The organism is Lutispora saccharofermentans, from assembly GCF_024363565.1.
GTDB classification, from domain to species: Bacteria; Bacillota; Clostridia; order Lutisporales; family Lutisporaceae; genus Lutispora; species Lutispora saccharofermentans.
Genome location: NZ_JAJEKE010000019.1, coordinates 1 through 87,422 on the forward strand (window position 1 = coordinate 1; position 87,422 = coordinate 87,422).

Consider the following 87,422-nt stretch of genomic DNA (forward strand, 5'->3'; position numbering starts at 1 on the left):
TTTATTAGTGTCTCATGATGTATATAAAATCAAAAGGATTATCCCATATATTTTTTATAAATATAACCATGTCACAAAAAACAAATTATAAATATTTACGTATAAGGAAATGGATGGTAATGATATCAGGGAATATAATTAACTGATATATAATTAAAAGTAGCTTCAGGGGGAATTAATGTTATGAAAAAGGCAATAAAAATTGGTAAGATTATGCTGATTGTTACTTTAATATGGGCTCTAGCCTCTTGCTCAAGTGGTGTGCCGGCAGCAAATACTGTTGTAGGACCAAGCAAGGAAAGCGTTGCCATGCTTAATGAAGCAGCAATGCTGTCTGGTTCGCTTAAATATAAAGAAGCAAGAAAGCTGTTGCAGGATAAATATGACATTATCAAGGATAACGATATGGCACTAAATACATATGGATTTATGGAGTTTCATATTTTCAATAATTATGAAAAGGCAGATGAATTGCTCCAAAGGGCCATAAAGTTGAATCCGAAAAACCCTAAACACTATATAGGAATGGGATGTGTCTATGAGGCAAAGGAAGAGTACAAAAAAGCTATAAAACACTATGAGAAAGCAGTAAAAAACACTACTAACTATGAGAATCTACCGCTCAATCCAGAACAAGCCGATTTATACACAAATATCGGGAATAGTTATCTAAAACTAAATGATAGAAAAAAAGCTGTAGAAGCGCTAGAAAAAGCATCAGAGAAGAATCCCTTCAACATAGAAGCAAATGCGATGCTGCATAAGCTTTATGTTGAAGCAGGATCATATGAAAAGGCTTATAAAATATGGAAAAGCGATAATCTAATAGATGAAAGCGGAGACCATGTATATAAAGGAATATTAGAATGGAATAAACTTTATAAGGCTGCAATTGAGGATAAAGATAATATGACACATCTACAAATGGCCGAGCTTTATGCGAATCTTGTTCTTTATGATGAAGCAGCAATAGAATATAAAAAGGCTTTAGCTCATGATAAGACAAATGAGGATATCAAGAATAAGCTTTATGAGGTGGAGTTGTATCTATCTTTCAAGGATGAATTTGAGGCTTTGCTTGATACCTATTACCGAGACAGATGCATAAATGGCATGAAGGAAGAAGTAACTTTTTATAAAAGAATTAAACCGGCCTATGAAAAAATGGCTGGCTTATTTCCTCAGATAAAAGATAATACAGGAAACACTTCTGCGTGGATTGATACGCTGAATAATGAAATAGAAAAGAAATTCCACATTAGGATTGTTAATATAAAAGCAAACGGAAGTATGCTGGGAGCGCATTTTGGAAGGATTATAGACAGTTCTATGATACATTCTGCTTTATGGGGGAAAGAAGCAGATTTAAAGGTTATCACACTTAAAAACATGACAAGCAACGGACTGGATTATTGGAGATCAATGAAAAATGGAGGAGTAGGAGGCTGGAGCATTAGTCCGACAGAGATTGTCAAGGTAATACAAGACAATGGATATAATAATACGCTTCGAGTGGCTTCCTTTTATAATGAAGCTGCAAGAGAAGACATCATAAAGAAATATGGGGGCGCACAGGCAGACAAAGAGGAAAGAGAACCCTTACAGTTATATTTTTCACCAAATATTGCATTCCAGTTTATCACTAAGCAGATAGCTATCGAGGCCGAAAGGGCAAAGGCCAAAGGTATATCTGATAATGAATTGCAAGGCTGTCTTTTTAATAAGCTTGAAAAGGATTATAATATAAAATCAAATATTATCCATGAGAGCCAGCATTCCATTGATAACAGCACCGGATTTAAATCTAAATGGTCAGGTGAAACTGAATACAGGGCTAAGCTTTCGCAGTTAGCCTACGGAAATATGCCATTTATTTGCCTGAATGAGTTTTATGATTCTACTATTGGTATGGAAATAAATAATACGCATACCAAGGCAAATACACAGATCTTTAAGGATATAGTTCAATATGTATATGATAATAATGGCAAATTTCCGCAGATAGATATCAAAAAGAATATCTTGGCTCAACTTACTAAACTAAGTGATGATGACTTAAAAGGCGCAGCTATTGATATATTTGAAAAAAACTTTTCTTATGAAAAGTACATGTAGTTACTATGCACGACGGTTAGGCGGTTATATAATTGACGAGAAGTATTTTATGCCAAGTATAGCCTTTAACGGAAATGAAATATTGTATTTGCTTATTTGTTTGAAAATAGGTGTAATATAAGAGCAGATGACGAAAATCTCAAATATAAGCTTTTAAACATTCCAGATGACAACAGTAAAAAACAATACATGTCTCAGGAGGACATATAATGTGTTTAATGCGTTATATATAGATATGATATTATAGAAAAAATAAATGTACAAAAAAGTACACATCTGGGATAGATATCAGTGTATAAAGTCCAGAGCACCATTGAGTGGGAATGCTGGACTTTTATTTTATTTACAGATATCTTTCGAAATTCTTAATAATTTACGAGGAGATTCTTTAAAAAGTTATCCTACAATAGGGAGGTAGAAAAAATTAGAGATGAGGTAGCGGTATGAAGGTTATGGTCGTTGTGCCCGCTTATAATGAAGAAAAAAATATCTATAAAGTGGTTGCATCAATCAAAGAATATCACCCGGAAATCGATGTGGTTGTCGTTAATGACGGCTCAAAGGATAATACATGCTTTGAGGCTAAAAGAGCAGGAGCCTTTGTTATTGATCTTCCTCAAAATCTTGGAATAGGCGGAGCGGTTCAGACAGGGTATCTATATGGCAAAAGAAATGATTACGATGTGGTCATTCAAATCGACGGGGACGGACAGCATGATCCAAAGGATATTTCAAGGCTTGTTGAGGTCATTGAAAATAAGGAAGCCGATATGGTAATAGGCTCAAGATTTGTTGAGCAAACGGAGTATGAATCAAGCAGTATGAGAAAATTAGGCATCAATTTTTTCTCCAGGTTTGTCTCATTTGTTTGCAAGCAAAATTTTTATGATACAACTTCGGGCTATAGAGCGGCAAACAGAAAAGTTATAGAGCTTTTTTCAACATATTATCCTAAGGATTACCCGGAGGTCGAGACAATAGTTTATGCCATAAAAAGAGGAATAAGAATAAAGGAGGTCTCTGTTGATATGAATAAAAGGCAGGGAGGGAAATCATCAATAACTCCTCTGAAATCAGTGTATTATATGATAAAGGTAACAAGTGCGATTTTGCTTCAACCATGATATATGAAGAGGTGATCTTATGAATGCGTATATATATTGTTTTATTCTATCGCTATTGTTTTTAGCGGCAGCGTTATACTTTTCTAAAACAAGGGTTTTGAATTTCAAATATAGTGTTTTCTGGATATCTATAAGCCTGATACTGATAATGCTTTCACTGAATAAAAGGCTTACGGAAAAGATGGCCGGTCTTGTGAACATTTCCTATGCTCCGGCCTTTTTGTTTGTGACCGGAATAGTGTTTGCTTTCTTTTTGATCTTCTACCTGACGATTACCATATCTTCCCTTCAGAATAAAATAACCAAGCTGGTTCAAGAGATAGGGATCATAAAAAGCACTAAGGGAAACGGTGATTCATAGATGATATATTTTTTGCTTGCTGTGAACATAATACTTTTAGTCCTCGGACAAACTTTATGGAAGATCGGGTTGTCCGATACGGCATTGGAGCTTAGCTTTAACGGAGCTTTAAGGTTGTTGCTGAATCCATATATCCTGGGAGGTTTATTGATCTATGGAGCCGCAACTGCAATATGGCTGTATATACTCTCTAAGGCTCAATTATCGGTGGTCTATCCACTTCAAAGCCTTTGCTATGTGGCTGCGGCGGTCATTGCATTGATAGTTTTTAAAGAAAACATACCCTTGACCAGATGGATAGGAATAGCCGTGATTATATTCGGAGCATATTTAGTATCAATTAAATAGGAGATGAAAAAGTGTTTAGTATAAAAAATGAAGAAAAATGGGTTAAAATAAGCCTTGCTATGATTATATTTGTATTCTTCGCTGTTAGCCTATACTCCGTATTGATGTATGGAAACGCTAATTATCTCGGAAGTTTTGATAAAATGGACAATGATGATGTAAAATATATAAGGAGTGCTTGGGAGCTTCTCGACAATGGAAATTTCATATATCATAAGGTTGATGAGCCCACGGTTTTTATAATGCCCGGACTGACCTTCATGCTTGCCTTTTTTATGAAGCTCTTCGGAAAGTATGGAGGGATAACGGCCTTCAGGGTCTTTCAGGCAGTGCTGCAGGGGTCATCAATGTATTTGATTTTTTTGATCGGCAGAAAGGTTTTCAACAGCAAAACTGCGCTTATAGGATGTATTTTGAGCGTCTTTTATATGGCCGAATATTACGCACCGACCCTTATTTTAACTGAAACAAGCTTCAAATTTTTATTGCTGCTGCTGGTATATCTATCGATTTATGCCATTGAAGAGCGCTCTCCCTTATACTATATTGCCGGCGGGCTTGTGTGGGGCCTGGCCTGCCTCATAAGGCCGACGGTTGCGGCATATCCGGCTGTAATTCTCATCATGTGGATTATCAAGAAGTATAAAATATCGGACATGGTTAAATTCACAATCATTACGACTTTTGTATTTGCAGCAGTGATGAGCCCGTGGTGGATCAGAAACTATAAGGTATATAATAGGTTTATACCGCTTACGCTATCATCGGGGAATCCTTTCCTGCAAGGGACATATATAAACTATGATCAAAAAACTGATTATACCCCTTATGAGGTGGGAAAGACAGCGATAGAAACCGATGAAAATGAGCTTAAAACAGGGATATACAGGCTAAAGGTTTATGGCAGGAAGCATCCCATAAAATATCTATATTGGTATACGGTGGGCAAAACCTGGGAGTTGTGGAATTTCCCTTTTTATTGGAAAGAGATGTTTAATGTCTCCTTTGCCAAGGCAGCATTATATCATCATGGGATTCTCATCTTAGGACTTTATGAAGCATTTAAGCTGTTTAAAAAAGGAGAAAAGAATTTCATATTCATAGCCATAACTATTGTATTTTTTAATATCATATACCTTCCCTATTTTACATTTTCAAGATATTCATATCCGTTGATGCCGATGGTATGCCTTATTGCAGCATCCGGTGCCGCAGGAATGGCTATAAAAAGGAGGTCATATTTTGGGAAAACAAAGGATTCTGATCGTTGATGATGAAGAGGATATACGTGATTTGCTCGAGATATATTTAAAAAACGAAGGCTTTGACGCGCTAAAGGCTGTAGATGGATTGGAAGCGCTTGAGATGCTGGAAAGGGAAGATATAGATTTGATAATCCTGGATATCATGATGCCTAAAATGGACGGCATACAGGCCTGCATGAGAATAAGAAAAGAGAGAAATCTTCCCATCATAATGCTTTCAGCCAAAAGTGAGGATATAGATAAGATCCTCGGGCTGAATACAGGTGCAGACGACTATGTGACAAAGCCCTTCAATCCCCTTGAGGTCGTTGCCAGGGTTAAATCTCAGCTCAGAAGATGCAATATGCTGAGGAGCACTGCACCTAAATCCGATGAGGAGATCGAGATCGGAGGCCTTATAATCAATACAGCGACCCATCAGGTCAAGGTCGATGAAAGGGAGATAAAGCTGACGCCCACTGAGTTTTCCATCCTTGAATTCCTTGCCAGAAACAGGGGAAGGGTTTTGAGCACGGAGACAATCTACGAAAGGGTCTGGAATGAGCCGGCCTATGAATCGGAGAATACGGTTGCAGTCCATATAAGGAATATCAGAGAAAAGGTGGAGATAAATCCAAAGGAGCCGAGATACATTAAGGTTGTATGGGGGGTAGGCTATAAAGTTGAGTAAAAAAACTGAGCCGGGCAAGGTAATAGTAATCAACGCCGGGGTTTTAAAGGTGCTTAAAATATTGCTCAAGCTCCTTATAAGCCTTGTATCTGCTATTGCAGGAGGAGTTGCTGTCTCATTTTTTGTGCCATATTACGAGTATGGTGCCTATGGAATGTTGAACAATTATTCTATTTCCGGTGCTGTAACGTTTGTGATAATATTTTACCTTATGTTGAGAAAGAAGCTGCTTACGAGGATTTTCACCGGCATCGGCAGATTTAATCAGAATTATATCATGAGGAGTATAGGTGTTGAAATATTTGTCGCTAACATAAACAGCTTTTTAATAGCTATAATTGTATTTTGGATATCCGGTTTCATCGGAAAAAATATTATCACTGCCTTGATATGGGCTGTTTTTGCCTATTATGTGGTGCTGCAGCTTTTGACGAGGAAGAAGATAGGATATATTAGAGAGATAGCGGACGGCATTCTGGAAATATCAAAGGGAAACCTGGATTACAAAGTAGCAGAAATGGGAAATGATGAATTGAGGATACTCGCTGAGAACATAAATAAAATGTCCGTGGAGCTGAAGAGAAAGATCGAGGACGAGAAGAGGGCGGAGCAGACTAAGAATGAATTGATAACCAATGTGTCCCACGACTTGAAAACGCCTCTTACAACCATCATCGGCTACCTTACCTTGGTAAAGGATAAAACCTATGAGAATGAAAAGGCCATGGATGATTATATAGAAAAAGCATATTCTAAATCTTTAAAGCTTAAGAAATTGATCGAGGATTTATTCGAGTATACAAAGATTTCAAACGGAGTCATAAAGGTCCATAAAAGCGATGTAAACCTGGTCGAGCTTATGGAGCAGCTTCTGGGCGAAATGTCTGTGATCGCAAAGCAAAACAATCTTTCCATCGAAAGCGATTATTCGCATCCTGAAATAATAGTAAATATTGACTCGGATCTTATTGCGAGGACCTTTGAAAACATACTTTCAAATGCGATCAAATATAGCTATAAAGAATTAAGCGGTAAAATATTGGTCAAGGTTGTTAAAGATGACAGCAAAGCAACTATAGTTGTTGAAAATCAGGGAGATACCATTCCCACAGAAATTCTGCCTCTCATATTTGAAAGGTTTTATAGGGTTGATAAATCAAGAAGCTCAAAAATCGTCGGCTCCGGCCTTGGGCTTGCAATATCCAAAAGCATAATAGAGCTTCACGGAGGAACAATATATGCGGAGTCGGAAGCGAACAAGGTCAGGGTGTGTGTTGTCTTGAATGAGACTTCATTCAGAGGGGGATTCAATCCTCGCTGAATGTTAGTCGAGTCCATACAAGGTGAATTGTCCCGCAGGGGCAAGAGAAGGTGCCCCGGGGCACTGTACTTAGGCCGGGTTAGTTCAGTGTTAAATATATAGTCAGGCTTTCTATTTGCCTCTCATAATGTAAACTTTAATGAGTTAGTGTCAAGCAAATAAAGGGATGCAACTGCCAGTTGCGTATGTTCAAGGTTCAGTTGGTAGAGCGCAACCGCATATTTTAGTATGATAGAGGCATAAATTTGATGGAGGTTTATTATGACTATAGGTGAAAAAATACAACAACTTAGAAAGCAGAATGGGTTATCGCAAGAGCAATTAGCAAATGAACTTAATGTTTCGAGACAGGCTATTTCCAAATGGGAATTGAATGATTCTGTCCCGGAACTAGATAAAATTGTGTCGCTAAGTAAAATTTTCTCTGTATCAATAGATGATTTGTTGAGCAATGAAACAAATCATAGCAGCATCAACTCAAACAATAGATATTCAGATGCTGATGTATTTTCCAAAATAGTTCGTATGATTAAAACAAAAGGGTATCGCACTGGTTATTTATTAATAGGATGGGGACTAATTGCTTTGATCATGATTGCATTCGTGGGCTTTTCATGGTTCAGAATGATGAACCCATTCGGAACAGTAGAAAGTATATTCCAACTTCCAGTAGATATGCTTACACCATTTTATTTTATAGGATTTATTGGAGTAATAGCAATTGCTGTTGCTATTACTGGGATTGTTATTGTTATTAGAGGTAAAAAGAAATAGTACTCATGATTATGAGTATAAAATAAAATTTAATTAATGCATATGATTCTTTAAAAGATAAACCGTGTATAAGCATAGCTTTATGCAAAGCTGCTTATAATATTTAAAATATGTATATCAATTTCATACAATTGGTTGTATAATGAATATATACTGTTTTTAGGAGGTTTCTCAGGATGATGTGTTGTTGTTGCTGTTTATTAACTAATTCAATATTGTTATATGATAATAGCAACAAGTCTGCTTTTTTTGAGATAACCTTATAACTTATATCAGGATTATTAACTGCAGGTTTATTGTCTGCAGTTTTTTATTATCCATAGGAAAGTATGGATTAAAGAAAGACTTCCTTGCTATAGAATGTTTTCGAAGGAAGCATTTCTTATTTTTTATAAAATAGGAGGAGAGGGTATGAAGTTTTCAGTTTATAACACTTTAACAAGAGCAAAGGAAGAAATAATACCGGTAGAGAAAGGCAGAATAAAATTGTATACCTGCGGGCCTACGGTGTACAATTATGCCCATATAGGCAACCTCAGAACCTATATCTTTGAAGATGTCCTTAAAAAAGCCATGGAGTATACGGGCCTGGAAGTCCGGCACGTCATGAATATAACGGATGTAGGACATTTAGAATCCGATTCGGATACAGGGGAAGATAAGATGGCTTTGGGAGCCAGCAGGGAAAAGAAAACCGTATGGGAAATTGCAAGATTTTATGAAGAGGCTTTTTTAAAGGACTGTCGGCTTCTCAATATAGCAGCGCCTACAATCGTCTGCAGGGCTACGGAGCATATCGAAGATATGATCAAATTCATTCAAATACTGGAGCACAAGGGCTTCACTTATATAGCCAATGGCAATGTTTACTTTTCGATAGAAAAATATCCGGACTATGCCAGGCTTGCGAACCTAAGCATGGAAGAGCTTGAGGCAGGAAGCAGAGTTGAAGTGGACCCATTCAAGAAAAATCCTCTTGATTTTGTTTTGTGGTTTACAAACTCAAAGTTCTCGAACCAAATAATGCAATGGGAGTCACCCTGGGGAAAAGGCTTCCCGGGCTGGCATATCGAGTGCTCTGCCATGTCCATGAAGTATCTGGGCGAAAGAATAGACATACACTGCGGAGGAGTGGATCATATCCCTGTGCACCATACCAACGAGATAGCTCAATCGGAGAGCGCTGTAGGGCATAAGTGGGTAAACTATTGGATGCACGGAGAGTTTCTGGTAATCGATAGCGGGAAAATGTCAAAATCAAGCGGAGATTTTCTGACCCTTTCAAGGCTTATTGAGGAAGGATACAGCCCTTTGGACTACAGGCATTTTTGCCTTCAATCGAGATATAGAAAGCAGCTTGTATTCAGCTTTGAAAGCCTGAAAGAGTCTCAGCGGGCTCTTAAAAAGCTGAAGAGCAGGATTAAAAATATAGTTGAGAGCCAAAGAGATGATGAAATACCGGATATGAGCAAAGTAAAAGAATACCAGGACAGATTTGCTGAGCAGATAGCCGATGACTTGAATATAGCAAACGCCTTCACGGTGTTATCTGAAGTCATTAAGAGCGATATACTGAATAATAGGGAGAAGATTTACTTGATAGAGGATTTCGATAAAGTGTTTTCTCTAAATCTCACTGCAGCTGAGGAAATAAATGATAGTGATAATATTGATGAAGAATATATTGAGGCGCTTATACTTGAGAGAAATAAGGCAAGAAAGGAAAAGGACTGGGCCAAAGCGGATGAAATAAGAAATACCCTTTTGGAGAATAACATTGAGCTGATAGATTCAAAGGATGGCACAACGTGGAAGGTCAAATGATATAAGCCTCCATGGAGAAGCATTATGCGAAAGGCCGGAAATCAGGTTATTATTTTGCCTGTTTCCTGCCTTGCTGCAAATGCAGAGAAATTCATTTAGAGCTTGATTATTCCTATGCAATTTAAGAACACAATTATTAAAAGTGCAGGTGTTACATATCTCAAAATATTTAAATATGTTTTGATCATGCCTCGATTATTAAGTGTTCCATGGTTTGAAAGTTCATTTTCGGTATCTTCTCTATTTGCAATATATCCTACAAATATGGATATAAGCAGTCCGCCTATAGGCATGAGTATATTCGAAGATATGAAGTCGAACAGGTCGAAGAATCCTTTACCGGCGATTACCACGTTTCCGAAGATGCTTTCCGGATGTACTGTCAGTATCCCTATCAAAAGAATGATTCCGGAAGTAAGAAGCACAGCTTTATTCCTTGACATTTCTTTTTCCTCGATAAAATAAGCCACGGGAACTTCCAGCAGAGACAGCATCGCCGTCGTAGCTGCAATAGATGTAAGGAAGAAAAATGCTGTAAGCAGCAGATTACCAAAAGGTATCTTTGAAAATACCAGAGGTATGGTTTTGAATAGCAATCCGGTTCCCGCTCCGGGCTCCATTCCGAAGGTGAATACCACCGGGAAGATTGCTATGCCTGCAAGCAATGAAACTATAGTATCCGATATGGCTACCTTTGCGGAAGTCACAAATAAATTATCCTCTTCCGTGAAATAACTGCTGTAGGTTATCATAGTGCCCATGCCCAAAGAAAGCTTGAAAAATGCCAGACCCAGGGCAGACAAAATGACAGAGGGAGAAAGTTTGGAGAAATCGGGCTGGAATAAGAATTTAAGGCCCGGAACTGCTCCTTCTAATGTCAATGCACGTATACCACAAATGATTATCAATACAAACAATAAGGGGAGCAATGTTTTCGTTATTCTCTCTATACCCTTTCTGACACCGGCTATAATTATTATAGAAACTACGGCCATAACAATGACCTGCCATACGAATGGGGATACAGGTCCTCCTACGGCGGCGTCAAATTGTTGGTTGACAGTTGCCGCAGCTTGCTCCATGGATTGGGATGCCAGAGCGGCAAAATCTCCCTTTAGGGTTTTAAACACATAGGAATATACCCATCCTGCCACACTGCTGTAAAAAAACATGATTAAAAATGACGAAATAACACCCATAAAACCTATGGATTTCCAAAAAGGCTTCGCCTTTAGCTCCTTGAATGCTCCTACAGCATTTTTCCTTGTCTTTCTTCCGATGTAAAATTCCGATATCATCACGGGCATACCCACCAATAATATACAAACCAAATAAGTAAATACAAATGCGCCACCTCCATTGGCACCCGTCAGATAAGGAAACTTCCATATGTTTCCTAAGCCCACTGCAGAACCCAGTGTTGCAAAGAACACTGCGATGCCTGATGAGAAAGTCTCCCTTTTTCTTTTGCTGTTTTCCATTTTTTGTCCTCCTTTTTGTCTTTTTTTGATATTAAAAAATCTCCCACTCCCAGTGATTTAATTATCACAGGGATGAGAGATATTTCTCATGGTACCACTCTGTTTTACGTCAGATTCACATCAAACGCCTCTTCAGGTCGACGGAAAAATCCGTTAACCATAGCCGTATAACGGCGGCTTATGTGCATGCGCACATTCCGTCAGCATCTACTCGTATATTACTTTTGATGCTGCAACTCCGGAGCGATATTAGAAACTTGTTTAACATTGACTTCCACCTAATGCCAACTCTCTGTAGCTAAATTGAAGTTCTTTTTGTCTCCATCAAAGTATTTCTGTATAAAATTTCATTGTTAATGAATATAATATATCCCTAAAATAGAAATGTCAACATTTTTTTGAGAAATGTCGACATTTTACGATATATTTATTCAAATATTTCTTTAAGAGCATTAGGGGGTCATTCTTTTAAATATTTTCAATCTGCCAGTCAATAGGTTCCTTCCCTATTGAAACCAGGAAATCATTGGTCTTGGAAAAGGGTCTGCTCCCGAAGAAGCCTCTATGGGCAGACAGGGGGCTGGGATGCGGTGCTTTTATTATGTAATGCTTTGGGTTATTTATTATACTTATCTTTGATTGTGCATTGCTTCCCCACAATATGAAAACGATGGGATCTTCCCTGTCATTCAGCAGGCTGATTATTTTATCTGTAAAGTGTTCCCATCCCATGTTCCTGTGGGAATTTGCCTGGCCTGCTCTGACTGTCAGCGCAGTATTGAGAAGCATGACTCCTTGATCGGCCCATTTCTTTAAATAGCCGTTATTGGGGATATAGCAGCCCAAATCGCTGTTGAGCTCTTGATATATATTGATGAGGGAAGGAGGAGCCTCTACACCCGGCTTTACAGAAAAGCTCAGCCCATGTGCCTGGTTAGGGCCGTGATACGGGTCCTGACCCAGTATGACGACCTTCACTTCGCTATAAGGCGTATAGTGCAAAGCATTAAATATATCATACATATCCGGATATATTTTTCTTGTCCTATATTCACTTATCAAAAATTTTCTCAGCTTTAAGTAATAATCTTTTTGTAATTCATCTTCCAATAAACCTTGCCAATCATTTTTAAATATTTGCATATAAATCACCCTAATAGATTATATCATAAAATACGGAGGAACACTAAAGAGTAACATATAAGAATATGTATGGAATAATAAGGAAAACACAAAGAGCAAGTTTTATGATATTATGTAAACATTGAATATGTGAGTGAGCTGCAACTTTATGTAATGGCTTCGCTAGAAAGGATGGCGCAACTTATGAATAGAAGAGTTGATAAGTTTAACTTGATTTTTATTTTTATGCTCATCACTATTGTGATGATGGCCGCAGTTACATATGCCGATTCAGCTTTGGCACAAAGTGATCCGGACATTCCGAGCGGCTGGGCAAAGGCAGAAATCGACAAGGCTAAAGAAATTGATCTCCTTCCGGAGAAGCTTCAAGGCAAATATGCAAGCAATATCACGAGAGAAGAATTCAGTGAGGTTGCCGTGAAATTATATGAAGCCTTGAGCGGCAAAAAAGGTATATTGCCAGAAGAAAACCCCTTTACTGATACACAAAGCACGAATGTCATAACAGCAAGCGCTTTAGGAATAGTGCAGGGCGGAGGAGAAGGGGAATTTGGGCCCGATGACATGATAACCCGGCAGGAAATAAGTGTTATGCTATACCGTACATTGCGAGCTGCAAAGCCTGAATATAATTATTCAGATATGTATGAATACATATTCGAAGACTATAATATGATTTCATCCTGGGCACGGGATGCTGTAGGTTATTTATACAGCGTCGGAGTCATAAATGGAGTTGGCGACAATCTGTTTAACCCCGGGGGAAATACGACTACAGAAGAAGCGATAGTCCTTGCAAAAAGAATGCACGATAAAGTTTTAGCCTCCAAGAGCAGCTTGGCTGTATCACGAAGCGGTGTAAGCAGGCGCGGAACTGCTTTAAGATTAAAGCTGGAAGAGCTCATAGCTAAAGAGATGGGCAAGCCCTATAAGTGGGGGGGAACAGGGCCTAACAGCTATGATTGCTCCGGCTTGGTGTATTCGCTGTTTGGCAAGCTTGGCATATCCCTGCCGAGAGTGGCAAGCTCTCAGGCGAAGGCTGGGACTTATGTGCCCAAACAGGATTTAACATATGGAGATCTGGTGTTCTTTGCAAGAAATGGGAAGACCATAAATCATGTAGGAATATATGTGGGAAATGGCGAATTTGTTCATGCTCCCCAAGCAGGAGACGTGGTGAAGAAAACAGCATTCACTTCGGGATATTATGAAAAGGGTTATTATACAGCCAGAAGGGTTATCAACTAAAAGGCCTCCAAATTAAAAGAAGAGGCTGTTGCAAAATTCCAATTTTGCTATTCTGAGCACAGCGAAGAATCTTTAAGACATTGCAACAAAAAGATTCTTCAGTCGCTTTGCTCTTTCAGAATGACAGGTTGAACGCGTTATGCAACAGCCTCTTTCAATATATTGCAATATTTTATACTCCCATATAAGCAAATACATAGAAGTTAATTTAACTCGTTGTGGTAGTTGATAACAAGTATAAAGCTTCAAGGCTAAGTCCAGTGAAATACTCTTTTATCAACTACCACAACAGATCAATTTAACTTGGATAGTAATTGATCAAAATAGCCTTAACCGTACAGTCTCCTGTATTGATGTAAGTATGCGGATTTGCGGAAAAGAAGCAGATGGAATCTTCCTGACTCAAATTATATTCATTCTCACCGGACTTAAGGCATAGGCTGCCTTCCAATACAATAAGATATTCTTGAGATTTTTCGGAATGCCCTACAGAAGCATACTCTGTTCCGGCGTCAAGCTCTATCATGAATAGTTCAAAATTTCGCCTTGGAGTGCTGTTATAGTATCTGAAAATCCGGTAATGTCCGTTTAAATCTTGCTGCTCCTTTCTCTGGTCCCGTGAAATGAATTCCGAATCATTTTCCTGCTCATCAAGCAAAACAGTATATGGTACTTTCAGGCCGTTTGCAATTTTCCACAGCATGTTGATGGTGGGATTTGAATCACCTTTTTCGATTTGGCCCAGCATTACTTTGCTGACGCCCGACAGCTCTGCCAGCTGTCCTAAGCTCAGGTTTCTCTCCATGCGAAGCCGTTTCAGATTTGCTGCGATTATTGCGTTTAAATTCATTCAAGGACCCCCTATTATAATAGAAATTAAAGAATCAAATCGTTCATTGCTTTATTCACAGACTCCTCGCAGGATCTCATTGCCAATATTGTTTTTTCAAGAAGCTCATCTAAACTCCACTCCAGCATAGCGGCTCCATTTTCTATGATATCCCGGGAGCAGCCTGCTGCGAATTTTTTATCTTTAAATTTCTTTTTCAGGCTGGAAAGCTCAAGGTCCATAGCACTTTTTGAGGGGCGCATTCTTACAGCCGCACCGATTAAGCCGGTAAGCTCGTCGACAGCATATAATATTTTCTCCATAAAATGGTTGGGCTTCATATCCACGCATATGCCGTGGCCATGGCTGCAGATAGAATATATCATTTCTTCGCTGATATTTGCTTCCCGCAGCAATTCCTGAGCTTTAACACAATGTTCATCCGGGAATATTTCATAATCAATATCGTGAAGCAGCCCTACAATCTCCCAATATTCGGATTCATTTGCATATCCATGGTTTTCGGCATACCACCTCATCACGCCGGATACAGTCAGTCCGTGCAAGATATGGAACGGATCCTTGTTATACTTCATAAGCAACTCCAAAGCTTCGGCTCTTGTGATCGTGCTTGTCATTATAATTTCCTCCAATCATTTATACTTCTTCAAATAAATTGCCTCAGCGATATCCTTCATAATATCTGCTTCCATAGCCAATGGAAATAATTTTCTATTGAATGTTAGATATATTGTACGTTCGTTAAATATATTTGTCAAGGGTTCCTGAGCATCGGGGATGGTTCTTTTTGCTTTCCGATGTTTCTTTTAATTATGAACCTGTTGATTTATAATGCTTAACACCTAAAGTCCATATGAGAATGCAAGGGATTATAAAAAGCATTCCCAGAAGAGGAGCAAACATATATATAAGCTTATTTTCCTGAGCCTTGTCCAATACAAACATGAGGGGAAGGTAATTTACTGTTCCGAAGGGAATAACAAAGGTAAAGAATTTTCTTACCCATTCCTTATATATGCTTAATGGATATTGTGTCATTTCCCTGCCGCCGTCCGTAAAGATATTAACCACCTCTATGCCTTCTATCGTCCAAAAGCATAGGGTAGCGCCGAGCATATATATTCCTGCAAAAATAAAGATTCCGCTTATTATCATGAGTATTAAAGTTATTGCCTTATATGGATCCCAAGCAATATTGATATTAACTAATGAAAAAATCAGTACAATGATGCTTTGTGCAAGACGTCCTATCCTTGTAAATTCAAATTTTGACCCTAAAACTTGAAGGATTGTTGTACGCGGCCTGACCAGAATCCTGTCAAAGTCGCCATTAATGATCAAGGAGGAAAAAGAGTCGAAACCCCTTGCAAAGCACTCACTTAAGGAAAAGGCTATATGAACGACGGAATAACATAAGGCTACTTCATAAAGTGACCAGCCGGCTATATTAGGAAACCTTTGAAAAAATAAAAATATAGAAACAAAGACTAAAAAGGGTACGAAAAACTGTCCTATGGAAAGAAGGATAAAGGAGGTCCTGTATTCCATTTGGCTTTTAAATAATATTGAGATATATCTTAAGTATAGCTTCATCAGCATCAACCCCCTTGGATTATTACTCTTCTTAAAGCTTTTTTCATCCAGAGCTTTCCTAAGGTTATGAGAAGAATTATCCATAGGATTTGAACACCAATGCTGAGCACGGCTTCCTTTATTCCTATGTTCCCGGCATAGATCCTGAAGGGCAAGTCGGAGGAATATCTGAAGGGAAGCAGGTATACCAGCCTTTTTAAACCGTCTGGCATCAACGGCACCGGAATGATTAAACCGGAAAAAAACTCACCAAATGTACCCATAATCAATAGAGAGCCGGTTGGAGACATGGTGTAAAAAATAGATATATAAATCAGCATGGAAATTGCTACAATTAAAATCAGGCCTAATGTCAAGGTGATTAGAAATAGTATGAAGGATGTAAAACTCGGGGGTAAAGAAAAATTATAGGGATAGGGCAATAATGAAGCTACAATTATTATGGGGAAGCATCTGAGAGCTGCCCCGGAGAGCCTTTGAGCTATAAGCTTCGCATACCATAAATTATATAGGTCTGCCGGTCGGCAAAGCTCATAAGCAATGTTGCCGCTGGTTATAAGATTTATAAGCTCGGTATCCCTATACCATAACATAATAAAAACCAGAAAGCTTTGCTGCAGCCATAATACCTGAATCAATTCCCTTAAGGATATGGGCTGGGAAGCCGTTGTACTGTTATAAAAGGCTTCAAAAATCATTATGAACATGAAACCCCAAAAGAATTGAGTACAAACCCCGGCCAGCGCTGCAACCCTATATTGCAATCCCTTCAGCAATCGCATTTTAAATAAAGAGTAATAAGCCTTCATATCTGATATTCCTTATATAAGTCAACTATAATTTCTTCAATCGGCCTGCTGTCCACAGAAACATCAATGATATCCAGTTTATTTGATAACAGGCCTATAACCTCTGACACTTTAATCTTATTTAAATCCACAGATAATGATAGTCTTTCCCTGGATTTAGATAGAATGGTTGTCCCTTCAATATCTATATCCTCATGGTTTTCAGCAAAATAAACGGTTAAGGTTTTATGAGTCACATATTTATTTTTTAAATCTGTCAAATTGCCATCAAGCAGGAGCCTGCCCTTTCCTATCAGTATTATTCTGTCGGCCAAAGCCTCAATATCGTTCATGTCATGGGTTGTCAATATAACAGTAACCTTTTTTTCTTTATTTATGGTTTTAATGAAATTGCGCACTGCAATTTTAGAAACCGCATCAAGCCCTATTGTAGGTTCATCAAGGAACAAAATTTTAGGACTATGAAGCAAAGAGGCAGCAATTTCGCATCTCATTCTTTGACCAAGGCTTAATTGGCGCACAGGAGTCGTCAATAACCCAGATAAATCCAAAGTTGATGTCAACAATTCAAGATTATTTTTAAAATCTTTATCCGGAATTTTATAGATATCCTTAAGCAAATTGTAAGAGTCAATTACGGGAACATCCCACCAAAGCTGAGAGCGCTGGCCGAAAACTACACCGATATTCTTAACATGCTTGATTCTATTTTTCCAGGGAGTGTTGCCAAGGATATTGCATTTACCGCTGTCAGGGACTAAAATTCCGCTTATGATCTTAATTGTAGTTGACTTGCCTGCACCATTAGGCCCTATGTAGCCTACTATTTGGCTTTCATCAATTTTAAAAGAAATGTTCTCTAAGGCTTGAACTCTGGAATAATCAGGTTTGAACAAGGATTTTAATGCGGCACCGACACCGGCTCCTCTTTTTGCAACCTTAAAGCTTTTACTCAAAGCTTCAACTTCAATCATTTTCTCCCCCCATCCTGCCTGTATTTCACAAATAAATATAGCAATATATGATATTAAATTCAAGTAAATTATGACGGTTTTTGATATTATATAGATAGTATGAAATTTAATCTGTTGCGGTAGCTGATAAAAGAGTATTTTGTGAAGAGGCTTAGAGTTTGTTAGCGAAGTATAGGAAAAGCTGCGTCAACTGTTTGAGCCTATATGCTGTTAAATCTAAAACTCTCATAACTTACTTGAATTTTAACAGTAATGACAAGCGCTGCATGCGAGTTTTGACGCAGCCCTATACAAGCTTACAAAGTCTTAGCCTTGAAACTTTATACTTGTTATCAGCTACCACAACGAGTTAAATTTAAGATTTGAGTAAAAGGTGACTGGAAGGATGCAGATGAAGGAAGAACTGTTAAGGTTTTGCAATTCAATAAATATAGAATATGCAGGAATAGCCCCGACCGGACCTTACGATGATTTTCGGGAGGTATGGAGGAAGCAGATCGAAAGAGGGCATATATCAGGTCTTGAGGAAAAGGATTTTGAAAGAAGGATAAACCCGAGCCTGACCCTGGAGGATGTGAAATCCGTCATAGTATGCCTGTTCCCTTATTATACGGGGAACGCAGAGGGAGCTAACCTGTCCAAATATGCTTATGGCATGGATTATCATATAATAGTCAAGGAAAAGCTTGAAGCCATTGGAAGATTTTTAGACCGGAAAATAGAGAGCTTTCATTATAAGGCTTTTGTGGATGCAGGTCCCTTAAGCGACAGGTATCTGGCTTATAAAGCCGGCCTTGGCTTTTGGGGGATCAATAATCACATAATAACGGACAAATATGGCTCTTATGTGTTTATCGGCTATATACTCAACAATTACCCCTTTGAAGCGGATAAACCCCAGGAGAGGACCTGCCTCAAATGCTTTAACTGTGTGAGAAGCTGTCCCGGGCAGTGCATACTGGGAGATTTCACGATAAACCCATTGAGATGCAAGTCCTATATAACCCAGAAGAAGGAAGAGCTTACTGGTGAGGATATAGAGATATTAAAGAAGCATCGATTGGTATGGGGCTGTGATGTCTGCCAGGATGTATGCCCTCATAATCAAAAGGTTGAGAAAACAATAATGGAAGAATTTAAGAAAGATCTCATATACAATGTTGATTGCGAAGAGCTCAGCCGGATTTCCAACAAGGAATTCATAAGAAGGTATGGGAAAAGAGCTTTCGGCTGGAGAGGCAGAAAGGTATTGCTCAGAAGCTGTGAGATATTGCGCGAATAGGGGCCGGTCCGGCCCCTATTTTTTCATAAGCTTGATAAACTCCGACTCCAGCCGGTCAAAGGCCTTATCCAAAATTTCCTGAGGAATGAGTTCGAAGCTGTCGCCAAAGGACAATTCAGATTTACAGGTAGAGCCGTCTATTTCCTTGAAATTTGTTACTATAGCAAGATCGTATTTCTCTATAATATCAGCAAATATGCTTTCCAGATTTTCTTTAGTTGCAGCAAAATATGCATGAAACATATTGCAAACCGGCATCTCGGGTACAGTTTTCACGCCTTTAAGCTTGTTTAATCTTTCGGCTGCGGCTAAAGCATGCCGCCAGTATTTTTTCATATTTCCTATGCGTTTGTTCATGCAATGCTCAGCATTGATGATATAGGGATACAGGCTTATCAGATCGCCGCCGTGCCTTCTTTTCCATACCTTAGCATTCTCGGTGAATTCGGCACTTCCGGCAAGCATAGCTCCGGCAATTCCCCCCAGGCCTTTATAAAAGGAGATGTAGACGCTGTCAAACAAGCTGCAGACATCGGCTGCAGATTTATTGTAATAAGGCAGTACCTCAAAAAGGCGCGCACCGTCCAAATGAAGCTTTATTCCTTCATTCCTACAGAAATCCGAAATACTGATCAATTCCTCCCATGAAGGCAGCTGACCGCCTATTTCACGCTGCGGAAGCTCGATCAGCAGGCATGCGATCGGCTTATTTACGGATTTCAGATCATCCATATTGAAAAGCCTGTCTTTGGTGCCGAGCAAAGCCGGCTCTAAATGGTGAAGCATCTTCATGCCGTCTTTTTCATGGATCTCCAAATGGCAAAGCGGATGATAAGCCACATTTTTCAGACCCTTTGCATCACACCATATCCGCAGAGCTATCTGCTGCGCCATGGTTCCGCTGGGAAAAAACACGGCATTCTCTTTCCCGAGGAAGCATGCGATATCTTTCTCGAAATCATTGATTATACTGCCGGTCCCATAAATATCAGTCTCCATAGCAGGGTCCGCATTTTCAAAGGATTCCATCAGCGCACCGATTCGCCTGTCGCCATGGCCGGTAAGCCTGTATCTGGCAGCCTTGCAAATTTCATTATAAGATTTAGGCATGGCAATCGCCTCCTTAAGCTTTAATATAGTTTGATTATAACATTTATTTACTGTCTCTCGCTCTGTATATTTTGGTTGTGATATGAATTATTATGATGAGAAGAGCTGCGGAGCAGATCAGAATGCAAATCTTTCGTATTCAAAGTTAAATTTATTGCATAATATTTGCCTAGAAACGAATATAGTTTGTGTAGAAAAACATTTAAATTAATCCATTGAAATGCAAATAAAAACATTATATAATATAATAACCAGCGTTTATGCAGATTTAATCGTTAGTTATTTCTCAAACATATTCATGATTTGGGAGGAGGTATAGTATCGCCCATAAATGCATACATTTTGTATTGATAGTATTGAATTACATATTTACGTATAAAATTGGCATAGAAACTATTTGAAGCCCTTTCCTGCAGTGCATGGGAAAGTCTAGATTGAAAGGGAGTGTTCCTTTTATTACAGTAAATTTCAGCATATAGCAAAATAGGAGCAATTCCTTCAAAATAAATACAAGGAGGGTATTCTTTGAAAAACAGTGTAAAAAAAGTATCCTATTTATTAGCCGCAATTTTATTGCTTTCTATCGCAGTAGGCGGTCCAAAATTCGGCCCATTCGGCGTTGATGTTGTTTCTGCTGCCACCGGACAAGCCAACCAGCCTGCACCGGCTGCACCAAAGACGCCGGCTGCACCAAAAACACCTGGCATATCAGAGACTGCAACAAGCATCGCACGTTTGCTTGCCTTTGGCTCATACGGTGGCGATGTCAAGCTTTTGCAGACAGCGCTCAACACCAACGGATACAATCTTAAGGCTGACGGCATTTTTGGAAAGCTTACTTTAGCTGCAGTGGAGAGCTATCAGAGCAAAAATGGCCTTAAGGCTGATGGGATAGTAGGGCCAAAAACTCTTGCAAAGCTGAATCCGGTTGCAGCCGCACCGGCTCCCACTCCTGCTCCGATTCCCGAAGCAGGTAAAGTCTCGGTAAAGCTTGGGAAAGTAGAATTTGCTGCACACGGAACCAAATGCTATACGGTAGCGATTGTTGCTATGGCAGGGGATAAAATTGCAGCTGCACTATTGGATGATTATCAGATAACGGCTCCTGAAGGATACAAGGGAGTACCGAATTCAGATGCTGATTTCGGCAAGGGCATTGCAGACGGAAACATTCTGGTTTCCAAGAGAGCAAATGCCGCCGCATACAGCGCAAACATGGTGGCCAAGGCCGGCTCAACAGTACCTGTGGACAAGTCTTTGGACGCTATCCAGGCATATGCGGCAGGAAAGACGATAGCAGAGCTGGAGAAGACTCTGGCAGCAACTCCTGCCGATAAGATGGTGGATGCAGTGAGCGGAGCTACGCTGGTGGATACATACGGCTATGTTTCTGCAATAGTTGAAGCTGCAAAAGCTGTTGCCGAAGTGAAAGCTGATGCGGTAAGCGGAGCTTCAATGGCAGCAGATGAAGCATCTCTATTAAAGGCGATCAGCAAAGACGGCACCTGGATTATCGCTTTTGAAAAAGACTTTGATACTGGCAAAGAGCTTGTATTAGACGGCGAATTCATTAATAAGGATAAGCCGGCACGCAAGATGGCTCTTTATACCCAGGACGAAAATAAAAAGGTTATCGATTCCTTCACTTTGACAGCTCCGAAGCTGACTGTAAAGAGTCCGGCTGCAAGGATCCAAAACGGAACCTTCAAAGGCGACCTTTATGTTTCGGCGCCTAATTTCCAATTGGTCGGAGCAAAGGTTGATGGGAATGTATACTTCACAACCCAGGAAGCCAAAGATACATTTGTTATGGATGAAAAGAGCTCCATAACAGGAGTACAAGAGATAAAGGCTGATTAAGCAAACATTTTAACAGTTTTATAAGAAAACCGCAATTTGCTTACTACAAATTGCGGTTTTCAAGTAGTCTTTTTACAATTGTTCTCCCAAAGTATCCGGCAGCGCCGGCAACTAAATAAAGCTCATTCACATTTATCAATCTTATTTCTTATCTCAAGCATTTGCATGTCTGTTTCTGCTATAAACTGCGTGTAAAAAATTCCGTATAATCCCGGCTGAAACTTATATGGCAGTATTTTTGTAAATAGAGTTAATGAGCTTATATGCTTTGCGAAAAATCCTGGCAATGTCAGTATGGCTGCTATGAGAAAGACACCCTGTCTTCCTACCGCCAAAATATCAAATGCTACTGTTGAAATAATGGAAAATAAGGTTGTCCATATAAGTGATATTTTTATAGCTTCTCTCCCTCATGCTCTCCCTGCCGGAAAATTGGGATTACACCACAAAGTTATTACATTTTACTGTTCACCTTTGTTTTTTGGATATGATTATACATAGCATATAGTTAATTTAAATAAATCATGTGAATTCTCGCTATTGTTCGGGTTTCCGTATATAATATAGAGTAGAATAAAAATAAAGGATGAATTAATATGGATTACATTCCTGCAACGGAAGCCGCCAAAAAGTGGGGAATTTCAGAACGGCGAGTACAAAAAGTTTTAGTGTTATGAAAATCTTAATAACTTCTCATGAAATAAATCAGAAATATAGTTGCCGTATTTAGTAAAATAGTAAAGTGTCATGTTTGCCTGAAAGGAGCTGAAATCATGAGTGATAAGGTTCTCGTCGTTGATGACGAGCATGAAATAGCAGATTTGATAGAAGTGTATCTGCAAAATGAAAATTACGAGGTATTAAAGTTTTATTCTGCAAAGGAAGCTCTTGCCTGCATTGAAGCGATGGAGGTTGACCTTGCAATTTTAGATATTATGTTGCCGGATATCAGCGGCTTCACACTTTGCCAGAAAATACGGGAACGGCATACCTATCCCATCATTATGCTGACTGCCAAAGATGAAGAAATCGATAAAATCACCGGCCTTACATTGGGTGCTGACGATTATATCACAAAGCCCTTTCGCCCGCTTGAAGTCGTAGCACGAGTGAAAGCACAATTACGGCGGTATAAAAAGTATAACCCCGGGCATGGGGAAGATGTGGAAAAAGATATCATCCTTCATTCCGGCCTTGTAATGAATATTAAAACACATGAGTGTTTCTTAAACGAAGAACCGCTTACACTGACACCTACGGAATTTTCAATTTTGCGTATCCTTTTAGAGAACAAAGGTAATGTTGTAAGTGCAGAGGATTTATTCCATAAAATTTGGAAGGATGAATATTACAGCAAAAGCAACAATACGATCACTGTCCACATCCGTCATCTCCGAGAAAAAATGAATGATACTGTTGAAAATCCCAAATATATTAAAACAATATGGGGAGTAGGATATAAAATTGAAAACTAAAAATAAAAGGCAGTTCGATTATACCCGTTTGCAAATTAAAATTTTGTTTGCCCTGATTGGAGTAATAGCCGCCTTGCTTCTGGCTCTTGTTCTAATATACTTTTTGCATTGGAACAGCATCGGCGGGAGATGGATTTCTCAGGTGGCAGCAGATTTCCTTCAAATGGGTTTTTTTGTGGGACAAAATATATACAAGCCATTTTTCATCTTGATTGTATTGCTTATCTGTGCAGGTTTTTTTTTCGTAATCCGCGCATTTTTGCGCTACGTTACCAAGCCACTGTCCGATGTTGAGCAGAGTCTAGGGATGCTTCTCATTGACAATTCGGAGGAAATTCGCTTGCCGGAAGAACTCACTGCCATCACACAAAGGCTAAACGCTATGAAACAAACCTTGGAACGCCGGAACCTGGAAGCCCAATCAGCCGAACAACGTAAAAACGAGCTTGTGATGTACCTTGCCCACGACATTCGCACTCCCCTTACTTCTGTAATAGGATATTTAAGTTTGCTGGAAGAAGTGGAAAATATGCCGCTGGAGCAGAGGAAAAAATGCACGCATATCGCACTCGATAAATCATATAGGCTGGAAAAAATGATCAATGAATTTTTTGAGATAACCCGATATAATCTACAACAAATCCAAATAGAAAAAACGGATATAGACCTCTACTATATGTTGGTACAATTAACCGATGAACTGCTGCCCATTTTGTCAAGCCACGGAAACACTGCCGTTTTACATGCAGACGAAGAATTAATGATCTATGGCGATTCTGAAAAGCTGGGGCGGGTTTTTACCAATGTTCTGAAGAATGCGACTGCTTATAGCTTCCCGAATACAGAAATTCACATCATAGCCCAAAAAAGCGAAGATACCGTAACAATCACATTTCAAAACAAGGGCGATACCATACCGCCTGAAAAATGTGCTGCTATATTTGAAAAGTTTTATCGTCTTGACGAAGCTCGAGCAAGTGATACCGGGGGAGCAGGATTGGGACTTGCAATTGCTAAAGAAATTATTATTTTACATGGTGGCTCAATTACTGTGGAAAGCCATGAACATATAACTTCTTTTGTTATTACACTTCCGTTAAATCACACCGCATCTTAATATTTTCTTAGGAATTTATCAAGGAAGTATTAAATTTGAGACGGTACAGATGGGATATACTGTAGTTAATAAATTGCGAAGACTTTTACCTTCAACTACAGTATAAAAGCGGAGGATGTTTTATGGATATTATTACAATTTTTCAAGTATTGCTCCGATGGGGTGTGTTTGCACTCATCGGAGGCCTTTTATTGGCACTTACCATTTCTGTCGGCTACATGATATATAAAAAAGCGTTTCATGGCCAAAAGAGTATGTCGAAAACGCAGGGGATTATCCTGTTTCTTTTGTCCTGCTGGCTGTTGCTGGTACTGGCACTGACCACCTTAAGCCGCGGTGCAAACTTCACCGGCAGCTTTAATATTGACTTTTTCAGCGCCTACGTCAACGCATGGAATAAGTGGTCAATCAGCGAATTGCAGCTTATTATCTTCAATATGCTGATGTTTACACCGTTGGGATTTTTATTACCGCTTTTCTGGAAGAAGGCAGAGAAGTTCAAGGTAACTCTTTTCGTGTCTATTGGGCTGACTGTCTGTATTGAAATCGTACAATTATTGACGGGAACCGGGATTTTTGAACTTGATGACTTATTCCACAACTGCATTGGAAGTATGCTTGGATATTTTTGTATAATGGCAGTGCTTTCTATTATTAGGGAAAGACGCGTTCGTTTTGTTCCCATAGGCAAAGTGCTGATACTCCCGTGTGTCATTGGAATGATAATTGGCACGGTGTCGTTTGTTTATGAGCAGCAGCCTTACGGAAATATGCCTATTCTTCCTGCGGCAAAGCAGGATATGTCAATGATTAATCTTACAGCCGACCTTTCCTTAACAGAGCAACCGGCATGGGCCTCCATATATAAAAACACCTATGCGGAGGATCAGGATTATATAGAACGAATTATAGCTCAGCTTTCCGAATCGGAAGATGTTATCTTTTCTGGTGTTCAACGACGTGAAGGCGAAAACCGTGTTTACACTGGCAAAAGTCCCAATAGTGAAGATGTTCAACTCAACTTCTTTTTTAGGACAGGACATTGGCGTTACACAACATGGCGTGATACCGCTACATTGACAGAGGAAGCAGCGAAGAGCTACGGAGACTTTTATAAAAACTGGCTGAAAGAAAGTGGACTGCTCCCTGATACCGCTGTTTTCAGTATACAAAACAACGATACGCTTCGATGGGACGCACCGGAAGAGAACGACCTGTCAATTGCCAAAACCGCATTCACATCCGGCTCTATCTTAATGCAGTTTGATAGCAATTTGGAACTTACTTCCATGCATTACGGAATCAGCTGGAATGAATATGTAGCAACGGAAGAAATTATTTCTCCCAAAGCAGCCTTTAAAAAGGTTGAAGATGGAAACTTTGAACAATATGTCCCCTTCCGGCAGGGAGATACACTGTGGGTAAAAGAATGTAAGCTCGCTTATGTTTACGATACAAAAGGATTTTATCAGCCTGTTTATCGATTTACTGGATATATCAACAATAATGATAATTCATGGGATTGTCAGATCCCTGCTTTGGCAAAATAGCACTTCATGTTATGCTTAAAACAATATGAACGTAAAAATCTATTAAGCTTTAAATTTACAAACGGGAGAATCTTAGGGAAATATCAACTTTATTTTAGGGTTTTCTTAGGAGTTTAACAACTTAATATTAAAAAACGGCCTGGCTGTTATTGATAACATAGTCTTATCAAAGCAGGCAGGCTTTTTGATTCTAAAAAGGAAAGGTACATGAAACGTAAACACATTACACAACCTTAGTTGATATATCTGATATCCCTAATGTTATGTGTGGGTATATTGCCGTTATAATAGGAAAATCCGATAATGCTGAAATAACAGCCTATGACTTAGCGGAACAAGCAGAAACAATTAAGAATAAACTGTTAAGTCGTTTAGTAGCATGGTTAGAAAGAGTAATGATTTAATTGCTAAAAATGTATTATAGAACCGCACGACGGAAATAAAAAACCGTCGCCTTGCGGTTGAATATCTATGCTGTAAAAAGCTATAAAGACAAGATGTATATCGGAACAATGGTACAGGGGCGGCAAAAAGTCATCAGCTATAAGGTTCACGACAAAGTTGCCACCTCGGAGGATGAATGGTATGAGGTACCAGATACCCATGAGCCTATTTTGGAGCAAGCAGTGTTCAACCGTGCGCAGGAGCTTCTGCAAAGGGCAGCTATGTATATTATATGTGCTCTACTTATAAGCGAAAGTCAAAGGATAAATGCAAAAAGCACACCATGAGGCTTGATATTCTGGAAACGGCTGTTCTGATGGCAATAAGCAAGCAAATTGAACTGATCGAAAACCTTGAAGGCATTATCGCTGAAATCAATAATGCTTCTTATGAAGCAGATCCAACTCCAAGCCCCTGACCTAATGCAGCGACTACCAGGAAAATGGGGAAAGCTACAGATACTGCACCGATTGCAGCAGTATCATGAAGCATTCCAACAAAGGCAGTATCTGTTGTATAAATTCCGGACAATATTAATGCTATCCACATATCCTGGTTGACAGGTGGAGTATTGCGATGGGCAGGTGATCCTGTGTCAAGAATAATAACATTTAAAGCAGCTAAAGAAGGAATATAGCGAAAAGCATAGAAATATGTAAAGTATATATGATAAATAAACAAGAACAAATATGAAAGGGCATAATGCAGCAGGTATGATTTCATGAAGGGTGATATGACTAGGGGAAATACGACGAGGATATTGATCAAGTTTGCAATTCCTCTTTTGCTGGGGAATTTGTTTCAACAGCTTTATAATACGACGGACGCTATAATAGTGGGAAGATATATAGGAAAGAACGCATTGGCAGCGGTAGGGGTTGCAAATCCGATTATGTCTGTTGCCATCTTCTTTATATTCGGTATATGCATCGGCACTTCGGTGCTTATGGCTCAGCTTTTCGGAGCCGGGAAATATGATGAATTAAAAAAAGAGGTTTCTACCTCATTGATTGCCGGGATAATTTTTACTATAGCATTATCTATTGTTTGCATCCTTCTATCCAGATGGATGCTCATAATAACAGGTACGCCTGAGGAGATTTTAGATGATGCCGATATATTTTTAAAGATAATATTCGGCGGGCTGATCTTTTCCTTCTTATATAATTTTTATTCATCCTCGCTCAGAGCCATAGGGGATTCAAACACACCGCTGATATTTCTGATCATTTCCTGTGTGCTCAATGCAGTGTTATGTATTGTTTTCGTTGCAGGCTTTAAGCTGGGTGTAGCCGGTTCGGCGATTGCAACGGTGATCGCACAAGGCATATCGTCCTTATTATGCGTGGCATATGTTTATACCAGAATTCCGTTGCTCAGCCTTAAAAAGGATGAGCTTGTGGTGGAAAAAGACTTGTTGAAGCTAAGCCTCCAATATAGCTGGGTGACAGCGCTGCAGCAGACTTGCATATATATTGGAAAGCTTATGGTCCAGGGAGTTGTTAATCCCTTTGGGACAAATGCCATAGCTGCCTACAACTCTGTTACAAGGATCGATTCCTTTGTAATGGCGGGCGGCGAAAGCTTATCTGCATCTGTTGCAACCTATTCCGCTCAAAACAAAGGCGCGGGCAAGACGGACAGGATTATGGAAGGCTTCAAGAAAAGTGCTGCCATAATGGCTGTATATAGTATTATTATAGGCCTGGCCATATACTTCAAAGCCGAAGGCATAATGAAGCTGTTTGTCTCCGCTGATGAAAAAGAAGTCATATCCATAGGCATAGGATACTTAAAAGCTATATCATTTTTTTACATGCTTTCAAATATCAACAATGTTTTTCAAGGATTATTCAGAGGGATCGGCAAGCTGCGCATAACATTTTTTGCTACCTTCATACAGATCATCATAAGGGTTGCATTGTCTTATATCCTTGCGCCCCATTTCGGCATCGCAAGCGTATGCTATGCCATTGCTGCCGGATGGGTGGTAATGCTTGTATATGAAATGCTGTCTTATAGAAAATATTTTAAAGAAATCAAGGATGAAGAAAGAGCAACGATCTAATATCATATAGCATTTTCACGAACATATGTATTGAAATGTATGTTAAATATGATACAATATCATAAGAGAGTGTATCTAGGGTTCCGGCTTTATAGCGTCTGGTCCGAGCGATGCAGGATAACATCTACACTTTTGGGAGAAAAGCCCGGAGGACGAGTCTCTGTTCGGAGATTTGTCCCGGGGCTTTATTTTTTTACCTATTTATTGGGGAGGGGTTATTCATGAGCGTAATAAAAGTTCAAAATCTATGCAAGACCTTTAAGGTAAAAACTAAAGAAGCGGGTTTAAAGGGCAGTGTGAAGTCTATTTTTACTCCTTCCTTCAGGGAGATCCATGCGGTAAATAATATTTCCTTTGAGGTTGAGGAGGGTGAAATATTGGCCTTCATAGGCCTTAACGGAGCAGGGAAATCCACCACCATAAAAATGATGACGGGGATATTGCATCCGACCTCCGGCAGCATAGAAGTGCTGGGGATGGATCCTGCAAATCAAAGGAAAAGATTATCATATAAAATCGGTACGGTGTTTGGACAAAAGTCTCAGCTTTGGTTTCATCTGCCACCCTTGGACAGCTTCAACCTGCTGGGCAGCATATACGAACTGGACAAGGAAAAGCTGAAATCAAGGATAGAACTGCTGAAAGAGGTATTTGAAATAGGGGATTTGATGGATATCCCGGTAAGAAAGCTTTCGCTGGGCCAACGGATACGCTGTGAGATAGCGGCGTCTATTCTGCATGAGCCTGAAATAATATTTCTGGATGAGCCTACCATAGGGCTTGATGTGGTGGTAAAGCAGAAGATCAGGGAGCTTATTTTGAAGCTGAACAAAGAGGAGAATACCACTATATTCCTCACCTCTCATGATGCCGGGGATATTGAGCAGCTGTGCAAGAGGGCCATCATAATAAACCATGGAGAAGTGGTGCTCAATGAAACCATCAAGAGGCTTAAATATGATTACCTCAATAAAAAGGTGATACATATCAAATATAATGAGGCGGTGGAAATAGGGAATCATGATTTAGACATACTGAAAAACAGGGGAGATGCCATAAAGGTCCAGGTGGACACATCGAAGCAGGATATTGAGGAGGTCCTGTCAAGCCTGATAAAATGCGGCAAGGTTGAGGACATCATCATATCTGAGCCGCCCCTGGAGGAGATCATATCCTTCATCTATAAGCAGAATAAGGGAGGGGATCGGGATGAAGGCGCTCAATAAATATTTGCAGATATCAAAGATAACAATGTCCAACAGCCTGGTATACTTTTGGAATTTTCTCAGCAAAAATTTATTCTTCATATTCATCATGTTCATATATCTGATGCTCTGGAAAAACATATATGCGCAAAAGGCTACGGCCGCTATGGGAGACCTCACCTTGAACGGAATGATATGGTACTTGATCTTTACCGAGCTTGTAACCTTATCCAGGACAGATTTGCACACCCAGGTAAACGATGATGTAAAGACAGGGAATATTGCTTATCTGCTGAATAAGCCCTACAATTATGTGCTTTATTGCTTTTCATATTTTATAGGGGAAATAGGCACCAGGCTTTTATCCAACAGCTTCATCGGATTGGCTATAGGATTGATCTATGCGGGAGCCATTGAAGATTTCAGCTTCATCAATCTGCCCTTTATCATTTTGTCTTTGCTCACAGGCTGTGCCATAAACTTTTTTATATACCTGTGCCTGGCATTGACTTCCTTTTGGGTGGAGGAAAACAGCGCTTTTTTCTGGATTTATTCAAAATTGATATTTACATTGGGCGGTATGCTGATGCCTATAGACCTTTTCCCGGAATGGCTCCAGAGCATATCCCGATACATGCCCTTTGCTTATGTGACATATGTCCCTGCAAGGTTGGCTGTCGATTTCTCCTTTGTGAGCTTTTGGAGGCAATTTCCCATACAGCTGCTGTATTTGGGAGCTTTCTTTGCTGCAGCTGTGTGTCTGTACGGAAAGGGGGTCAGGAATCTGAATGTTAACGGAGGTTAAAAAGAGTCTAAGGCTTATCTGCTGCTATTTTAAATTCAATATATCCTCGGCTATGGAATACAGGGCCAGCTTTCTTGTCCAATGTTTCGGCATGATGCTTAACAACTCAGCCTTTATCTTCTTTTGGTGGATACTATTTAATAATGTGAGCACCATAGGCGGTTATACCTTCCGGGATGAAATGATGCTGTGGGCCATATCTTCTTCCAGCTTCGGTTTTTGTTTCGTGGTCTTCGGCAATGTAGGAAATATAACCAAGATGATACTAAACGGTGAGCTGGACACATATCTGCTGCAGCCCAAGGACCCTCTGGTAAACATAGCTTGCTCAAGGACGGTGGTATCTGCATGGGGGGATGCATTGTACGGCATGATCATATTCTTTCTCATAAGGGGATTTGATGTCAAAGGCTTCCTATTGTTTTTATTGTTCTGCATCACAGGAGCCTTGATATTGGCTTCCGTGCTGGTGTCCTTCCACTCGTTGAGCTTTTATACAGGGAATACGGAAGGGCTGACCCAGCTGGCAATAGAGTTTCTCATATCCTTCAGCATTTATCCTGAGGGAATATTCAGCGGCGGCGTTAGGTTTATACTGTATACCATCATCCCCTCCGCCTTTATAGTATATATACCTGCAGCTGTTATCAAGCAGTTTTCGATATTTATGCTGCTGAAAGTGCTGGGGGTCTCGGTCCTATGGATAGCTACAGCCTATGGCATGTTCTACAAGGGCCTTAAAAAATATGAGTCAGGCAATCTGATAATAAGCAAACTATAATGCAGAAGATGAGAATTTTGGTATAATGAAAAATAGGAGTGCGAGCGTTTAGTCATCGGACAAATATGCGGAGTTGTGAGGTGAGGGCATTTGAAAGGCTTGTATAGGATTCATTCAATTATTCTTTGTTTTGTTGGTGTAGGGGCACTGTTTGGCGGCATGCTGGGGATTACGGACCCTTATGGAGTTTCCTTCGGGATGTCGACTGAGCTTTTAAGGAGGGGGCCTTTTACCAGCTTTCTGATCCCGGGATTGTTTTTATTTATTGTCATCGGATTAGGGCATCTGGCTGCGTTTGTATTTGTTAAAAGAAGGATGAAACTCCATCCCTATATCAGCGGCGCGGCAGGATGCATATTGATGGCCTGGATAATGATCCAATGCTATATGCTGCAGGCGATCAATATTCTGCATGTGATATTTTTCATGATAGGCTTGGCAGAAAGCGGGATCTCTTTGTATATGCTTGTCAAGCTCAAGCAGTTTCCTTTTTCTTAAAATGAGATAGGGGAAACAGATGGAAATAGTTTAGGTTGACAAGAGGGGTATTAAGGCTTATATTACTAGATAAGTTTCAATATTATAAAAATTTATTTAAATACTAAGGAGGAGTGTAAGATGCATTCGATGAAAAAATCAAAAACACTTATTTTTTTCCTGATCATATCTTTATTGATGACTTCCTCAATCAGCATTGTACTCGCCGAAGATGCCTCTGGAACCAACAAGGGCATCACCAGGCTGGAATTCTTCAAGGCAGTCAATGCTTCATTTGGCTTTACTGAAGTATCGGACAAAGAGTATAAGGATTTGACTAAGGATGATGAATCCTATGAAGAAATCAGAAAAGCCGTTGCGGCCGGATATGTCCAAGGATATACGGACGGCACCATAAGACCTGAAAAGCTTATAACAAGGCAAGAAGCTGCAAAAATAGCTGCAGTGGCTTGCGGCTTAAATAATGAGCTTTCCAATTCTGCTTCCGGCTTTGCGGATGCTGGTGAAATCGATGAATGGGCCAGGAATTATGTAGGTATAGTGAAAGACAGATTAATAATGACAGCTTTTGAAGACGGGACATTCGGCCCCCAAAAGCATATCACCGCAGTAGAAGCTAATGAAATAATAAAGAAAGCAAAGGAACAGATCATAAAAAGTGAGGTTGCGGTTACTAGTATAAAATCAGACTATCATATGCATATGATGAGCGGTGAGTTCTCTAAGATTTTTAAAGTTCTAATGGGAGGAGACACTTCTAACGGCAATCTTATTGAAGAATATTCAGGTGAGAAGATTATTTCCTTGCTGGACAGCGCAAATATCGATGCGGCTTTTGTAGTTTCAAACAGTTACATATTGGGCATGGATGGAATCGCAGGAAAAGACGAATATGACGATGTAAAAAAAGAAAATAATTATGTGGCAATTCAGACCGCAAAATATCCGGATAGATTGATCGGATTTTTTAGCTTTAACCCATTGAGAGAGTACGCAGAAGAAGAAATGGAAAGATGCTATAATGAATTGAAGCTGCCCGGTTTGAAATTGCATTTTACAAATTCTGATGTCGATTTAACAAATCCTGAACATTTGATGAAGATCCAAAAGCTATTTAAAAGCGCGGCAGACAAAAACATTCCTATTTTACTCCATTTTAGAAGCAGAAGCCCTGAATTCGGGAAAAGAGACGCAGAGATATTGATCGATGAGGTAATAGAAAAAATACCGAACCTCAAGCTTCAAATAGCTCACCTCGGGGGCTGGGGCGGATTTGATGATGCAGCGGTGCAGGTATTTTCTACATTTATTGAAAAATATGAAAAGAATCCAAGCTTGAATAAAAACAACATATACTTTGATTTTTCCGGTGTAGTGGTGACTGAAAAGGAAAGAATGGAAGGAGTGCTTGAGCCAATCACTGAAGAACAAGCCGACAAAATAGCTGAAATGATGAGAAAATGGGGATTGAGCAATATTGTGATGGGCAGCGACTGGCCTTTTGTTGTTCCGAAAGATTATATAGATAATGTTAAAAAACTATTACCATTGACAGAAGAAGAATTAAATACGATACTCAGCAATGACTCAGCTAAAGTTCTGTTTGAAAAGTCAATGGATAATGGTGCTATAAAGCATCCAAACCTGGAAGAACTGAATAAAAAATTTAAGGATGGAGTAGATTACAATACATCCTTTAGCATAAAATTCTAATAAATATGATTTAGTAGGGGCTGTTGCATAACGGATTTAGCCTGTCATTCCGAAGGAGCAAAGCGACTGAAGAATCTTTTTATTGCAATGTCTTAAAGATTCTTCGCTGTGCTCAGAATGATAAAATTATCATTTTGCAACAGCCTTTACCAGGTTTTGGTAAAAGGGGAGCAGATCGTATGAAAATAGAAGCTTTAAAAGATGAGAGGATTGGGGCATTTGTAGATTACTGTAAAAAGCATAAAATGGAGATAGATGATTCTTTTTTGTATGACGAGGATCTGAAGGACTTTAAACCCGATTATGAAAATCCTACTTATATAGCTGTTGATGAGAAAGGCGAGATAAAAGCAGCAGCCTCCCTTATAATTGATGATTATAACAGGAGGGGCAGGAGAGCGCGCTTTAGAATATTTCACTCGGAGGTTGACGATATCCATTGCTATAATATGCTCATGCAAGCCATATTAAAGCATGCGGAAGGATTGGATAAGGTTTTTATTTTTGTCCCTGTGGTCAACGAAAAATTAATGAGATTCATCGAAGAACTGAAGTTCCGAGTGGAGAGATATTCCTTCCTTCTTGTCAGGGAGGACCCGGAGCTGCCCGAGGTCTGCCTGCCGGAGGATTATGAGTTAAGGGCCTTTGTGCCGGGACATGATGAGGATATTTGGTGCCAGGTAAGGAACGCGGCATTTGCAAAGCTTAAAGGAAGCGAAACGCCTATAACCCCGGAGGGGGTTTCCGCTATCATCTCCGGCAGTGACTATATCGAAGGGGGTTTAATGATACTGTATCATGAGGAAAAACCTGTAGGAGTGGTCAGGTGTGCAGATGATGACTATGAAGGCTCGCCCATAATGAACATAGGTCCCGTTGCAATAATACCGGAGTATCAGGGAAAAGGCCTGGGAAGGAGCCTTCTCAGAGCTGCGCTGAGATTTGCAAAGGATAAAAGCTACGACAGGACAGTGCTCTGTGTAAATGGAGATAACGATAGGGCAAAGGCATTATATATACAAGAAGGCTTTAAACAGGTGGAGGCAGTGGCATGCTGGGAATATTATCTGATATAGCCGTCATGGGGAAGGACTTATTCTTCCCCATATATGCCCACAGTTTGATAAAAGGGTACAAAGCGCTCCCCATCCCACTTCAGTGAAGTCTGTACATAGCCTAGCCCATCTGCATTATACCTGCCGGCAATCCGCTGCTCCGCATATAGCTCATAAGTTCCGTCTCTCTGGAAATCTATAGGATACAGGCCTCCAAGAGGATTAACCCAGCCGCTTATAGGCTCTTTCAACATGCATTCATCATCATAGATCTCAGATAAGTATTCTTCACCCTTATAGGTGATATCCAGTATATACCTTGTGCCCGGCTCTTCAGCGATCACTTCAACCTTGTAGCCGTCCAGATAATTCACTTCATAATTATATTCTTCATCAAATGCTTCAAAATCGAATATCTTATTAGGCTGATCATCTTTGAAGGAGTAAATATAATAATAAGCATATCCGCCGCTTCCGCCGGAATCCATGCTTATAAGGATATCATCCGTTTTATCTCCTGTGAAGTCGCCTAAAAACAATGTCGGGTTATATCCTGTATTCTGCTTTAGGCGGATTATGGTCTCTTTATTGGTCTTACCGTCAATAACTCTCAGCCTTATGTTGCTTCTTATAGGGCTTTCATCTCCATAAGGTTTGTCTCCTATGAGATACACATAATCGACAATTTTATCTCCGTTGACATCTCCCTTTTTAAAATCCAATATATAGCCGATTTTTTTGTTTGCTTTCACAGGCCTTGCGAAATACATAGGGTAATTATACATATTGCCCTTCCTCTCCATAATTAACTTAATCTGTTGTGGTAGCTGATAACAAGTATAAAGCTTCAAGGCTAAGACTTTGTAAGCTTGTATAGGGCTGCGTCAAAACTCGCATGCCTAACAAACTCTAAGCCTTTCCACAAAATACTCTTTTATCAGCTACCACAACGAGTTAACTTACTGTTATAATATGTATAATTCTGGTTTCTGCTTTCAATATTTTGATAAGTACAGGCGAAATTAAAAATATTTTAATAAAAAGATGAATGAGCTACAGAATTTGACAAAATATTTTGTTTGCACTTAGTATAATATGTTTGTACTTGTAATATTATGAATAACCGGGAGGCAGGGAAAGCAATTGGAGAGCCTAAAAAACGCAGGCATTAGCATTGGCGTGCCTAATATGGGTAAATATGCTAAGGCATTTGACTACATGGCGGTTTTAGCAGGGATCATGTATCTGGGACATATAAATTTTTTGATGTTTCATGCGGTAACAGAATTATTCGGCATTGTTATTGCTTTTAATATGACTATTATATCTGTCAGCACCTATGAGGCAAATAAAAACAACAGAATAGTATTTTTGGGCATAGCCTATGGCTTCGTTGCATGTTTTAATTTTCTACATGCTTTGGCCTTTAAGGGTATGGGTATTTTCCCCCAAGACAGCGCCAATCTTTCAACGCAGATGGGAGTCATAGCAAGATATATGGAAAGCATATCCTTGCTAATTGCTTTCAACACTGGACTAACCCGCCCTAAGTCCCCCGCTTTTATAGGCGGCAGGTGCCAAAGGGCGGCTAATCCCCTACTGAATGAAGTCTCGTTCAAATTTCCTGATATGAGACTTAATATAAAACGAATCATATCTATATACTCCGGCATAACTGCAATCCTATTGCTTTCCGTATTTTGGTGGAATATTTTCCCCAAATGTTATTTGAAAAATTCAGGCTTAACTCCCTTTAAAATAGTAAGCGAATGTATCATAATAATAGTTTTGCTTTCGGCTATATATTGCTTGGAAAAAAACAATCATAGCATTTCAAAGCGAATGAATATTTTTTTATTGCTGTCTCTAACTGCTGCTGTTTTTTCTGAAATATTTTTTATTTATTATATTAGGATAAATGATCCTTCGGTTTTTATTGGACATGTTTTCAAATTGATATCTTTTTACTTTATTTACAAAGCTCTGGCGGAGTTTGGCTTAAAACAGCCCTACCTGGTACAAAGGGAGCTGAACAGGCTTTTAAATGAAAAAAACAGAAAGCTGGAAAAGGCGATAGAGCGATTGAAGGTGGAATCTAAAAAAAGAGAAGAGATCGAAGAACTGCAAAAGGAAATGGAGATCAAGCAGGCCCTGCTGGAAAAAAGCAAGGAAATGGAAGAACTGAAGAATCATTTCTTTTGTACCGTATCTCACGAATTAAAGACTCCGGTAAATGCCATATTGGGTTCTATACAATTGATAAGCAATATGAACAAGGGAAGTTCAATATACTGGCGTTATGATCAGTCTGAAAAATATATGAAAGTCATGCAGCAAAACTGCAACAGGCTTATTAAGTTGGTGAATAACCTTGTTGATATTACGAAGATCGATTCAGGGTATTTGCAGCTGAATTTAAAAAATAGCGATATCGTTGCAATAATCGAAGATATAACATTATCTGCAGCCAGACACGTAGAAAGCAAAGGCATCTCGCTGACCTTTGACACGGATATCGAAGAAAAAATAATCGCCTGCGACGCATACAGATTAGAGCGGGTTATGTTAAATCTGCTCTCAAATGCCATAAAATTTACGGCACCCGGAGGCAGCATCTGGGTAAATGTAAGGGATAAGGGAGAAAAAATAGAAATATCTGTGAGGGATACGGGGGTAGGAATACCTGAGAATATGCTGGAAGCGGTATTTCACAGATTCAGGCAGGTGGATTCATCCTTTACAAGAAAAAGCGAAGGAAGCGGCATAGGCTTATGCATTGTAAAGTCGATAATAGAATTGCATGGAGGAAAGATCTCTTTAAACAGTGAGGTCGGCAAGGGCAGTGAATTCATAATCGAGCTGCCGGCATATCTGGCGGAGGATGAGGGCGAATGCAAGGAAACAGCCGCAGCGAGGCAGTCAAATATGGAGAGGGTGAGCATAGAATTTTCCGACATATATGACATATGAGAGGGCTCCTTTGATGAAATTAAACTTGCATAAAATATCTGCCGATAATATTATGTAGTTAGAAATGCGGAGATTGAATCAATATCTATCATGGGGGTGACGGATTTGATATATCCTGAAAATACAATCTATATTACGGGCACGGCTAAGGTCAGCAGCAATGATCCTATTTCCGCCATGTTTGATATGTTTTTCGTAGGAATAATATTGGAGAAGGAAAGCGGAAAAATTATCGATGTCACATGCAATATGGTAAGAGATATGACTTCAGATTTTATCAAATCCATTCTTTTGGACTATAACCTGTCAGATGACATCGAGCTCATTGCCGGGGAAATAAAGGACAGATTCCAAGGAATCGCTCAAAAGGCTGTAATAGCGGCTATAAAAGATGCCAGAAATAAGTATATGATGCTATATATAACGCATTAAAAATTTTACAGCAGTAAGCTTATACTAACTGATAAAAGAGTGCGTCGTGAAGGGGCTTAGAGTTTGTTAGCGAAGTATAGGACAAGTTGCGTCAACTGTTTGAGCCAAAGCGAGTTTTGACGCAACCCTATGCAAGCTTACAAAGTCTTAGCACCGGAGCTTTCGCAATCGTTATCAGTCAATTTGAACGAGACTTCATTCAGAGGGGGATTCAACCCCCACTGAATGTTAGTCGAGTCCATACTGGACTTAGCCGCTCTAAGCCCCCCACCGCCTATAGAGGTGGGGGGCTTAGAGCGGGTTAGTTCAGTGATAAAAGCTATGTAACGTATTTATTGCAACTTTTATAAAAAGCGATTGAATTTGACATAAAGATCATCTATACTAAAAATGCAATGTGAAAAATGAATATAATGTTTTGTTTGCATGTATATGGATCATACCGGTATACAGCTGTAAATAAGACCCAGATAACAATCGTTATGCTGGGTTTTTTGATTTTTTGAAAGGGAGCGGAGAGTATGCATCAAGGCTATTTTAAAGGATTGGAAAATATCCTGAAAGCCAATCTTGGCTATAGAGGAATGGAGAATGCTTTTCTGGAAGGTGAGCTTAAAAAAGCAGCCAGAAGCCTTATCGCGGGAGACACTATTTTTATAGTTACGGGGTTTATAGTCAAGGATGCCTGCATAGGCGAGACCGATGGGCCTATCGGTGCTGTTTCCATAGCTGCAGCATTGGAGCAGCTGGGAAAAAGGGTTGTGCTTATTTCGGACAAGTATTCCGAGGATATATTGGCGCAGTGCTCCTTGGCAAGGGGCGTCAGCGCTGCCATGGAGATAATGGGAAGCCATATGAGCACGCAGCTTTCACAGAAGCTGCTGAAAAAATATAAGCCTTCTCACATAATAGCTGTTGAAAGGCCCGGCAGGGCTGCCGACGGCAAGTGCTATTCCATGAGGGGCGAGGATCTCAGCGATATGGCGCCCATTGCCGATGATTTGTTTGAGGAGGCCAAAAAAGCAGGGGTTATCACAATAGGGATCGGAGACGGCGGGAATGAGATAGGCATGGGCAAAATCCGCCCTTATATAGTGAATTCAGTCGACAAAGGGGAGCTGATATGTGCTGCTTTTGCTTCCGATTTCCTTATCGCAGCCGGGGTATCAAACTGGGGCGGACATGCATTGTCTGCTGCTCTTTCGCTGTTGAGCCATAAGATGCTGCTTCATGATATAAACACTGAAATAGCAATGCTGAAAAGCGCGGTTGATGCAGGCGCTGTGGACGGCTGTACCAAAAAGAGAAGCCTGACGGTAGACGGGCTGAGTCTTGAAGACAACCTTGATGCGTTTATGACCATAAAAAATATAGTTGCTGAGGCTTTGGAAGAGCAGTATATTTTGATGCAGCTATAGGCAAAAAAATATAATTGCAAATCACATAATAGTAGTATAATACTATTATGGAGCTTATTAGCAAAATAAACGCTGTGGAGGAATTATGGATACAAAAGCATTTATAGAGTTTAAGAATAAGGTGGTTGAAAATGTTTCCAAGGTAATAGTGGGCAAGGACGATGTCATTGAACTTGTCGCCGTAAGCTTTATATGCGGAGGCCATGTACTGCTGGAGGATGTGCCCGGCGTTGGCAAGACTATGCTTGTGAAGGCCTTTGCAAAAACTATAGGCAGTGATTTTAAAAGGATACAATTTACGCCGGACCTGCTGCCTTCCGACCTGACGGGCATCAATTTTTACAATCAGAAGAGCTTTGATTTTGAATTCAAGGCAGGGCCGCTGTTCACAAATCTTATTTTGGCCGATGAAATAAACAGGGCCACTCCGAGGACACAATCCAGCTTGCTGGAGGCCATGGAGGAGAGACAGGTAACGGTAGACGGAGTGACGAGAAAGCTTCAGGAGCCCTTCATGGTGCTGGCAACTCAGAATCCTGTAGAATCCTACGGCACATTTCCTTTGCCTGAAGCCCAATTGGACAGGTTTTTTATGAGGATCACCATGGGATATCCAAGCAGGGACGAGGAGATGGATATCATTCAGATGAGCAAAGCTTCCAACCCTCTGGATAAGCTTGAGTGCGTCATATCCGGAGAAGAGATTGAGCATGTAAAAAGGGGTTATGTTGAGGTCAAGGCCTCAAAGGACGTTATGGGATATATCATGGATATTGTTGATGCGGCAAGAAACGATGAAAGGGTGCAGCTGGGCGTGAGCCCCAGAGGCTCCATAGCGCTCTTCAAGGCATGCCAGGCCTATGCGGCGGTGCAGGGGAGAGATTATATTATTCCGGAAGACGTGAAAAAGATGGCTCCCTATGTTCTTAACCACAGGATAATAGTCAGAGGAGTGAGCCGGGGCAGGGGCATCTATGAATTTGCGGAGTCTTTGCTTGACGGCATCAAGACTCCGGTAGAGGATATATAGGGGCAGCTATGATTTATGTATTGTTTTTTTTGGTCGCTATAGCCCTTGTGCTGAACCGAATATCCAAAAGCTATGTATTGCATGATTTTTCTTACAGCAGAGAGATCAGCAAGAAGACAGTCGAAATAGATGAAGAATTTGAAATAGCCACAGTAGCGGAGAACAATAAGCTTTTGCCAATTACCTTTCTCCAGATTATCGAGAAGCTTCCACAGGCTCTCAAATATAGGTTCAAAGCCGGTGTTACCGAATCAGGGGAATACATATTTCATAAGATGGCGATGATGATGCTGCCCTACCAGAGGATAAAACGGGTCTATAAGGTTTTTTGCAGTCAGCGCGGAAGATTCATCTTCAGAGATGTGACCTTGATAGCAGGGGATATGTTGGGCTTGAATACGACCGCCGAAGACAGGGAGCATTTGCAGGAGGTCGTGGCTTTGCCTGAGAAAGCGGACTTAGAGGAAGCCATAATGCCCTATGGGAATTGCTATGGGGACATATCGGTAAGGAGATGGATCATTGATGACCCTATATTGACGGTGGGCATCAGAGAGTATACGGGCTCCGAACCTTTTAAGACCATACACTGGCCCTCTTCGCTGAAATCAGGAAGCCTGATGGTGAAAAAATTTGATTATACCACTGATAACACGGTGATGATCGCTTTGAATATCGAATCCTCAAAGCCTTTCTGGAGCGGTATGAACGTAGGGAAAATTGAAAAATGTATTTCCATTGCAAGAGGCGTGGTTGAGCATTTTGAAGAAGCCGGCATACCTTATGGGCTTGCCTGCGATGCTCATTACGACGGGTTTCCGGGGAATGAAAACATTGGTGAAGCAGGCTTCGGAAAGGCCCATTACAGCAATACCGTAGAAAACCTTGGGAGGATAGGCTACAGTATCGCCATGCCTTTCGAAGAACTGCTCAACAGCTTGATGACGAGCCCTATGAGCTTTACTACATTTGTAATAATTACTCCTGCCATGCTGGAGGAATATATAATGCCGATAAACCGTCTGAGAGAAAGGTCGATGAAAACAGTGGTCATATCCATGGACAAAAACAACTTGAGCTGCCTCAGCGGTGATATATTGACCTATATTGAAAGAGGGAACAGCCTATGAAGCAGGATTTTATGATTAAAATATTCAGTGACTTTTCATTTATCTTTGCATTAAGCTTTTATTTTCTTTCCTTCATAGATGAGGTCAAGCTCCCGGGCTTCCTTTACCTGTTGGTAAGTTTTATTGTTCCGGCAGCCTATGCTATGAAGAAAAGAAAGAGCCGGTGGCTATATGCGATTATTGCTCTATTGCCGGCATTCTTTGCTTTTGCCAAAAACCTGGCAGACATGATCTTCATATCGATTATTGTATCATATTCCTTATACGTGATATACAAAGGCTTGAATGAGATAGGCTACTATATGGCCATAGAAAGGTTTCAAAAAGGCTTAATGTTTTTTGCGGCCATGTTTGCCATAGCCATCCCCACCGGCAGCTTCGGCATAATAGAAGCCAAATCCATCCCGTTTATAATAATTTTCCTGGTCACATCAGTGATGCTGAACAGATCCATGAGGCTCTGTCAGTTCAATGAAAATACCAAAGAGCTCCATAAAATAAACTTGAGATATTCCATGATAATAGTGGGGCTGTCTCTGATGCTGAGCATCAAACAGGTTAGGCAGGCCATGGGAAGCATATTGCACCGGCTGTACGATGGATTTTTAGAACTTGTGATATACTTGCTTTACGGAGTATTTCTCGCTGTAGGCTATGGCTTGAAATATGTTATAGCTTTTGTGAGAAGCTTGCTGGAAAGAAGGGTCATAAAGCCGGAGGCCATGGAAGAGTCTGAATTCCTCTTTGGCAATATTGAGGATCTCAACGGGCAGGACTTGATAAGCATTATCAGCAAAAGCTGGATTTTTAATGCGCTTGCGCATATAGTCTCGGGTATTTTGGTCTTACTGCTGCTATATATGGCCATAAAACTTCTTACGAGGCGATTCTATGAAAAGAGGGAAAAGGAAGAATATACTGAAACCAGGGAATTCATAAAAAAAGATAAGGAAGGCAAAGCCCTGGGAAGGCTTGCCCTGCCGTTTAATATGAGAAGGTATGAAGAATATATAAGATACTATTATAGGAAATTCTTAAAGCTGTGCATTTCCAGGGATATCGAGATAAAAAGCTCTGATACCACTCTGCAGATCAACGACAAATCTACGGGAGAGTTTGATGAAGAGGCCCTCCATAATATGAGAGAAGCTTATATAAAAGTACGATACGGAGAAGAAACGGCAGACAAGCAAAAAGCCAGGGAATTCCGCAAATTTTTCAGCAAGCTGAAAGAATCATAGACGAGGGCAAAAACGTGCTGCTGCTCATTTCATCGATCCAGCAGCTTGCCTCCGTATAGCCGCTTAGCTTTGATCCTTATATCATAGGCTTTTTCGATCCTTTTTATCATAGCTGCCTCTTTTTCGTTTACTATTGAAATGGTTACACCTGTATTGCCCGTTCTGCCTGTTCTGCCGGCTCTGTGAAGGTACTCCTTCAGGCTTTCCGGCAGGTCAAGATTGAATATATGGGTCACATCCTTGATATCAAGGCCTCTGGAGGCTATATCGGAAGCGATGAGAAGCTGAAGCTTGCCTTTCCTGAAATCTTCCAGAGCTTTTTTGCGCTCTTCCTTGGATGCATCTCCATATATTCCGTATGCTTTAATATGGTGGAACCTGAGCTTTAATGTGGCCTCCTGTATCTCTTCGTTCTTGTTGAGAAAAACTATGGCCTTTTCCGGCTTGATAGCAGCGACTATTTTTCTCAGTACTTCGATCTTATCTCTTTGCTCTGCTTCTATGTACATATGTTCTATATCAGGGTTCATCAGTTCTTCTTCAATTTTTATTATCTCAGGCTCTTTCATCATGGTTTTGGCAATATTTATTGTGCCCTCATTCATGGTGGCAGAAAACATCATCAGCTGTCTGTCTCTCAGCGTAGTTTTGATGACATCCTTTACCTGGGAGAGATTGTTTTCATCCAGAAGCCTGTCAGCTTCATCTACCACAATGGTTTTTACGGTATGGGCGCCTATCTTCCTCATTTTTATAAGCTCCAGTATCCTGCCTGGCGAACCTACTATTATATGAGGTTTTTCCTTTAACTTTTCTATCTGGCGGTCTATTCGGACTCTTCCGATGATGGACGCAGCGCGGACAGGAAGCCCCGAGTTTTTTGACAGCGCGGTTATCACACCGAAAATCTGCATAGCCAGTTCATGAGTAGGAGCAAGTATTATGGCCTGTGCCTCCTTTTTCTCCGCATCCACCCTTTGGAGTATGGGGAGGAGGTATGCCAGAGTTTTGCCGCTTCCTGTTATTGATTGGCCTATTATATCCTTATTCTCAAGGGCCGGCGGTATAGCCGCTTGCTGTATGGCTGTGGGGGACTGTATATTTTCTTTTTTCAAGCCTTCTATCAGGCTCTGCTTCAATCCAAATTTATTAAATGATGTTTCCATAGCTTTCTCCTTAAAGTTATTTTTAAATCTCTTTCCAGTCGATATACTTATTGAGCTTTTCCACATATTTCTCAAGGTATTTGGCTTCTAATTCCGTAAATCTATTGAACTCGGGACTATCCAAGTCTAATACGCCATAAACAATTTCATCCTTGATAATGGGGATTACGATTTCAGAGTTTGACGCGCCGTCACAGGCTATATGTCCGGGAAATTCATGGACATTGGGAACCAGCTGAGTTTTTCTTGATGCCGCAGCAGCTCCGCAAACGCCTGAGCTCAGCTTTATCCTGTTGCAGGCCGGCAACCCTTGAAATGGGCCTAAAACCAGCTCGCCGTTTCTCATGATGTAGAAGCCGGCCCAATTGAGCCTGTTCATTACGGCCTTAATGATTGCGGCCGCATTGGACAGGTTTGCCAGGGCATCCCGCTCCGAGCTCAATTGGCCCTCCAATAAAATGAGCATATATACAAGCTTCTGCTCCTCATTCATCTTTTCTATTCCATCCAGCTTAAACATTTGCATACCTCCTGTTTAAATATATATTTCCTGGCCTTTAGCAGTTATTTCAATAAGCTTTGCAGGATATTCCTTTACCTTATCGGCAAAGGCCTTTATCGCTCTGTAATCCTCTCCAAAATGCATGGGGATGAATATTTCAGGCTTTATTTCTTTAATGAAATACTCTCCGCCCAAGCTATAGTTGTGCTTTAATCTTGGGTCCACAGGGAAAAAAGCCACATCGATCTTTACATCCCGAAGCTTATGGATTTCATTTTTGAAAGTCTGCTCCATGGTACGGATTTCTTCCGGGGTATCATCCCACCAATACCACCAGTTCAAGTCTCCGGCATGGAATATGCTTATGCCGTCTGCACTCACCAAAAAGGAGACTCCCAGGTCAGTGGAGCCCAAGGTTTTGATTTTTACATCGCCTATTTCAATCTCCTTATTGGGCGGCATAAAGTAAATGCTGTCATCAAGGCTGCCGGCGCTTATATCATCGCTGAATATGTATTTTATATATGGGTTTGCATTTCTCCACTTTAATATCTCCGGGTTAAAATGATCGGGATGTCCGTGGGATGAAAAGACGAGAATGCTCTTATCCCCGATTTTCAAAGGGCCTTTCCAGTAGTCAAATACCAGCTGGTGGTTTGGGGTTTCTATCGAAAAGCCGCTGTTGAACAGGTACCGGATCTTTATATTTTTCATGGGCAGCCCACCTTTTTTAATATTAATAATATATATTATACCAAAGCCTTTCAAGCATAAGTATTATTATTCCCAATTTATTGGTATAATAAAAGAAAATCCACAGGAGGTGTATGGCTTTGAAATTCAAATTTATACATAACAATATCAATGTGCTGGATCAGGAAAAGAGCATAGCCTTTTATAAAGAAGCATTGGGCCTTTCAGAGGTAAAAAGGAAAGAGCATAAGGATGGGGATTTTGTACTGGTCTTTCTAGGCGACGGCATCACAGAGCATCAACTGGAGCTCACCTGGCTCAGGGATAGGACTGAGCCCTATGATCTGGGGGATAATGAATCTCATATCGCCTTCAGGGTAGATGATTTTGAAGCGGCTTATGAACATCATAAGAAGATGGGCTGCATTTGCTATGAAAACAAGGATATGGGCATATATTTTATAGAGGACCCGGATGGTTATTGGCTGGAGATACTGCCCACACGGGATAAATAAGCTATGGAGATATATAAGATTACGCCCAGGGGCTTAGAGAACTGCCGGTTCGATGATATGTCAAGGGAAAAGGGGAACCGGTATTGGCTGCTTTTAACCCCCGAAGAGATGGTAAATGCTAATGGCTTTTTTAATTTCAATTCCCGAACCATAGATGAATGCTTATCCAATAATCAGGTGCCAAGGCTTGAGGTATATGAAAGTTTCAGCTTTGGCGTGATAAATATCATCAATAAAGAAAAAGATTTTATTCTGGCTTCGGAGCTGAATTTCTATCTGACCTCCAACTACCTAATTTTTGTGACAAAAGACAGCAGCTCAGATATGATAAAGGCTGTGAAAGATGAAATAGACGGAAACAGCATAGATCTGGAGAGGATACTCTATATATTTTTGGACAGGCTGACTGCGTCGGATAATGAGATACTGAAGGATATAGAGGAGGATATATCGGATATAGAAGAGCTGGTAATAAAAGGGGAGAACAGGGATTATATCATGGACATCGTGAGCTTGAGGAAGCAGCTCCTTTTTCTCAAGAGATATTATGAGCCTCTTTTGGATATCGCCGAAGGATTGGAAGAGAATGAAAATGGGCTGATAAATGAAAAGTCTGTCAGATACTTCACCATACTTAAGGATAGGATAGAGAGATTGAATAGAAACGTTTTAAATCTCAGAGACTATATAACTCAAGTCAGAGAAGCTTACCAGGCTCAGGTTGATATAAATCTGAACAAGATAATGAAGCTTTTTACCGTGATCACTGCAATATTTCTGCCTTTGAGCCTTATCGCAGGCTGGTATGGCATGAACTTCAAATATATGCCCGAGCTTAGCTGGGTTATGGGCTATCCCTTTGCATTTTTGCTCAGCGGGATTGTTATAGCCATATGTCTCATTTACTTCAAAAAACATGATTTCATATAGAAAGCAGTGGGTATGGTTAATTCACTACATTTTTATAGATTAAGATATATTCATTTATAAATACTTGGGGTACTCCCCCAAGTATTTTTTATGAATAGCTGCATATCTTTTAATCTTAAAATATGCGATTTATTCGCCGTCGTTAAGCATGCGAGTTCCTATTTCCATCGCAGTATTGATGAATGCTTGTAGCGCTGCGTTGAGATACGCATTTGCAGGATAGGATAGATTTACTGAATATCTCGCTTGGGGATGGTCAATATGGATGGCATGCAACTGCGGTGGCATCTGCCGCTGTTTTATACGAACATTTGGAGAACGAAGCAATAGACTAGGGCAGAACATGGCTCCAAGCCCGCGGCTGCACAGATCCAGCAGAGTATCGAGGTGTTCGGCATGAGCATAGACGCGAGGCGTAAAGCTGCATTCTGCGAATAGCAGTTCCGCTACAGAATGAATGATTTCTCCTTCCTTCAGCAGCAGAAACGGGCAATTTGCGAGCAGGTTAAAGTCTAGCTTTTCGCGCAGCTGCGAAAGCAAGACTTCGGTCTTATCACCGTAAAGCTGACGCAGCAATGCATCCGGTAGCAATAGCGATACTTCCTCATCGTAGAATTGGACAGTTTCAATGCCAAATACGACAGGTGTGCCGCGTGACACCACGCAATCAACGTTTCTGTCGAGCAACTGCTGAAATACGTCGGAATTGCAGCTTTCGTGCAGGTTTATCTGCATGCGTGGATATAACCGGTGATAGGTTTCAAGCAGTTCTGGAACTAGCAGCCGTCCGCGCGTGTGCGCAACACCGATGGTCAATGTTCCGCACATAGGGTCCGCTGCGTCTGCAAGTTCGTTGCGCATGTCGTGGTGCAGCCGTAGCACAGCTTTGGCATATCGATAAAAAATCTCTCCCGCTTGGGTCAATTGCAGAGGCGTGCTGCGTTTGAACAGCACGGCATCCACTTCTTCCTCAAGCGCAGCAATTTGCTTGCTCAGCGATTGCTGAGACACATAAAGCTGCCGGGCTGCATGCGTAAAATTTCGGGTCTCCGAAACTTTCAGAAAATAATGAATGCGCAACAAATTCATGAAAATCCCTCCCATTGACATAATTATACGGTAAAAATCTCTTTCTTTCTACAACAAAAAGATTGTAATTATTACGGATTTTTGGTGTTGGACATACACTATCGTTATCCCTATACTAAATAGCAAATGATATGCAAATAGAGTAAAGGAGGCGATAGGGTAAGGTGCAAGGGAGGGCACTAAGTGCTATTGATGTATTTTATATCAAAAAGGAGGAGAATGAGGAATGGAGAAGATTCCAGCTGAGAAGAAAGAGAAAAAGCCGTTTATTAACTGCTTTCTAGATGGCGTCGAACGCGCTTGTAATAAGCTGCCGCCGCCTGCCATCCTGTTTGTCTGGTTATTTGTGTTTATTGCGATTCTTAGTGCAGTACTTTCTTGGAGTGGTATCAGCAGTGTCAATCCTGCTACCAATGAGAAGGTCGTTATCAATAATCTGTTCACCAAGAATGGTCTACAATGGTTCCTGGGCAATTTGATTACTAACTTCACCAGCTTTGCACCGCTCGGCTTGGTCGTAGCGCTGAGTATAGGTATCGGTATCTGTGAAAATTCCGGCTTAATCACCACGCTGTTGCATTCCAGCCTTCGAAAGGTGCCTGCAAGCCTTGTCGCATATGCAGTTTCCTTTATTGCAGTTTGCAGCAATATCGCCTCTGATACGGCTATCATTGTTTTGCCGCCTCTGGCCGCTGTGCTGTACATGAGCATCGGGAAAAACCCTATAGTGGGCATGATCAATGCTTATGCCGGTGCACAGGCAGGTTTTACCGCCAACATTATGATCGCAGGTACGGATGCTACGCTGGCAGGCATCACCAACAGCGCTATCGCAGGGTTCCTTCCAGACAGCGTCATTACGGCAGATATCACGGGCAACTGGTATTTTATGATTGCTTCTACTTTTATGTGCACTTTTGTGATCGCATTGTTATGCGAAAAGGTTGTTGCCCCGCGATTTGGTATATATAAAGGTAATAATGAGGAAATGCACGTAATTGTAGGCGCAAAGGAGCAGAAGGGCCTGCGAGCAGCGGGTATTGCTGCGCTGATTTTTATCGTGCTGGTGCTGATCAGCTTCTTTACGGGATTGACTTCCGGAGAGGATGGCGCATTCATCGGCTCTCCTTTGCTGAAGAATATTACGGCTGTGCTGTTCTTGTTCTTTGTTACTGTTGGTCTGGCTTACGGCTTTGCAGCGAAGAAGTTCCAAAGCTCCAAGGATGTAAATGCTTCCATGATTGAGGCGTGCAAAACGCTTGCCAGTTTCATCTTGTTCTGCTTCGTCTGCGGTCAGTTCAATGGCTTGTTCAAGTGGAGCAATCTTGGTACATTGTTGGCTATCGGCGGTGCTAACTTCCTCCAGAAAATAGGCTTTACGGGGATGGGTATGTGCGTAGTGTTCATTCTAATCAGCGCATTGATCAATATTATAGTGTATTCAGGCTCGGCAAAGTGGGCAATTTTTGCACCTGTATTTGTTCCTATGTTTATGCTGTTGGGATACCATCCGTCATTTGCACAGCTTCTCTATCGCATAGGTGATTCGCCGGTAGACTGCCTCACGCCTATGTGCCCATATATTTGGATCCTTTTGGATACAGCACGCAGCAAGTATGACCCGGAGCTCAGCATAGGAACCATTGTCTCAAGCATGGTGCCCATCGCTGTGGTGCTGCAAATCGTGTGGATTATCTTTTTACTGATCTGGATGTGGATTGGACTTCCGATTGGGCCTGGTGTCGACATCATGCTTCCATCCGGTATTTTGGGGTAATAGCAACTTTGTGCAGCGCAGCAGTTACTGCGCTGCGCCGCAGCGAACTTTTGAAAGGAGATAAAACTATATGATGATACTTATGGAACACGGAACAATTATTACGGTAAATCCAGCAGATGATATTCTCACTGACGGTTGGATCTTGGTGGAAAATGGCCATATTGTCGGTATTGGCACCGGTGATTACGACGGTCGAACAGAGCCGAATCGACGCATCTGCGCAAAAAACAAGGCCATACTTCCCGGCATTGTGGACTACCATACGCATGTGTGCGGCTCGTTGTTCAAGGCTTTGACGGAAGATATGGCGAATGGATTTTACAGGTTGGCACTTCCCATGGAGGATGTGCTCACACCCGATGCAACTTACACTATGAGCATGCTTGGCATTCTTGAGGCGGTTAAGGGTGGTGTTACATGTATCAACGACATGTATCATTATATGGATGATACGGCAAAGGCCGTTGCCGATATGGGCATCCGCGGTGTGCTGGCGCACAAGATCATTGAGCGCAATCTGTCGCGGCTATGCGATTTAGATTATACACTGCTGCCTGAGGAAGGACAGCGACGGCTGGAGGCAGGCGTACGCCTGGTGGAAAAATGGCACAATACCTACGGTGGTCGTATTTTGTGCAAGCTGGGGCCGCATGCGGTAGATACAATATCTATCCCGCTGGCCAAGAAGATTGTCGCTGAGGGCGAGCGCCTCGGAGTTGGTTTTCATATACATGTAGCACAGAAGATGCAGGAGGTTTCTTTTGTACGTGAAACTTACGGCTTGACGCCCGTGGAATACTTGTGCGAAACTGGGCTGATGCGGACAGATACTGTCGCAGCGCATTGCAAGTTTGTTACAAAGCGGGATATTGAACTGCTGCGTAAAGGCGGAGTAACTTTTGCACATTGCGGTGAAACCTCCGGTAAGCGTGGTGCACTGCCGCCCATGAAGGATATTATCGACGGCGGAGCACGATTTGTATTCGGTACGGACTGGGTTACGACCGATCCTTGGACTAACATGCGCATCACGATCATTGCTGACCGGTTGCTTGGTTGCACAATTGACGATATGAATGCACGACTGGCCCTGCGAAAATCGACTATTGAGCCTGCACAAGCCCTTGGGATCGATTCACGTGTCGGCTCGCTTGAAGTGGGCAAAGAGGCGGACATCATCATGCTGGATATGAATACCGCCAATATGACACCTGTATTTGACGACCCTGTTACTACCATAGTCTACAACGCCAATCGCCACGACGTTGTGTTTGTGATGGTGCAAGGCGACATTCTCATGGAGGATCGTGTTTTATTGAAGCAGGACGAGCAGGCGATCCTGCGTGAAGGACAGGAGACTGCTGATGCGCTCTATCGCCAACATCACCGCTAAAACATAGAAAGCAGTGGGAATCCCCACTGCTTCTCGCTTCTACTTTGTATAGTTATCAAAATAGCCCTGGATGTATATGATGGGCGTGCCCTTGTCTCCGCTGCCGGAGGTGAGGTCGCAAAGGGAACCGATAAGGTCTGTGAGCCTTCTCGGAGTGGTGCCTTGAGTTTCCATTTTGCCCTTTAGATCTGTTTCCTTATTCTTTATATATTCTGATATGGCCTTCTTCAATTCTTCGCCCTTTAAATGGGCGAAATTGTTATCTGCTATATATTTCAGCTTGATCTCATTGGGTGTGCCCTCAAGGCCGGATGTATACCCGGGAGAAACTACTGGGTCGGCCAGCTCCCATATTTTGCCCACCGGATCTTTGAAGGCTCCGTCCCCATAGACCATGACTTCAACCTTCTTGCCTGTTTTCTCAAAAAGCATCTCCTGTATTCTTTCAACTATAGGCTGGCAATCCCTGGGGAAAAGCTTGATGCTGTTCTCCGTAGCTTTATTGGAGCCCAATAAGCCGTATTCGTCATTGTACCCGCTGCCGTCTATTGAGGCAGTCAGAATATCCTCCAGGCCATAGATTTTTTCTCCCCCGTTTTCCTTGAGAATCCTCTTGGTCCTTGCCCTTGTGTGGATATCGCAGGCAAGCACGCTTTTGGTATAATTCAATATGGTCTTGGGATCGTTGGAGAATATTATCTCGCATTCCACATCATATTCTTCTGCTATGGATTTGTAATACTCTATATAATCAACACCTGTAAAAGTATGCTTGTTGTAACCGAAATAGTCTCTAAATTCCTTTTCAGTCAGCACATCGGTCCAAGGATTTACTCCTTTTACGTCTAAAACATTGATATCCACCAAATTGTTGCCCACCTCATCGGACGGATAACTGAACATGAGAACAATTCTCTTTGCACCCTTTGCTATGCCTCTCAAGCATATGGCAAAGCGATTTCGGCTAAGAATAGGGAAAATCACACCGACAGTGTCGTCGCCGAATTTTGCATGTATATCCTTGGCGATGGCATCAATGCCTGCGTAATTGCCCTGGGCTCGGGCTACTACAGATTCGGTCACTGCCAACACATCTTTATCAAAGATGGGAAAGCCTTCCGCTTCTGAAGCCTTCAATACGGCATCCACAGCAATAGACGGAATATCATCGCCTTGCATTATTATCGGAGTGCGAAGACCACGAACTATAGTCCCAACCGTTCTTTCCATTCCAAATCTCCCCTTAATTTTGTTCTAACTGTTAATATGCATTCTATACTTGTACTATATACTATTATGTGATATAAGTAAAATAAATATCTTTTATAATAGATATAAGGAGAAGTTATATTATGGTCAAGCTGGAGCTATACAGGATTTTTTGCGAGGTGGCAAAACAAAAAAGCCTTTCGAAGGCTGCATCCATACTTTTTATGACTCAACCTGCCGTGAGCCAGTCCATAATGCAGCTCGAGAGGGAGCTGGGGCTCAGGCTTTTTACACGGACCTCCAGGGGGGTAATGCTTACAAATGAAGGCAGCATGCTGTTTGAGTATATAAATTCCGCCATCAACCTTATTTCCAAAGGTGAAGAAAAGCTGGATGAATGGAAAAACCTATCATCAGGAGAATTGAAGATTGGAGTGGGAGACACCATTTCCCGCTGCTTCCTGCTGCCTTATCTGGAGAAATTCCACAAAGCCTATTCTAATATAAAGCTTAAAATAATAAACAGCACCACTTTAGAGCTCTGTGCATTGGTAAAATCGGGGGAAATCGATATCGCCATATGCAATTTGCCCATAGAAGATCCTGCCTTAGAGATCATACAAGCCATGGACATACATGATATATTTGTCTGCGGAGAAGCATACAGAGATAAGCTCTTGGAGCCTATGAGCCTGGAGGAATTAAATCATTTCCCCCTCATACTTCTGGAGCCGAAATCAAACTCACGAAGGTACGTGGAAAGGTATTTCCTGTCAAAGGGCGTGACAATAAAACCTGAGATCGAGCTTGGCTCTCATGATCTATTGCTGGAGTTCTCCAGGATAAATCTCGGCATATCCTGCGTGATAAAAGAATTTTCTCAGGAGTATTTGAAGAAAGAAATACTGTTTGAAGTAAGCTTAGAGGAAAGCATCCCAAAGAGGAGCATAGGCATTTGCTTTTTAAAAAGCGTATCCTTGTCCCCCACATCGGCAAAGTTTGTCCAAATTCTCAAAAATGTATAGTTTTTCAATCGACAGGATATTTTTTTCTGGTTGTGGTACAATATATATATAATGAGAAACATCATTGATTTCAAAATCATGATGGCTAGAAGTGTTTTAATTATAGGAGGACGGTTCATGAAGGTAGGAACAGTAAAATGGTTTAATTCGGAGAAGGGTTACGGCTTTATAGAAGTTGAAGGCGAGAAGGATGTTTTCGTTCATTATAAAGCAATACAGAGCGAGGACGCTCATAAGAACTTAACGGAAGGGGAAAAGGTGCAGTTCGAAATAGAACAAGGACCCAAAGGACCCCAAGCAGCTAATGTTGTTAAGATCTAAGATATAAATGACAAAAGCCACCTTCATGCAGGTGGCTTTTAACTTTAAATTGCCTTCGGAGCTACTGCCATCTCCGGCTTCTGTAAGACTTGAATAGTACTGTCAAGTGCGGAAATATAACTGTTTAGGGGGTATGTCCGATTATAGGAGAAAAATAAAGTAAAAGGGAGACTATGGTGATGAAAAAGAATTATAAAATGAAGAAGACGATATCTATGAAGCAGTTTATTACTGAGTTTGGAGAGGATATGACCAAGCCAATGAAGAAAAAGCTGCTGGAGCTTTGGCCGAGGTGCATCCTGACAAGGGATGAAAAAAGCAATATTCTTGACTTAAAGCATGTGGAGCATATTCAGTATGATTGCAATTCCGGCGACAAGGATGGCTCGGAGACGGGAAAGAAGGAATACGCATACGGCCAGTTTATAATAGATGACGGGGCTTTGTATTTTTCGGAAAAGTGTTTGGAAAGCGATACGGTCATGCAGATGCCGGCGGTAGATGCAATATTTGACTCTTTAAAGGGTGAAGAGATGTATTTTGATGACGGCGTCAGAGCTAAAAAAGTAGATGATGATAATATCGACTATGTGATAGACAGTATATTGAAAGTTTGCCCTGCCATGTCCCAGGCTCATCTGGACATTATTTCAAAATACTGTTCAACGGATGATTTCAACAACAAAAATACAAATATAAAAGATTATCATCTATAGCTTTAAATCATGAAGGGATTAATGTTATACTGAAGCAGAGAAAATATATTTAAGACAAGCTTATTGTGGAGGAATTGTATGAAACTGATTTCTTGGAATGTAAATGGCCTCAGGGCCTGTGTAGGCAAGGGATTCCTGGAGTATTTCAGAGATGAGGATGCGGATATTTTCTGCATTCAGGAGACAAAGCTGCAGCAGGATCAGATAGTCATGGATATTTCCGGGTATGAGCAGTATTGGAATTATGCATTGAAAAAAGGCTATTCCGGTACGGCTGTTTTTACGAAGAAAAAGCCTTTAGACGTTAAGTACGGCATCGGAATGGACGAGCATGACCAGGAGGGACGAGCTATTACCCTGGAATATGAGGATTTCTATCTTGTTACCGCCTACATACCCAATTCCCAAAGAGAGCTGGCAAGGCTTGATTACAGAATGAAATGGGAGGATGATTTCAGAAGATATCTGATGGAGCTGGACAGGGTAAAGCCCGTAATACTTTGCGGTGACTTGAATGTAGCTCACAAGGAAATAGATTTGAAGAACCCTAAATCCAACAGGAGGAATGCAGGCTTTACCGATGAGGAAAGGGAGAAGATGACTAAATTGCTGGATTCAGGCTTCATAGACTCATTCCGCCATTTTTATCCCGATAAAGAGGGAGCTTATTCCTGGTGGTCCTATATGGGCAACGCAAGAGCCAAAAACGTGGGATGGAGAATTGACTATTTTATTGTTTCGGAGAGATTAAAGGAAAGCATGAAGGATGCAGAAATACACTCACAGGTAATGGGCAGCGATCACTGCCCCGTAGTGCTGGAAATGTGCTTTTGATTGCACCCTGCTCTTTCGGCACAGTTATATTTTTTAGAAAAGACAATCAACAGCATGCCATGGGCAGCGATATATATTATTGCCGCATAGTAATAGGCATCGGCATAACCACCGGAATTATTGAACAAATAAAGCTTTGTGAATAGGCCGGCAAATATTTGTGCCGTGCTTTGCATCATGAATACCAGGCTCGCATATAAAGCCCAGGATTTTTTAGGAACAAGCTCCATGGCCAATGAGTTGACGATGGGGACGGAAGCATTAGCTAATCCTGCCCTGAAGAACAAAGCCGTTCCGACTATAAATCCTGCTTGGCTGCCGAAGCTATGTCCCTTTGCAAGAATGAGCATAAATGGTACAGAAGCCAGGCATAAAGCGGCTGTGGCATATATCTGCCCTATTTTTTTCACAAGCTTGCCCGATGACGCCATAAATACTAATGCCGATAAATACTGCAGCGTTGCCAGCATCGATACAGCTGCCCTGTTTATACCTATTTTGGTCAGGTATACGGACACATAAGGAGCTATCAGAGAAGCGGCAAACCTGCTCAGTATTGTGTAAATAAGGAATAGGACGACATATTTGTTTAAAAGCTCCGGCAAACCGGAGCTTTGTTTTTCTTTTGAATGAGAAGCATCATGATCCCCAACCGATTCTTTTATGCTGAATGCCGGGATAAGGATCAGAGTGGAGGCTGCTGCAAAAACCATCATTACGATGCGATGCGCATCAATATAGCCGGAGTAATATCCGAAGCTAAAGGAGCTTATGTCTTGAGTCAATATTTTTGCTGCATTATATGGAATATTCAGCTTTCTTGAAAATAAAAAAACTATCATGGGTCCGCCTGCAAAGGTTCCTATTATTGTCCCAAGCACGCTGGCACAGGATGCTTTCGTCAGAAAAGAGGTCCGGCTTGTCGCTGCTGTATAGGTGGCTATATAGGGAGATAATATTACATCAAATAGTGTAATGCCTGTCATCAGCAAGAACAGGCAGGCGCTTATAAACCATTGATTTTGAACGTAGGATATTGCTGCAAGGGAAGCCGATGTGATGATGGCTGCAAATATTATTATCTTTTTATAGCCGGTTTTGGGTGCCAATATGGTTATGGATGACGCTGCAAAGGTTGCAACTCCCATATAAGAAGCCATGCTCTTGGCGATGTCCGGTGATACGGCCATGAGAAATGTGATCAAAGCATCAAATATCAGGCCGGTCATCATTCCTATGAATGCATATATGACTATATAGATTACACAATTATCATGGTATCTCTTTTCAAATCTGTCCTGCATAATTTCCTCCAGCTATAAACTTATCTATCCTATGCCAGTAAAACTTCTTCAGCGTTTTTTAGCAGCTCTCTTACTATTTCTCTATCTAAGGAATAGTACGCTCTGTTGTTTTTTCTCTCTATGCGCAAAAGATTTAAATCGGTCAATGAGGTCAGGTGATAAGACACCGTGGGAGGCGTAAGCTCCAGGGCGGCTGCAAGCTCATATACGTAATGAGGCTTCTTTCCGAGCATTTCAACCATCTCAAACCGTTTTTTATCCGACAGAAGCTTTACAAATTTTTGAACCTTTGCTTTTGTGAACATTTTCCTGGGATATTGATCGGTATATATCCCCAGATTGACCCAGAGGGTATCATTGTATGGCTTAGTATGGAAAAGCCACGGCCTTATCTGCGTGAAGTAGCTTATATGGATTTTCATCCTTTCATATTTAAAGCCCGAGAAATTGCCCAGAAACTCTTTGTCAAAATAATTCGGGTCTTCATGCAGCAGTCTTTCATATTTCTCTTTCGTTGATTCTAATTTTATCAATATCTTATGCTCTACAGGCTTATAGCATTTCTCATAGAACTGCGTCATGAGAAGGCATAGCCTGGCCTTTATTTCCGATGGATTTTCCACACATTCCATGAGTTTTTCTTTATCTTCGTCGGTTTTGTCATCCATATCAGAAATCAATTGCCTGATATTGCCGGCTATATGCTGGCAATCGCTCCAGCAAACAAGGCTCTGGCTGGAATCGTTCTCGCTGTATAATGCCTGCCTGATTATATAGGAAAGCAATTCTTTATCACAGATTTGCTCTATAAAGCGTATCAAATCCTGTGTGGTTTTGATGGTTTCGTTTTCCAGAATAATTCTTCCCAATATATGCAGCATGTCTTGCCATTCAAAGAAGTATATCAGCTCATTGCTCATGTATTTAGACAGCTTTGATTTCATTTCTTCGATCAACAGCCGAAGCTCCTCTGAAGGGCTGAAATTAAAATCCAGGTAGAATTTATATAAGGACTCTTCGTTTGCTGTAAAATTGAGCGCATATATGAATTCTACCGGGGGATGAACTGTAAATGTTACCTGTTCCTTGGGAATTTCCATAATCATCACCTCTTAAACTCATAAAACATATTCGTATAGTAGATGCTTATCTAATACTATGATATATTTGATGGATATGGAAGTCAATAAGATTTTATTAGCATCGATTTAAGCTTTAGATAGATAATATCTATTCAAGAGAAAAATGCCATTGAGATAAACAATAATTCACCTGTCGTATATGTGTTAGTATAGTAATAGTTAGAAATAGAAGCGATATAGCTGGCTTGAGGAGGAATTATAGAATATGGAGAAAGATGAATTCATAAAAAAAATTAAGGAAACAGCGGAAGGTTATTTTGAAAGAGGAGAATTTTTCTGCTCTGAGGCTGTAGTGAAGACAATAAACGATGTCCTGGGCAAACCTTTTGACGATAGTGTGACCAAGCTTGCCTCCGGATTCCCTATCGGCATAGGAAAATCAGGCTGTGTTTGCGGTGCCATAAGCGGCGGCGTCATGGCGTTGGGTATGGCCTATGGCAGAAATCACGGACAGGCGATGAATGAGAAAATGCTTCCCATGTCTGCGGATCTCCATAATTATATTAAAGGGGAATACAAAAGCACTTGCTGCAGAGTTATAACCAAAGATTTTGAATTTGCTTCACCGGAAAGGAAAAGGCATTGCGTAAAGATAACCGGAAAGGTTGCGGCTTATGTGGCAGAAAAGCTGATTGATGACGGAGAAATCACTTTATAGATTGAACGAGACTTCATTCAGAGGGGGATTCAACCCTCACTGAATGTTAGTTCAGTGATAAAATATACATTAAAAAAAGCAGCTTGGAGGTCTCGGGACTTTCAAACTGCTTTTTCGTGCTATGCTTTCGCTTGCTTGGGAACTGCCGATATCTCATCCTTTGCTGTCAAGAAGCTTATATATCTTGCTAAGATATAAAAAACCATAACCATTGCAAGGATTTCTTCGAATTTCACTATATAAGCCAATACCGGGAATCCCTTTCCTGCTTTTATGAGGTACCCATTTGTCAGCTTCATGGCTATCCCGCTTATCACAAAGGGAAAGGTAAAGGCAGAGAAGCTGGGATAGAATTTTGACTTGAGAAGCTTCGGAAGATAAAGAATAACGCCGAAGGTCATCATCAGGGCAAGTACGCTTAAAAAAGCTACCATAGCTAAGCTCTTCTCTTGAAAGGAGTTCATATATCCGGCCAAGCAAAGACTGGCAGGGGCTGCAAATATTGCAATTGTGGGCATTGCCGGCTCCAAAACGGATTTTATGGCAAAGGTTCTATATAATATTACAGGCAGCAATATCAAATAGGAAGCAAGGCCAAACCAGAACAAATATCTGCCCAATAAGGCCATGTCATATACCGGCGCCGTAACACTGGCAACCACAATTCCGACATATACAACAAAATAGCTGGGGAAGACCTTTTTTATATCAAATTTCAGGATGTATCTCACGGTAAAAATAACGATGAGCAATACGTGAAGCAAAAGGGCGAAAATCCATATGCCAAAGGCTAAGGCCGGGTAAAGTGGTTTGATATAGGTTGATAGAAGCATAAGCCCCATGGAGAAGGTAGGCAATACGCTGGCTACCACCGGATTATTCATGCCTTCGGCCACCGCCTTGGGGGCAGTTATTACTTTTGCCGCAATAAGCACGAGTATTATAAAAGACAATATCCCGAGTATATTCCTGTATATGCTTCCGTAGGACAATACCAGATTGCCACCGGCGGCTAAAGCCAGCATGAGACCGGAAATGGGCAGAGGCAATTTCTTGATCACTTTATCCATTTTAAACACTCCATCTATAAATATTCAAAATAATTTCCTTATCAGTATAGCATAACAAGACTTCACCAAAGATTGATAATTTGAATAGATAAAATATGATAAATAGAAAAAATCAATGCTTTTTACTTTGTGTCAGCGAGGATGAAGAAGACAGAGAATCAAAAAAATATATAGATGATATGAAAATTAGAGGATTTTACAAATTTATCTAGAATATATAAATACTTGGCGGCAATTGGTATACCAGTCATAAATTGCTTATTGTTCATAATCCGTAAAGGGAATTGGGGGTTAAATTATATGGACAAAAGGGAATCGCCATTTATTCATTATATTTTTGTTCTTATTATTGGATTTATAACTTCAGTCATTCTCTATTATACTTTATGGCAAAGCCATATTTATGCTATTCATACCTTCCTTGAGGCGGTGTGCTTATTCATAGGAGCATCTACATTTCTGATAGTATGGAATACGGTGGATAAAATGCTGAAAATAAACTATATCATAGGCTTTGGCTTTTTATCTGTCACAATTTATGATGCTTATCATGCATATCTGTTTGTAAGCCAATCCTTTGCACATGATATTTCTATGGATTTAAACATGAAATACTGGATATTGGGGAGGTTCTCCGAGGCAGTCGTTCTATATCTCGTATCCCTAAACGTTTTGAATATCAAGCTGAATAAATGGCTTGCTCTCGCTATCGCCATGATCATCCCCTTTGGGACAGCGGCAATTATATATAGATTTCCCTGGATTTTTCCCAAAATGATCACTATTGAAGGATCTACATTGGCTAAAGAAGCGATAGAATTTGCAGTCGTATTGCTCATATTTTTGAGCATGATAAATTTGAGAAAACATTTTGATCATAATTCGCCTGTGTCCTTCAGGCATCTTTACATGGCTCTTCTCATGGCTATCCCCACCGAAATAATGTCCATAGCATTTTCATCTATCTATTCCTTCAACGTTGTTTACGGGCACGTTCTCAGAGCATTTTATTATTATTATATATACAAGTCTGTGTTTGTAACCTATGTAGAATATCCCTATGAAAAAATGAAGCTGGAAAATATCAAGCTTGAAGAGGCATACATGCAGCTTGAAGAAAGCAAGCATGAGATATTGAAGAGGCAGGATATGCTGATGCAGCAGGAGAAGCTTGCATTATTGGGGCAGATGGGGGCCGGCATAGTCCACGAAACCAAGAACTACCTCACCACCATAAAAGGCAGCTGCCAATTGATAAGCCTTCTGACAAAAGAAGAAGGAACGATCAAGCATGCAAAGAAGATAAGCAAAAATGTGGACGAAATAGACCAGATCATAAGCAAGTTTTTGTTTATGGCGAGGCCCAGGGACACTGAATTCACTGAGGTATCCATGTGTGATTTGCTTCAATCTGCGGAAAGCCTCATTTTGAGCACTTCTATTGTAAAAAAGGTTGATGTCTGCTTTGAGAATTCCAAGGAGGAAAGGTACCTGCTTTGCGATGAAGGCCAGATAAATCAAGTGATATTAAATCTCTGCAAAAATGCTGTAGAAGCTATGGAAGGCATGCCGGGCGCCAAGCTCATCATCGAGACGGGCTATGACGAGGCAGCAAATGAAATGTACATAAGCGTGATAGACAATGGAAAGGGTATCTCCCCGGCTGATCTGGCCAGAATAGGAACTCCCTTTTTTACTACAAAAAGTATGGGCACAGGCCTGGGGCTCTACGTTTGCAATCATATCATAAAAGAGCATAAGGGAAGGCTTGAGGTGAGCAGTGAGTTAGGCTGCGGGACGGTCTTCACTATAAGGCTGCCTTGCCTGGTGGAGGAAGAAGAGGATGAGGATGATAAAGAATATACGAACAATATCCTGGAGATGAGTTGCAACATTTGATGGAATACAAGGACTTATAGCTTATAAATACAGGCAATAGAAGTAATGATGCAGATGCGCTCAAAAACATTTAAAAATATATTTAAAAAAATGTTCGCATGTAGTATAATGTATATTAAAAGTTTTCAAATTTATATAAAAGGAGCCATGTTGCATGAAGCTTGTTTATAAAGGAAAAACCAAAGATGTATTTCTTCTTGAAGATGGAAATTATTTGCTCAAATTTAAGGATGATATGACGGGTGAAAACGGAGTATTCGACCCTGGCTCAAACTCTGTGGGCTTGACCATGGAAGGAGCGGGGAGAGCAGGCCTTAGACTGACCAAGATGTTTTTTGAGATACTGAATAAAAAGGGCATACCCACTCATTATGTGGATGCAGATATAGATGCGGCGACCATGACAGTGAAGCCTGCCGTATTATTCGGCAAGGGACTGGAAGTCATATGCAGGTATAGGGCTGTAGGGAGCTTCCTGCGCAGATACGGCATGTATGCAGAGGAGGGCCAGGCTCTGGACGCCTTTGTAGAAGTGACATTGAAGGATGATGATCGCCAGGATCCGCCTATCACTGAGGATGCCCTGGATATGCTGGGAATTCTTTCTCATGACGAATATAAGGTTTTGAAGGAGCTCACGAAGAAAATCGGAGCAATAGTAAAAGAAGAGCTGGGAAAACGCGGCATAGAGCTCTATGATATCAAGTTTGAATTTGGTAGAGTAGGAGAAGACAGGCATATCGCCTTGATAGACGAGATCTCCGGGGGCAATATGAGAGCCTTTAAGGATGGAAAGCATGTAGAGCCTCTCGAATTGGAAAAATTGATGCTGGAGTAATGATGGATGCAGACCCTCAAGCTGTTTAAGCTTGGGGGTTTATTATGTGGGCAGGGCATGATTTTATCGCCGGAATTAGCCTTATTATAATACATATGGTATAATAGGATAAACTAGTGAAAGGCTTTGTATAGCTCGTATCGACAGGTTTCTTTTAGAAATCCTTATCCGGTGGCGAATCTTACATTATTCGGCCACAGGTTGAACGAGACTTCATTCAGAGGGGGATTCAACCCCCACTGAATGTTAGTCGAGTCCATAGAAGGTGAATTGCCTAACAGGGGCAAGAGAGGCTGCCCTGGGGCACTGGACTTAGCCGCTCTTGGCATAAGGTGAATTGCCCCTCTGGGGCAAGAGAAGACACCCTGGGGTGCCCGCCGCCTATAGAGGCGAGGGTCGTCTGTGCCCTGTGGGTATAGAGCGGGTTAGTTCAGTGATAAAATTTATGAAAAGGGAGGCGTTTGTATGAGAACAGCTAAGCTAGAAGTTTTTGAAAGGAATGAAAAAGGTCATAAAGTAAGACGGGAGCAGTTTGTGCCTGGTGTTATCTACGGAAAAGAAGTTGAGGCAGCTTCGGTCAAGTTCAGAAAGAAGGACGCAGATAAGCTGATAAAGGAATCCGGCAGCCGAGCCAAGTTAACAGTAGTCCTGAATGAAAAGGAAAGTTTCGGCTTTATAAAGGATACCACAAGAGATGTGCTTACAGGGGATTTGATCCATATGGATATCCAGGTTGTAAATCAAGACTCTGAAATAAGCCACAGTGTACCTTTGGTATTTAAAGGCACGGATGCATTGATATACAATCGTTTGATTCTGCAAATCAATGCAAATGAAATCCAGCTCACAGGGAAAGCAAAGTTCATTCCCGATGTGATAGAGGTAGATGTAAGCAATGCCAAAAGCGGTGATACTATACTGCTGGCTGATATTGATCTTCCTGATGCCGTGACATGTGCCAATATGGAGGATGTTCCTCTGGCCGTAGTCACATCAGCGAAGATAGATGAAGCTGATGAAATGACCGATACTGCCGAATCCAACAGCGAAGATGTTCCTGCAGAAGAAACGGGAAATGCTTAACCCATGGGAAAAAAGTTTATCTATATATAACGCATTAAATATTTTACAGCAGTAGGCTTATATTAACTGATAAAAGCTATGTAACGTATTTATTGCAACTTATATAATTGGCTTTCTAATGCTGAGGTATTTAGTCCAAATATTATGGTATAATATAGGGAGGCGCATTTGTAATGCGGCTCCCTTAAAATATGCATAAACGACGAAAGGAAAGTGCTCGTGGAAAAGAAATCGCCGATGTATTATTTAATGTACACTATATTCATAGTATCCTTCATTTTACTTACATATTTTGGCGTAGGACCTGTAGTTTTTGCCGATGGAAATATAAGTGAAAGAATATTGACCGCTGTTATAGTTCTTCTCATTTATTTTGCATGGGGGTTTCTATTTGCCAGATGGAAAAGGTCCTATAGATGATCGGACAAGGGAAAGGTGAAAATAATAATATATGAGGATAAATAAGTATATAGCCGAAAGCGGAGCCTGCTCGCGGCGGGAAGCGGATAAGCTTATAGAAGAAAAAAGAGTGACCATAAATGGGAAGACCTGTGAGCTGGGAACGGTTGTGGAGCCTGGCGATGCAGTATGTATAGACGGAAGACCTGTAGGCTCAAAGAAAAAAAAGGTCTACATAGCCTTGAATAAGCCTGTTGGCATAGAGTGCACCACGGATCGCCGCGTTGCAGATAATATAGTGGATTTTGTAGATCATCCCCAGCGGGTTTTCCCCGTCGGAAGGCTGGATAAGGATTCTGAAGGCCTTATTCTTATGACAAATGACGGAGATATAGTGAATAAAATATTGAGGGCCGAGAATAATCATGAGAAGGAATACATAGTGACCGTCAACAAGCCTGTAAAGGATGATTTTCTGCAGGGTATGGCTGAGGGTGTCGAGATACTTGGGAGAAAGACAAAGCCCTGCAAGGTATATCCCGTGGACAAAACCACCTTCCGCATAATACTAACTCAGGGCTTGAACCGCCAGATACGCCGCATGTGTGAGGCCTTTGGCTACAGAGTGCTTAAGCTGAGGCGCATCCGCATAATGAACATCAGATTAGGCCTGCTGAAAACAGGACACTGGAGAAATATAACCAAGAATGAAATGGATGAGCTGATGAAACTTATCAGGTAAAGGAGGATCTCCAATGGAAATCAATATGACAAGAGCAGACAGATTAAAAGACTACGTCCGCGGAGTAATGGACAGGAAAGACGGTACCATGCTATATAATCAATACAAAGATGACATACAAAATGTGACGCCCCAGGAAGCCTTTGAAGTCTTTTTCCATCAGCTTGATAGAGGCACTACACCTAAGAAAATTTTAGAGATCCTGGATAAGGTGATTCACGTCTTTCACGGATCCTTAAGCATGTATATCTGGGAAAAGCCTCCCAAGGACAGCTTTTTGGATACTCTTATGAAAGAGAATGAAGAATTGGAAAATAAACTGTCATCCATTAAGGAGATTATCAAAAGGAAAGACTTTAAAAGCAACAGGCTTGAACTTTTAAAGCGCATTGAAGAGCTTCAGCAGTTCAACGCTCACTATGTAAAAAAAGAAAACATACTGTTTCCTTATCTGGAAAAAAAGATGGAGAAGTTTTCGGGCCTCACCATCATGTGGTCCCTCCATGATGAAGCCCGGGCATCACTAAATAAGCTTATATGCCTGCTTCAATCAAAGGAGCCCAGTGAAACTGATTTTAATGCTGAGATAGGAAATTTATTTTTTATACTATATGGTCTTTCTCACAAAGAGCAGTATATATTATTCCCGGCTGCTTTGGAGGTAATAAATGAGGAAGAATGGATTGACATGAAAAAGCAGAGCTTCGAATACGATTTTCCTTTTATTGAGAAGCCGCCAATGGATAGAGAGGCTTTATCTGATATGGCAGATGAAGTTGTGAAAGAAGAAAATAGTTTTATAATGAAAACAGAAACAGGAGAGCTGAGCTTTGAGCAGGCACTAATGATTTTTAACTCCTTGCCCGTGGATTTGTCCTTTGTAGATGAAAACAACAAGGTGAGATTCTTTACAAAGCCGAAGGATAGGTTATTTCCCCGCTCCCCAGCGGTAATAGGGAGGGATGTGAGGAATTGCCACCCCTCTGAGAGCGTCCATGTTGTTGATAAAATAGTTGAGGAATTCAGACAGGGCAATAAGGATACGGCAATCTTCTGGATTCAAATGAAAGGCAGAACTATTTTGATTCAATATTTTGCATTGAGAAATGCCCAGGGTGAATACAAAGGAGTCTTAGAGGTGAGCCAGGATATAACAGAAATAAAAAGGATGGAAGGGGAAAAAAGGCTTTTGGAGTGGCAGTGACTGAGCTAACTCCAAAAGTCCTTTAAAATTTTGGGCAAACAGTTTTCATTGACTTTGGTGTGGGGAAACCATTCCCTGGGGAAAAGCTTCTGATAGTCCCAGCGTGAGAATCTTTCATCCAGCAGGAGTATGACTCCCCTGTCGGTTTCTGAACGGATCAATCTGCCTGCAGCCTGCATCACCTTGTTCATGCCCGGATACATGTAGGAATACTCGAAGCCCTTGTGATTCTTGTTATCGTAGTAGTCCTTTATGATATCCCTCTCAAGGCAGAGCTGAGGCAGTCCCACCCCTACAATAACAACTCCTATGAGCCTATCGTCTCTCAGGTCTATTCCCTCCGAATAAACTCCTCCCAATACGCAGAATCCTATATTATGAGCCTTGGGCTCAGGCTGGAAAAACTCCATGAAAAGTTCTTTTTCCTCTTCCGTCATGCCGGGAGATTGAATCTTGACATTGAATCCCGGATATCTGGCCATAAACTCCTCATAAACATTCTCCATATACTTATAGGAAGGAAAGAATACCATATAGTTGCCTGTTTTGCTTTCTACGGTACTGTACAAATAGTCCGCTATTCTGCTGTAGCTTGTATCCCTTTTTGTATAGCGGGTTGCTACATTGTCCCCTATTAAAAGGCATCTGTTCCTTATATCAAAGGGAGAGTGGAGATATATGGCTTTGCTGTTTTCTCCGCCGCCCAATATTTCCAGAAAATAATCCATGGGCAGAAGGGTCGCGGAAAAGAAAACTGCAGCTCGGCCTTTTTTCAGGACCTGGCTTATGAGCAGGGAAGGGTCATGGCAAAAAAGCTTCAGCCTCACATCACTGCTGAACCTTTCAATATAAGTTACATAATGCTCATCATAGTTTTCGGATATCTTCAGAAGATTCAGCACGCCAAAATACAAGGACATGAACTCCTCGTCCTTATGGCTGTCTTCGTTCATAGCCAGGTATTTGTCGGCCTTTATGACAAAGGAGTTCAGCAGATGGTACAGGTCCTTGTCCTCTTCCCGGCTTACAAAGTGATTTTCATTCTCAAGCTTCTTTTTAAATTCGATGAAATATTTATTTATGCTGCCGCATGCGGTATGCAGCTCTTTGTTTTTGTCCTTCATCTGCTTTTTAAGCTCAAGGAAATCTTTTTTGTGCAGCTCCGCAGAATACATCTCCCTTGCTCTGTCCACCAGATTATGGGCCTCATCTATGAGAAAGGTGAAATCGGACTTCTTATCCATGAAGAATCTCTTCAAGCTTGCGCTGGGGTCGAAGAGATAGTTATAATCACATATCACGCAATCCGCCCAAATGGCCAAGTCCAGGGAATATTCAAAAGGGCAGACCCTATGCTTTTCTGCGTAAAGGAGCAGCTTTTCCCGATCCATCTGGGTTTCATTGCACAGCATATCCATTAAGGCTTCGTTTATCCTGTCAAAATGGCCTTTAGCATACTCGCAATATCTCGGATTGCACTCCCTTTCCTCCTTGAAGCAGATCTTATCCTTCGCCGTTATGGTGATGGAGATAAATTGCAGGCCTTTATCCCTCATGCGCTGAAAGGCTTCCTCTGCTACTTTTTGGGTGGTGGTCTTTGCGGTGAGATAAAATATCTTGGAGGTTTTGCCTTCGCCCATGGCCTTCACTGCAGGGAAAACGGAGGATATCGTCTTGCCTATCCCTGTCGGCGCCTGGGCAAAAAGTATATTTTCATCCCTTATGGCCCTATACACGGATGCGGCCATCTCCCTCTGGCCTTTCCTGTACTGGGGAAAGGGAAAGGACAGGCTTTTGATGGATTCATCCCGGCGGGATATCCATGAGCTGCTGTAATCGGCCCAAACGCAATATTTCTTGACCAGATCATCGAAGAAATCTTCAAGCTCTGCTATATCAAAGCTCCTTCTCAACTTCTTGGTCTCATCCGTGTCCAGTTGTATGTATGTCAATTGTATGGTGAGGCTCTCTAAGCCGTTTTCCTCACCGTATATATACCCATAGCACATGGCTTGAGCCCAGTGCCTGAAGTCATAATCCTCATTCACCAGCTCAAGGGGCAAGGTCACAGACTTTATTTCATCGATTATTACCTCATCATCTTCAATGAGGATGCCGTCAGCCCTGCCTTCTATGACCAGGCTGTAAGCATCAAACTCTATGGTTTTCTTCAGCGGCACTTCCGCCCTATAATCATCACCGTAGGACTTCTGCAGCCTTCTGTGGGCTTTGCTTCCCTCCAAGGCTCTATCCATGCTTACAAATCCAGACTCTATATCCCCTGAGCGGAGCACAAACTCTACCAGATTGCGGACAGACAATCTCAGAAGCATTCGGGACAGTTCTTTTTGCTTCTCGTCTTTCATATCATCAGTTCCTATCATAGAATCATATTTTATTTACTATATCATTTTAATACACTTCAATCTATTTGCAAAGTTTATCACTGAACTAACCCGCTCTATACCCACAGGGCACAGGCGACCCCCGCCTCTATAGGCGGCGGGTGCCAAGAGCAGCTAAGTCCAGTGCCCCAGGGCAGCCTCTCTTGCCCCTGTTGGGCAATTCACCTTCTATGGACTCGACTAACATTCAGTGGGGGCTCCCATCCCCCTCTGAATGAAGTCTCGTTCAAAAAGGCACGTGCACCGGAAGCATAAACTCTCTATGGATTGAAGCTCCTGCTATGTGATAATATATACAATAGGATGTGATATTAATGAATATATTGAATGCAGAAAATATAAGCAAGAGCTACAGTGAAAAAATATTGCTGAAAAATATAAGCCTTGGAATAAGCGACGGCGATAAGATAGGAGTTATCGGCATAAACGGTACAGGCAAGAGCACTTTTTTAAAAATAATAGCAGGTCATGAAGTGCCTGATGAGGGAAGGATCACTAAGGGCAGCTCAGTTATTGTTGAATATCTCCCCCAAAGCCCGGACTTTCATCCCGATGACACTGTGCTGGAGCAGGTATTCAGAGGCGATACCCCTGTGATGAAGCTGATAAGGGCATATGAAAAAGCTCTCGAAGCCGGAGCGGGAGGCGATATCATAAGGCTCACCCATGAGATGGACGTTCTGGACGCCTGGAATGTGGAAAGTGAAGCGAAAGCCATACTGACCAAAATGGGCATATTTGATTTTAATGCAAAGATAAGCACTTTATCCGGCGGGCAGAAAAAGCGCATAGCTCTAGCCGCCGCTCTCATAAACCCCTCGGACCTTTTGATACTCGACGAGCCTACCAACCATCTGGATAATGACATAATAGATTATTTGGAAGCTTATCTCAACAAGAGAAAAGGTGCACTGCTCATGGTAACCCATGACAGATACTTTTTGGAGAGAGTTACGAATAAAACGATAGAGCTGGATAGAGGCAGACTCTATGAATACGACGGAAACTATGATGGCTTCTTGGAGAAAAAGCTCCTTCGGGAAGAGATGGAAAGGGCCAGCGAGGAAAAAAGGCAAAATCTGCTGAGAAAAGAGCTGGCCTGGATTAAAAGGGGAGCCAAGGCAAGAAGTACAAAGCAGAAAGCGAGAATACAACGCTTTGAAGAGCTGAGAGACAGAGATCCTGATTTTATAGAAGATAAGCTTGAGATATCCGTGGGAGGAAGCAGGCTTGGAAGGAAGATAATTGAAATCCATGACGTATCCAAAGCTTACGGTGATAAGAAGCTTATAGAGGATTTCAGCTATATACTTCTCAGGGATGACCGCATAGGCATAATAGGGCCTAACGGCATAGGCAAATCAACCCTTTTGAATATCATAGCCGGCAAGATTGCGCCGGACAGAGGACATGTAGATATAGGAGAGACAGTCCGTATAGGAATGTTCACCCAGGAGACCTGTCATATGGATGATGATATGAGAGCCATAGAGTATGTGCGGGAAGGTGCCGAATACATTGCCAATGCAGAAGGATACAAGCTCAGTGCTTCCCAGATGATGGAGACTTTTTTGTTCAATTCGACGATGCAGTGGACACCCATAGGAAAGCTTTCCGGAGGGGAGAGAAGGCGGCTTCATCTTCTGAGGGTGCTGATTGAGGCACCAAATGTACTGCTTCTGGACGAACCGACCAATGATCTGGATATTGAAACCTTGACCATATTGGAGGATTATCTCGAAAGCTTCCCGGGAGCAGTGATTGCCGTATCCCATGACAGATATTTTCTGGATAAGGCGGCGGAAAAGATTTTCTGCTTTGAAGGGAATGGCAGCATAGCCCGGTATACGGGGAACTATTCCGATTTCAAAGAAAAATCAGATGAGAATACAGCCGATAAGGAAGACCATAAGGATACAAGGGAAAAAAGGGCTGAGGCCAGGGAAAAGCCGAAAGCTTTGAAATTCACCTATAAGGAACAAAAGGAATATGAACAAATAGATGAAGTTATTGCTTCAATAGAAGAGAATATCCGGGAGCTTGAAGAGAAGATAAACGAAGCGGCTTCAGATTATGAGCTTCTGCAGGAGCTGCTGCTTGAAAAGGATGAGCAGGAAAAGCTGCTGGAGGAAAAGATGGAGAGATGGGTTTATCTCAATGAACTGGCAGAAAAAATACAAGAGGGCAAAACGCCGGAGGCTTAAACAGGATTCGTTAAATCAATGATGGATGGAGGTGTTTATTATTGTGGAGAAAAAGCAGCTGGAAGAACTCCTAAAGGAACTGGAGCATCATAAAGAAATATATGAAGAGATGAATTTGATCCTTGATACCACCTTTGATTTTATAAGCATTGCTGATGGAGAAGGTATGTTTTTAAGGCTTAGCAAGGGTTCGGAAGAGATTTTCAGTGTTTCGGAAGATGAGATCATAGGCTCAAGTTGTTACGATGTAGAGAGAATGGGAATTGTGGACAATTCAGTGACTCGAGTAGTTTTGGAAACCGGCAAAAAGATATCATCGGTACAGATCACCCAGGGCGGAAAACGGTTTATGGTCATTGGTATCCCGATGTTTGACGATAAGGGAAGGTTAAAACGCATAATAAACATATCCAGAGATATAACCGAAATTGAAAAGCTGAATAACAGGCTTAAGGAAACAGAAGAGCTTCTCGACTGGTATCGTTATGAAATGCTGAAAAAGCAGGAATGTGAAGAAACCTTTATATATAATGAAGCATCTTCTATGAAGAAGATTTTCAACCTGGTGAATCAGGTATCCAGAGTAGATGCTACAGTTTTGCTTCAGGGGGAAACAGGGGTGGGGAAAAATCTCATCGCCAAAACAATCCATAAGCTCAGTTCAAGGCGAGAAAATCCTTTTGTACAGATAAACTGCGGTGCCATCCCGGAAAACCTGCTGGAATCTGAGCTGTTCGGATATGTGGAAGGAGCCTTTACCGGTGCTGCAAAAGGCGGCAAAAAGGGCTTCTTTGAGATAGCTAATAATGGAACGATCTTTTTAGATGAGATTGCCGAGATTCCTTTGTACCTTCAGGTAAAGCTGCTTCATGCATTAGAGCATCATGAGATATATAAGGTGGGAAGCTCAAGCCCCACAAAATTCAATGTGCGCATATTGACAGCGACCAATAAGGATCTGAAAGCTATGGTGAAGGACGGAGGCTTTAGAGAAGACTTATACTACAGGCTTAATGTCCTTCCCATATTCATACCTCCCTTAAGGGAAAGAATGGATGATATCCCTCTGCTCACTCATCATTTCTTGAGCAAATACAATAATAAATACTGCATGGACAAGCAATTGACTATGGAAGCCCACAAGGCTCTGGCACAATATAAGTGGCCCGGCAATATAAGGGAGCTTGAGAATGTCATAGAGAGGCTTATCATAACCTGCGGCCAGGATATGATAGATGCAAGCCATGTGTATAATACGGTTTATGGCTCTAATGAAAGGGCAACAATAGAAATAAACGGGATAATACCTCTTAAGCAGGCGGTAGAAAAAGTAGAAAAGGAGCTTTTGTTTAAGGCTATGGAAGAATTCAAGACAACGAGAGAGGTCGCCAAGGTTCTGGAAATAGATCAATCTACTGTGGTAAAAAAATTAAATAAATACAAAAATATTAAATGATGACGAGAGGAATCTTTTGTGATGAATAAATTCATCACTTTTATTTTTTTTGGAGTTTTTTCACTATAAAAATAAAATAGGCTTCGCGAGAGGCTTGAAAATAAACAATTTATAAAAACTTTTTTAAATTTAGAAAATTGGCACAAACATTGCACATAAAAAGAATATTAGAAACAATGCATAGGCTAAATAAGAAGGAGATGATTTTATACAGAATAGACATTAGCCTGTGGAAAAGTAAAAGGAGGCTTATTATGAGTATTATTATGGCTTTTTGTGTCGTACTGGTGGTTTTGGCAATAGGAGATGTGATATCAGCTAAAACTAAAGCATTTATACCTTCTGTGTTTGTATCTGCAATATTGTTTTTAATAGGATTTTGGACTTTTCTTCCTCAAGATTTGATCGATATTTCCAGTTTGGGAATGCCTTTTGCTCTATTAGCTATGTACCTGCTCATAACTCACATGGGAACCATGATGAGTGTGAGCGAATTGATAAGTCAATGGAAGACTATTACGATTGCCTTTATGGGTTTAGTGGGAATGTGCGCAGGCACAATGACCATAGGAACTTTGCTGTTTGGCTGGGATGCTGTGGTAGCAGGCACTCCCCCTTTAACCGGCGGTATAGTGGCAGCCATAATGATGTCGGATGCTTTCGCGGCAAAAGGGATGCAGGATTTGGCAGTGCTGGCAATAGTGATGTATGTCATGCAGGGCTTTGCCGGTTATCCGCTGACGGCTTTGTGCTTAAAGAAGGAAGGAAAACGTTTGCTGTCGCTTTATAGAAGCGGTGAAATGGTTGCAGCAAAACCTAAGGACTTCAATGTTGATACACCTAAGAAGTCCAAATATAGTATATTCCCTCCCTTGCCGGAAAAGTACCGGACAACTTACATGTATTTAGCAAAGCTCGGATTAGTTGCATGGGCCGCTGTCAGCTTTGCTGCGGCAACAAATGAAGTGGTATCAAGATATGTGGTATGTTTGATCTTTGGCGTCATTGCTTCTGAGATCGGTTTTTTGGAAAGAAAGCCTTTGAATGAATCAAATTCCTTCGGCTGGCTTATGACTTCGCTTATGGCATATGTATTTGCTCAACTGGCCAAGGCTACACCGGCCATGTTAGTGGAGATTTTTATTCCATTGTTAGGCATCATCATTATCGGAGTTGCAGGCATGGCCTTGTTCTCCACTGTTATAGGCAAAAAATTAGGCTATTCTAAAGAAATGGCTTTTTCAGTAGCCTTGACAGCCCTCTACGGATTTCCTCCCAACTATATACTTACGGATGAAGCATCAAAGGCTTTGGCGGAAACTCCGGAAGAAAAGGAATTTTTAATAGATCAGATGCTTCCCAAGATGCTGGTAGGCGGATTTACAACAGTAACAATTGCATCCGTCATTATAGCCGGTGTTTTTATCAAGTTCTTATGATAGACCTGTTGAAAATTACGTTTGATTATTAGGAGAAATATATGAAGACAAATTTGATTAGAATAGCACAAGATATTGAAGCTTTATCCCGTTATAATGCGACACCGGGAGAAGGCTTGACCCGTTTTTCTTTCACGAAGGAAGACAGGGGAGCGAGAGAATATATAAAAAAAGAGATGGAGAAAGCCGGGCTTAGGGTATATGAAGACGGAGCAGGCACGATAATAGGCCGGCTGGAAGGCAAAGACCAGGATGCTCCTGTGATCATGCTGGGCTCTCATTTTGATTCCGTGAAAAACGGTGGAAATTTCGATGGCAATGCAGGAGTTGTAACAGCTCTTGAGATTTCAAGGGTCCTTAAAGAGAACAAAATAGAATTGAATCATCCTGTTGAGTTTATTGCAATCGTTGAAGAAGAAGGCGGCCGTTTTGGCAGCGGCTTATTTGGAAGCAGGGCAATGGCGGGAAAGATTACAAGGGAGCAGCTGGAGCTGTTAAAAGATGAGGACGGAATAACTATTGCAAAGGCCATGGCCGATTTTGGCCTGGATCCGGATAATATTTTACAATCTGCCAGAAAGCCTGAGGATATAAAAGCTTTTTTGGAGCTGCATATTGAGCAGGGGCCTATATTGGAGCATGAGGGGAAAAACATAGGAGTCGTTCAATATATAGTGGGCATAAACCAGGTGGAAGTGGTCATAGAGGGACGTGCCGATCATGCAGGAACTACTCCCATGGATATGAGAAAGGATGCATTGGATGCAGCAGCAGGCGTCATATACAGCATCAGCAGTTTTGCCGGATCATTGAAGGATTGCACGGTAGCGACTGTCGGAACCATTACGGCGCTTCCGGGGGCTGCCAATATAGTGCCGGGGAAAGTAATATTCACTATAGATGTGAGATCAAAGGATGAACAATCCATATGCAAGGTAATAGACTTTGTAAAAAGCAGGCTGGAGGGTGCAAAGAGAGAAAAGGAAGTAATTTATACCATTGAAAGCAAGCTTGAAGTACCCCCGGTAGAGATGGATGAAGAAATAATCGAGCTTCATTATAAAAACTGTGAAGCCCTGGGCTTTTCCTGGATGAATATGCTCAGCGGAGCGGGCCATGATGCCATGGTGATGTCAGAGCTCACCAAGGTGGGCCTGATATTCGTACCCAGCAAGAACGGCAGGAGCCATTGCCCCGAGGAATGGACCGATTATGAGGATCTGCAAAGAGGTATTGAGTTAATGTACCATACACTATTGGATTTGGGAAAGGAGATATAAATGAAAATCAGAGATATTGCAAAGCAGTATAAAGAATATATAGTGGATTTAAGAAGAGAATTTCATATGCATCCTGAGATCAGCTGGCAGGAAGTAAGAACCTCCGGCAGGATCAAAGAAGAGCTTGCCAAGCTGGGAGTGCCGTACAAAGAGATAGCCAAAACAGGAGTCATGGCTACCATAAAAGGTAAATATGAAGGCAAAACGATAGCCCTGAGAGCTGACATGGATGCTCTTCAGGTAAAAGAGCAAAATAAAGTGCCCTATTGTTCAAAAAATGTGGGCGTAATGCATGCTTGCGGCCATGACGGGCATACAGCCATGCTATTGGGTGCAGCGAAGATGCTGAATGAGATGAAAGACGGCATGAAAGGAACCGTAAGGCTCTTTTTCCAACCTGCCGAGGAGATGGCTGAAGGCGCATATGCTATGGTAGAGGAAGGCTGCATGGACGGCGTGGATGAAGTTTTTGGGATACATCTATGGAGTGATCTGGAAAAAGGTAAAATATCCGTGGAAGCGGGACCTAGAATGGCTTCTGCAGATTTGTTCAAGATAAAGGTAAAAGGTAAAGGCGGGCATGGTTCCCTTCCTCATCAAGGCATAGATGCAGTGGTTGCTTCCTCAGCAATTGTCATGAATTTGCAGTCCATCGTAAGCAGAGAGATCAGCCCCTTGGAATCAGCCGTGGTCAGCGTCGGGGTACTGAATTCAGGCACAAGATTCAATGTCATAGCCAGCGAAGCCGTTTTAGAAGGAACGACAAGATGCTTCAGCCCTGAGATCAGGGAAAGATTCCCCAAAATGATGGAGAGGATCATTAAGAGCACGGCAGAAAGCTATAGAGCCCAAGCAGAATTAGAGTACACTCTTGGCACGCCGCCCACTATCAATGATGCTTCAAGTTCAGGGAGAGCAATAAAAACCATTGAAAAGCTTTTCGGCGCAGATTCGGTATCCCTCATGGAGAAAGTGACAGGAGGAGAGGATTTTGCCGTGTATCTGGAGAAAGCTCCCGGAGCTATTGCTTTTGTCGGAGTGAGAAATGAAGAAAAGGAGAGCAACTATCCGCATCATCACGAGAGATTCAATATCGACGAGGATGCCCTGGAAATGGGAGCAGCCCTTTATGCTCAGTATGCATTGGATTTTTTAAGTGAATAGAGAGAATAAGCTATAAAAAGTAAAAGGCAGCGTATTCATTTACCTGCCTTTTATTAAACCCGCCTATGCAATTCAAAATATATAAGCCTTTATCGCTAAAAATGTTATAATATTAGGAGAGACTATATTGAGAGGATTGTTTGTATGAGTAAATCATTGGTATTAGCCGAGAAGCCTTCCGTGGGGAGGGACTTGGCAAGAGTTTTGAATTGCGGTAAAAAGGACAATGGATTTTTCGAAGGTGAAAAATATATTGTGACCTGGGCTTTGGGGCATCTGGTGACCTTGGCGGATCCGGAGGCCTATGGAGATAAATATGCAACCTGGAAACTGGAGGATCTGCCGATGCTGCCGAAGGAGCTGAAGCTTGTGGTAATAAAGCAGACCTCAAAGCAGTATTCCACCGTCAGGGAGCAGATGAAAAGAAATGATGTGTCCGATATCATAATAGCAACCGATGCAGGCCGTGAAGGCGAATTGGTTGCAAGATGGATAATAGAAAAGGCACAAATAAGGAAGCCAATAAAGAGGCTGTGGATTTCTTCCGTCACGGACAAGGCCATAAGGGAAGGCTTTGCCAGGCTGAGAAACGGCAGGGAATATGAGAATCTGTATGCCTCGGCTGTGGCACGGGCTGAAGCGGATTGGATAGTGGGCATCAATGCCACCAGGGCGTTGACCTGCAAATTCAATGCCCAGCTTTCCTGCGGCAGGGTGCAGACCCCTACCTTGGCGATGGTGGCCAGGCGGGAAGAGGAGATAAATAGCTTTAAACCAAGGGAGTATTATGGGATAAACGCTATAGCCAAGGGTATGAAGCTTATATGGCAGGACTCCCATACCAAGGAAACGCGTATTTTTGACAAGGATAGATGCGATAAGATACTTGCCTCTATTAAGGGCAGGGATGGGATCGTGGCTGAGGTGAACAAAGCCTATAAGAAAAGCTTTTCTCCGGCACTTTACGACCTTACCGAGCTTCAAAGGGACGGCAACAAGCTTTTCGGCTTCTCTGCCAAGGAAACCTTATCCATAATGCAGAGCCTATATGAAAACCATAAGCTTCTGACCTATCCCAGGACCGACTCGAGATATTTGTCTTCGGACATTGTAGATACATTGGCGGAGAGGGTAAAGGCATGCGGTGTGGGCTCATACTCCGCGGCAGCGGCTAAAATTTTAAGAAGCCCCATAAAGGCAAACAAGAGCTTTGTAGATGATGGCAAGGTTTCCGATCACCATGCCATAATTCCCACTGAGCAGAAGGTCTATCTCAGCAGCTTGAACGATAGGGAAAGGAAGATATATGATCTGGTTGTTAAGCGCTTTATGGCGGTTTTATACCCGCCCTTTGAATATGAGGAAACAACCATAAAGGCGAAAATAGGAGATGAAGCCTTCATAGCTAAAGGCAAAACTGTTATAAATTACGGCTGGAAGGAAGTCTACAACAACAGCCTGGATTCTGATGAGGAAGAGGACTCCAAGGATGAGCTGAGAGATCAGATGCTTCCTAAAATAGAAAAGGGAGAAAAGCTCATCATCAATACTTTGGTGCAGACAAAGGGGCTCACCAGGCCTCCGGCACCTTTCAACGAAGGCACGCTGCTTTCAGCCATGGAAAACCCGGCAAAATATATGGCAGGAGAGAGCAAGGATTTGATAAAGACCATAGGTGAAACCGGCGGTATAGGCACTGTTGCCACCAGGGCCGATATAATAGAAAAATTGTTCAACACCTTCCTTTTAGAGAAGAAAGGCAAGGATATATATATAACCTCAAAGGGCAGGCAGCTGCTGGAGCTGGTGCCGGAGGAGCTGAGATCCCCTGCTCTGACTGCAGTTTGGGAACAAAAGCTTGGTTCCATATCAAAGGGCTCATTGAACAAGGATTTATTCCTGGATGATATGAGGAGTTATGCCAAAGCTGTGGTGAGTGAAATAAAAAACAGCCAGGAAAAGTTCAAGCATGACAATATGACCAGGACCAAATGCCCCAAATGCGGCAAGTACATGCTGGAGGTCAACGGGAAAAAGGGGAAGATGCTCATATGCCAGGACAGAGAATGCGGCCATAGAGAAGGACTGTCTAAAATAACCAATGCCAGATGCCCCAATTGCCATAAGAAGCTGGAGCTTCACGGCGAGGGGGAAGGGCAGATATTTGTATGCAGCTGCGGCTATAGAGAGAAGCTTTCTGCCTTCAATGAAAGAAGGAAGAAAGAGGATGTGAATGTATCCAAAAGAGATGTGGCAAATTATCTGAGAAACCAGAACAAAACTAAAGAAGAGCCGATGAATACGGCTCTCGCTGACGCCCTTGCCAAGCTGAAGCTGTAGAGGCGGCCTTTGGATGCAAATGAATCGGGGACGGTCTGAGCCGTCCCCGATTCTTATTCTTTACATCAATGCTCTTACCACATCTTTCCGAAGGCCGGGCTATAATTAAAGCCCCGGCTCCACATATAGGTATTGAAAGTCATTTGCTGAATGGCCATCAATGAATTATGCGCGGCCATGCTCATGGGCTTTTCTTCGGTTCCGGACTTTTCGTTGTTTTTTATAGTCTGGGTTTCCGGGGTGAGTTTGAGAAGATCGCTTCGGACTTTATCCTGTTCGCTCTTGGAACCATTGGCCAGCAATGTCCTGAGACAGATCCATAAGCCTGGAGAGGCGGCGATTTGCTGCCGTTCCTCACCTGTAAAGGTTTTCCAGGTATCCTGAACTTGTTTTTTGATCTCTTTCACCGAATCCGGGGAGATCTGTTCCGGCATCGCTTTGGGATTTTGCCGCAGCAGCCTTGAATAGGCGATGATCTCACTGTATGCGGTCAAAGACATCTCTGTAAGCGGCGGCTCACCGGCAATCACTTCCTTGCCCCGGATTTTCAACTGATCTCGGATTATCTTTACAGCTTCATCGGAATCGGGAGATTCGTCAATCCACTCTATGATGGTCTTTTCAAGTTCGCTCCGCAATTCCTCCAAATCCTTCTGTCCCATCACCAATATAGCTTTAGCAAGCGCCGGATACTGATCGTACTCGGTCAGCTCCTTTTCCGTCAGCGAGCGCCAGCCGCTTTTCAATTCATCCAGAATTGCCTGCTCCTGGCTTCCGGTAAGCGGAGCTCCCAGCGCAAACTCCAAGACGAATATGAACCCCTTGGCATTGGCATCGATTTTGGCGGTCAAATCAGGATCATAAATAATCTCCGGGTCTTTAGAGCTTGATCCGGACGCAAGCGATCCTATGAAACCCTGCAACAGGGCGATGCCGCGGTCACGTGAGCAAACTGCGGCCGGTGCCGTATATGAGAACCAGATAGCTTGTTGACCATCTTTGATAACGATCCCCGAACCATTATATTGTTTTTTGTCAATTTTATCGGAAAGATCAAAGATGACCTGGCTGCCGCCAGTTTTAGGATCCGTCTGCCAATTGGAAGCCTGTATGTTGGGATTGCTCTTTTTCAGCAAAGCGATAAAATCGTTGGCCATGACGGCCGGACTCTTGTCTTTATCGTATGGGATCATTGCCATCATCAGCTGCTCATCCGTTTTTGCATTATCGATTGACACGGCCGATTCATTCGCTATGACCTCCCATTCTTTGGGATAATGGAATGAGAAGCTGCCATCAGCCGCTGTATATTTGGTCCATAATCCGGTCGGAGCAGTGTCGCTGAAACCGCAGGTAAACACCATTGCAAGTATGATCATAACCGCTGTTATTTTTTTCATCAATATCCCTCCTGCACAAAATATGTCTGGGAATACTTCCTAAAGTAAGATATATTATACAGCACTTCTGCAAACAAATCTATACGTATATGAGCTATTTCTGTATACCCGAAAGCAGCAGGAGTGATTCTTTTTGATTCAACTGTTTTTCTATTACTTCTTATCATATATCTTGGGGAGACCTAGCATTTCTCTATATTCATTTGCAGTAGCAGGGCGCCTGCCCAAGAACTCCAGACCCTTAACAATTTCTGCTACTACTGAAGGATTATCCTTTATAACCTCATCATCAAAGGGCCTCATCCATATAGAGTCTTCCATGCCTACCCTTGCGCCTATTATCGGAGGGCCGTACATAGCGGCAAGCATTACGCCCCAGATACCCGCGCGGCCTGACATGGATACCATGACCTTAGAATCCGGATCGATTTCAAGTATTCTGTCACATGCCTGGCGATAAGTGTCCATGAGGGCCCTCGGATTGGTCACGGTGCCCCAGCCCGGCTCTCCCATGCAAATGCGGAAATAATACGGTTTCTTGACTATACCGGTATCTATAAGCCATCTTCTTGCATTGTCTATATCTCCCAGATCATGGCATACCATTTCCGGTTTTATGCCCACAGATTCCATTATCTCACCCATTCCCTGAGTTGCCTTGGAGGTGGAGGGTATAAACAACAGATTGCCCAACCACACGGCTGCGCATGTCAAAGGACAGGTCTCCCAATCATCCTTGAACTCAATCAATGGTCCGCAGGTGTCAAGGAAGTCTTTCCCTCCTTCGGGGCATCCGTCGATGAGCAGGTTTTCCTTTCCATACTTTGCCCTGAGATTATCTATGACCTCATGGAAGCGTGATAATTCAAGGGTATGCATGCCGTTATCATCACGCACGTGAATATGGCAGGCACATGCACCGATATCTATGGATTTTTCTACCTGCTGGTTTATTAAAGCCTGAGTCAAAGGCTGATTTGGATTGACGGACGGCATTATATAAGCGCCGCATGCTGCGATCTTCAGCACGAAAGGTTTTGGAATATCCCACTTAGGTGATCCGGGTTCAAAGAAGGGCCTGCTGTATGTATCGCTCAGCATGAAGCCGATAGAGGGCTGAGGCCAGATGATGCATTGAGTCACATCCTTATATTCATCCATAACCCCCTGGTAATATTCCTTGGGGAATGTATGAAGCCCTTTGCCGCATAGCTCTTTGATATTATCGGGAGTTATCTTTCTTGTACCTGCTTCGATTTCCTTGACCATGCTTGTTATAGCGTCATTTACCGGTGTCTCAACTCCCAGCTTTTTGCCTGCGGCGGAAATATATCCGTTCCAGTAATCGATCTCGGTCTTCTTGCCCTTCTCAAGATCCTGAAGGACTGAGGATTTTATCGCATGGTGATCCTTCAAAACCGCATTCAGCATAGCTGCAGTTTTTTTCAGCACAGGCTCTGATCTTGCCGTAAGCTTATCCGGTGCAGGAAATGGAGCTAATGCTTTTTCCGGGAATGGTATATCGGCTTTCCTGGTGACATCATATGCTTCTGTGATTATCTTTATTGCAAGCCTTGTCGCATTTTCATCAGCCAGGGTATCGCCGTACAGATATCCTGAAATCGCACCCATGCCGCTCATGGATGCATTGACAAACAGCTTATACCATTTAAGCACCACCATAAAGGGTATCACCTTTACTTCAAATGCATACCTCAGGATTTCAGCAGCTTCCAGCACTCTTTTGGACGGCTTGCCCATATATTCTCCGATTTCAAAAATACCGCCGGTAGTCTTTGTAAGGTGGCCGGGCTCCGTATTGTTTGCTCCCCAGCCTGTCATACCCGATACAATCTTGTTTTTGCCTGCCAGGGTAAAGAGTTCATCCTCAGGGATTCCATTCTGCACGCTTAGAATAAACCCATCCTCACTGAGATACGGGAGTATGGAAGGCACTGCTCCTTTGTTGCTGGTGTTTTTCACCGCCAGGATGACCATATCGAATTTGCATCCTGCATCCTCCGGTTTTTTTACCACAGGTACTTTAATGTACCGATCCTGTTCAAGCCCGTCAATATGAAGCCCTTTTTCGCGGACTATGCTGACGAATTCCTCATTGTGGTGAATCAGCACTACATCGACGCCTTTTTCATAGAGCAGCGCACCGGTTATTCCTCCGATTGCTCCGGCTCCAAGAACTGCAACCTTTTTAATCACTGAACTACCCCCTTTTTATTGATTTGCATATTGATTATCCCAGAGCCAGGCTGCCTATATAAGCAACACTAAGCTCTTCATCCTCTAAATCATATTTATGTACAACCTTATCAGTATATACATAGCAAAAGCAAAAAAAGCCGGGCAATGGCTTGAGATGAATGGAAGCAAAAAGAATCGTCCCCGCTGCTTCCGGAAGCAACAGGGACGGCCAATTCTTTCGATTACGATGATGCCTCTAATTCTTCTTTTACTGCATGCTTTTCTACATACAAAACAGGCATATATAGCAACGTGAATACTACTATCATGATCAATTCAAGCCAGATGATATAAAAGGGCCATGGCCCCAATAGGTCTATCAATGATGGCGTATAGGGCTTATGATTTATAAACAGATAATTAGTTTTAAATATTGAGTTTATAAAGAAAACAAATAGAGCATAAATATTGGTGTTTATCAAAACTCTTTTCAATGAACCCTTTCGAACCCTTTTATCTTCTACAAGCAGAAAATAGATTATGGTAGCTATTATAAGGCCGTGGGACAGAAATACCTGGAAAAACCTGAAGTGGGGAAAGCCGTAGATGGATATATCGGGAGTCAGCAATGCTTGTGTGGCCCCGCCCAATCCCCAGAAAAACAGTATTTCAAACATAGATTGATTATATTTCACCAAGATGATTATGCACAAAAATATGGCTATGCTGCATAAATGCAGAGAAAGCAGGGATTCAAACCTTAAATCCTGGTAAAAGCAATCCCATAGCCTGAAGGTGATTTCCTGCACAGGCAAGGCTATAAGCAGGAACGCCTTATAAAATTTGTGAACCCTTTCATATTTGTTCGACAGGTTTGTAAATACGGTAATAAAAAATATTACGGTCGTAAGAGCCAGTATGTGGCTTGTCCCGAATAATGCAAAGGGCTTTATAATACTGGGATTTTTGCTTATGAATTCATAAAATGACATAATAATACCTCTTTCTAAAACTTTCTTCCTCCTCCGCCATGAGACCTTCCACTGCTGGAGCGATGGACTGTGCTTCTGCCGGAAGAGGACGAGCGTGGAGGCTTATTTGCAACCGGGATTATCCTTGTAGTCACATAGCTGTTTACAAGATTATCTTCTGTTATACCCAAATTCAAGTGGCTGTTATTCTTATATTCAAATATCCGGGCCTTGGGCTTGCTCTTATATCTTCTCTTTGTCCCGGACAGGAAGATTAAGCCCGATACTCCGGAAACGGCTGCCCCGATGACCACTTCGGCGGTGGTCAGCGTATTTTCCACCGGCTCAGAGACAGTGTATTGACCCTTTGGGATTCCCTTATTTAAAAATGCTTCGGCAGAGTCCAGGAATGCAAAAGCAGCATCATAATATCTCCTATCGGAAAGCCCCTTATCAAACACATCATCCAATATGCTTTCTATTCTTTCATCCGTCAGGTACCGTATGGCACTCCCCGATGTGGATATATAGGCTTCGCTGTTATCAAAGTCTATCAAAAAAAGTATGCCGTCTCTATCTGCACCTGTTCCATAGCCGTTATAATCAAAATAATCATCCGCATAGTCCCTGGAGCTTTTTCCCTCAGCATCTGAGGTGGTTACGATCACTATATCCATGCTAAACTGCCGGCCCAATGCGATTGCTTTTTGCTCCAGGCTTTCTTTTTCTTCGGCTGTAAAAACCCCTGCCATGTCAACGGCAAAGCTTTTGTCCGCAAATGCTGAAGACATGAAAGCTAAAAGAAAAATAAATATTAGGATTATGGCTGATGATCTGTATATTGCTCTCCTTACCATAGCAGCATCCCTCCTATTATAGAAATTGCAAACACCGCTGCTGCTATCATGCCCGTTGCAGCGCCGAGCTTTTTGCCGTCTACGGGAAGCTCGCCAAAGGATTTGCCCGTCTGGCCATTTACGGCATAGATGTATGTTTTGCCGTGATATATATAAGTGAGTATCCATGCGGGCAGAAGGGTATAATTCCAGCCCTTGATGGATATATCCATATCGGTATTATTCATATATACTTTGTGATAGCTTCCGATAGTATCCTGGAGCAAGTTGGAGGCATAGGCTTTCGCCCTGTCCTCTATACCCGGCTTTATCTCTTCCTTTTGAATATCATACTTTTCTGCAAAAAAACCGCTCAGATAGGACATGGAAAAATCAACGGCCTTTGACTCATCATAGGGAGAGATGGAATCGATGAGGGCTTTATCGATCTTTCTCATGGCTATCTCGTGAATATTATCGACATCGATGGTGCCCCGCCTGTCGATTCTGAACTCCTTGTGCTCCGTATATTCGGTATTTCCGGTTCTCCACACCCTTAGATTAACCCCTTTTCCCGAGTAATTCACATCTGCTTCTACATCGGCCATCCAGTAGGGTATATATATGCCCGTTATTTTCTCCAATTGAGAAGCACTGTAGAAATCCTTGGGAACAAACTTTTTAGTTTCTGCCCAAGATAAGAAACGGGAGACAGCCTTATCCTTATCATAAGCAAATGGGATGATCTTTGTCGGCTTAAACTCTCCTGTAAGCCTTTCGGTAAGCAGCACCGGGTTATGGCAATAGTAGCAGAAGGTTGCAGATGTGGTTTCCTCAGTCACCACTTCCGCTCCGCAGCTATTGCAGATATACCCCATGAGATGCCCATGACCGGCAGATTTATTTTCAAAGCTCTCAGCTAATTTGTCTAATTCTTCGGTGGTAAATTCGCTCAAGCAGTATTCGCATTTGGATTTCTGAATCTCCGGATCAAATTTAAGCCCGCCGCCGCAGCTTGGGCATTTGATGCTTTCAACAGCCATATTATCACTTCCTGAATTCAATATATATCAATTAAACGGATTCCCGCATTCGGGACAGAACTTAGGCTTTTGTCCGCTGATGACATGACCGCAGTTTGTGCATTTGACTTCCTGGGGCCTCTTATTTCCGCATTCTGTGCAGAATTTACCGCTATTTATGATGCCGCAGCCGCATTTCCATTGGTCTGCTGCAGGCTGAGCCTCTGCCGGGGCCTGCTTTGCCTGGGGCTGCCCGGCTTGCCGCGCTTGCTGAACCTGCTGCTGCATTTGTTGCATATTGGCTTGAGATGCTGCACCGATGAAGCTTCCCCCGGCCTGCATGCCCACTCCCATACCCATGAAGGCTGCAACCCCTCCTGACGGATTTGAGCCGGCTGACTCCAGGCCCCGGGCAATGGAGCCCTGGACATAGCCCTCCCTAACGCTCGGGTCTCCAAGCATTGCACCCTTGTTTCGCATATTGATGAGCTCTTTGGATTCATCGTCATATGATATGCTGGCAATTCCTACTGCTTGAACCTCAAAGCCCCTCATCTTTTTCCATTCCTCATCCAATACATTGGACATATATTGGCTCAGCTCACTGCCTTTAGATGCCACATGAGATATCCTGATGCCGTCAACGGACATTTGATTTATAGAGGTTTGTAAGGCTTCCAGGAACTCTGATAAATATTGTTCATTTATATCCTGTATATCAACGATATCCTTATTTCTCGGAATGGCCTCCTGGTAAAACAGCAAGGGATCTGTAATCTTTATGGAATAAGTTCCATGGGTTCTCAAAAACAGCTCCGAGTTATAAAAATTATCAAAATAGTTCAGAGGATTCTTGGTTCCGAACTTGATGCCTTTTATCTCCTGAAGGTTTATATAATATACTCTTTGGGCAGTCGGAGTAACTCCTCCATACTTTATTCGATTGAAGGACTCCTTTACTGCATCGCCTAAGCTGCCCGAGAACAGCGAGGGCAGTGATGAATTATTGACAGTATAATATCCTTCCTCTGCGGTGAAATCTACAACTTTTCCCCCATCCAAAATCATCATAAATTGATTCGGGTATACATGGATGACCGAACCGATAGAAACTGTGTTATCCGTACCCTTTATATTTGAGTTGCGCCTGTCGTTCTTCCTCACCTTGACCCCGCCGGCAAATACGGTTGTATCACTCATATTATCAGGCTCTATGACCTCCAGCCACTGATCCGCCAGTGACCCTCCTATTGCACTCGCCACAGCTTTGATTATTCCCATTTGAAGCCCTCCCATAAAATTGGTATGTTTAATTATATGTTTTTAGTTGCAGCTTAATCTTGAAGTTCTACTTAAAGTATAACACAGTAAAACCCCCTATTAGCAATATGAGCTTTCGATTTAACATATTCTTAATAATATAAAAAAACTGTTGCAAAGTATATCGGAAGGTGATATATTAGGAATACGATATAACGTCTAACGATATAACGATGATGGATATAACTACATGCGATATAGAAAATCATGACAATAATTTTCAGGAGGGGTATAAATGACGGATAGCAACGAACACGGGGCATTGACCGAAGGTGTATACTATATCCTTTTAGCGCTTCATAAACCAATGCATGGCTATGGAATCATGCAGTTTGTTAAGGAAATAAGCAACAACAGGGTCAGCCTGGGGGCGGGCACTCTATACGGAGCCATAAGCACAATGCTATCAAAGGGCTGGATCAAGGCCCTTGAACAGGAAGCAGACAGCAGAAAAAAGGAATATGTGATAACTGATCTGGGGAGGACTATAGTCTTGGATGAAATCAAGCGATTAGAGGAATTGCTTGATAACGGCAAGCGGATTATTGGAGGTTATGAAAAATGAAAAAAGTATGGAAGGCCTTTGTAAACTTTGAAAAAGAAGAAAAATGGCTTAACGATATGGCTGAAAGAGGGCTAAACTTTATAAGCTACAGCTTTGCAAGATATACATTTGAGGAAGGCACTCCGGGAGAGTATATATATAGAATGGAGCTGCTGGAAAAGCTTCCCGAGCATCCCGAAAGCAAGGAATATATAAATTTTATAGAGGAGACGGGAGCTGAACATGTCGATACCTATATGCGCTGGGTCTATTTCCGCAAGAAGAGGTCAGAAGGGCCCTTCGATCTATATTCGGATTATGATTCGCGGATAAAATACTACAAAAAAGTCGCAGCTTTCATCGCCCCTCTCACCGTTGTAAATCTGCTTGCAGCTGTTTACAATCTGCATCTTGGATTATCTATAGGAAACGAGAGCGGTTCTTATGGCAATGCATACATCTCGATAATAAACTGGCTGATAGCATTTATTTTAACCCGGATGCTTATATCTTATATAAGAAGGATTCGGAAAATGGAAAAAGAAAAGCAGCTTTATGAGTAGCAGCAATGTGATAAAAGCAGTGAGGACATTTCAAATCGCCCCACTGCTTTTTAGTGCTTGAGAAGCCTTCTTTACATCAATGTCAAAAATGTGGCAAAAGCATTGCTAAAATTAGTACAAAAGTACCATAAGGATTTGAATGTACTGGCGAATTATGTATGATAATATATAATTATGTATAATCTCTGAAAATCAATATCTGTAAGCCTTGATGGAACTATTTTTTGGATGTGATTTAATGATTCTGAAATTGATAATCTGTTTAATGGTTATTTCTGTGTTTATTTTACTTATTGGCACTGCTATTATTAAGATTTTCAACAATTTTTTGCTGATAAAGGGCTATAAGCTCTCTTTGAAATTTTCTTATATTGTTGCATGTTTGATAATATTTGCATTATCAATTTTTGCAGGGAAAAGCATCCTATCTTATCTCTTGTGACTTAACGCTGAATGAAGTCTTGTTCAAGAGGTTGACGCGGAATATTAACATTGAACGAGACTTCATTCAGTGGGAGATTCGACTCCCGCTGAATTTTAGTCGAGTCCATACTGGACTTATCCGCTCTTGGCATAAGGTGAATTGCCCCTCTGGGGCAAGAGAAGACACCCTGGGGTGCCCGCTGCCTATAGAGGCGGGGGACTTAGAGCGGGTTAGTTAAGTGTTAAAATAATTAATAGAT

Annotated in this window: 78 protein-coding genes and 1 other annotated feature; of the genes, 54 read left to right on the forward strand and 24 right to left on the reverse strand. The window is 41.6% G+C overall.

The features are described 5' to 3' along the window. Positions 1–183 precede the first annotated feature (183 nt). The 9 genes from LJD61_RS16735 to cysS all read left to right on the forward strand — a co-directional run bounded on the left by LJD61_RS16735 (position 184) and on the right by cysS (position 9,802). Positions 184–2,115, forward strand: coding sequence for a tetratricopeptide repeat protein (locus LJD61_RS16735; RefSeq protein ID WP_255228696.1), 1,932 nt, complete (start codon positions 184–186; stop codon positions 2,113–2,115). 443 nt (positions 2,116–2,558) lie between these two features. Continuing rightward, positions 2,559–3,239, forward strand: a complete 681-nt coding sequence (locus LJD61_RS16740) for a glycosyltransferase family 2 protein (protein WP_255228697.1) — start codon at positions 2,559–2,561, stop codon at positions 3,237–3,239. Positions 3,240–3,258: 19 nt separating this feature from the next. Then, a complete protein-coding gene (locus LJD61_RS16745) occupies positions 3,259–3,600 on the forward strand; it encodes a DUF2304 domain-containing protein (RefSeq protein ID WP_255228698.1) in 342 nt (113 codons plus the stop codon). Beyond that, positions 3,601–3,948 (forward strand): DMT family transporter, encoded by a 348-nt coding sequence (locus tag LJD61_RS16750; protein WP_255228699.1) that lies wholly within the window; start codon positions 3,601–3,603, stop codon positions 3,946–3,948. 11 nt (positions 3,949–3,959) lie between these two features. Beyond that, positions 3,960–5,219: an ArnT family glycosyltransferase gene (locus LJD61_RS16755; RefSeq protein WP_255228700.1), complete on the forward strand. Its 1,260-nt coding sequence runs from the start codon at positions 3,960–3,962 to the stop codon at positions 5,217–5,219. Beyond that, positions 5,191–5,883, forward strand: a complete 693-nt coding sequence (locus LJD61_RS16760) for a response regulator transcription factor (protein WP_255228701.1) — start codon at positions 5,191–5,193, stop codon at positions 5,881–5,883. The genes LJD61_RS16755 and LJD61_RS16760 overlap by 29 nt, the downstream gene beginning before the upstream one ends. Then, the gene (locus LJD61_RS16765) at positions 5,876–7,204 is read left to right on the forward strand and encodes a sensor histidine kinase (RefSeq protein ID WP_255228702.1); all 1,329 of its coding nucleotides are present in this window, start codon (positions 5,876–5,878) and stop codon (positions 7,202–7,204) included. The genes LJD61_RS16760 and LJD61_RS16765 overlap by 8 nt, the downstream gene beginning before the upstream one ends. A gap of 261 nt (positions 7,205–7,465) precedes the next feature. Further along, positions 7,466–7,978 (forward strand): helix-turn-helix domain-containing protein, encoded by a 513-nt coding sequence (locus LJD61_RS16770; protein WP_255228703.1) that lies wholly within the window; start codon positions 7,466–7,468, stop codon positions 7,976–7,978. 411 nt (positions 7,979–8,389) lie between these two features. Further along, positions 8,390–9,802 carry a cysteine--tRNA ligase gene (cysS, locus tag LJD61_RS16775; protein ID WP_255228704.1) on the forward strand — a complete coding sequence of 471 codons (1,413 nt, stop codon included), beginning with the start codon at positions 8,390–8,392 and terminating at the stop codon, positions 9,800–9,802. Positions 9,803–9,897: 95 nt separating this feature from the next. Here cysS and LJD61_RS16780 read toward each other — a convergent pair whose 3' ends face one another. Together LJD61_RS16780 and LJD61_RS16785 are read right to left on the reverse strand one after the other, a co-directional pair. Further along, positions 9,898–11,283: a sodium-dependent transporter gene (locus LJD61_RS16780; protein ID WP_255228705.1), complete on the reverse strand. Its 1,386-nt coding sequence runs from the start codon at positions 11,281–11,283 to the stop codon at positions 9,898–9,900. 65 nt (positions 11,284–11,348) lie between these two features. Next, positions 11,349–11,620, reverse strand: a binding site (T-box leader). A gap of 131 nt (positions 11,621–11,751) precedes the next feature. Beyond that, positions 11,752–12,426: a uracil-DNA glycosylase gene (locus tag LJD61_RS16785; protein ID WP_255228706.1), complete on the reverse strand. Its 675-nt coding sequence runs from the start codon at positions 12,424–12,426 to the stop codon at positions 11,752–11,754. A 183-nt stretch (positions 12,427–12,609) separates the two neighbouring features. Here LJD61_RS16785 and LJD61_RS16790 point away from each other — a divergent pair, with 183 nt between their 5' ends. Beyond that, on the forward strand, positions 12,610–13,674 hold the full coding sequence (locus tag LJD61_RS16790; RefSeq protein WP_255228708.1) for an NlpC/P60 family protein: 1,065 nt from the start codon (positions 12,610–12,612) through the stop codon (positions 13,672–13,674). A 298-nt stretch (positions 13,675–13,972) separates the two neighbouring features. Here LJD61_RS16790 and LJD61_RS16795 read toward each other — a convergent pair whose 3' ends face one another. From LJD61_RS16795 to LJD61_RS16815, 5 genes are all read right to left on the reverse strand, one after another. Continuing rightward, entirely contained in the window at positions 13,973–14,524 is a 552-nt protein-coding gene (locus LJD61_RS16795) for a helix-turn-helix domain-containing protein (RefSeq protein ID WP_255228710.1), read from the reverse strand. 26 nt (positions 14,525–14,550) lie between these two features. Beyond that, entirely contained in the window at positions 14,551–15,141 is a 591-nt protein-coding gene (locus tag LJD61_RS16800; protein ID WP_255228711.1) for an HD domain-containing protein, read from the reverse strand. 193 nt (positions 15,142–15,334) lie between these two features. Next, a complete protein-coding gene (locus LJD61_RS16805) occupies positions 15,335–16,117 on the reverse strand; it encodes an ABC transporter permease (protein WP_255228712.1) in 783 nt (260 codons plus the stop codon). A 5-nt stretch (positions 16,118–16,122) separates the two neighbouring features. Then, entirely contained in the window at positions 16,123–16,926 is an 804-nt protein-coding gene (locus LJD61_RS16810) for an ABC transporter permease (RefSeq protein WP_255228713.1), read from the reverse strand. Further along, on the reverse strand, positions 16,923–17,900 hold the full coding sequence (locus LJD61_RS16815) for an ABC transporter ATP-binding protein (protein WP_255228714.1): 978 nt from the start codon (positions 17,898–17,900) through the stop codon (positions 16,923–16,925). Before LJD61_RS16815 ends, LJD61_RS16810 begins: the two co-directional genes overlap by 4 nt. A gap of 391 nt (positions 17,901–18,291) precedes the next feature. Here LJD61_RS16815 and queG point away from each other — a divergent pair, with 391 nt between their 5' ends. Continuing rightward, positions 18,292–19,182: a tRNA epoxyqueuosine(34) reductase QueG gene (gene queG / locus LJD61_RS16820; protein ID WP_255228715.1), complete on the forward strand. Its 891-nt coding sequence runs from the start codon at positions 18,292–18,294 to the stop codon at positions 19,180–19,182. A gap of 15 nt (positions 19,183–19,197) precedes the next feature. Here the strand turns inward: queG and LJD61_RS16825 are convergent, their stop codons facing one another. Next, positions 19,198–20,292 (reverse strand): threonine aldolase family protein, encoded by a 1,095-nt coding sequence (locus LJD61_RS16825; protein WP_255228716.1) that lies wholly within the window; start codon positions 20,290–20,292, stop codon positions 19,198–19,200. Positions 20,293–20,817: 525 nt separating this feature from the next. On the opposite strand from LJD61_RS16825, the gene LJD61_RS20390 reads away from it, so the two are divergent. From LJD61_RS20390 to LJD61_RS16895, 14 genes are all read left to right on the forward strand, one after another. Continuing rightward, complete coding sequence (locus tag LJD61_RS20390) at positions 20,818–22,152, forward strand: peptidoglycan-binding domain-containing protein (RefSeq protein ID WP_303740807.1); 1,335 nt, start codon at positions 20,818–20,820, stop codon at positions 22,150–22,152. A 773-nt stretch (positions 22,153–22,925) separates the two neighbouring features. Beyond that, positions 22,926–23,627, forward strand: coding sequence for a VanR-ABDEGLN family response regulator transcription factor (vanR, locus tag LJD61_RS16835; protein WP_255228717.1), 702 nt, complete (start codon positions 22,926–22,928; stop codon positions 23,625–23,627). Then, on the forward strand, positions 23,617–24,744 hold the full coding sequence (locus LJD61_RS16840) for a sensor histidine kinase (protein ID WP_333783144.1): 1,128 nt from the start codon (positions 23,617–23,619) through the stop codon (positions 24,742–24,744). Before vanR ends, LJD61_RS16840 begins: the two co-directional genes overlap by 11 nt. A gap of 122 nt (positions 24,745–24,866) precedes the next feature. Next, the gene (locus LJD61_RS16845; protein WP_255228718.1) at positions 24,867–26,294 is read left to right on the forward strand and encodes a VanZ family protein; all 1,428 of its coding nucleotides are present in this window, start codon (positions 24,867–24,869) and stop codon (positions 26,292–26,294) included. A 242-nt stretch (positions 26,295–26,536) separates the two neighbouring features. Further along, a complete protein-coding gene (locus LJD61_RS20830) occupies positions 26,537–26,698 on the forward strand; it encodes a hypothetical protein (RefSeq protein ID WP_255228773.1) in 162 nt (53 codons plus the stop codon). A gap of 57 nt (positions 26,699–26,755) precedes the next feature. After that, complete coding sequence (locus tag LJD61_RS16855; protein WP_255228719.1) at positions 26,756–27,025, forward strand: recombinase family protein; 270 nt, start codon at positions 26,756–26,758, stop codon at positions 27,023–27,025. Beyond that, a complete protein-coding gene (locus LJD61_RS16860; protein ID WP_408615717.1) occupies positions 26,971–27,156 on the forward strand; it encodes a hypothetical protein in 186 nt (61 codons plus the stop codon). Before LJD61_RS16855 ends, LJD61_RS16860 begins: the two co-directional genes overlap by 55 nt. 303 nt (positions 27,157–27,459) lie before the next feature. Beyond that, a complete protein-coding gene (locus LJD61_RS16865) occupies positions 27,460–28,806 on the forward strand; it encodes an MATE family efflux transporter (protein WP_255228721.1) in 1,347 nt (448 codons plus the stop codon). Between the two features lie 221 nt (positions 28,807–29,027). Next, entirely contained in the window at positions 29,028–30,032 is a 1,005-nt protein-coding gene (locus LJD61_RS16870) for an ABC transporter ATP-binding protein (protein WP_255228722.1), read from the forward strand. Further along, the gene (locus LJD61_RS16875) at positions 30,016–30,816 is read left to right on the forward strand and encodes an ABC transporter permease (RefSeq protein ID WP_255228723.1); all 801 of its coding nucleotides are present in this window, start codon (positions 30,016–30,018) and stop codon (positions 30,814–30,816) included. The genes LJD61_RS16870 and LJD61_RS16875 overlap by 17 nt, the downstream gene beginning before the upstream one ends. Beyond that, entirely contained in the window at positions 30,800–31,597 is a 798-nt protein-coding gene (locus tag LJD61_RS16880) for an ABC transporter permease (protein WP_255228724.1), read from the forward strand. The genes LJD61_RS16875 and LJD61_RS16880 overlap by 17 nt, the downstream gene beginning before the upstream one ends. Positions 31,598–31,687: 90 nt before the next feature. After that, positions 31,688–32,095 carry a hypothetical protein gene (locus LJD61_RS16885; RefSeq protein ID WP_255228725.1) on the forward strand — a complete coding sequence of 136 codons (408 nt, stop codon included), beginning with the start codon at positions 31,688–31,690 and terminating at the stop codon, positions 32,093–32,095. A gap of 120 nt (positions 32,096–32,215) precedes the next feature. Beyond that, on the forward strand, positions 32,216–33,808 hold the full coding sequence (locus tag LJD61_RS16890; RefSeq protein ID WP_255228726.1) for an S-layer homology domain-containing protein: 1,593 nt from the start codon (positions 32,216–32,218) through the stop codon (positions 33,806–33,808). A gap of 179 nt (positions 33,809–33,987) precedes the next feature. Next, positions 33,988–34,884, forward strand: coding sequence for a GNAT family N-acetyltransferase (locus LJD61_RS16895; protein WP_255228727.1), 897 nt, complete (start codon positions 33,988–33,990; stop codon positions 34,882–34,884). Positions 34,885–34,901: 17 nt separating this feature from the next. On the opposite strand, the gene LJD61_RS16900 is transcribed toward LJD61_RS16895, so the two are convergent. Then, complete coding sequence (locus LJD61_RS16900) at positions 34,902–35,648, reverse strand: VCBS repeat-containing protein (protein WP_255228728.1); 747 nt, start codon at positions 35,646–35,648, stop codon at positions 34,902–34,904. 358 nt (positions 35,649–36,006) lie between these two features. On the opposite strand from LJD61_RS16900, the gene LJD61_RS16905 reads away from it, so the two are divergent. From LJD61_RS16905 to LJD61_RS16930, 6 genes are all read left to right on the forward strand, one after another. Beyond that, entirely contained in the window at positions 36,007–37,833 is a 1,827-nt protein-coding gene (locus tag LJD61_RS16905; protein ID WP_255228729.1) for an MASE3 domain-containing protein, read from the forward strand. Between the two features lie 105 nt (positions 37,834–37,938). Continuing rightward, positions 37,939–38,265: a DUF3870 domain-containing protein gene (locus LJD61_RS16910; protein ID WP_255228730.1), complete on the forward strand. Its 327-nt coding sequence runs from the start codon at positions 37,939–37,941 to the stop codon at positions 38,263–38,265. 521 nt (positions 38,266–38,786) lie between these two features. After that, positions 38,787–39,683 carry a DUF4392 domain-containing protein gene (locus LJD61_RS16915; protein WP_255228731.1) on the forward strand — a complete coding sequence of 299 codons (897 nt, stop codon included), beginning with the start codon at positions 38,787–38,789 and terminating at the stop codon, positions 39,681–39,683. A gap of 85 nt (positions 39,684–39,768) precedes the next feature. Then, the gene (locus LJD61_RS16920; protein WP_255228732.1) at positions 39,769–40,713 is read left to right on the forward strand and encodes an AAA family ATPase; all 945 of its coding nucleotides are present in this window, start codon (positions 39,769–39,771) and stop codon (positions 40,711–40,713) included. A gap of 8 nt (positions 40,714–40,721) precedes the next feature. After that, the gene (locus tag LJD61_RS16925) at positions 40,722–41,843 is read left to right on the forward strand and encodes a DUF58 domain-containing protein (RefSeq protein WP_255228733.1); all 1,122 of its coding nucleotides are present in this window, start codon (positions 40,722–40,724) and stop codon (positions 41,841–41,843) included. Then, a complete protein-coding gene (locus LJD61_RS16930) occupies positions 41,840–43,084 on the forward strand; it encodes a hypothetical protein (protein WP_255228734.1) in 1,245 nt (414 codons plus the stop codon). Before LJD61_RS16925 ends, LJD61_RS16930 begins: the two co-directional genes overlap by 4 nt. Positions 43,085–43,113: 29 nt before the next feature. On the opposite strand, the gene LJD61_RS16935 is transcribed toward LJD61_RS16930, so the two are convergent. The 3 genes from LJD61_RS16935 to LJD61_RS16945 are packed head-to-tail and all read right to left on the reverse strand — an operon-like array spanning position 43,114 to position 45,466. After that, the gene (locus LJD61_RS16935) at positions 43,114–44,250 is read right to left on the reverse strand and encodes a DEAD/DEAH box helicase (RefSeq protein WP_255228735.1); all 1,137 of its coding nucleotides are present in this window, start codon (positions 44,248–44,250) and stop codon (positions 43,114–43,116) included. A 22-nt stretch (positions 44,251–44,272) separates the two neighbouring features. After that, positions 44,273–44,770: a GAF domain-containing protein gene (locus tag LJD61_RS16940; protein WP_255228736.1), complete on the reverse strand. Its 498-nt coding sequence runs from the start codon at positions 44,768–44,770 to the stop codon at positions 44,273–44,275. Positions 44,771–44,785: 15 nt separating this feature from the next. Continuing rightward, complete coding sequence (locus tag LJD61_RS16945; protein ID WP_255228737.1) at positions 44,786–45,466, reverse strand: MBL fold metallo-hydrolase; 681 nt, start codon at positions 45,464–45,466, stop codon at positions 44,786–44,788. 113 nt (positions 45,467–45,579) lie between these two features. Between LJD61_RS16945 and LJD61_RS16950 the strand changes: the two genes are divergently transcribed. Both LJD61_RS16950 and LJD61_RS16955 read left to right on the forward strand, forming a co-directional pair. Beyond that, positions 45,580–45,960: a VOC family protein gene (locus tag LJD61_RS16950; protein WP_255228738.1), complete on the forward strand. Its 381-nt coding sequence runs from the start codon at positions 45,580–45,582 to the stop codon at positions 45,958–45,960. A gap of 3 nt (positions 45,961–45,963) precedes the next feature. Beyond that, positions 45,964–46,890, forward strand: a complete 927-nt coding sequence (locus LJD61_RS16955; protein ID WP_255228739.1) for a magnesium transporter CorA family protein — start codon at positions 45,964–45,966, stop codon at positions 46,888–46,890. A 129-nt stretch (positions 46,891–47,019) separates the two neighbouring features. Here the strand turns inward: LJD61_RS16955 and LJD61_RS16960 are convergent, their stop codons facing one another. Beyond that, on the reverse strand, positions 47,020–47,979 hold the full coding sequence (locus tag LJD61_RS16960) for a LysR family transcriptional regulator (protein ID WP_255228740.1): 960 nt from the start codon (positions 47,977–47,979) through the stop codon (positions 47,020–47,022). Positions 47,980–48,205: 226 nt separating this feature from the next. Here LJD61_RS16960 and LJD61_RS16965 point away from each other — a divergent pair, with 226 nt between their 5' ends. Continuing rightward, positions 48,206–49,756, forward strand: a complete 1,551-nt coding sequence (locus LJD61_RS16965) for an AbgT family transporter (protein WP_255228742.1) — start codon at positions 48,206–48,208, stop codon at positions 49,754–49,756. A 70-nt stretch (positions 49,757–49,826) separates the two neighbouring features. Beyond that, positions 49,827–51,152, forward strand: coding sequence for an amidohydrolase family protein (locus LJD61_RS16970; RefSeq protein WP_255228743.1), 1,326 nt, complete (start codon positions 49,827–49,829; stop codon positions 51,150–51,152). Positions 51,153–51,191: 39 nt separating this feature from the next. On the opposite strand, the gene LJD61_RS16975 is transcribed toward LJD61_RS16970, so the two are convergent. Further along, entirely contained in the window at positions 51,192–52,382 is a 1,191-nt protein-coding gene (locus LJD61_RS16975; protein ID WP_255228744.1) for a coenzyme F420-0:L-glutamate ligase, read from the reverse strand. Positions 52,383–52,501: 119 nt separating this feature from the next. Between LJD61_RS16975 and LJD61_RS16980 the strand changes: the two genes are divergently transcribed. From LJD61_RS16980 to LJD61_RS16995, 4 genes are all read left to right on the forward strand, one after another. After that, positions 52,502–53,386: a LysR family transcriptional regulator gene (locus tag LJD61_RS16980; protein WP_255228774.1), complete on the forward strand. Its 885-nt coding sequence runs from the start codon at positions 52,502–52,504 to the stop codon at positions 53,384–53,386. 117 nt (positions 53,387–53,503) lie between these two features. Beyond that, positions 53,504–53,707, forward strand: coding sequence for a cold-shock protein (locus LJD61_RS16985; protein ID WP_255228745.1), 204 nt, complete (start codon positions 53,504–53,506; stop codon positions 53,705–53,707). A gap of 179 nt (positions 53,708–53,886) precedes the next feature. After that, entirely contained in the window at positions 53,887–54,423 is a 537-nt protein-coding gene (locus tag LJD61_RS16990) for a hypothetical protein (protein WP_255228746.1), read from the forward strand. Positions 54,424–54,501: 78 nt separating this feature from the next. Continuing rightward, positions 54,502–55,257 (forward strand): exodeoxyribonuclease III, encoded by a 756-nt coding sequence (locus LJD61_RS16995; protein WP_255228747.1) that lies wholly within the window; start codon positions 54,502–54,504, stop codon positions 55,255–55,257. Here LJD61_RS16995 and LJD61_RS17000 read toward each other — a convergent pair. Next, positions 55,224–56,561 (reverse strand): MFS transporter, encoded by a 1,338-nt coding sequence (locus LJD61_RS17000; RefSeq protein WP_255228748.1) that lies wholly within the window; start codon positions 56,559–56,561, stop codon positions 55,224–55,226. The two genes, LJD61_RS16995 and LJD61_RS17000, sit on opposite strands and share 34 nt — an antisense overlap. A 29-nt stretch (positions 56,562–56,590) precedes the next feature. Then, the gene (locus LJD61_RS17005) at positions 56,591–57,661 is read right to left on the reverse strand and encodes an ArsR/SmtB family transcription factor (protein WP_255228749.1); all 1,071 of its coding nucleotides are present in this window, start codon (positions 57,659–57,661) and stop codon (positions 56,591–56,593) included. Between the two features lie 247 nt (positions 57,662–57,908). Here LJD61_RS17005 and LJD61_RS17010 point away from each other — a divergent pair, with 247 nt between their 5' ends. Further along, positions 57,909–58,361 (forward strand): C-GCAxxG-C-C family protein, encoded by a 453-nt coding sequence (locus LJD61_RS17010; RefSeq protein ID WP_255228750.1) that lies wholly within the window; start codon positions 57,909–57,911, stop codon positions 58,359–58,361. A gap of 119 nt (positions 58,362–58,480) precedes the next feature. Here LJD61_RS17010 and LJD61_RS17015 read toward each other — a convergent pair whose 3' ends face one another. Beyond that, complete coding sequence (locus LJD61_RS17015; RefSeq protein ID WP_255228751.1) at positions 58,481–59,431, reverse strand: TDT family transporter; 951 nt, start codon at positions 59,429–59,431, stop codon at positions 58,481–58,483. 300 nt (positions 59,432–59,731) lie between these two features. On the opposite strand from LJD61_RS17015, the gene LJD61_RS17020 reads away from it, so the two are divergent. From LJD61_RS17020 to LJD61_RS17040, 6 genes are all read left to right on the forward strand, one after another. Next, on the forward strand, positions 59,732–61,330 hold the full coding sequence (locus LJD61_RS17020) for an MASE3 domain-containing protein (protein ID WP_255228752.1): 1,599 nt from the start codon (positions 59,732–59,734) through the stop codon (positions 61,328–61,330). 154 nt (positions 61,331–61,484) lie between these two features. Continuing rightward, positions 61,485–62,168, forward strand: a complete 684-nt coding sequence (locus LJD61_RS17025) for a phosphoribosylaminoimidazolesuccinocarboxamide synthase (protein WP_255228753.1) — start codon at positions 61,485–61,487, stop codon at positions 62,166–62,168. Between the two features lie 465 nt (positions 62,169–62,633). Continuing rightward, the gene (locus LJD61_RS17030; protein ID WP_255228754.1) at positions 62,634–63,251 is read left to right on the forward strand and encodes a 50S ribosomal protein L25; all 618 of its coding nucleotides are present in this window, start codon (positions 62,634–62,636) and stop codon (positions 63,249–63,251) included. Between the two features lie 249 nt (positions 63,252–63,500). Further along, complete coding sequence (locus LJD61_RS20835; RefSeq protein WP_408615741.1) at positions 63,501–63,671, forward strand: DUF6954 family protein; 171 nt, start codon at positions 63,501–63,503, stop codon at positions 63,669–63,671. Positions 63,672–63,702: 31 nt separating this feature from the next. After that, positions 63,703–64,392 carry a 23S rRNA pseudouridine(2604) synthase RluF gene (rluF, locus tag LJD61_RS17035; RefSeq protein ID WP_255228756.1) on the forward strand — a complete coding sequence of 230 codons (690 nt, stop codon included), beginning with the start codon at positions 63,703–63,705 and terminating at the stop codon, positions 64,390–64,392. Between the two features lie 13 nt (positions 64,393–64,405). After that, positions 64,406–65,596: a DUF438 domain-containing protein gene (locus tag LJD61_RS17040; protein ID WP_255228757.1), complete on the forward strand. Its 1,191-nt coding sequence runs from the start codon at positions 64,406–64,408 to the stop codon at positions 65,594–65,596. Positions 65,597–65,601: 5 nt separating this feature from the next. Here the strand turns inward: LJD61_RS17040 and LJD61_RS17045 are convergent, their stop codons facing one another. After that, entirely contained in the window at positions 65,602–67,962 is a 2,361-nt protein-coding gene (locus LJD61_RS17045; RefSeq protein WP_255228758.1) for an ATP-dependent DNA helicase, read from the reverse strand. 353 nt (positions 67,963–68,315) lie between these two features. Between LJD61_RS17045 and LJD61_RS17050 the strand changes: the two genes are divergently transcribed. The 6 genes from LJD61_RS17050 (at position 68,316) to LJD61_RS17075 (ending at position 77,884) form a co-directional block, all read left to right on the forward strand. Next, complete coding sequence (locus tag LJD61_RS17050) at positions 68,316–70,205, forward strand: ABC-F family ATP-binding cassette domain-containing protein (RefSeq protein ID WP_255228759.1); 1,890 nt, start codon at positions 68,316–68,318, stop codon at positions 70,203–70,205. Between the two features lie 43 nt (positions 70,206–70,248). Continuing rightward, positions 70,249–71,661 (forward strand): sigma-54 interaction domain-containing protein, encoded by a 1,413-nt coding sequence (locus LJD61_RS17055; protein ID WP_255228760.1) that lies wholly within the window; start codon positions 70,249–70,251, stop codon positions 71,659–71,661. Between the two features lie 254 nt (positions 71,662–71,915). Next, positions 71,916–73,100, forward strand: coding sequence for a hypothetical protein (locus tag LJD61_RS17060; protein ID WP_255228761.1), 1,185 nt, complete (start codon positions 71,916–71,918; stop codon positions 73,098–73,100). A gap of 41 nt (positions 73,101–73,141) precedes the next feature. Beyond that, positions 73,142–74,380, forward strand: a complete 1,239-nt coding sequence (locus LJD61_RS17065; RefSeq protein ID WP_255228762.1) for a M20 family metallo-hydrolase — start codon at positions 73,142–73,144, stop codon at positions 74,378–74,380. Further along, positions 74,381–75,544, forward strand: a complete 1,164-nt coding sequence (locus LJD61_RS17070) for a M20 family metallopeptidase (protein ID WP_255228763.1) — start codon at positions 74,381–74,383, stop codon at positions 75,542–75,544. Between the two features lie 144 nt (positions 75,545–75,688). Beyond that, positions 75,689–77,884, forward strand: a complete 2,196-nt coding sequence (locus LJD61_RS17075; protein WP_255228764.1) for a DNA topoisomerase III — start codon at positions 75,689–75,691, stop codon at positions 77,882–77,884. A gap of 74 nt (positions 77,885–77,958) precedes the next feature. On the opposite strand, the gene LJD61_RS17080 is transcribed toward LJD61_RS17075, so the two are convergent. The 6 genes from LJD61_RS17080 to LJD61_RS17105 form a co-directional block, all read right to left on the reverse strand. Beyond that, positions 77,959–79,284 (reverse strand): HMG-box domain-containing protein, encoded by a 1,326-nt coding sequence (locus LJD61_RS17080; RefSeq protein WP_255228765.1) that lies wholly within the window; start codon positions 79,282–79,284, stop codon positions 77,959–77,961. A gap of 153 nt (positions 79,285–79,437) precedes the next feature. Then, a complete protein-coding gene (locus LJD61_RS20600) occupies positions 79,438–81,501 on the reverse strand; it encodes a 2-dehydropantoate 2-reductase (RefSeq protein WP_255228766.1) in 2,064 nt (687 codons plus the stop codon). 224 nt (positions 81,502–81,725) lie between these two features. Continuing rightward, positions 81,726–82,475 (reverse strand): YwaF family protein, encoded by a 750-nt coding sequence (locus LJD61_RS17090; RefSeq protein ID WP_255228767.1) that lies wholly within the window; start codon positions 82,473–82,475, stop codon positions 81,726–81,728. A 14-nt stretch (positions 82,476–82,489) separates the two neighbouring features. Further along, positions 82,490–83,311: a TPM domain-containing protein gene (locus tag LJD61_RS17095; protein WP_255228768.1), complete on the reverse strand. Its 822-nt coding sequence runs from the start codon at positions 83,309–83,311 to the stop codon at positions 82,490–82,492. Continuing rightward, positions 83,305–84,333 carry a hypothetical protein gene (locus LJD61_RS17100; protein WP_255228769.1) on the reverse strand — a complete coding sequence of 343 codons (1,029 nt, stop codon included), beginning with the start codon at positions 84,331–84,333 and terminating at the stop codon, positions 83,305–83,307. The genes LJD61_RS17095 and LJD61_RS17100 overlap by 7 nt, the downstream gene beginning before the upstream one ends. A gap of 27 nt (positions 84,334–84,360) precedes the next feature. After that, positions 84,361–85,593 (reverse strand): SPFH domain-containing protein, encoded by a 1,233-nt coding sequence (locus LJD61_RS17105; RefSeq protein ID WP_255228770.1) that lies wholly within the window; start codon positions 85,591–85,593, stop codon positions 84,361–84,363. A gap of 274 nt (positions 85,594–85,867) precedes the next feature. On the opposite strand from LJD61_RS17105, the gene LJD61_RS17110 reads away from it, so the two are divergent. Together LJD61_RS17110 and LJD61_RS17115 are read left to right on the forward strand one after the other, a co-directional pair. Then, positions 85,868–86,197 (forward strand): PadR family transcriptional regulator, encoded by a 330-nt coding sequence (locus LJD61_RS17110; protein ID WP_255228771.1) that lies wholly within the window; start codon positions 85,868–85,870, stop codon positions 86,195–86,197. Next, positions 86,194–86,739, forward strand: coding sequence for a DUF2812 domain-containing protein (locus LJD61_RS17115; protein WP_255228772.1), 546 nt, complete (start codon positions 86,194–86,196; stop codon positions 86,737–86,739). The genes LJD61_RS17110 and LJD61_RS17115 overlap by 4 nt, the downstream gene beginning before the upstream one ends. Positions 86,740–87,422 lie beyond the last annotated feature (683 nt).

What these genes read in the sequence shown, in the direction of transcription:
- LJD61_RS16735 (WP_255228696.1), top strand. Translation starts at nt 184, where the DNA reads ATGAAAAAGGCAATAAAAATTGGTAAGATTATGCTGATTGTTACTTTA.
- LJD61_RS16740 (WP_255228697.1), top strand. Translation starts at nt 2,559, where the DNA reads ATGAAGGTTATGGTCGTTGTGCCCGCTTATAATGAAGAAAAAAATATC.
- LJD61_RS16745 (WP_255228698.1), top strand. Translation starts at nt 3,259, where the DNA reads ATGAATGCGTATATATATTGTTTTATTCTATCGCTATTGTTTTTAGCG.
- LJD61_RS16750 (WP_255228699.1), top strand. Translation starts at nt 3,601, where the DNA reads ATGATATATTTTTTGCTTGCTGTGAACATAATACTTTTAGTCCTCGGA.
- LJD61_RS16770 (WP_255228703.1), top strand. Translation starts at nt 7,466, where the DNA reads ATGACTATAGGTGAAAAAATACAACAACTTAGAAAGCAGAATGGGTTA.
- cysS (WP_255228704.1), top strand. Translation starts at nt 8,390, where the DNA reads ATGAAGTTTTCAGTTTATAACACTTTAACAAGAGCAAAGGAAGAAATA.
- LJD61_RS16780 (WP_255228705.1), bottom strand. Translation starts at nt 11,283, where the DNA reads ATGGAAAACAGCAAAAGAAAAAGGGAGACTTTCTCATCAGGCATCGCA.
- LJD61_RS16785 (WP_255228706.1), bottom strand. Translation starts at nt 12,426, where the DNA reads ATGCAAATATTTAAAAATGATTGGCAAGGTTTATTGGAAGATGAATTA.
- LJD61_RS16790 (WP_255228708.1), top strand. Translation starts at nt 12,610, where the DNA reads ATGAATAGAAGAGTTGATAAGTTTAACTTGATTTTTATTTTTATGCTC.
- LJD61_RS16795 (WP_255228710.1), bottom strand. Translation starts at nt 14,524, where the DNA reads ATGAATTTAAACGCAATAATCGCAGCAAATCTGAAACGGCTTCGCATG.
- LJD61_RS16800 (WP_255228711.1), bottom strand. Translation starts at nt 15,141, where the DNA reads ATGACAAGCACGATCACAAGAGCCGAAGCTTTGGAGTTGCTTATGAAG.
- LJD61_RS16805 (WP_255228712.1), bottom strand. Translation starts at nt 16,117, where the DNA reads ATGAAGCTATACTTAAGATATATCTCAATATTATTTAAAAGCCAAATG.
- LJD61_RS16810 (WP_255228713.1), bottom strand. Translation starts at nt 16,926, where the DNA reads ATGAAGGCTTATTACTCTTTATTTAAAATGCGATTGCTGAAGGGATTG.
- LJD61_RS16815 (WP_255228714.1), bottom strand. Translation starts at nt 17,900, where the DNA reads ATGATTGAAGTTGAAGCTTTGAGTAAAAGCTTTAAGGTTGCAAAAAGA.
- queG (WP_255228715.1), top strand. Translation starts at nt 18,292, where the DNA reads ATGAAGGAAGAACTGTTAAGGTTTTGCAATTCAATAAATATAGAATAT.
- LJD61_RS16825 (WP_255228716.1), bottom strand. Translation starts at nt 20,292, where the DNA reads ATGCCTAAATCTTATAATGAAATTTGCAAGGCTGCCAGATACAGGCTT.
- vanR (WP_255228717.1), top strand. Translation starts at nt 22,926, where the DNA reads ATGAGTGATAAGGTTCTCGTCGTTGATGACGAGCATGAAATAGCAGAT.
- LJD61_RS16845 (WP_255228718.1), top strand. Translation starts at nt 24,867, where the DNA reads ATGGATATTATTACAATTTTTCAAGTATTGCTCCGATGGGGTGTGTTT.
- LJD61_RS16860 (WP_408615717.1), top strand. Translation starts at nt 26,971, where the DNA reads ATGTGCTCTACTTATAAGCGAAAGTCAAAGGATAAATGCAAAAAGCAC.
- LJD61_RS16865 (WP_255228721.1), top strand. Translation starts at nt 27,460, where the DNA reads ATGAAGGGTGATATGACTAGGGGAAATACGACGAGGATATTGATCAAG.
- LJD61_RS16870 (WP_255228722.1), top strand. Translation starts at nt 29,028, where the DNA reads ATGAGCGTAATAAAAGTTCAAAATCTATGCAAGACCTTTAAGGTAAAA.
- LJD61_RS16875 (WP_255228723.1), top strand. Translation starts at nt 30,016, where the DNA reads ATGAAGGCGCTCAATAAATATTTGCAGATATCAAAGATAACAATGTCC.
- LJD61_RS16880 (WP_255228724.1), top strand. Translation starts at nt 30,800, where the DNA reads ATGTTAACGGAGGTTAAAAAGAGTCTAAGGCTTATCTGCTGCTATTTT.
- LJD61_RS16890 (WP_255228726.1), top strand. Translation starts at nt 32,216, where the DNA reads ATGCATTCGATGAAAAAATCAAAAACACTTATTTTTTTCCTGATCATA.
- LJD61_RS16895 (WP_255228727.1), top strand. Translation starts at nt 33,988, where the DNA reads ATGAAAATAGAAGCTTTAAAAGATGAGAGGATTGGGGCATTTGTAGAT.
- LJD61_RS16900 (WP_255228728.1), bottom strand. Translation starts at nt 35,648, where the DNA reads ATGTATAATTACCCTATGTATTTCGCAAGGCCTGTGAAAGCAAACAAA.
- LJD61_RS16915 (WP_255228731.1), top strand. Translation starts at nt 38,787, where the DNA reads ATGCATCAAGGCTATTTTAAAGGATTGGAAAATATCCTGAAAGCCAAT.
- LJD61_RS16920 (WP_255228732.1), top strand. Translation starts at nt 39,769, where the DNA reads ATGGATACAAAAGCATTTATAGAGTTTAAGAATAAGGTGGTTGAAAAT.
- LJD61_RS16925 (WP_255228733.1), top strand. Translation starts at nt 40,722, where the DNA reads ATGATTTATGTATTGTTTTTTTTGGTCGCTATAGCCCTTGTGCTGAAC.
- LJD61_RS16930 (WP_255228734.1), top strand. Translation starts at nt 41,840, where the DNA reads ATGAAGCAGGATTTTATGATTAAAATATTCAGTGACTTTTCATTTATC.
- LJD61_RS16935 (WP_255228735.1), bottom strand. Translation starts at nt 44,250, where the DNA reads ATGGAAACATCATTTAATAAATTTGGATTGAAGCAGAGCCTGATAGAA.
- LJD61_RS16940 (WP_255228736.1), bottom strand. Translation starts at nt 44,770, where the DNA reads ATGTTTAAGCTGGATGGAATAGAAAAGATGAATGAGGAGCAGAAGCTT.
- LJD61_RS16945 (WP_255228737.1), bottom strand. Translation starts at nt 45,466, where the DNA reads ATGAAAAATATAAAGATCCGGTACCTGTTCAACAGCGGCTTTTCGATA.
- LJD61_RS16950 (WP_255228738.1), top strand. Translation starts at nt 45,580, where the DNA reads ATGGCTTTGAAATTCAAATTTATACATAACAATATCAATGTGCTGGAT.
- LJD61_RS16955 (WP_255228739.1), top strand. Translation starts at nt 45,964, where the DNA reads ATGGAGATATATAAGATTACGCCCAGGGGCTTAGAGAACTGCCGGTTC.
- LJD61_RS16960 (WP_255228740.1), bottom strand. Translation starts at nt 47,979, where the DNA reads ATGAATTTGTTGCGCATTCATTATTTTCTGAAAGTTTCGGAGACCCGA.
- LJD61_RS16965 (WP_255228742.1), top strand. Translation starts at nt 48,206, where the DNA reads ATGGAGAAGATTCCAGCTGAGAAGAAAGAGAAAAAGCCGTTTATTAAC.
- LJD61_RS16970 (WP_255228743.1), top strand. Translation starts at nt 49,827, where the DNA reads ATGATGATACTTATGGAACACGGAACAATTATTACGGTAAATCCAGCA.
- LJD61_RS16975 (WP_255228744.1), bottom strand. Translation starts at nt 52,382, where the DNA reads ATGGAAAGAACGGTTGGGACTATAGTTCGTGGTCTTCGCACTCCGATA.
- LJD61_RS16985 (WP_255228745.1), top strand. Translation starts at nt 53,504, where the DNA reads ATGAAGGTAGGAACAGTAAAATGGTTTAATTCGGAGAAGGGTTACGGC.
- LJD61_RS16990 (WP_255228746.1), top strand. Translation starts at nt 53,887, where the DNA reads ATGAAAAAGAATTATAAAATGAAGAAGACGATATCTATGAAGCAGTTT.
- LJD61_RS16995 (WP_255228747.1), top strand. Translation starts at nt 54,502, where the DNA reads ATGAAACTGATTTCTTGGAATGTAAATGGCCTCAGGGCCTGTGTAGGC.
- LJD61_RS17000 (WP_255228748.1), bottom strand. Translation starts at nt 56,561, where the DNA reads ATGCAGGACAGATTTGAAAAGAGATACCATGATAATTGTGTAATCTAT.
- LJD61_RS17005 (WP_255228749.1), bottom strand. Translation starts at nt 57,661, where the DNA reads ATGGAAATTCCCAAGGAACAGGTAACATTTACAGTTCATCCCCCGGTA.
- LJD61_RS17010 (WP_255228750.1), top strand. Translation starts at nt 57,909, where the DNA reads ATGGAGAAAGATGAATTCATAAAAAAAATTAAGGAAACAGCGGAAGGT.
- LJD61_RS17015 (WP_255228751.1), bottom strand. Translation starts at nt 59,431, where the DNA reads ATGGATAAAGTGATCAAGAAATTGCCTCTGCCCATTTCCGGTCTCATG.
- LJD61_RS17020 (WP_255228752.1), top strand. Translation starts at nt 59,732, where the DNA reads ATGGACAAAAGGGAATCGCCATTTATTCATTATATTTTTGTTCTTATT.
- LJD61_RS17025 (WP_255228753.1), top strand. Translation starts at nt 61,485, where the DNA reads ATGAAGCTTGTTTATAAAGGAAAAACCAAAGATGTATTTCTTCTTGAA.
- LJD61_RS17030 (WP_255228754.1), top strand. Translation starts at nt 62,634, where the DNA reads ATGAGAACAGCTAAGCTAGAAGTTTTTGAAAGGAATGAAAAAGGTCAT.
- LJD61_RS20835 (WP_408615741.1), top strand. Translation starts at nt 63,501, where the DNA reads ATGTACACTATATTCATAGTATCCTTCATTTTACTTACATATTTTGGC.
- rluF (WP_255228756.1), top strand. Translation starts at nt 63,703, where the DNA reads ATGAGGATAAATAAGTATATAGCCGAAAGCGGAGCCTGCTCGCGGCGG.
- LJD61_RS17040 (WP_255228757.1), top strand. Translation starts at nt 64,406, where the DNA reads ATGGAAATCAATATGACAAGAGCAGACAGATTAAAAGACTACGTCCGC.
- LJD61_RS17045 (WP_255228758.1), bottom strand. Translation starts at nt 67,962, where the DNA reads ATGAAAGACGAGAAGCAAAAAGAACTGTCCCGAATGCTTCTGAGATTG.
- LJD61_RS17050 (WP_255228759.1), top strand. Translation starts at nt 68,316, where the DNA reads ATGAATATATTGAATGCAGAAAATATAAGCAAGAGCTACAGTGAAAAA.
- LJD61_RS17060 (WP_255228761.1), top strand. Translation starts at nt 71,916, where the DNA reads ATGAGTATTATTATGGCTTTTTGTGTCGTACTGGTGGTTTTGGCAATA.
- LJD61_RS17065 (WP_255228762.1), top strand. Translation starts at nt 73,142, where the DNA reads ATGAAGACAAATTTGATTAGAATAGCACAAGATATTGAAGCTTTATCC.
- LJD61_RS17070 (WP_255228763.1), top strand. Translation starts at nt 74,381, where the DNA reads ATGAAAATCAGAGATATTGCAAAGCAGTATAAAGAATATATAGTGGAT.
- LJD61_RS17075 (WP_255228764.1), top strand. Translation starts at nt 75,689, where the DNA reads ATGAGTAAATCATTGGTATTAGCCGAGAAGCCTTCCGTGGGGAGGGAC.
- LJD61_RS17080 (WP_255228765.1), bottom strand. Translation starts at nt 79,284, where the DNA reads ATGAAAAAAATAACAGCGGTTATGATCATACTTGCAATGGTGTTTACC.
- LJD61_RS17090 (WP_255228767.1), bottom strand. Translation starts at nt 82,475, where the DNA reads ATGTCATTTTATGAATTCATAAGCAAAAATCCCAGTATTATAAAGCCC.
- LJD61_RS17095 (WP_255228768.1), bottom strand. Translation starts at nt 83,311, where the DNA reads ATGGTAAGGAGAGCAATATACAGATCATCAGCCATAATCCTAATATTT.
- LJD61_RS17100 (WP_255228769.1), bottom strand. Translation starts at nt 84,333, where the DNA reads ATGGCTGTTGAAAGCATCAAATGCCCAAGCTGCGGCGGCGGGCTTAAA.
- LJD61_RS17105 (WP_255228770.1), bottom strand. Translation starts at nt 85,593, where the DNA reads ATGGGAATAATCAAAGCTGTGGCGAGTGCAATAGGAGGGTCACTGGCG.
- LJD61_RS17110 (WP_255228771.1), top strand. Translation starts at nt 85,868, where the DNA reads ATGACGGATAGCAACGAACACGGGGCATTGACCGAAGGTGTATACTAT.
- LJD61_RS17115 (WP_255228772.1), top strand. Translation starts at nt 86,194, where the DNA reads ATGAAAAAAGTATGGAAGGCCTTTGTAAACTTTGAAAAAGAAGAAAAA.